Origin of the sequence: Paenibacillus sambharensis (assembly GCF_003233845.1) — a bacterium.
Classification (GTDB): domain Bacteria; phylum Bacillota; class Bacilli; order Paenibacillales; family Paenibacillaceae; genus Paenibacillus_I; species Paenibacillus_I sambharensis.
The window spans coordinates 342,814-458,156 of sequence record NZ_QKRB01000044.1; the positions used below are offsets into that span (position 1 = coordinate 342,814).

The window sequence follows — 115,343 nt, forward strand, 5'->3', positions numbered from 1 at the left end:
GTTTCTTTAGCATCAGCTTGACTTGGGCGCTGTATAACGCCTTCGTGCCCTTTTTCTTAGAGCCTTATCTGAAGAATGCGGCGATGATCGGATTTATGATGACGATCGATAACTACTTTGCCATGTTCCTTCAGCCGTGGATCGGACGGCGCAGCGACCGTACAGACACGAGGTTCGGGCGGAGGATGCCTTACCTGCTGTTCGGCATGCCGCTTGCTGCCCTGTTCGTGGCGCTGGTTCCCTTTCATACCGGGTTCCTGACTCTGATTCTGTTCCTTGTATTGATGAATCTGTCGATGAGTATATACCGCTCACCGGTAATTGCCCTTATGCCGGATATCACTCCGGAAGCAAAGCGGACGCGGGCTAACGGCGTCATCAATTTCATGGGGGGCATTGGCGCGATCATGGCTTTCGGCGGCGGCTCCATGCTCTATCAGGCGGATCGCTCTCTGCCCTTCCTGGCGGCGGCTGCCGTGACGCTCGTGTCGCTGTTTATTGTATTCCGGTTCATCAAGGAACGCACCAGTCAAGTGTCGTCTGAGGGACTGGCTAAGGCTTCTGGTGATCAGGCGGACGGCTTACTACGCAGCCAGTCTTTCCGCAGTGAGCTGAATCGTACGACGGTCATGCTGCTTGCAGCGGTCTTCTTCTGGTTCATATCCTACCAGGGGGTCGAAGCATTCTTCACGCTCTACGGCAAAAATCATCTGGGCCTGGATGAAGCGGCAGCTTCCTTCTCCCTGACCTTCTTCTCGCTGTTCTTTGTGCTCTTCGCCATTCCCAGCGGGATGCTCGGCAGCCGTTTCGGCAAGAAGAACGTCATCGTAGCCGGCGTCTGCGGGCTGTTCCTTGTCTTCGCAGCAGTCAGCTTCGTACAGTCGCTTGTTATGCTAAGGCTTCTGCTTGCCTTAGGCGGCATATTCTGGGCCTGTATCAACATCAATTCCTATCCGCTGGTTGTAGCAACGGGGAGGGAGAGCAGCATTGGAACAAGAACTGGACTTTATTACCTTGTATCCTCGCTTGCTGCTATTGTTTCTCCGCCGCTGCTTGGCCAGATAATAGACTGGTTTGGGTATGCTGCGCTCTTCTACTGCGCATCCGGAGGCCTTGTACTTGCCCTGATGATGCTGCTGCAGATCCGGGGACAGGCTGAAAGGCCTGCGGATAACCGCCTGTCGCCCCAAGCTGCCCAGTCTTAGTTGTACCTGCCCAGCCATTCTTTCAGACCATCGCTGCAACTCCTGGTAAGGTTTCCTGAATGTCCGCTGGTTGCGTTCCATTTCATAAAAAGAGTGCGAAATGGAAACAGCTAGATAGACAGGAAAGACGAGAAGGGGGAGCGGCGGTGGTTTTTTATATTGCGGTGATGTTTATTGCGTTGTTCGTTATCGCCGGTGCTTTGCTTCCTGAGCAGTTCGCTGCGGGAGCGAGTGCGGCGTTTGCGTTCTCGATTGAAAAGTTCGGCTGGTTTTATCTGTTCGCAACGTTCGGGTTTCTGCTGTTCGCCTTGTTTCTGGCATTTGGAAAATACGGGAAAATCCGGCTTGGCGCCGATGATGATGAACCGGAATATACGACTCTGACCTGGTTTGCCATGCTGTTCAGCGCCGGGATGGGGATTGGCCTTGTATTCTGGGGCGTGGCTGAGCCGCTTACCCACTACGTTGCGCCGCCGGAAGGCGCAGGGAGTCAGACAACTGATGCTGCCAGGCTGGCGATGCGGTATTCCTTCTTCCATTGGGGGCTTCATCCCTGGGGAATATACGCGGTTATCGCTTTGTCGCTGGCCTACTTCCAGTTCCGCAAAGGCTATAAAGGGCTGATCAGCGCCACCTTCAGGCCGCTGCTCGGCAGCAGGGTAGAGGGCCCGGTCGGCAGGGCAATTGATATCCTGGCTATCCTGGCCACTGTGTTCGGCGTCGCAACTTCACTGGGGCTTGGTGCACTGCAGATCAATGGCGGATTAACCCATTTGTTCGGTATGCCGGCGACGATAGGGTACCAGTTGGCCATTATTGGTGTGGTGACCGTCTTGTATCTGCTCTCTGCGACAACCGGTCTGGACCGGGGCATCAAAATATTGAGCAACCTTAATCTGCGTCTGGCTGTCCTGCTGCTGCTGTTCGTGCTGTTTGCAGGTCCGACTTCGTTTATATTCGACACCTTTACCGCCACAGTTGGCGGTTATCTGCAGAACATTGTCCAGATGAGTCTCAGGCTGACGCCATTCAGCCAGGGAACATGGGTAGGTGCGTGGACCTTGTTTTATTGGGCTTGGTGGATTGCTTGGGCGCCGTTCGTAGGAAGCTTCATTGCCCGTGTATCAAGGGGCAGGACAATACGGGAATTCGTGCTGGGTGTTCTCCTGGTTCCAAGTGCGTTCGGCTTTCTCTGGTTTGCGGTCTTTGGGGGTACGGGACTACATATGGAGATGTTCGAAGGCAGTGATCTGGGCGAAGTCGTAGCATCCGATGTCACAATGGCCCTGTTCAATCTGCTGGAGCATTTGCCGATGGGTATGCTGCTGTCAGGGCTTGCTACCCTGCTGATCCTGACATTCTTCATTACCTCGGCCGATTCGGCTACCTTCGTGCTTGGTATGATGTCGTCTGAAGGAGATCCGAATCCGCCTAACCGCATCAAGCTCACTTGGGGAATTTTGCAATCCTCCATAGCGGCCGTGCTGCTGCTTAGCGGCGGGCTTGGCGGCCTGCAGACGGCATCTATTGTAGCGGCTTTGCCATTTGCTGTTATTATGGTGCTTATGTGTGTATCGCTTACCAAAGCGCTGGAAGGGGAAACGAAGGACATGCAGAAGCGTGAACGCCGGCGGCAAAAGAAGCTGGATGAGCTGCTGGAGGAGCACTCCTAGCAGGTCTCCCCAGAGAAGTGAGCGTAGAGAAACTCATAGAGAAACACATAGAGAAACACATAGAGAAACGCATAGAGGATATGCAAAAGAGCGTTCCTTTGATCATCTTGGATGACTAAAGGGACGCTCTTGCTCGTGCATTCATATGTCCAATCATGGATCATTGCACAACCGTCAGGTTCTTGCCGGATTTCTTCGCGGTATACAGACCATCGTCAGCTGCCTGGAATGCCTGCTCCTTCGTTTCGCCGGGCAAGCATTCATGGAGGCCAATACTGATTGTAATCATGCGGCCGTCTAGTTCGGGGATAACGGTAGCAGCAACGGATTGGCGGATTTTCTCAACCTGCTCAAGTGCCTTGCCGCTGTCACCGCCAGTAAGGATGATCACAAATTCCTCTCCTCCATACCGTGCAGCGAAATCATCGGGGCCGATATGCTCCTGAATCCGCTGGGCAACGCTCTTGAGCGCAATATCGCCGATGGCATGACCGTAGGTGTCATTGACGGATTTGAAATTGTCGATGTCTATTACGGCAAGCTGCAAATGGTAGGGATTATCGCCGCTGTGTGCCAGCAGCTTTTCCATGTATTCATGGTATGTCTTATGATTGTACAGATTGGTCAGAGGGTCGATCTTGGTTGTCCGGTCCATCAGGGCGTTGCGGATCAGCAGATCCTTCTCGGAATTGACAGACTTCTCCAGGGAGCTTGTGAGCTCCTGACCGCGCAGGATGACGCCGAGACCGGTCATGGCTGTACAGAACAGAACAGAGTCGTTAATAATGATCAGACCAATCATGGCAAAAGATTCCCGCTGCAGCACAATCAATGTACTCGAGAATAGGATGCCGGTTACCGCCGAGAGGATAAGATAACGCCGGTTAAGCATCAGAGTTGAGACCAGAAGCGGCAGAATCATCACAATTGGCGCAGCGATCACAGACAGATGGATGAACAGGGTAATCACCATGCCCATGATATTGGCGCCCGCAAACAGGGCAAAGTCAGCATAGCTGCTCAATTTACGGATGATATATTCCAGCAGAGTAAGGAGTGAGACGAGAATCGTATCGGGAAGCAGTACGTAATGAGTCAAGTACTGCTGGGATGGAAAATCTGCCTCGATCGTTGTGCCGGATATAAAGATAAGCAGCTGTCCAGCAATTAGAATCCCCAGAATAGCCCAAAGCATATTTAATATAATACGTGTCCATCTATTATGGACGGCCGTAATTGGCGTGCTCATTGGAGCGCCCCTTTCTAGGAAGAAAAGTCTGCAGGTGTGGCGGGGTGCTAACTGAAGTTGACGAATAAATCTCTATATTTCTATAGTATCGCATTCGACATCAAATGACAAAAACAACTTTGTGGCGGATGGAAGATTTTTAATTGTTGAATTCTAAATTGACGGGCTTAAGGAACATGGTATGATGGGTTAGGCTCTGCTCACACAAGATGTTTTACAAAAGGCAACTAAATTTACGGGTAGGTAGGGATGTTTACAGTGGGAAGAAACGCATGGTATTACGTCGGGCTTCTGGCCGTTGCTGCAATATGGGGAGCCAACTTCGGGTTTTCGCGATGGGCCCTGGCATCCTTTGATCCCATCCTCTTTACGTTCCTGAGGTTCGGGCTGGCTGTTCCGCTGTTCTTCGGTCTGCTGTGGTGGAAGGAAGGCAGCATAGGTGTCTCGGTGAAAGCTGGTCTGCAGCTGGCAGTTATCGGTGCAGTCGGTGTGGCTGCATTAGAGATTGCCGTCACGTATTCGATTAAGTACACGACACTTGCGAATGCTTCGCTGCTCAACGTGGCGCCTTGGCCGATTTTTGCGGCATTATTTGCTCCATTATTTCTGAAGGAACGGTTCACAAGCCGGCTGGCGGCAGGCGGTGCCGCGGCTCTGGCGGGCGTTTGTCTGATTATATTGGGCGGGGAAGGCGGCTTCGACCCATCGTCAGACCATATGCTCGGCAATGGTCTCGCTCTGATGGTAAGCGTCATCGGCGCCCTCTACAATCTGGCCTGTATGCCGCTTATGCGCACCTATTCGGCACTGCGCGTCAGCGCATGGAGCATCGCGTTCGGCAGCCTGTTCATGGCACCGTTCACGGCAGGCTCGTGGGCGAAGGTGGACTGGTCAGGCCTGGGGAGCGTGCACTACGCTGTGCTTGCCTATAACATTCTGCTGGCGACGGTAGCAGCGTTCATTATATGGAATGCCTGCATGTTCCGGGTAGGGGCGGCAAGGGCGAACTTTTTCCGTTATGCGGTGCCGCTGTCGGCCGTAATCGCCGGGCTGGTCATGTTCGGAGAGACGGTAACGATGTGGCAGCTCTTCGGAGGCGTGTTCATGGCTGCCGGCCTGGTCTGGATCAGCACCGAGCGCAGGCAGCCGCTGGAAACCCCTGCCGGATAGCCTGGAATAGCGGGTTTAGAACTAGTAGTTATCGGGTCGTACAATGAACAGAAGCTTGGGCACCTGCTCTTCATAGCGGAGGAGGCCCAAGCTTCTGTTTGGTCTATAACAATCATTCGTAATGTTCACGTAAATAATGCAGTGTCAGGTCCAGGTCACGGGGTTCAGTCTCGGCTTCCTTCTGCTCCCAGCATGCTAAGCATTGGACTTCGGTATCGCATTCCACAGCCTGATCACAGTAGTAGCAGTAACGCATGTAATTCTGCGTGACAATATCAGTTTTTAGAACGGTCACTGTCATCCCTCCGTTATTCATAACGTTCGTTGCGCGTGAGTCTGTTATCAGAATACCAAACAGCGCCAGATTATTAAGTGATTATTTTCACAAAGAATACGCTGCTGAACAGCCTCCCCGCCTCCCAAGCGGGAAGCGGAGAAAGGTCCATCCGTGAAGGTACCTAATGACCGGGAAGAGCCCTCCTAAGGAAGAGAGCAGCTCATTCCCGGCTCGGCAGACGGCTGACGTAGCTGTGTGACAGCTGGAGCAGACGCAGCGACCGTTCGAATTGATCTTTCGTAACCGCACCAGCCAGCTCTTGCGATGAGTCTGGCTGCAGAGGATAGACGGTACCGTCTTCAAAGCTGCTGCCAGGCACATAGATGACTTCATCATTTATCAGCGAGCCTGAAGGAAGATAATAACGAAGCGGGAGCAGATTTGACGTTATGTTCAATAGATCCTGGCCGAAATGCATGTGGTCCTGCAGCGAAATCCCGGCCAGATTAGCGACTGTCGGCATAATATCACTGTGACCGCCAACCTGCGGCTTCTCGCCCGGCTCTAATGCACCCGGCGCAATCAGGAGAAGCGGTATATTTAACATTTGCGCGTAGTTATAGGGCTCACCAATCAGCTCATGCAGCAGCTCACGGTCCGTATCGGTCAGTGAATAGATCGGTACCCCCATGTGATCGCCATAGATGACAATCAGGCTGTTATCCCAGATGCCATCTGCTTTCAGCTGTTCCGCGAACAGGCCGAGAGCATAATCGGCATAGTGTTGGGAGCGGAGATAATCGCCAATAAACGTGCCTTCGAACCGCTCGGGAAGGCTGATCCGATTTTTGTGCACAGGAAGGTTGAAGGGATGGTGCGCCGACATGGATATCACGTTGGCATAGATCGGGCTGCCGCCAGCTGCAAGCTCCTCCAGCTTCTCTGCTGTCCGCCGGTACAGCATCTCATCCGAAGCGCCGAAGTGCACAAGGTCCTCTTTTTCAAAGTACCCTTGGTCGTAGTAGTGGTCAAATCCTAGTGCATCGTACAGCTCATCCCGGTTCCAGAATGTAACGTCATTGGTATGAAAGGTAGCTGTCCGGTATCCGTATTGCTCCAGAAGCTTGGGCAGACTTGGCAGTGACTTGTCTCCGTACACCTCGGAAGCGGCTCCCGCGGGAGGCGTATAGAAAGAGGTATTGGCCGTAAACTCTGCATCTGACGTATTGCCAGCCCCGACCTGCTGATACACATTCGGATAATATACCGCCTCCCCGAGCAGTCCGTTCAGAATGGGGGTAATCTCCGTTTGGCCGACCTGAAGATTGATCAGGAAATCCTGCAGAGCTTCAAGCTGGATATAAATAATATGTCTTCCCCGGGCGGCCCCGAAGCCGGTTGGCGCATCGTCCACATTGCCGTCTGCGGCTGTCTCTTTCAGCCTGTTAACGTTCTCAAGGGTCACAACAGTTGGATCAAGCAATCTCTCGTTACCGGAAGAGAGCATGATGTACAGCTGATAGTTGATTATCCCCATGCGTTCGGCCTGCTTCAGCTCATTCACAATATGGCGGTTCGGAACGATCTGCAGCGCACACAGTACAATCGATGCCAGAGCGAGAAGGCCGAATGCCGACCTCCTGGAAAGCTGCCTTGGTCTGTTCCCCCATTCCCGGAACCGTTTGCTCCAGATGGCCAGTGCGGCTATCATCAGGATATCGGTGAAGATCAGCAGATAATAGGGATGCAGCAGCTGGAATACACTGCCCTTAACCTCGGTGACCTGACCAATCTGGGCCAGCGCATGATAGGTTACAATGATGCCGAAATACTTGTAGTACATAATAACGGCAAAATAAATGGCGGTAAGCAGCAGGTTGACGATGAAGTAGCCTAACAGCCTGCGTTTCACAGCAATCGCTTCTACAAGTGCAAAGGCCGCCCATGCAGGAGGCAGCGCCGCCAAGAATGTCTGCAGCGAAACTTCACCGAAGATGACTGCTGATGCGAGACAGAACTTAATGGCAAGCAGCAGCGTGAAGACGGCGAAAGGGCTTTTCAGTACAGCAGACGTACGGAAATTCATAGATCTCGCTCCTTAGCAGTTTGCCTGCCAGTCGGTTATTTTCCCATCATAGCCTATCCGGGATTTGGATGAAAGAGAATGCCCGGGTACCCGGGCATTCGGCCCTCTTCTGCGATCATGAATCGAAGGATATTGCAGACAGCATAAGGATGGGGATCCGGGCGCCGGGTCAGGGTGCGTGGACGGCTATGCGCGGGATTTTGCCTGCAGCTGCATGACCTTATCCGCTGCCCAGCGGGTAAACAAGGCAATCAGGAAGTAGATCGGAGCGGAGTAGGCATAGTGCCAGTTATAGGGGACATAGATATCCATCCATACGGCAATCGGTTCCAGCACAAAGGCGAACAGAAGAGCGAGCAGCAGGGCGAACAGCGCATATTGACTCCATGATTTGGCATACTGGTAGATCCACATAAATAAGAACCCGATCATCAGGTCGACTGAATATAACCGGGATCCCCAGGGGATCACCATATTAGGGTAATCCCAAAGCTGCAGCTCGGCGCCTGTAACATCGAATGATACGCAGACAATCTGGGTTATAAGGCCGCATATGACAATCTGGGGAAGCCTTGATTTATCCACGGTTCTGACCCAGAGAATCAGGACAACAGCCATTGAAATAATGAGAAACCACCATGGAAACGTAAAGAGGACCTCACTCTTCCAGTAATTCCAGCGCATACCGCTCAGCTCTTCTTGTACCCGGTTAAGGTCCTCCAGTGTCACTTCCTGCATGCAAAACATTCCTCCACAGTCGTTAGAATTGCTTTCGCTATCTGGTGAATTTGCAAAAAAACCTGTTCTCATTGTGTGCTTTGTGGTAAAAAATAAACGTAATCGGAGCTGCAGAGAATGGACCCCGCAGGTTTATGGCCTGTCAAGGCTGCTGCAGCTGGACTATAACATCTAATAAACAGCACGGCGCTTAACTGATCAGGACTTTATAGAGGGGAGTGCGGCCAATGAACAAGCGTGTTACTGCCAGGGCCCGCATCCGCAGCCATCTGATGCCAAGAGGCAAACTGGGCTGGAGGGAATACCTGTACGTTGGCGGAATGCTGCTGGCGTTCGGATTAATGGTGCTAGGACAACTGGTTTGGCTGCCTGATCCGCTGCACTTTGGCAGCGGCAGACGCTGGATTGACATATTGAACGGACTGGTCTATACCTTGGCTCTTGTGCCGGTTCTATGGACGGCTGCAGCGGCTGGCTGTGTGGTGTCGACCCTGCGTTCAGGAAGGCGGCTTCATACGTCTAAGAGAAGCATGATTGTAATCGTGCTGTCCCTGTCGGCTGCTGCTGCCATCATTACGCTGGAGACCAAAGTGGCCAGCCTTACCTGGGCTGCCGGTCTTCTGGGAGCAGCTTGGCTGGCAGTCTTCGTGGACCTTGCTTACACCGAGCGGCAGCTGACGAAGCGCTCCCGAAGAACCTTGACAGCTTTCTGCGGAACGCTTGCCCTGCTGGCTTTCCTCTTCTGGCCGACTAATTACATGGTGACGTATCCCGGACTCACGATGGACATGAGCCGCTACGCACAGGCAGAGGGAGGCAAGACAGAGGGGCGCATCGACGGCGTACTGATCTTTCACCGGCCTGCCTTCCCGGTGGACTGGCTGTACGCGAAGCTGTTCCCGCATTACAGCTTCGAACCGATTGAGAAGCTGGGTATGCCGCTTGGTGAGTATGATGAGCTCGTCAGGGAGATGAAGACCGATGCCGATGCGGCAGCCAGTGCAATCGCCTATGAACGTCTAGGGTCTGGCGCAGGCATTATCGCACAAGGGGTCCGGGTAACAGCTATTGAAAGCGGCAGCCCCGTCCTTGGTATCCTTCGGGCAGGCGATATTGTGACGGAAATGAACGAGGAGCCTGTGCTGTCGGTAGTGGAGCTGAATGAACGGATGAAGAATGTGCCGCCTGGCGGCTGGGTGCAGCTGACGGTCACGCGCCAAAATGAGGAGGTCAAGTTTGCGGTCCCGACTAGAGCGGATGAGAATCTGCCGGAGCGTGCGGCATTTGGCATCCGGGTCCAGAACGTGCTGTACCCCGATGTGCCCGGACGAGTGACCTTTCGCGACTACCTGGTTCATGAGGGCGGCCCATCACATGGGGCGATGCTTACACTGGCCCTGATTGACCAGCTGACACCGGAAGGGATTACCGGCGATATTCATGTAGCCGGGACCGGCACGATTGGGCCGGGCGGAGTCGTCGGGTCAGTCGGCGGCGTGGAACAGAAGGCCTACACGGTGCACCGTGCAGGCGCTGATGTTTTCTTTGTCCCGGCAGGTCAGGAGGATGAGGCGCATAAGGGAGCGCCGGAGCTGGAAATCGTTCCTGTTCGGAATCTGGACGATATCCTTAATTGGCTGAAATCAGCCGCATAGCTTCGATAACATTGAAACAGCGAGGAAAAACGCGTTTAACTGCGATTAAGCGCGTTTTTCTTTTTGTTAGAGGCTGAATTACAATGAACTGATTAGAGACTACAGCGGGGGACGAGGGATCAGCATGGGCTTATTACAACGCATGAAATGGCCAAAACGCGCAGCACTGCCGCCGGAGCGGCAGCTTTCCAGGGAAGCCGGTCTTACCATAACCATTCACGCCCTGTTTCAGTTTGGCGCATCGATGGCCGGGTTGTTCCTGAATTTGTACTTATGGCGGCTTACTGAAGACCTGGTCGTTAATGGCGTGTATAACATTGTCGTTTATTTTCTGACCCCGATCGGATTCGCCGTTGGCGGCTGGATCGGCAAGCGTAAGGACCGGATGGTCACCTACCGGCTTGGTATTTTATCCATGGGGCTGTTCTTCCTTCTTGTCGTCCTGGCCCAGGAGCAGGTCGTCAGCTTCTATCTGCTGTTCGCGGTACTTAACGGCTTCGCCTCAGGCCTCTACTGGATGGGCTTCCTGGTCTTGATGTACGATGTGTCCCATGACCAGAACCGGATACGCTTCCTGGCGCTTAATATGGTTTTCTTCAACGCGGCGGGACTTGCAGGCCCGGCTCTTGCCGGTTATATCATTGGCAGCAATGAAGGGCTGCGCGGCTATATGATTACCTTCATGCTGGCTTTTATCATGTTTGTTATTGCGGCGGTGGTCAGTCTGCGCATCGGCACCATTACGACCCGCCACAAAGTTTATTATCTAAATTTGATGGGGCTGCTCATGCGCAAGAACCGTGTCTGGCTGCAATCGCTGATCGGTTTTTTCGTATTTGGGCTGTTTCAGGGTATTATGCTCTTCCTGCCTAACATTCTGCTGTACCGGACAGTCGGGAGAGAAGACCTCGTGGGCTATCTGGGTGTCTTCTTCTCAGGGCTTGTGATTGCATCCGGCTATGTCATCTCGCGCAAAGCGAAGGAGACAGGGGCAAGGCGGTATATTCTCGCCTCTTCCACCGGTGTCGTGCTGGGCGCGTCTTTCCTTGTCATTGATGTGAGCTTCTGGACGGTGGTGCTGTTCATGATCCTGTTCTCGATCAGCAATCCGCTTGCCATTAATACGCTGAATACGTACTACTACCGCCTTATGGGTACACTTCCGCTCAAGGGGCAGCTTCGCAACGAAGTTGTAGTTGTACGTGAGTTTTATCTTAATTTTGGCCGAATGATTTCAATCGCTCTGCTGCTGTTATTCTCGCAAGACCTGGAATCGGCCTGGCTGCCGGTAGTACTGGTCGGTACGGCACTGCTGCAGTATACGATATTCTGGATGATTGGGGCGGGCCGGGAAGAAGACGGGAAAGCTTAATCGGGTAAAACGGGATAATTCCTAACGAAAAAACATGATACAATATGTATTGTAGTGTATACACTTTGTATTGTCTGGTTATGGAATGATAAGATGGATGCAAAGGTTATCCCGAACGGAGTGATGACATGCAGGATCAATCAGCAGATACGGCGCCTGGCGTCAACCCATCAGCATCCAGACTGGACGGCAGCCTGTCCGCTCCCCGTATTATTGGGATAGGGGCTTCCGCTGGCGGTCTGGAGGCGCTGGAGCAGCTAATCGGCCATCTTCCGGCCGACTTGGGTGCTGCCGTCATCATTGTGCAGCACTTGTCGCCTGATTATAAGAGCTTCATGTCAGAGCTTCTGCTCCGCAAGACGTCGATGAAGGTGCTCGAAGCACGAAGCGGCATGCAGGTGATGAAGAATCATATCTACCTGATCCCTGCCAAGTCCTATCTAACTGTGCATGGCGGCATGCTTCATTTGGAGGATTACCCGGATCAGCAGGGCATTCACCTGCCGATTGATGTGTTTCTGGAGTCGCTCGCGGCTGACCAGGGCAGCCAGTCTGTCGGAATTATCCTGTCAGGAACAGGTGCGGACGGTACCTCGGGTGTTGAAGCTGTTCACCGGGCGGGCGGTATGGTGTTTGTGCAGGATGAGGAGACGGCGAAATTCAACGGCATGCCCCGCAGTGCCATTCAGACCGGAATCGCTGACTTTGTATCCTCCCCGGCCAAGATAGCGGATGAGATTATGATGATTCTACAGTCGCCATCACCTGCAGATACAAGCGAGGACCAGCTTCGTAAAATCTTGACCGTCATCCGGAAGCAGAGCGGCATCGATTTCTCTTCATACAAACAGAACGGCATTATAAGACGAATCGAGAGAAGGATGAAGATCGCCGGTATCACGAGCCTCAGGCTGTACCTCGAATATATGATGGACAACATGGCCGAGGCAGTCTTGCTGCAGAAGGATCTGCTTATCGGAGTTACCCATTTCTTCCGGGATAATGAAGCGTTCCAGACATTGGTTGATAAGGTCATACCGGCAATTTGCGATACCAAGCTGCAGAACAGGGAGAAGGAAATCCGCATCTGGGTTGCGGGCTGCTCGACCGGGGAAGAGGCCTATACCATAGCCATGCTGTTCAAGCAGTACATAGACGAGCAGGGAATCGAGATTCAGATACGGATCTTCGCAACAGATCTGGACCGGGAGGCGGTCGATTATGCGGGTATCGGCGTCTATCCGAGACATATTGAGGAGCATGTGCCGGAGCCATATCTGTCGAAGTACTTCATCCCGAAAGAGGGCAGCTACCAGGTCAGCAAGGATATACGCAGGATGATTGTTTTTGCTCCGCATAATATTATTAAAGACCCGCCCTTCGTGAATCTTGATCTAATTTCATGCCGGAATATGATGATCTACTTCCAGCCGTATATGCAGAAGAAGATCTTGAGCCTGTTTCACTTTGCACTGAATACCAGGGGATTCTTGTTCCTTGGGCCAAGTGAGAGCATCGGCAAGCTGGACAACCTGTTCAAGGCTCTGGACCGTAAGTGGAACATCTTCTGCTACAAGGAGGTGTACCAATGGTCCCAGAGCCAGCTCAAGGAGGTTGCCTACCAGGATCCAGACCGGGAGACGCTCTCCGTACTAAGAAGCCGGGAGAGTGTATTAGCGGGCAGGCAGGAGCCTGCTGTCCAGAAGCTGGATGACCTGAACAGCCAGCTCGCTGAGGAGCTGCTTCCCCCTTGCGTAATCCTCAACGAGAAGAATGAAGTTATCCACACAGTCGGTGATGTCAATAAATATATAGGCATGCCCAAGGGCCGTGTTAGCCTCAATATTAACAAGATGGTCGCAGCGTCCCTGTCCATGCCGCTGGGCACTGGCATTCACAAGGCCAGGCGGGAGATGCAGAAGGTGACGTATGCCAATCTTAAATGTGGCGAAGGGCAGAACGGGCGCAGCATTAAGCTGACGATCCAGCCGCTGTTCACGAAGGGGGAGATGCGCAGCTTGGTTGCCATCCTCTTCGAGGAAATGATGGACCGGGCCGTTGATGCGCCCGCCGGGGCTTACCATGTCTATGGCGCGAATGATGATACCGATTACCGGATTCTCGACCTGGAGCGGGAGCTGCAGTATACCCAGGACAGCCTGCAGGCGACTATCGAGGAGCTGGAGACGGCTAACGAGGAGCTTCAGTCCACGAACGAGGAGCTGATCGCAGCTAACGAGGAGATGCAGAGCAGCAACGAAGAGCTGCAATCGGTAAATGAGGAGCTGATCACGGTCAATTCGGAGCATCAGCGGAAGATCCAGGAATTAATTGAGCTTAATAATGACATGGATAATTTTCTGCTTAGCACGAAGATCGGCACGATTTTCCTGGATACGGATATGTGCATCCGCAGATTCACGCCGTCGGCAGCCGAGGTGTTCCACTTGATGGAAGTGGATATCGGCCGTCCGATTCACCACATCTCACACAAGCTGTATTACGGATCACTCATCCAGGATGCGGCTTATGTGCTTGCAACCACCGACGTCGTGGAGAAGGAGCTGCAGTGCAGCGAAGGCAACTGGTACAGCGTACGTGTGCTGCCATACCGGACGACAGACAACCTGATCCGGGGCGTCGTGGTGACGGTGGTCAAAATCACCGAGCTCAAGCTGGCCAATAAGGAGCTTCAGAAGCTCTCTTATGCGATCGAACAAAGTCCAAGCATGATCATGATTACCGATGTCCGCGGTATAATTGAGTATGTGAATCCCGTATTTATCAGGAAGACCGGTTATAAGTCAGAGGAGATTAGGGACCGGAGCCTGAAGGATTTTCTTATCGAAACAACCTCTGCGCCGCAGATTTGCAGCAGTATTGAGAAGCATATCTTCACAGGGGACAAGTGGACCGGCGAGCTGAAGCAGAAGACACGGGATGGAGAATGGTACTGGGAGACAACGTCTCTGCTTCCGATCGAGAACGAGGATGGCGAGATCATTCACTATTTGAAGGTATCAGAGGATATTACGGAGCGGAAGAAGACGGAGGAGCTGCTGCGCAAATCGGAGATGCTGTCGGCTGTCGGGGAGCTGGCGGCTGGTATCGCGCATGAAATCCGCAATCCGCTGACTGCCCTCAAAGGTTTCGTCCAGCTGATGAAGGCGCAGGGCGGCAATGAAACCTACATCTCGATCATGCTCTCGGAATTTGACCGCATTGAGCACATCATCAATGAACTGTTGCTCCTGTCCAAGCCGAAAATCATCAACTTTCAGCCGCAGAACCTGCTTATGATCCTTAACGATGTGCTGCTGCTGATCGATACCCAGGCACTGCTGAACAAGGTGACGATTCATACAGAGCTGGATGCGGGACACCCCTATGTTCACTGTGTGGAAAATCAGCTGAAGCAGGTGTTCATTAACCTGTTCAAGAATGCGATTGAGGCCATGCCTGAGGGTGGCAACATCTATGTCAGAGTGACGCGCAAGGATGACGGGGATATCATCATGTCGATCCGGGATGAAGGCTGCGGCATACCGGCGGACAAGCTTCCTCGCCTGGGCGAGCCGTTCTTCACGACGAAGGAGAAGGGCACAGGGCTTGGCCTGATGGTCAGCTACAATATTATCGAAGGACATAACGGGGTCATGCGCATTCAGAGCGAGGAGCAGAAGGGGACCACGATAACGATCGAGCTTCCCGCCTTGTAGGGCAGGGGGGGAGCATCAAGCTATGCTTTAAAAAAGAAGCTTACGGGTAATAAAGCATGTACGCGCCTGTTCTGGTGCAAACTGTAACAGGGTGATTTGACGAAAGGAGTGGAAGAACATGAGTGATGCAAAGAAAATCGCATTTTTGCTTGCAGATGATTTCGAGGATTCGGAAATGAGAAATCCGTTCGAGGAAATGACGAAGAACGGACATAACAGTGTGATTATCAGCCTGAAGAAGGATGATGAGCTGAAGGGCAAGAAGGGCACCGTCACTTACAAATCGCATCTGGCTGCCAAGGACGCCAAGGCTTCCGATTATGCGGCGGTCATTATTCCTGGCGGGAAGTCGCCTTCACATCTGATGAATGACAAGGACATCCAGGCTTTCGTTCAGGATGCGGATGCTAAAGGCATTACGATCTCGGCTATCTGCCACGGACCGCAGATTCTGGCGGCTGCCGGTCTGCTGAAGGGCCGTACCCTGACTTCCTATCCGGGAATCGCGGATGAGATGAAGGAAGCGGGCGGCAATTTCGTGGATCAGGAAGTGGTTGTGGATGGCAACCTGATCACCTCCCGCACACCAGAGGATGAGCCGGCGTTCATCCAGGCGACCATCGACAGACTTGGTGTAAATGCCTGGTAAGAAGGTGGGTTAACCGGGTCTCCAGTTGGAGAGGCCCCTGATATAATAAAGCTATAAACGTCGGCCTGCCGGGCTCAACCGGTGAGGCCGGCGTTTTTTTGACATATAGGAAAGTATAAGTGTTTTGGAGTCATTATTGTTGTATTAGGCTAGGCCGAATGTGAGGAGAACAACATCCTTTCAACTATCCTGTTTGTTTCTCTAGGGGTATTGGGATGTCATCATAAAGCGGTATGGCAAGAAGATCCGGCCTGTCGTAATGCAATCCGCGCGTAGGCTTCCTGTGGTTTGGGAAAATTCAAAACTAACGGAACTCAGCGGCCTTATTCCCATGCATACGGGTCGCCTCAGCAGGTAACGGAACTCAGTGCTGCTATTCGCTCAATTTCAAGGGGATCTTTACTAATAGGGGGGCATTAAAGCCTCTGAGTTCCGTTACAATTCATTAATGACTCTAACTAACGGGATAACGCTTCTCAGTTCCGTTAAGAACTGCCTACATGAAGCTGGTATGTACGATACTTCTTATTTCCTCCCTTCTCTACCAAATTCGGCCCCTCCACCAAACCGTGCAGCAAGTGACGAGCGTCAGGACCGGTTATATGAAGATGGATCGCGAGTTCCATTGGCGTAATCAGCCTAAGCAATCGGAGCAACATATCGAATGGTCTCCGCCTCAAGGAAGCAGAGCTTTGCATCTGCTACAAATGAATCGAACCTCAGGGTACCTCTACTCTTCCCGGCCAGGTGTGTGAATCTTGGCAGCGAATAACCCCGCTGTATGTTACAATAAGCGGTGGTAAAATCGAATGGCTGCTAATAAGCTTGGAGCAGCTCCACAAGTCGGGGGTCTACATGAAGAAGGAACGGATTGAGGAAATTACGCTGCTTCGCGCGCTGGCGTTCATGGCCATTACGATGCAGCATTGCATCGCGGAGTATATATACAGGCCGGATATTTTGCAGCCGGACGGTGTCATGCTGGCTATGCTGTATCACTTTACACGGTTTGGCACCCCAACCTTTGTGTTTTTGTCAGGAGTCATCCTGTTCTATAACTATGCGGGACGCACGCTGGATTACGGCTCTTACCTCTACAAGCGCATCCGTGATATCCTGCTGCCGTTCATCGTATGGACAGTCATATACTGGCTGTCGGTCAGCTTATACGCAGGTCTGCCCTTGGGATCGGCATCGTCCCTGGCCGAGCTTGGCCGGCAGCTGTTTCAGCCGACTTACGGCTATCACTTGTGGTTCATCCTGATGATCTTCCAGTTCTATCTACTGTTTCCCCTCTTCCTCAAGGCTGGGGACAAGCTGGGGCCGTGGGTGAGCGGAGCCGGCAGCAGAGAAGGGTGGCGTATCGGCTGGCTGCTTGCGGCGGCTGGGCTGCTGTATGGACTGCTGATGTGGTTTGCCTATTACCGGGCTGGAACCCTTACAGCCGAGCTGCCGGACGGTCTGTGGAAATGGCTTCTCGTCCACCGTACGAAATGGTTTCCGTTCTATCTGTTCTATTTCATACTCGGGGCGGTATGTGCCGTGCGTTTGCTGAAGTTCCGCGAATTTGCGGTGCGTTCGCTAGTGTGGAGCGGCCTGGTGTTCATTGGCCTGTATGTGTGGGCAGGCTACAGGCTGCTGCAGGTGTCTACGGACAAGATGATGCTGGGTGTCTCGACCTACCTGCATCCCTTTATCTTCGTTCTCATCGTCTGCCAGCTGATGCTGGCCTATGGGGTAGCTGTACTGCTGAACCGCTATGGAGGCCTGTTCAAGCGCTTCATGCTGTTTGTGGGAAGTCACTCATTCGGCGCGTTCCTTGCTCACGCTTTCGTGCTGATGCTGGTCTCGGCGCCATTCAAGCAGTCGCAGCTTGCAGGCTATCATCTGCCAGCCGCCGTACTGACCTTCCTCGTGGTAGCGTCGGTCTCGATCGGGCTGTCGGCCTTGTTCAGCCGGCTGCCTTATGGCTGGCTGCTGAGCGGCGCACAGGCACGGAAACGGCGCACGGTCCCGGCTGTAGGAGGATTTGTGGCGCATCAGGCATCCGAAACGGCCGGAGGCGCAGAGGGTCCGTCGGTTAAGCCGCTGTAAGTCAGCAAGGCAGTAAGGCAGTGACCGCCCTCTTGGACATACTCATCAGAGAGAAGCTTCTTGGCATAATGGAAGAACGGAATTGTGGCCGAAGTCAGAAAAAGACGGTGCGGGGATTAAACTGGTCCCCAGCACCGTCTTTTCTTTTTGTGTATATTATTGGCCTGTAAGGAAGGCGTACCTCTTTAAGGCGTAACTGGAGAGGGCTGATTAAGAATACGCCGGACATAAGCTGGAGCTTCACCGGCAGGTATGGGCCGGCTGAACAGATAACCCTGTACAAAGTCGCAGCGCCAGTCGCGGAGCAGGGTGAGCTGCTCATCGGTCTCAAGTCCTTCCGCCACCACAGGGAGATTAAGCATATGGACAAAGTTGATAATAGATTCGGTCATCCTGCTCTTGTTCTGCCGGCCGCTGAGGTCATGGATGAATGACTTGTCGATCTTAACGAGATGGATCGGGAACTTCTGCAGGTAATTAAGCGATGAGTAGCCTGTGCCGAAATCATCCAGCGCGAACCGGATGCCCAGCTTCTCAAGCTGCGTCATCGTCTCGGCAGCGGATTCGACGGAAGCCATCAGACCGCTCTCCGTAATTTCAAGCTCCAGCCGGTCGGGCGGCAGCCCTGTTTCCTCCAGGATGCGGACCACTCCTGCTGCAAAATCTGGATCACCCAGCTGGACGGCGGATATATTAACAGACATAAGGGCTTCCGGGAATAAAGGCAGCAGCTCTTTCAGATGGATTTCACAAGCCTGCCGCAGTACCCATTCACCAATCTCGATAATTGTACCGTTCTGCTCCGCAATGGGGATAAAATCAGCTGGTGACACAGGTCCAAGCCGGGGATGATTCCACCGGACAAGCGCTTCGAAGCCGCGAAGCAGGGAGGTGTCGGTATTGAACTGCGGCTGCAGATGAAGGCTGATCTCTCCTCTTGACAGTGCGGAGCGCAGCGCCTCCTGAATTTGGCTGAAGTGGACGCTCTTGTCGGCCATGCTGGGCTCGTACATAATCGTATGGTTCTGGCCTTTCTTACGGGCTTCATGAAGGGCAGTCTCGGCCTGCCGGAGCATGGTCTCGACTGAGTCCTTCCTGGCTGCTCCAACCGCTACGCCAGCTGTAAGCGTGAGGTTGATTTCCATCCCATGAACCCGGTAAGGCTGCATCAGCTCCTGCTTGATCTTCTTCAGCTCACATTTGAGGCTTCCCTGTATATTGTCGAGATTCTTCAGACACATCACGAATTCACCCATGCCGTAGCGGATCAGCAGGGGATCGCCGAATCTGGAACGGATTCTGTCATACATTTGAATAAGAAGCTGCTCACCTAAAGCATAACCGTACAGATGATTCAGATTCTTGAAATTATCAATTTGGGCGAACGCCACGGCGGTTTGCGAGCTGCCTCCTGCATAACGCTGCAGCTCCGTCGAAATGTGCTTGAGGTTGGAAATTTCCAAAAACGGATGTGAGAGCACGCGGAACTGACCGGCCATCACATGGCAGAACAGCAGGACAGTCAACGGAAACAGAATAAAGACCGGGATCGCGGAATATTGGAGGTATTGCATAACAGTTTGGCGTGGCAGCAGCATCACCCATGGAAGCATCTGCAGGGCGAGCAGGAAGCCAAGACCAAGAAGCTGGAGATTCGACATCCGGCGGTTATTCTTCTGTTCGTACCAGCGGGCAAGCAGCCCTAGAAGAGCGGCTGTTATAACGGTGCCAATTCCGGGAATGAAGCCGGCTCCGCCAAGGTAATAACGCCCGGCCGCGATGAGCAGTGCACTGAGCAGCGCGCCTCTTGCCCCGCCGTACAGCGAAGCCATCGCGACGAGCACGACTCGAAAATCAACAATTACGCCCTCGGAGACGGTTATCGGATACTGCATGGATACGAGCCCTGCCAAACCGAAGAGAAGGCCCCATGCCCATAGTTTGACGGTACGGTTCAGATGTACCATGTAACGCCGTATATAGTTTACCAGGAATATGAAGAAACCGATATCAGCGGCGTTGCGCAGCAGGTTTATAAACACGGGCCACTCGAACAATGGAGAGCATCCTCTCTGCCTTTTATGTAAAGATATGATGTCATACAGCGATTAGCAAAGTATTGGGTAGGACTTGATGCACAGCCGCATTTCCACAACGGTTGTGCCGCTCTTCCATCTTATCGTGTCCTTGCGTTTGTAGCAAGGAAAAAACGGATAAAATTCGACAAAAAACCTGATGATTCTATCTAGGATGTGTCTAACAAGCTTCTGAAAACAAATTTATTGTCAGATCGGTAAGTTTCATAGACAATACTAAATAATAACGCTTACATTATGAAGGGGCTGATAAGCGATGTATCGGGTGCTGCTGGCAGATGACGAAGCAGATGTCAGGGAAGGCCTTATTCAGGAAATAGACTGGCAGGGCTGCGGCTTTGAAGTGATCGGTGTGGCGGAGAACGGAAGGGAAGCTATGGAGCTGGCGGAACGGCTGAGTCCCGAGGTGCTGGTAACGGATATCAGCATGCCGTTTATCGATGGTTTAACGCTGGCTGAGTGGATGCGGGAGAAATACCCGCTGACCAAGATTGTCCTGCTTACGGGTTATGATGAATTTGACTACGCACGGCAGGCCGTTCGCATCGGAGTCGATGAGTACCTGCTGAAGCCTTTCTCGGCGGAAAATTTGACGGACCTGCTCGCAGCGATCCGGAAGAAGATTGAACGGGAGATTGCAGAGCGTGACGATGTCAGGCAGCTGCGCGAGCATTACCGCACAAGCCTGCCCATGCTGCGGGCAACCTTCCTGGCTTCTCTAATGACGCGCAAGCTGTCGATGGAGAAGGTGGAGGAGAAGTCGCAAAATTATGATTTGGCACTGTCGGGCCGCTGCTATGAGGTGGCAGTTGTATCCCTGCAGACGTCCGGTGAGCATGAGGGAGCAGGGGAACATTCCCTCCGAAGCTCGCAGGACCTTGATCTGAAGCTTTACGCCGTACTCAACATAGCAGAGGAGATCTGGAAGCAGCAGGGGCTTGGCAACGCGTTTATCTATCAGGAATATGTGGTTCTGCTGTCGATTGATACAGGCGAAGAAGATTGGCAGCGGCATACTCAGCAGGCGCTTGATAATGTGCTGCGCAGTGTTGATCATTATCTGCGGCTGAAGGTGACGATTGGAGTGGGTTCGGCGGTCAGTGACATAGCTGATGTGAAGGATTCGTTCGAGGATGCTCTGCTGGCGCTTGATTACCGGCTCGTCGCAGGATCAGGCCGCTTGATCTATATCGGTGATGTGGAGCACAGGCGGTCCGGGCAGCTGCGGTTCGATGAGCTGAAGGAACAGGCGCTGGTCCGGAGCCTTAAGGTTGGCACCGAAGAAGAGCTGGAGGCTGTACTGGATATACTCTTCGGGGAAATTGGCGGTGAAGCGCACAGCTATAATGATGTACAAGTCTATCTGCTGGAGATTCTAACGGCCGTATTGAAGACAGCCAAGGACGCGGACCTCACCATGGATGAACTGCTGGGAGGCAGCTTCCAGCTGTATGGGGAGCTGTTCAGGCTGTCGGGACTGGCTGAGGCGAGACGGTGGTTCCATAAGCTGTGCGGGCGGATTATGGAGCAGATCTCAAGCAGAAGACAGCACAGCTACCGTGATATTGTGGAGCAGGCCATTAGCTATACGAAGGAAAACTATCATGATCCGGACATTTCAATTCAGCGGGTCTGTTCTCATCTCCATATCAGTACGGGCTACTTCAGCGGCATATTCAAGAAGGAGGTCAAGCTTACCTTCGGCCAATATCTGATGCAGACCCGAATGGAGGCGGCTAAGGAGCTGCTGCGGGGATCTGCGCTCAAGGCTTTCGAAATTGCTGAGCGTGTCGGGTTCGCAGATCCCAATTACTTCAGCTTCTGCTTCAAGAAACAGGTGGGCATATCACCTAAGGAATACAGAAGCCGCAGCCTTAAGCCGGATGAGAAGGAGGAGTGATACGGCATGCGGCCTGCAGCAAGGTTCCGTCTATCTTACTTTATACAGCATCTGACCCGGCGTTTGCGGGCCAGCAGTATCCGCTCTATTATGACCTGGTCGTTCTCCGTGTTCGTTGTTCTGGTTGTCATCATGGTGGCTGTGCTGCTGTTTGACCGCTTCTCGAGAACGGCTGAGCGCAGTGCTTATATAAACAGCCAGCAGATTGTCGATCAGGTCAGCTACAACCTGGAGGATTATATTCAAAGCATGTCCCGTCTCTACCGTGCAATTGAAGTGAATATGCTTGAGGGCGGCCAGTGGGATGGGCCAGAGGTTACGGAACGGCTTGATACAATTATGGGAAGCCGGGAGGATATCGTATCCATTGCTTTATTCGATCAGCAGGGCCGGCTGCTTGTGAACCGGCCCTCGCTGCCTGTGCGCGCCAGCGCGCATGTCTCGGGGCAGAGCTGGTTCCATGCCGCACTGCGCGTACCGGGCCACTTGAGCTTCTCGCTGCCCCATGTTCAAAACCTGTACGCTGACAGCTATAAGTGGGTGGTGTCAATGAGCAAGGGCATCACGGTCATCCGCAACGGCAGGCCAGAGTCCGTCATACTGCTGGTAGACATCAACTTCCGGCAGATTGATGAGCTCTGCAGCCGTGTCAGTCTTGGCAAGAAGGGCTATGTCTATATTATTGATGAGGGCGCGGGGAACATGGTTTACCATCCTCAGCAGCAGCTCATTTACATGGGGCTCAAGCGTGAGAATGTTGACGAGGCGCTTAAGGTAACTGAAGGGTATCTGGATGAAGAATCTGGCTTGAAACGGCTTAATACAACCCGGTCGCTTGCCAATATTGGCTGGAAGGTTGTTGGTGTCGCTTACTTGGACGAGGTCATGACGACAAGGGCCGAGGTGAACCGCTATCTGATCCAGGTTGTGGGTGTGGTGCTTGTGCTCGTTATTATCGTCTCCATGCTGCTGTCTGCTACGCTTACCCGCCCGATCCGGAGGATGGAGAGAACCATGAAGGCTGTTGAACGCGGGGATTTTGCCGTGGAGCTGCCGGTTGGGGGGCCGCTTGAGGTAGAGAGGCTGTCAAGCCGGTTCAATCTGATGCTGCGTAAGATCAGGCAGCTGATGGAGCAGATTATCGAGGAGCAGGAATCGAAGCGCAAATACGAGCTGGAGGCGCTTCAGGCGCAGATTAATCCTCATTTTCTCTATAATACGCTTAACTCTGTCGTCCGAATGGTTGGCATGAGCAAGAATGAAGACGTCGTAACGATGATCACCTCGCTTTCCAAGCTGTTCCGCATCAGTCTGAGCAAGGGGAAGACCGTCATCACGGTCCGCGAGGAGCTTGAGCATGCGCGGCACTATCTGACCATTCAGCAGATGCGGTTCAAGCGGAAGTTCCAATTTGAGATAGAAGCAGAGGAGCAGGCACAGGATTGTCTGACTCTGAAGCTCGTGCTGCAGCCGCTGATTGAGAATGCGATTGTTCACGGCATTGAATATATGGTAGATGAAGGATTTATCAGGATAACCGCCCGCGTTACCGGGCAGACGCTGATGCTTGAAATTTGTGATAACGGGGTTGGCATGCCGCCGGAGAAGGCGTCGAGGCTGTTGTCGGCAGATGCCCCGCAGGCGCAGAAGAACAGCTCAGGAGCAGGATCGGGAGTGGGTGTCAAAAATGTCCACGACCGGATTCAGCTGTATTACGGAGCACAGTACGGCCTGAAATTTGAAAGCGAGCTGGAGGAAGGCACAACCGTGCGCATCCGCATGCCTGCGGTTGCGGCTCCAGAAGGGGAGGCGGACCATGAGTAGACAAACGTCAGGCAGATGGCTGCTCCGGTTTCTGACGATCGGCCTGCTCGCGGGCATGTCGGCCTGCGGACTGCCGCAGCTGGAAAGAGACGAGCCGGCTGTAAGGCAAATTACCCTGATCGCCCCGGTGCATGCGGATGAGCTGGGGGACGCCATGCGCCTGGGTGCTGAAGCGGCCGCCAAGGAATTTGGTGCTGAGCTGTCCTATGCTCCCTTCAAACCGGAGGAGGGTTCTGCCGCCCAGCTTAAAGCAGCTGTTGAAGCACTCAAGGGCGGCACGGATGCCCTGCTTATAGACCCGGCCGACAGCCGGGTACTGGATTCGGCAGCCCTGCAGGCAGCCGATCACGGTGTGCCGGTATTCATCTTGAATGACAACCGGAGTGCAGACGGCGTACAGGCTTCGATCTCGGTCGATAACGAAGAGGCTGGCCGGAAGGCAGGATTAGCGATGGCAGAGCTGCTTGGAGAGAAGGGGACGGTTGTTGTGCTCGGCAGACAATCGGATGACCCTGACCTGGTAGCTCGTGAGCTGGGCATCGTTAATGCGCTTAATGAACAACCGCATGTAAGCGGCCTTATCCGGACCTCATGCGGAGAAGGCCTGGGCTCCTGCCGCAGTGTGGCCAGGCAGCTGCTGCGGGAAGGCCAGGCGGAAGGCATTATCGCTTTGGACGCTCAAGCTTCGCTTGCAGCAGCAGCCGAGGCGGAAGCGGCAGACCGGGCGGGAAGGATGAAGATTGTGACCTTCGGCAATGAGCTGAAGCAGCTTGAGCTGCTGCAGGACGGTCTGATTCATACCCTGATTGTCCAGAACGGATTCAGTATCGGATACCTGGGTGTCAAGCAGGCGGTTCTGCATTTGGCAGGCGAAGATATCGAGCGGTCGACGCGGCTGGATACCAAGGTAATCAACGCCGGCAATATGTTCTGGATGGATAACCAGAAGCTGTTATTCCCCTTTGGCTAGGTTGAGCTGAAGGGGATATTCTATATAGACGGATATCAAAGAGATGAGAATTTCGATAGAACACATGAGGATTTTGAATTCGCATTTGAAACGCTTTCAAGCATAATAAGGCTACAGATGAGGAACACGAAGGCCGCCGGTCAGAAGCTGGCAGGCAGCGGGCCTCAGCTAAAAAAACATCGTGATCAGGGAGGTCATTTCGATATGAAGAAATGGATGTTTGGTTTGGTAGCTGGCGCAATGCTCGTAACGGCTGGCTGCGGAAGCAGCGGAGGCAATAAAGGCGGAGGAACGGCAGAAGGCGGCACAACCCCGCAAATCGGTGTAGCGATCTACAAGTTCGATGATACGTTCATGACTGGTGTCCGTAACGCAATGACAGCTGCAGCGGAAGGCAAGGCGAAGCTTGATGTGGTAGACAGCCAGAATGCACAGCCGACGCAGAACGAGAAGGTTGACTTGTTCATCTCCAAGAAGTACAGCGCAATGGCAATCAACCCGGTTGACCGCACGGCGGCAGGCGTAATCATCGACAAGGCAAAAGCTGCGAATATTCCGGTTGTATTCCTGAATCGCGAGCCTGTGGCAGAAGACATGAACAAGTGGGATAAAGTGTACTACGTTGGCGCGAAGGCAGAAGAGTCCGGCACCATTTCCGGCCAGCTGATCGTAGACTATTGGAATGCACATCCGGAAGCTGACAAGAACGGCGACGGTGTTCTGCAGTACGTGATGCTGAAGGGCGAGCCGGGTCACCAGGATGCCGAGCTGCGCACGAAGTTCTCGGTACAGGCGATTGAAGATGCAGGAATTAAAGTAGAAGCGCTTGCTGTGGATACAGCGATGTGGGACCGCGTAAAAGGCCAGGAGAAGATGCAGGCGTTCCTTGCTTCCCACGGTGACAAAATTGAAGCAGTGCTTGCAAACAATGATGACATGGCGCTTGGCGCAGTAGAAGCATTGAAGGCAGCGGGCTACTTCCAGGGCGACAAATATGTTCCGGTTGTAGGTGTAGATGCTACAGCTCCGGCTGTGCAGGCTCTGCAGGACGGTACAATGCTCGGCACGGTGTTGAACGATGCGAAGAACCAGGGGGCTGCTACGGTAGCATTGTCTACAGTACTTGCTAATGGCGAGACGCCAACGAAAGAGAATACCGGCTATGACATTACTGACGGCAAGTATGTATGGATTGCTTATAAGAAGATTACGAAAGACAACGTAGCCGACGCACAATAAGATGTTGATGAAATGAGCGGGAGGCAGCGGCAGCAAGAGCGCTGCCTCCCGCTTTCATATTAGACCCGTATAGGGGGGCACATGGAGATGGCGGAACAGTACCTGCTGGAAATGAACAATATATCGAAGGGTTTTCCCGGCGTACAGGCGTTAAGCGATGTTACGCTGCGCGTAAGGCCCGGAACCGTTCACGCGCTGATGGGCGAGAATGGTGCCGGTAAATCAACATTAATGAAGTGTCTGTTCGGTATTTACAAGCCAGACCAGGGCGAGATTTATATTGAGGGCCGCAAGGCGGAAATTCACAATTCGAAGGATGCGCTGGAGAACGGGGTATCTATGATTCACCAGGAGCTGCACCCTGTGCCGCACCGTAATGTTATGGAAAACATTTGGCTGGGCCGTTTTCCAATGAAGGGTATCGGTCCATTCCAATTCGTGGATGAGAAGCGGATGTACCAGGATACGGTTACGCTGCTGAAGGATCTGGACCTCGATGTCGATCCGAAGGCCAAGACGGGCTCCCTGTCCGTATCCAAGGTTCAGTCGCTGGAAATCGCCAAGGCAGTATCGTTTAATTCCAAGGTCATCGTAATGGACGAACCGACCTCGTCACTTACCGGCAACGAAGTGGAACAGCTGTTCCGGATCATTAACGAGCTGCGCAAGCGTGGGGTTTCCATCATCTATATATCGCACAAAATGGAAGAGATTCTGCGCATATCGGACGAAGTGACCATTATGCGGGATGGAAGATATATTGGCACCTGGGCCGCTGCGGATCTGACAACAGATCTGATCATTACCCGCATGGTCGGCCGCGACCTGACGGAACGGTTCCCGGAACGCACGAATGTTCCAGGCGAGGTGCTGCTTAAGGTCGATGGCCTGACTTCCACGGACCACAAGTCGTTCAAGGACGTATCATTCGAGCTGCGGCGGGGCGAAATTCTGGGGGTTGGCGGACTGGTAGGCGCCCAGCGCACCGAGCTGATGGAAGCGCTGTTCGGACTTCGGGGCGTATCCAAGGGCACGATATCCATCGACGGCAAGCCGGTCAAGATCAGGAGGCCTGGCGATGCGAAGAAGCACGGTATCGCCCTCCTTACGGAAGAGCGCCGCGTAACCGGTATATTCCCCGTGCTGTCGGTCTATGAGAACACGATTATAGCGAACCTCGGGCGCTACCAGAATAAGCTGGGTCTGCTTAGTGAAAGCAAAGGCAGAGCGGAAGCGGCCCTTAACGTGGAGAAGCTCAGAACGAAGACGCCATCGGTGCATACCCAGATTCGCTACCTTTCGGGCGGCAACCAGCAGAAGGTGCTGCTGGCCAGATGGCTGCTCACCGACCCGGAGATTCTGCTGCTGGATGAACCGACACGCGGAATCGATGTCGGCGCGAAGTTTGAGATTTACTCGATTATTATTGAGCTTGCCAAGCAGGGCAAGAGCATCATTATGATTTCCTCTGAAATGCCTGAGCTGCTCGGCATGTCGGACCGTATCATGGTGATGAGCGAAGGCAGATTAAGCGGTATTGTCAGCGGCAGTGAGGCGACGGAGCAGGAAATCATGCGGCTGGCAGCACAGCAGCGAATGGCATAATTCAAGGGGGAACTAACGATGCAACTGCAAACGATGGGTAAAGTTAGAGATTATTTAAGTCAGCGTGCCATATTTGTGGTCCTGATCGTACTGGTTATCGGTATTGCAATTGCCGATCCGAACTTTCTGGCCTTTTCGACCCTAAGGGACATCCTGCAGCAATCTTCTACACGTGCTATTATTGCACTCGGCGCGGCCTTTATACTCATAACCGGCGGGGTTGACCTGTCAGCGGGACGCGTGGTAGGTTTAACAGCCGTCATATCGGCCTCTATGCTTCAAGTCGATACGTATGCGGCCAAGTTCTTCCCGAACCTGCCGGAAATGCATTTCATGATTCCGATTATGGTCGGCATAGCTGCAGGTCTTATTGTCGGTCTTGTAAACGGTCTCATTGTAGCGAAGCTGAACGTTCCGCCGTTCATCGCCACACTGGGTACGATGGTTATCGTATACGGCCTCAATTCCATCTACTTCGATATGGAGCCGAATCAGTCGCAGCCGATCGCCGGCCTGCGCCCGGAATTTACGAAGCTTGGTTCTGGTTATATTGATCTGGGCGGCGGCTATTCCATTCCGTATATTGTGCTGATTGCCATAGCGGTAGCGGCTGTATGCTGGGTCATCTTCAACAAGACCCGCCTTGGCAAGAACATGTATGCAATCGGCGGCAATGTTCAGGCAGCGCATGTATCGGGTATTAACGTGGCCCGCAACCTGGTGGCGATCTATGCCATCTCCGGTGCCCTGTACGGGATTGCAGGCGTCCTGGAGGCTGCTCGTACCGGCGGCGCGACGAACAACTATGGCAACATGTATGAGCTTGATGCCATTGCAGCCTGTGTAGTCGGCGGCGTGTCGACTGCAGGCGGTATCGGTACCGTCCCTGGCGTAATGGCTGGCGTACTGATCTTCGGCGTTATCAACTACGGTCTTACCTTCATCGGTGTAAGCCCTTACTGGCAGCTGATCATCAAGGGTCTGATTATCGTAGCGGCCGTTGCGTTCGATGTTCGCAAATACATGGCCAAGAAATAATATTCTTATTCTTCTTCTGTAAAACAAGGGCAGACTTCTATGCAGCAATTCAGCTGCATAGAAGTCTGCCCTTGTTTGTAGTTAATGAATAGGATCAGTCTGGCACAACGAGAAGGTATGTTCAGCCCGTGAGTAGGCAATGCCCTCCATATAAACGGTATCACTTGTCACGGCATCGACCAGGACATAACCGGCGATCCGTTCCTCATCCTTCCATACAGCAATTGGCTGCCGTTCATGGATGCAGGTCATAAATTCGTCATCGCTCCGTACAATCTCGGGATCAGCTGATTCAGTCTGCAGCTCTGCGGCAACAATCTCCTCCTGCAGTAAATCGGCTGTCGACTCCAGCAGGTGCTCGAACTGGCTGATGGAAGATGATAAGGACTGAAGCTCGAGAATCTGGTGTTCAGCTTCCTCTAGCAGCTCCCTAAGCTTCAAGAACAGGATGGAAAGCTGAGATTTGGGGTAGGCTTCCCAATCATAGAGAGAAACGGCTGTTTGTGCCGTCTCGGAGGCATGCTTAAGGGAGGCGTGAATCTCCTTCAGTTCATCGCCTGCCCGGCCCAGGAACTGTTGAAACAAGTACAGAACAGCAAGGGCTGAGGCGGCTTCCTGCATCCGCTCCGATGGATTCGTATCCCTATGTGCAGCTTGGATCAGCTTCTCTATTCGTGCAAAACCGGGGCGGGAACGAAGCTCCGCTTCCCGGATTGTATCAATCAGCGCTTCGGTTGTTTGTCTCGTCACCGATACGGCGTCCAGCATCTTGGTGTATTCCATTTGAACCACGCCCTTATATCGTAATTATAGCCGAGAAATATCTCAGGCCCTCTAACCATCATTAACCGGATGAGTGGCGGCAGAACCGTTATAAGATGAAATTTAGGCCGGCTTTCACTTGCTTGCTGTAGGAGCTGGATAACAGCAGGGTCAAGCCGGCGGATATTACGATCGTACAGTATATTGCAATGTTGAATAGCTGGTGGTATAGTATAGCGGAGGTGGATAGAACAGGAAGAGGGACTATGTGCCATTTTTTATAAACAGCTATTCAACTATAAATAATAGTAAACATTGCGGCATAGGAGGTTGGTGTCCGGTTATGAATGTTCAATTCAAGAAGGGCGTCCTGGAGATATGCGTGCTAGCGCTCGCCTCTCGTGAGGACAGGTACGGGTATGAGCTTGCGGTCAAAATCTCTGAGAAGTTCGAGCTGGCTGTCGGCAGTATCTATCCGCTGTTGAACAGGCTCACACAGGATGGATACTTCTCAACGTACCTTAGGGAATCGAGCGAAGGGCCGCCGCGCAAGTATTACCGGCTTACTCCGGAAGGAGCGGCTTATATGCGCCATCTGGTACTCGAGTGGCATGACTTTACACGTGCAGTGAACGAAATTATTGAAGAAGGGATTCGATAGGAATGAACAGGCAGATGTATATGCAGGAGCTGAACAGGCTTCTGGCCGTTGTTCCGGAGCCTCAGCGGGCGGAATGGCTGTATGATTATGAGCTGCATTTCGAGATGGCGGCCGAGAATGGAGTTGCCGAAGAGCAGGCGGCGGCAGAGCTTGGGGATCCGCGTCTGATCGCCAAGGAGCTGATGCTTGGCTACCGGGTAAATCAAGCAGAAGATAAGCGCAATGTGGTATCCGTATCGCGGGCGGTGTTTGCGTCAGTTGGACTTGGATTTTTCAACCTTGTCTTCGTGCTCGGTCCCTTCATTGCGGTTCTCGGCGTGCTCATTGCCCTCTGGGCAGTGTCCGGAGCGTTCCTGCTTGTGGCGGTCGCCTGCATATGGGAGGGCTATAGAGGTGAGATGTTCTCTACGGGCCAAGGCTTCTCACTGGCTGCTGTCAGCTGCGGGCTGGGCCTGCTGACAGGAACAGGCACACTTGCCCTGAGCCGGGGATTTATGAAGATGACACTGACCTATTTAAGATTCAACACAAGACTGGTAAGGGGCGGGAGAGCATGAGGAAATCGGTAATAGTCGGCTTAATTTTAGTTGTTGCGGGTATTGCGGGCGTGCTGGCAACTTTCAGCGGCGATGATAATATCTTGTCGTTTGGCAGCCAGGAAGTGAACCTGGCAAAGGAGGTTCCGTCGGCTGAGATACGGAGCATTGTGGTAAACAGCGGAGGGACGGATATCCGTGTAATAAGAAGCCGCGAGGCGGGCATAATCCGAATAAATCTTGAAGGCGAAGCCAGTGCCCGTTATCTGGATGACATGGAGCTGAAAGCGGAGTTAAGTGGGGATGGGACACTAGAAATTAAGCCGGTTATTGGTGATAACTTTGTCATTGGATTTAGTGTGTTGAACCTGGCTCTTACTGTACAGCTGCCTGAACAGCTGTGGGATGAGGTTGAGGTATCCGCAGGAAGCGGCGATATTATAGTGGAGGATGTGCATGCTGCCCGTTCGCTTGTCATAAATACCGGCAGTGGTAACATTGAGGCGGACACGGTAGCGGGTGAAATCGTTAATGTCAGCACGGGGAGCGGTGACCAGGAGCTGGCAGGGGTGAGCGGAAGCAGAATGAATATCGAGGCGGGCTCGGGGAATGTTACGGTCACCTCCTTCGAGTTTCAGGAATTGGGATTCTCGGCTGGAAGCGGCGATGTGGAGCTGGTGGATGGTTCTGCTCGCCTGACAGGAGAGACAGGTTCGGGCAATATCCGCTATGAAGCGGACAGGTTGGTGGCGCCTGCACGGCTGGATGCGGGCAGCGGGGACGTGACGGTCCGGCTGCAGGAAGAGCCTCAGTCGCTTCTGGTGAATTTCAAGACCAGCTCGGGAGACCGTAAGATCGGGTTTGACGGTATGCAGGTATCCAGCCAGGATGAGGAAGGCGATATTACGGGATCATTCGGCAGCGGAGAGATCGAGCTCCATGTTGAAACCGGCTCGGGCAATTTCCACCTGGGACCGCGCTCCTGATCCATCCATACAACAAGGACTGCCCGCGGGCAGTCCTTGTTGCATGAATGCTTGTTTCAGGCGAACCGGTAATAGATGACGATGAAGGTCGCGAGCACGAAGATGAAGTTCAGGGTCACAAATACCATCTGGTCGATGCGGGTTTTATGAATCGAGACAGGTGGCTTGTAGAAGCTGACCCCCTCGATAATGAACAGAATCAGAATGATGTGTATCATAAAGTGGCCGACAAATTCTGTTATGCCGAACAGCATGGTTGTCGAGATGAATATTAATGTCAGGACAAAGGCCAGCAGTCGGTTTAGAATGCCGACGACCAGGAGATAGCCGACTACAAATTCAATAAAGCCAGCCATCACGATGAAGTCGGCTGCAGGAAAGCCGAATGTTGGCACGCCATGGCTGGCGATAATATCCTCGGCCATGGACGGGTATACCCACTTCTCCACGGCCACCCAGCAGAGGGAGAGGCCTGTCCCCAGATAGAGGAGGGGAAAGCCAAGGCGCGATTCCCTCGTCTTTTCGAGCAGCAGGACACCGATAATGGCCAGATAAAATCCATAATCCAGCATGTGGAAGATCCCGGCTTTAAGTGTCACTTCTATGAAGAGCACAAGCAGCACAGCCGCACCTGCTTTGGTTGCATACCGGTGGGGGATAAGCAGCAGTACGATCGTAACCCAGAGAAGAACGGTCGTAAACGTTGTATTGAGTTCAAACTCGGGTGCGAGTAGTGTGCTGGAGAAGGCCTGAATCATTAAGGAAGCTGCCGTGCCGTACTTTAAGATAATGCCGGTGTAAGGATGCAGCTTGTCCAGCGAGTGGTCAATCCTTCGGGATATCGGCATAGAAGATAAGGCAGGCAGTACCTGAGTAAGTGCGGCAAGCAGCACGGCGATTGCCACTGCCAGCAGCATGAAGAAGGGGGTTAGAATATCCTCAAAGGCCTCCTTCTGCGGCTGGACTTCGGTAAACCATTTGACATGGGCAAAGGCTGTTCCAGGGATGGCGGCACATGCAATCACGGCCGTTATGACAGCCAGCCAGCGTTTCTGCATGGATAATGACCCTCCTGTATGAATATAATCTGGTTTATGGTTCCTATTTAAACACTTTCTCTAAGGCTAAAGCGCTATGGCTGGAAGAAGAGGGGGCTGTTGCGATATATCTTCCCCAAAAAAACACTATTTATTTGAGACCTGCCTCCCGGTATAATCGTTACCATAGTGCTTGGGCTTATGCTGATTTTGTCGCGACCTGTCGTGTCCAAAACAGGATTTTCAATAAAATGCGCGAATCAAAGAGACAAGTGTAATGAACAGCAGCGAGCGGGGCATAACTAATGCACCGTAATCAACCCATTGCTATTCCAGATTAACCAAATAGAGGCTGGTTCTTCTCATATTCCTCTAAGAATTCTAACAAAAATCTAACAATCGTATTGTTGCTTTGAAACCGGATATAGTATAGTAGGTATAACAGGCAGGTGGCATTGCTAAAAGCCCTACTTAAAGGTGGAAAACCATGCAGAAAATACTTGTAATCGAAGACGACGCTATCATGGGCCATATGCTGTGCATGTACTTATCCGAAGAAGGGTATGACGTTAAGCAGGCATTGAACGGTAAAGACGGGCTGCAGCTTATGGATGAATTAAAGCCGGATGTCATCCTGCTCGATCTCATGCTCCCGGATATTGACGGAATGGAGTTATGTGTCGATATCCGCAAGCGCTCGGATGTGCCAATCATGATTGTCTCTATGAAAACAGAAGTTTCCGAAAGAGTTCATGCCCTTAAGGCAGGGGCTGATGACTACCTGTGTAAGCCCTTCAGCCTGCACGAGCTGACCGCACGCGTATATGCACTTATTCGCCGGGCTCAAGGCAGTGCAAAATCTGGGGGAGCTGGGGCCGACTTTAGAAGTGAGCAAGCGGAAGACATGTCTGCCCGCAGTGAGGAGATCAAGCTGGATATTGAGCGTCGCTTGCTGATCGTCAGGGGCCAGCATGTGGAAACGACATTTTCCGAGTTTGAAATCATGCGGCTGTTTATCAGTCATCCGGGGAAGGTATTCAGCCGGGAGGATCTGATTAATGCCATAAGAGGATTTGATTCATTTGTCACTGACCGGGCGATTGATGTGCATATTGTCAATCTCCGCAAGAAGGTCGAAGAGAACCCGAGGTCACCCCGTTTCATTAAGACCGTATGGGGAGTGGGTTACAAGTATGTACAGGAATAGGGGTGAATTATATAGCGGGAAGGGTACCGATCTTAAGCGGCGGCGGACGGATCGGTACCTTTTATTTAGGATACATCCAGATACAGCTTGGTTCCGTCATTATATTGGAAGATGGCCACGTCACGAATCATCTGCACGGATTTGATGCGTTTCCACTTTCGGCGGAAATCAAAATCAAGTGCAAGGCTCTCCAGCTTGGTTTGCAACAGATCCAGTGATCCCTTGTGCTCCTGTGGAATAAATACAGGCACGGAACGTTTGCTAAATGTGATTACTTTCATCATCGTACGCGACCTCCTATCTTTTGTTCTAGTATAGGGCTTATGAATTAGGACCTTATAAGACATGCATCAGCCATATATTTGTTTTATTAACAATTCCCTAACACTCCGATTCTTAACCTCTCCACGTGTGATTATTACCCCGTATTTCCTGTCCTGCATCTCTAATTTTCCCTGTGAAGGTTGACGGAACGGGAGGAAACCACTATATTTGTGAATATAAAATAAAATTATTCACATATGCACATGGTCGGCGAATGCCCAATCAGGTGCCGGATAGAGGGGCAGGTTGGTGGTTAAGTGAGGAAATTTGATGAACGGGAACGGGAAATTATCGCCGCCAAGCTGATTAGCGAGGGACGGAGACAGTTTGAGGCACTGGGGCTTAAGAAGACAAGTGTGGCAGACCTGACGAAAGCGGCTGGAATAGCCCAAGGCTCCTTTTATCTGTTCTACGGCTCGAAGGAAGAGCTGTATTATGACATCCTCCTTCAGGAGGAGCATGATATCCGTGAGCAGATGCTCGCCCCGCTGCGGGAAGGACGCGTCAGCAGGGAGGCCTTCAAGCAGCTGCTGCAAGCCTCCATCAGACTGATGGAGGAGCGGCCGCTGCTGCGCCAGCTTTACGACGAGGCAGTGATGGAACAGCTGTTCCGCAAGCTGCCAGAGGAGAAGCTGAGTGAGAATTTCCAGAATGATGCCGATGATCTGCTGCCTGTGCTGCTGCGCGGGAAGGAACAGGGATGGCTGACAGCTGAGGACCCCGAGACGGTTGTCAGTCTGTTAAGGGCCGTTGTCCTGCTCTCCTTCCAGAAGCGTCAGATCGGTGAAGAGCAGTACGACGCAACAATGGAGCTCTTGACGGATCTAATAGCACGCGGGCTGGTTGCTGAAGGAGAGGGAGAGACTGACGATGATCGAAGTTAACGGGCTGGCTTACCAGTACCCGGGCAGCAGCAGCCAGGTGCTGAAGGGGATCGATTTTCATATTGCCAAGGGGGAAATATTCGGCTTCCTGGGTCCGTCGGGTGCGGGCAAGAGCACGACACAAAATATACTGATTGGAGCGCTCAAAGGTTATACGGGCAGCGTCCGGGTGCTGGGCTTGGAGATCAGGGGGGCAGGCAGCCGTTACTATGAGCGTATTGGTGTTGCCTTTGAGTTTCCTAACTTCTACAGCCGTCTTACCGCAATCGAAAATTTGCAGCTGTTCCGCTCGCTGTACAGCGGGACTACTGAGGAACCTATGAAGCTGCTCGAAGCTGTTGGTTTGTCGGGGCACGCCAAGGAGAAGGTCGCAGGATTCTCGAAGGGCATGCGGATGCGCCTAAATCTGTGCAGAGCGCTGCTGAACCGGCCTGAGGTGCTGTTTCTGGATGAGCCCACATCGGGTCTGGATCCCGTTAACGCCAAGATGCTTAAGGATATCATTCGGGAGAGAAGCCGGGAGGGAACAACCATTGTATTGACGACTCACAACATGTCTGCTGCAGAGCAGCTTTGTAACAGAGTGGCTTTCCTGGTTGACGGAACGATCCCGCTGATCGATTCGCCCCGGGCCCTTATGGTCGGTTTGGGTAGCCGGAAGGTTGTTGTAGAGTACAGGAATCAGAACGGCAGCATGGAATCAGCCGGGTTTGAACTGGACGGCATCGGAAGCGATCCGGCATTTCAAAAGCTGCTCAGCAGCGGAACCGTGGAGACTATCCATACTCGTGAAGCGACGCTGGAACAGATATTCATTGAGGTAACAGGCCGGGGGTTGTCCTGATGCCGGGTGCGCCGATTTTCTTCTATGATATCAAGCTACAGGTCAGACATGGCTTCTATACGGCATATGGGCTGGTTTGCGGGATCTATATTCTACTATTATATGTTATGCCCGCAAGCATGCGGGAAACCGTAAATGTGCTGCTGACCTTCTCAGATCCAAGCGCGCTGGGCTTCTTCTTCATTGGGGGTCTGGTGCTGCTGGAGAGAGGCCAGGGCATCTATGACAGCTTGTTCGTTACGCCGTACCGGCTGGAGCAGTATCTGATATCCAAGACGCTGTCGCTCACCCTGCTGTCCGTCTTGTCTGCTGTTCTAATCCACGTAAGTGTATTCGGCTTCACCGCCGGGGCAGGCGTGCTGGCTGCCGGTACGGCTTTTACTTCCGTCTTCTTTACGCTGCTGGGCTTGGGGGTGGCAGTCAAGAGCCGGTCGGTAAACGGCTTCTTCTTCCTCTCATCCTTCTACTCCCTGCCTTTCATGCTGCCGCTGCTGTCCTATGGAGGCTTCATCGGAGCGGAACGGTGGCTTCTTGGATGGCTGCCAACCTGGGGATCGCTAGTGCTGCTCAAGTCTGCCTTTGAACCGACTGCAGCCGGTATGCTGATTCAGGCATGCCTGGTACTCGCTTTCTGGTCGGTGCTTGCCTTCTGGTGGGCGCGCCGCCAATTTGCACGTTACGTACTGGCGGCAGTAGGGGAGGGAATACAATGAAATGGCAGCTAACCGGTTTACTGCGACTGGATGCCAAGCAGGCAGTTCGCGACCCCATGTTAGGCTTGGCCTTATGCGCTCCAGTCCTGCTGCTAATCGTGCTTCGCTTCGGCTTGCCTGCGGCTGGACAGCTGCTTGAGGCGGAATTCGGAATCCAACTTGTACATTATGAGCCGCTGCTGCTGGCCTTCTTCCTTCAGCTGGTACCGCTTATGCTGGGTATGCTTACGGGATTCGTCATGCTGGAGGAGCGGGATGAGCGGCTCATAGGCTGCTATGCAGTGACGCCGCTGGGCAAGCGGGGTTATCTGGTGTACCGCTTGCTTCTGCCGTTTATTCTGTCTTTGCTGTTCACTGCCATCCTCCTGCTGGCAGGGGGGCTGGGCACACCGTCCGCAGCGGAATCTGCAGCGGCGATTATGCTGTATGCGCTGCAGACCCCTCTGTTTGCGCTCGTGCTGACCGCTTGGGCAGATAACAAGGTAGAGGGCCTCGCCTTGTCCAAGGCAGCTGGGATTACCGTCTTCACGCCTGCTGCTGTGGCATTCATACCTTGGCCGTGGCAGCTGGCTGCCGGTGTAATCCCGTCCTACTGGCCCGTCAGGCTGATGATGGGGGGCGTGGAGAATGGAGGGGCTGACGGCTGGCTGCATTCTCCTCTTTCAACTGTTCTAATGGGACTTATAGTTACAGGAGGATGGCTCGTGGCCGTATTTGCTGTGTTTGAACGCAAGGTAGAGCATAGGTGATAGGTAGCGGGAGAAGCCGGTAATTGCTTTGTAATAAGTCCTTCCTCGTGATTCCTAGGGCGCATTTTTTGCGATATACGATGTCCCAGTGCGACTTCAGTGGCAGAATGTTGTACAATATGGGCAACACGGTCTGTTAAAAAAAAGGGTGTGATCTCGATCGGCGTTGCCAAATCATTCTTAACCAATATGTCCATTCTGATTACCTGTGCCTACTTGTTTAATCTTACGTATAAATATATGTTTGCCCAAGCCTCTGTTGTGGTCAGACAAGGTTTCACAGTCTTTATATTTATAATATCAGGCTGGCTGGCTATGATGTTCGGCTTCCGTATGAATGAAACGGCTATATTTGACCTGCGCTCTGTACCGATTATATTTGGCGCGCTTGTGTTTCGGGATCCAAGGGTGCTGCTCGTGATCGGTACAGGTATAGCCTTGTGCAGGTTTGCGGTGAATGGTGTTCACACCGCAGCGTTCACCGGTGCTGTCAATATTGCCTTATTGGGTATTGCTGCAGCCTGTCTGGTTGTCTGGTTTCGTGACAAAGACTGGTCATTCCGCAATAAAGCTGTGGCCGCTATTGTCGTTATTCATTCGCTGCATGTGCTGGTCATCTCGCTTAACGGCACGCTCCCTGCCCGGGTTTATCTCACGGAGGTGGCGGTCATCACTTATCCGCTTGGTATGCTTCTGAGTACCTTGTTTATCTTCATCATTCGGGATTTCTTCAAGGAACAGAAGAGATCCGATGATATGCGGAAGATGAATGAGATCTTGCGGCGGCAGACAAGACAGCTGCGGGAAGCCAAGCGGGAGCTGGAGGAGAAGGCGAAGCAGCTGGCGCTAAATTCGAAGTATAAGTCTGAATTCATGTTTAATATGTCGCATGAGCTGAAGACACCGCTCAACAGCATTATCCTGCTGTCCCAGATGATCCGGGAGACGGAGGATTACGGTACAGACAATATGCAGTATGCCGGCCTTATCGAAACCTCAAGCAATGAGCTGCTGCAGCTTATTAATGACATTCTGGACATCTCTTCTATAGAAGCGGGCAAATTGGAAATTGTAACGGTAACCGTGCCGGTTGAGGAACAGGCCGATCTGCTGTACACGCAGTTTCACCCGGCTGCAGTGAAGAAAGGTCTGGCATTTACAGTACATATCGATAAGACGGTCCCGCCCATTATTCTTTCAGACGGACTGCGTCTGAATCAAATTCTGCGCAATCTGCTTGATAACGCATTCAAGTTTACAGACCGGGGCGCGGTGGCGCTGGGGATCAGCTTGGAATCCGGGACGCCTGAGGCTGATCCGGCCGGGTTCAAGTCAGCGCGCACTGGTGCGTTCCAGAATATGAGGGGGCCGCTGAAGGGACAGCTGGACCACGACAGCCAAGAAGTAGCCGGCAGGGGATTATTCCGTCTTGCTGCACGGACCAAGGGGAAGAATCCCCGTGTGAGCCGTACGAGGGACATTAAGAATAAGGCGCCGGCAAGACAGCATGACTGGATTGTCTTCACCGTGCTGGATACGGGGATCGGGATTGATTCGGATAAACATAGCATCATATTCGAAACCTTCCATCAGGGGGATGGCTCCATCAACCGGCAGTATGGAGGAACGGGGCTTGGCTTATCCATCAGCCTCCAGCTGGCGGGCCTGCTGGGCGGCAGCCTAACGCTCGATAGTATACCCGGCAAGGGCAGTATGTTTCAGCTGCGTCTCCCGGCTGGGGGATTAGAAGCCGGGACCTTCGAAGATGTTCAGGAGTATGAAGCCGTAAGGATGGCCGATTAATAGACCCGCAATTAAACAGGGGTAACGCTGTCTGCAGCGTTACCCCTGTTCTGTTCCTATTCGAACAGCTTCCTCCCGTTATCGTTCACGGGTCAGCTTCCAGATGTGATCGCGAATGTCCGGCGGCTCAACAGCTACTGTCCAGCCGAGAGCGGCAGCCGCATACCGGAGGGGGATCATCATGGTCCCGCTGGTGATCCCGGCCGGCACCTGCAAGGGTTCGGCGGAGCCGTCCAGAACGGCGGCATTGGAACCTACGGTAAACTGCAGCTCGTGACCGCCGCCTTTCAGGATCAGCTTCTTGTCCTCCGGACTCCAGCCCAATGCGGCCCCGAGCAGTTCCGCTGCCTGCTTGGCAGGAACAAGCAGCTCACCGCCTGAGGCGGTCTCTTTAGGAGAGAAAGTTGCCGGCTTCAGCTGATCGCCCTCCTGCTTGTAGATCCTGTACCGGTGGAGTCCGTACGTCATACTGGCTGCGGCTTGCCGAATCTGCTGGCGCAGCTGCTCGTTAAACTGCTCCACATTGTCCAGTGTCACGCGATAACGGGAATCATCCTGCCCAATCAGCCGGATAATCTGGCTGTTCAGCTCCTGCTTATGATGCGACAGATCCTTGTACAGGTCCAAGTTATAGGTCCAGTCCGCCTTCGTCTGGAAGTCGTAGACACGGACGTTGAACAAGTGGCCGAACTGCTCCTGTACCCAGCGTTTCATCGTGAGCTGATTCTCAAACCTCTGCTCGTTCGCTTCCTGCCAGACCGCATGCCGCAGCACACTATACGGGGGATAGTAGAAGATGAATTCGACCTCGCTGTATTCCTGCACAAGCGGGAGGATATAACGGCTGAAGTTATCCTGTACGACTTCGATTGGCGTTTCATTCAGGCCAAAGTATACCTCGCTCTGCCGTGCCTTTGCATAGTGCTTCAGAACATGCTCTTCCCCGAATTTCACGTGTGAATTCCAATTGTACAGGTATTCCAGTTCCTGATCTCTATCGTTCAACAAGTTCTTCATTATTCCGTTAGTAAGCTGGCGGAACGTAAATTCATTGAACCAGTACCGGTAATCATTCCAGAGCTTGTTATCATACAGATAGCCGGGGAAAGGTCCCTGGTCATCGCGCATGCCATCTCTCAGGGCAAAATAGTCCAAGCCCCAGAGAACGCGCTTCGGCTTGCCAGTCTTCAGCGCAAGCTTGGCTATTTCGTACTGCTCAGCCGCCGTAGAGCCGCGCATGGACAGCTTGAGCGTCTGGCCGCCTAGCGCTGCATCAACCTCCGAAGGGAGGAAGTTTTCCGTCATCGAGGTGCCGATAATGATGGTGTCGTACTCGTAATGACGTGCCAGCCCGGGATTCTGGTAGCGCTGCTCCGACGAGTACATCGGCGGGTACCAAGAGGGCTTGCGGTAGTGCTGCAGCGGGTCCACTATATAAACGAAGGAGGCGAACAGGATGCCAAGCAGTACGACGGAGACCGCGAAGGCAGCCAGCATCCGTTTGGCATCCCGTCTGCGGCGGGCCCGGCTGTTTAATGGGAATACGCCCGGGGTATGTCCAGGTCGGATCTTCATGTGCCGTTCCTCCTCTAGAAGTTGAAATACAAGAAGGGTGTTATCCGGTTAAGAAAGAGCATGGCGATCGTGAATAGAATAGCGGCTGCTGCGCCAGCGCGCCATGAAGGACGGAGCGATTCCAGCCTCTCGGCCGAATTGGGTGCGAGCAGCACAATAGGCATTAGAATGGCCAGCAGCAGTATCGGAGGAAGATCCTGGATCAGGCCGATATTTCCGATACCGTTAAGCCCTGTTAATCCCTTGAGCAGGCGGAATGCCTCGGACAGATCCTCTGCACGGAAGAATACCCAGGTCAGATTGATGAACAGGAAGGTAAGCAGCCAGCCGCACAGTGCTGGAAGCGGACGAACCTTCATTGACCAGAGGCGGTGAACCACTAGTGCAATGCCGTGCAGGAGTCCCCATATAATAAAGGTCCAGCCTGCACCATGCCATATGCCGCCGAGCAGGAAGGTAATCATCAGATTCCGCATTGTGATGATGCTTCCCTTGCGGTTGCCGCCCAGAGGAATATAGATATAATCCCGGAGGAAGCGGCTGAGCGTCATATGCCAGCGCCGCCAGAAGTCCTGGATGCTGACGGCTTTATAGGGAGAATTGAAGTTTTGCGGCAGCCGGATATTGAAGAGCAAGGCGATGCCAATGGCCATATCCGTATAGCCGCTGAAGTCGAAATACAGCTGCAGGGTGTATGTTAGAACGGCGATCCAGCTGTCAACGGCATGAACAGCGTTAGCGAAGCCGTCATTGGCATACCCGGCAAGCGTGTCCGCAATGACCACCTTCTTGAACAGCCCGATACAGAGCATATAACAGCCTCCTGCTATATGGCCCCAGTTCCATTTGTAGCTGCGAAGCTGCCGGAACTGAGGCATCATTTCCTTATGGTGAAGGATAGGTCCTGCCACAAGCTGGGGGAAGAACGTGACAAACAGAGTATAATTGATCAGGCTAGATTCCCGTACTCTGCCGTAATAGGAATCAACTACATAGGCGATCTGGGTAAACGTATAGAAACTGATGCCAAGCGGGAGTGCCAGGCTGAGCAGCGGTACAGCGCTGCCTGTCAGGGCATTTACATTCTCGAGCAGGAAGTCGGCATACTTATACCAGCCCAGCAGCAGGAGGTTCCCTGCTACGCCGGCTATCATTAATCCCTTGCGATAGTAGGGCCGGGGCGTTGTGTCTGAAACGGCGCTTCGCTGCAGCAGCAGACCTGCGGCATAATTAAAGACGATGGAGCCGCTGATGAGGAGGACATAGCGGACATCCCACCAGCCATAGAACACCAGTGAGGCGGCAGTCAGCCAGACTCTTGCAGCGAAGATCAGGCGAAATCGTCCGAGAAGAAAATAACCTGCCAAGACAATGGGCAGAAAGCCGTATAGGAAAGTATAGGAATTAAACAGCATCGCTTGATCACGCTCATCTCTGTCATTACCTGCTACCATGTATGAGTATTAGTCAGGATTCATTAAGAATTCGGTGGGGAAATCGATATTCCTTCCAGATTGCCCCAGCCCATACGGAATGTGCAGCTTATTACCTGAAGAGCTCCGTAATAGGGAGACGAGCGGGGAGGCGCTTTGGTTGCGGGTAGAAGAACGCATAAAAGAGCCGCCAATGCAGCCTGATAGGCGATTGACGGCTCTCTGTAATAAGAGGATGGCTCTTACTTCACTACATGAACGGAGCATTCTGTATGTTGAATGACATGCTGGCTCACGCTGCCAAGGAATAACTGCTTAAGACCGCTGTTCCCCCGGCTGCCGATGACAATAAGGTCGGCCTGCTTATCGGCGGCTGTCTCAACAATGAGCGGGCCTGGTTCACCTTGTTTGACTGTCACATTAGCCCGAACCCCGGGCGCAGCAGCAATAATGGATTGTGCTTCATCCCCGCGATTTTGTGCTTCATGCGCAATAGCGGCATTCGTCTCAGGCGCAGCGGGAACCATTGCTTCTCCCACTGATGCAATCGGAATCTGATAAACGTGGACGACTTCCAGGGAAGCATCCCAATCCGCTGCAAATTCAATCGCTTTATTCAAAGCACGCAGGGAAGGCTCAGAGCCGTCATAGGCTACTAGAATCGTACGGTAACTCATTGGTATCACCCTTTCCCAGCCCTTCTTATAGTAACGTTTACCCCTATTGTAATTGGCATGAAACGGAGCAGGGATACTGGCAATCAGAGGCATGGTAAAAGAGTGAGTGGAGCCCAAATCTTGTGTTGACAGTAAAAATGAAATTTCGTATTATAGTAAAGGTCTTGCTGATGTAGCTCAGCTGGTAGAGCAACGCATTCGTAATGCGTAGGCCGGGGGTTCGAATCCCTTCATCAGCACCATGGATACAACCAGTCACGGCGCGGATTTCCGGATTTCAGGGGGAACGCGTCTTTTTTATGTGTATCTTTCTGTACTACCTGAATCTATTTCCTTGCAGGGCGTGTATTCATGCGGCGTGCCGCAACGCTGGATCTCCTTCCGGATTCTCATAATGTTATTGCGGGTTTCCTTCACATGCTCAAGTGTATTGGTAAGCTTGCCAAGGTTATCCTGGAGGGCATCCAGCATATCGATATGACGATGAGTAGCATTACGCAGACGCAGATTCAGCTGCTGCATCTCTTTTTGCATATGATTTCGGGTTGAACGCATAAGTAACTGATCTCCCCTTTGAATTCAATATAATCTAAGTATAACGGATGATGAATGTAAAAGTTGTCATAAACCGTCTGTCCGGACAAATAAAATAAAACGCTTCCACGAGTTGGAGTAATCGCAGACAGGACAAAGCTTCTGGCAGACGGATAAAAAAAAGATGCGGCAAGTGTTTCGACGAGTGATAATTCGGGTAAATAATTGTTTTAAATAATTATAAATTTTTTATATTCATTCGACATATTGCAGCAGAATAACCTAACACGCCTGCATTATAATAATAGAGTCTTTATATAACGGACTAGGAGAGATCAATATGTCCAGAACCGAGAGGGCGGATATCCACGAGGAAATTGACCAGCTTCGTTATGAACTGAATATGTTCTCATCTGAAGAGACAGCCGATCTGTGTCAAGGACCTATATTAGAAATTAGCCAAAAGCTGGATGTGCTTATCGTAGACTATTACAGATCCTTTTATAAGCCGGTCCGTTCAGGGCCAATCTGCCACGGGTGATAGGAGGCGTCAGCATAGGTGCTGCCGGGTAAATGCTGCAGTAAACAGAACAACAAACCGTAGAACTGTCGTTGCCGGCAACGTTCTGACGGTTTTTTGTAATGCCGGGAAGGTGCAGGCACCCCGTTTCATTCCGCTCTATCGTTAAAATGCAGCGCCAGCTGCCGGAACAACATGCAGCTTGCCTTCCTTGTGCCTGACAAGCCAGCAGTAGCAGGTTTAATGCCAATACCCCTGTCTATGTACCTCTTCTCTTGACGCTTGTCCATCCAGTTCAACTGCTCATCATAAAGGTCGAATTGTTCCCCAGCCGTAGGCTTAAGTCTCCAAAGGCCGAGGCTCCGTCTCAAGCTGAGACGTGCAATGTGCACAGCGTGTCGCCCGAATAGGCACTTTCCCCAGACAGTAAGGACAGTCCTTCTCCGTCGGCTCCGGCGGGAGTTCCGGTTCCTGACTGCGAAGGCGGTTGATTGTCTTCACCATGAGAAAGACGGAGAAAGCGATTATGATGAAATTGATGACGGTGTTGATAAATTGGCCGTATGCCACGACCGGGGAAGATGAGGCCTTAGCCTCGGCAAGTGAAGCATAATCGGTTCCATCCAAGGTAAAGAAGAGATCGCTAAAGCTAACCCCGCCAAGCAGCAGGCCGATCGGCGGCATGATGATGTCTTCCACGAGTGAAGTCACGATGCGGCCAAAGGCTCCTCCGACAATGACACCGACTGCCAAGTCAATGACATTGCCTCTAACGGCAAATTTCTTAAATTCTTGTAAAAATGACACGGTAAATACCCCTTTCAGTACCGGATGACCGCATTATACCTGAAATAACCCGGAAAGGCACCTTTAGAAGCAGGTCTGTCGTGTTTTCGGAGGTTATAAAGGATTTTCTTGAAATTTGTCGAATTTATCCAGATTACATAGGCCTATAGAGTGGGGTTGGTAGTTTGGCTGGTTTGTTCAGTTCCAATCAATCGTTGTTTGTTTTGATATCATTGATGATCAGCATCATGTCCTCCTACACCATGTTCCATTTTATCAGTCATTACAAGAGCGGAATGAGAGAGCGTCACTACGGTATGATCGGCGGCGCAGCGGTATTTGGATTCGGTTTGACCTCCATGCATTTTGTAGGGATGCTGACATGGGACTACATGATCTCATTCGGCTGGCATCTTGGGCTTATCTTTATCTTAGGCGCCGGATTTGCCTACCTGGCTTTTATCCGTCTTGGGGGAGGCGGCGGTCTGCGAAGAATCATGGCAAGCCTGTACGTGTCAGCGGGCGCGCTGGCCATCCATTACGTCAACATGATCAGCGGCCCGATCAGCCGTTTTCATATAAATATGGGACTCTTCCTGGTGTCCGTGCTGCTTATCCTGGCCGGCTCATGGGGAGCCTTTTACTGGTTTGACCGTAAGGAAGGGAATTTCAAGCTGGTCAGCGCGATTCTGCTCGGCAGCTCGGCAGCGGGTATGATCCTGATCGGCATGGAGGCCGCCACCATTGAATACAGGGATATCCTGACGACCGATAAACTAAATGATATGATGATGCTCCTGGTGACTATCATTGGCTTCGAAACGCTGTTCGTACCGCTTGGCAGTCTTGCGGCCTGGTTCATGAACCGGCGGTTTAATGTTGTGGATGAACGGTACAAGCTGCTTGTCGAGAATTCTATGGACATGATCGCAATCATGAGAAATGGCAGGTGGGAGTACGTGAATAAGGCGGGGCTGCAGATGTTCGAAGCGCAGCGGGAGGAAGAGCTGATCAACCGGTCAGTCTTCGAATTCCTGCACCCTGCCTATCATGAGCAGCTTCGGAAGCAGTTCGCGGGCCTGGACAGCGATTATAATGAAGCCAGGGTCCCGGAAGAGCAGGAATGGTATACCGTCACCGGCAAGCTGCTGCACACGGAGGTAGTCAAGACGCTGACGACCTTTGGCAGCAAACCGGCTGTGCAGGTCATCGTGCGTGATATTTCAGAACGGAAGAAGAATGAGGAGCTGCTGATTAATTCGGAGAAGCTGTACGTCGCGGGTCAGCTCGCGGCAGGCATCGCACACGAAATTCGTAATCCTCTAACCTCGCTCAAAGGCTTCCTGCAGCTAATGGCATCCGGCAGGGCGTCAAGCAGCCAGTATTTCGAGATCATGAAATCAGAGCTGACGCGTATTGAAGCGATCGTGAGTGAAATGCTGATGCTGTCGAAGCCTCAGGTCTATGAGCTAGCGGTAAAGGATATCCGGTCGATTGTGAATGATACGGTCATCTTGCTGGAAGCGCAGGCTATCATGCACGGAATTGTGCTTGAATTTAAGCATGACGAGTTTCCGCTCTGGGTCAATGGGGTTGAAAATCAAATCAAACAGGTCATTATTAATATTATGAAGAATGCGATTGAAGCGATGCCGGACGGCGGAACGATCACAGTCAGCTGCTTTGGTGAGGGCGATACCGTAACCGTTAGGGTCGTTGATGAAGGTCCAGGGATACCAGGTGAGCAGCTGCAGAAGATGGGCCAGCCATTCTATACGACCAAGGATAAGGGAACAGGCCTTGGCCTGATGGTGAGCTACAAGATCGTTGATAACCATAAGGGAATGATCCGAGTAGACAGCCACTTGGGAACAGGAACGACTATGGATATTATCTTCCCCCTGGTTGACCGGGAATCTGCTGCCGGGGAGGCGGGTTTCCCAGACAGTTCACCGAAAGATCATACATATGCAGGATAAGAGAGAACCCTGCCATATACAAAAACAGCAGTCCCGAACTCACCTGAGTCGGGACTGCTTTCATTGTACGCCCAGCATGGGCGTCATCTCTAGGGTGAAAGTCCCGAACGGGGGCTGGCGAACGCCTACCGTTAGCCAAGAGCAAGGGTGTCCATCGCGAGGTGGAATCTGAAGGAAGCTGGAGGCAAATGCACGAGCCAAGGTACACGAACTGGATTTGAGGCAGGGGTAGTTGGATGAGTCACCAATACATGACGAAATCCTAAGTCGCCAAGGGCTATTCCTGTATACTCCAGTGGTTGCGGGCAGAAAGATGACGTTCTTATCTGGGGAGGCCTGCGGAAGACGCGAAGTCACTTCGTAACCGCGGCTGAGAAGTCGCGCTGAATCCGCAGGAGTCAGCAGAGGTCATAGTACGGGAGTAAGGGACGCCGGAAACCGGAAGGACCGAACCGAAAGGAGAGTGGAAACCGATGCGTTCGTATGAAGAGCAGAGACAGCAGAAAATCTCGCAAGAGAGCTTGCGGCAAAGAGAAGCGGTGAAGCCGTCAGGGTATGCCGAAGCGCCGAGTTCTTCGTCGGCACAAGTCGTCCTTTCCGCTCGCAGAGACCAAAACGAGCTGCTGGAGCGAGTGCTCGAAGGAGATAACCTTCGGCTCGCCTACAAGCAAGTGGTACAAAACGGAGGAGCCCCCGGTGTGGACGGCGTAACGGTAGCGCATCTACAAGTTTACCTGAAAACACACTGGGAAGCGGTAAAAGCCGCACTCCTGACGGGAACCTACAGACCCTCGCCAGTCAAACGGGTGGAAATCCCCAAACCCGGAGGCGGCGTGAGGCTGCTTGGGATTCCGACCGTCATGGACCGCTTTCTCCAGCAGGCACTTCTACAAGTGCTGAACCCGATCTTCGACGCGCATTTCTCCTGGTACAGCTATGGATTCCGCCCGGGAAAACGGGCCCATGACGCGGTCAAGCAAGCGCAGCGCTTCATCCAAGACGGGCTCCGCTGGGTCGTCGACATGGACCTGGAAAAGTTCTTTGACCGGGTGAATCACGACATGCTAATGGCGAGGGTAGCCCGAAAAGTAACGGACAAGCGAATCCTGAAACTGATTCGAGCCTACCTGAACGCCGGCGTAATGGCGAAAGGAACACTGGAGCGAACCACAGAAGGAACGCCGCAAGGTGGTCCGCTAAGTCCGCTTTTGGCTAACATTTTACTGGATGATCTGGACAAAGAGCTGACCAAGCGGGGGTTGCGATTCGTCCGCTATGCGGACGATTGTAACATCTTCGTGGCGAGCAAACGTGCAGGCGAGCGCGTCATGAAGTCGGTGACAGACTTCGTAGAAGGGAAGTTGAAACTGAAAGTGAACCGGGACAAAAGCGCGGTAGACCGGCCATGGAACCGCAAGTTTCTCGGCTTTAGCTTCCTCAAGGACAAGAAGGCAACGATTCGGCTAGCGCCAAAGACAATCTCCCGATTTAAGGAGAGGATCCGCGAGCTGACGAACCGGACGCGCTCGATTTCATTGGTAGAACGCATTGCCCAGCTTAATCGCTACATAATGGGATGGGTCGGTTACTTCCGACTGGCCTCAGCGAAGAAGCACTGTGAGCGACTCGACCAATGGATTCGCAGAAGGCTCCGAATGTGTCTGTGGAAACAGTGGAAAAGGGTGCGTACCCGAATCCGCGAACTCCGGGCGCTCGGCGTACCCGATTGGGCCTGCTTTGTTATGGCTAACTCAAGGCGGGGAGCATGGGAAATGTCTCGGAACACAAACAATGCCCTTCCTACTTCCTACTGGGAAGCGAAAGGGCTGAGAAGTCTGCTTTCTCGATATTTGGAGCTTTGTTAACCTTTTGGAACCGCCGTATGCGGACCCGCATGTACGGTGGTGTGAGAGGACGGAGGCTAGCCGCCTCCTCCTACTCGATGCAGCAAGAGCCTCATACAGCTCTTCAGCCAATAATAAGATCTTCCTTCGGATAGTGGTAATGCTGCTTGCTCCTGCGGCTTCTGAACATGAACAGCAGGGAGAGCATCCCGATCCGGCCAATGAACATGATAATGATCAGCGTGCATTTCCCTTCGGTTGAGAGGGTTGGAGTGATGCCCATCGATAACCCGCTTGTGCCAAATGCCGAGCATACCTCGAATACAATAGCCATTAACGGCAGATAACCGGTCTCGGTGTAGCCGAGCACCATGATGCCCATCAAGACTAGCAGAGCGGCAGCTGTAAATACCACAAAGCTCTTCGTGACGTCCTCCTGCTTGATCGCCCGCTTGAACGCCCTGACCTCACTGCGGCCAAGCGCATAATTGAATAGGGTTAGCAGGATCACGCCGAACGTAGTTGTTCGGACACCGCCGCCCACACTCGAGGGGCTGGCCCCGATGAACATAAGGACCGATAACAGTACGAGAGAGGGGACGCTGAATGCATTGATGTCCATGGTTGCCAGCCCCCCGCTTCGGGTAGAGATCGAGTTGAACAGTGAAAAGAATATCTGCTCGTGCCACGGAAGTGTCTCGAAGTGCAAATTATGCTCGAAGAACCAGATTCCGATAGCGCCAAGGACTACTAGAACGAAGAACATGGCGCCTGTCATTTTGGTATAGAGTGAGAACCGGAACTGCTTATGCTTGCCGAATAAGTATTCGCTGACTTCAATCAGTACAGGGAAACCGATCGCACCCAAGATCAACAGGAGCATCGTGATGCCCTGCACCACATAGTCGTTAGCAAACCGGTACAGGGAATCGCCGTAAATGTCAAAGCCTGCATTAGTGAATGCCGATATGCTGTGAAAGGTGCCATGAAGAAGGGCGGACAGCCAATTGTCAGCATAGCCTGCGGCTCTAAAGTAAACGGTTAGCAATACAGCGCCCACAGCTTCGATACCGAGGGCGATTAAGAAGACAAGCCGCATCAGATACACCAGTCCTGATAAGTTGTGCCGGTTCTGGTCAACCATGATAAGCCGTCTGTACGACAGACTGATATTGCGGCCCAGCACAAGCCACAGGAACGCGCCAAGTGTCATAATGCCAATGCCGCCAAGCTGGAACATGAATAACAGCATAACCTTCCCCGTTCCGCTGAAGGTTGCAGCTGTGCTGACGACAGTCAGACCGGTAACGCTCACGGCACTGGTTGCGGTGAAGAGCGCATCCATCCAGGACAGCTGTGCGCCTTCCCGCAGGCTGACGGGCAGTTTTAACAGGACAGTAGATAAGCTAACGGCAATTAAGTAACCAAGCACGATGAACTGGGTTGGCGTCAGACGGGTGACAAAACCGCGCAGGGAGGTGCGGTAACGGTTAACCCTATTGCGAAGTGTCTTCAGGTCCATTTGGCCGCCCACAGCTTCATTTCCTTGATGATCCGGTGAAGGTCCTCCCCTTTGGGTGTGAGCGTGTATTCCACGGTTACGGGAACGGTAGGAAATACATGGCGCTCAAGCACACCCTTGTCCTCCAGATGCCTCAGTGTGCTGGTTAAGGCACGAGGGCTTACAGCCGGTATGGATCTTTGCAGCTCGCCGAAACGCTTGGTGCCGCCGAAGAGCTCGCGGAGAATGAGAAATGCCCATTTGCCACCTAACACTTCAAGTGTTTTCTCAATATTGCATGCTATACTTACAGGGGACTTGGGTATGTAGTTATCTGGTGAAGAAGACATTCATTAAACCTCCTATTGCATGAAGAGCTTTTCACTTCTACCCATCATATACGAACTGCCATTGAATGAAAAGGGCGCCGCCGTACGGCAGTATGTGCCTGCAAAGTCAAAGAAAGAGCCTTCCTCCACAGATTGTGGAAGAGGGCTCTTCGGATATTGCTTGTATGATCCGGTATGTTACTCGCGCAGCGCTTCACTTAACCGGGTTGCCATGCCTGGCTTGCCTGTGCGGGCCAGCCGCTTGCGAAGCTGCAGGACCTCCTGGCGGAGCGCCTGGTTCTCTGCTTCGAGTTCATGAATTCTTGCTTGCAAGGTCTCCTGTTGCTGCTGCGGGTTGCTGTCCTTCTCTTGCATCTAATGATTCCCTCCGTCCCTGCTCTACAATTCGACGGGCACGGTCGGTTTCCTGCTCTGTTGGCGGCTGTATGCCTTCCAGAGGATAGGGGAGATTCATCTCCTGCCACTTGTAAACCCCCATTCGGTGGTAAGGCAGCAGTTCAAACTTCTCTACACCGTCCAGGGTGCCGATGAAGCGGCCAAGCTCCAGCAGGTCTTCGTAGCTGTCCGTTACGCCGGGGACAAGCACGTGGCGGATCCACATCTTGCTGCCGCGGTCCGACAGATGTCTGGCGAAGCGAAGAATGCGATCGTTCGATTGTGTCGTCAAGGCTTCATGGCGCTGCTTGTTCAGCTGCTTCAGATCAAGCAGGACAAGATCGGTCGTATCAAGCAGCCCGGTTGCCTCGGCATGGTCTGGCTCGCAGAAGCCGGATGAGTCCAGCGTTGTATGCAGACCGAAGCGTCGCTTGATCTCCCTAAACAATGCGGCTACGAATGGTGCTTGAAGGGTAGGCTCTCCACCAGTAACAGTTAAGCCGCCTTCAGACAAGCGGTAATACTCCAGGTACGGTTCGATTTCGGCGATCACCTCTTCAACGGTGACCGGTTTACCAGCTGAAGTATCCCAGGAATCAGGATTGTGGCAGAATTGGCAGCGCAGCGCGCAGCCCTGCATGAAGAGTACAAAGCGGATTCCGGGACCATCCACGGTGCCGAACGTTTCGACCGAATGGATGCGGCCCTTAACAGCAGGATCAGGGTGACGAGTATTTGGCATGGCCATGACCTCCATTTCGGATGTAAGTTTAGACTTAAGTTGGCAGGTGGTACGTTCCGGAAGCAGCTTTAGTACATATTCATGTTACAAGTTACATACTGCCGTGGAAGGTACGGCTGATGACTTCCAGCTGCTGCTCGCGAGTCAGCTTGATGAAGTTAACCGCGTATCCGGATACACGCACGGTCAGCTGCGGATAGTTCTCTGGATGCTCCATGGCATCCATCAGCTGGGAACGGTCAAATACGTTCACATTAAGATGATGTGCTCCCTTGCCCATATAGCCGTCAAGCATAGCTGTAAGGTTGCGGACCCGGTCTTCGCTTTCACGGCCCAGTGCCTTCTCGACGATTGAGAATGTGTTGGAAATACCGTCAAGTGCCTCATCGTAAGGCAGCTTCGCAACACTTGCAAGAGAAGCGAGCGCACCCTTGCGGTCGCGTCCATGCATCGGGTTAGCGCCCGGTGCGAACGGCTCGCCGGCTTTCCGGCCGTCTGGCGTGGAACCGGTCTTCTTGCCGTAGACGACGTTGGATGTAATCGTCAGTACGGATTGAGTCGGAATAGCACCGCGATAGGTTTCGTGCTTGCGCAGTTTGGCCATGAAGGTCTCAACCAATTCGACAGCCATTTGGTCTACACGCTCATCGTTGTTGCCGTACTGCGGGTATTCGCCTTCGATTTCGAAGTCCACAGCGATACCTTGTTCGTTGCGGATTGGGCGTACCTTCGCGTACTTGATGGCGCTCAGGCTGTCGGCCACTACGGAGAGACCGGCGATGCCGCAAGCCATCGTACGGATGATTTCCTTGTCATGCAGAGCGAATTCGATCCGTTCGTAGCAGTACTTGTCGTGCATATAGTGAATGACATTCAGTGTGTTCATGTACAGGCCGGCAAGCCAATCCATGACACGGTCATAACGTTCGGATACCTCTTCGAAGTCAAGCACTTCGGAAGTGATCGGCGCTTCCTTCGGTCCCACCTGCATGCCGAGCTTCTCATCTACGCCGCCGTTAATGGCATACAGCAGAGCCTTCGCCAGGTTGGCACGGGCGCCGAAGAACTGCATTTGCTTGCCGATTCTCATCGCGGATACGCAGCAGGCAATGCCATAGTCATCGCCGTAGATCGGACGCATCAGGTCATCGCTCTCATACTGGATGGAGCTGGTTTCAATGGATACCTTGGAGCAGAAGTTCTTGAAGCCTTCAGGCAGGTCATTGGACCAGAGAACGGTAAGGTTCGGTTCCGGTGCAGGGCCGAGTGTGTACAGCGTGTGCAGAATCCGGAAGCTGTTCTTCGTAACCAGCGTACGGCCGTCTTCAGCCATGCCGCCGATGGATTCCGTTACCCATGTAGGGTCGCCGCTGAACAGTTCGTTGTAATCAGGTGTCCGCAGGAACTTGACGATCCGGAGCTTCATAACGAAGTGGTCGATGATTTCCTGTGCTTCCTGTTCGTTCAGGATGCCTTCCTTCAAGTCGCGTTCGAAGTAGATGTCAAGGAATGTGGAGACCCGGCCTAGGCTCATTGCCGCCCCGTTCTGCTCCTTGATGGCAGCCAGGTAAGCAAAGTACAGCCACTGTACCGCTTCACGTGCATTGGCAGCAGGGCGGGAGATGTCATAGCCGTAGCTCATTGCCATCTGCTTCAATTCCTGCAGCGCGCGAATCTGCTCGCTGTGTTCTTCTCGGGCGCGGATGACATCTTCGCTCATCGCGAGTGCTTCCATTTCCTTCAGATCCTGCTTCTTCTCCTGAATCAGACGGTCAACACCATACAGGGCAGCACGGCGGTAGTCGCCAATGATGCGTCCCCGGCCATAAGCATCCGGGAGTCCGGTGATGATGCCTGCTTTACGGGCATTACGCATGTCAGAGGTATAAGCATCGAATACACCTTGGTTGTGAGTCTTGCGGATGTCTGTGAACAGGCGGACGATCTCTTCAGGCAGCTGGAAGCCGTAAGCTTCACAAGCGTCCTGTACCATTCGTACACCGCCATAAGGCTGAATGCTGCGGCGGAACGGGGCATCGGTTTGGACGCCGACGATCTTCTCGAGCTTCTCATCCAGGTAACCTGGACCATGAGAGACGATAGAGGAAGGGGTATTGACATCTACATCCCATACACCGCCGCGCTCGCGTTCTTCACGAGTCAGCCGGCTGACAATGTCCCAGAGCTCGGTTGTTTCTTGGGTCGCTCCGCTGAGGAAGCGGTCATCACCTTGGTAAGGTGTGACATTGAGAAGAATGAAATCACGTACGTTTACTTTATCTGTCCAAGGTCCGGTAATAAATCCCCGCCAGGCGTCGGATGGCCCGCCGGTTTTCAGGTTTCTCTCAAGGGTAGACATATGCGTTGCCTCCTTATGGTTTATCTTAAGGGTTTAAGTGAGTGGAAGCCGCACAGATCTGTGCGGCTTCCGGATGCTTACTCGCTTACTCGAATTTACCGTAGAATGCTTTGCGGTAGATTTCGGCAAGTTCAGTTACGAGCGGCATACGCGGATTGGCCGTTGTGCATTGATCTTCGAATGCACGGTCTGCCAGGTAATCGGCTCTGGCTTCGAATGCGTCAGCATTAACGCCTACAGCCTGGAAGCTCTCAGGAATACCGAGCGAACGGTTCAGTTTGCGGATAGCTTCAATCAGGCTGTTAACACCTTCGCTAACCGAACGGGCAGGCAATCCGAGCATACGTGCGATTTCCGCATAGCGCTCATCAGCTTTGAAGTGATCATATTTAGGGAACGACTGGAACTTCGTTGGACGCTGCGCATTGTAGCGGATAACATGCGGCATCAGGATTGCGTTAGTACGGCCATGCGCTGTATGGAACTCGGCTCCGAATTTGTGTGCAAGGCTGTGGTTGATGCCAAGGAAAGCATTGGCGAAGGCCATACCTGCAATGGTCGAAGCGTTGTGCATTTTCTCGCGGGCGACAGGATCGCCGGTTGCGAACGACTTCTCAAGGTTCTCGAATACCAGCTGGATCGCTTTCATCGCGAGGCCATCCGAGTAGTCGTTAGCCATAACCGAAACATAAGCTTCGATTGCGTGTGTCAGAACGTCCATGCCTGTATCGGCTACAACTGTCTTAGGCAGCGTGTAAACGAATTCCGGATCGATGATTGCTACATCTGGCGTCAGCTCGTAGTCTGCCAGCGGATATTTCGTGTTGCCCTTGTTCTTGTCGGTAATAACCGCGAACGAGGTAACTTCAGAACCTGTACCCGAAGTGGTAGGGATCGCAACGAACTTTGCTTTTTGACCCAGGCGCGGGTACTTGTAGATCCGTTTACGGATATCCATGAACTTCTGCTTCAGACCGTTGAAGTCTGTGTCCGGGTATTCGTAGAACAGCCACATGGCTTTCGCTGCGTCCATTGGCGAACCGCCGCCGAGTGCGATGATGCAGTCTGGCTGGAAGCGTTCCATTACTGCTGTGCCGCGGCTTACCGTGTCTACCGACGGATCCGGCTCGACATCGGAGAATACTTCAATCTGTACAGGCAGCTGGCGCTTGCGGAGGTAGTACTCTACCTTCTCAACGTATCCGAGCTTCACCATCATTTCGTCGGTGATAATCAGGATGCGCGAGATATCCGGCATTTTGGCCAGGTACTGCGTCGAACCCTTCTCGAAGTAGATCTTTGGTGGAATCTTGAACCACTGCATGTTTACGGTACGGTCGGCAACGCGCTTGATATTAAGCAGGTTGACAGCCGATACGTTCGATGTTGTGGAGTTCGAGCCGTACGATCCGCAGCCCAGTGTGAGCGAAGGCAGGTTCGTGTTGTAGATGTCGCCGATTGCGCCGTGTGTCGAAGGCGAGTTCACGATAACGCGGCCGGTCTGCAGCTTCTTCGCATAAGCTTCGATAATACGCTGGTCGTTCGAGTGGATAACCGACGAGTGACCCATTCCGCCGAAGCGGACGATTTCTGCAGCGCGCTCGATACCTTGTTCTGCCGTCTTCACCTTGTAGCAGGCCAGGATCGGGCTGAGCTTCTCAGCGGACAGCGGGAATGCTTCGCCTACACCGTTCAGCTCGGCAACCAGAATCTTCGTGTCTGCCGGTACTTCAATGCCTGCCATCTCGGCGATCTTCGCAGCCGGCTGGCCGACGATTACCGCGTTTACAGCGCACTTCTCGGAGTTGATTGCAAACTTGGAAACCGCTTCGGTCTCTTCTTTGTTGAGGAAGTAGCATCCAAGCACGGACATCATCTTCTTCACTTGGTCATAAACCGGTTCTTCTATAATGACGGCCTGCTCGGAAGCACAGATCATGCCGTTGTCAAACGTCTTGGACAGAATCAGGTCTGTTACAGCCTGCTTCAGGTTCGCTGTCTTGTCGATCAAGCAAGGCACGTTACCAGGTCCGACACCAAGAGCCGGTTTACCAGTGCTGTAAGCTGCTTTAACCATTCCAGATCCCCCTGTAGCGAGCACGAGTGCCACGTCCTTGTGATTCATCAATTGCTGTGTTCCTTCAACAGAAGGCTGTTCAACCCACTGGATGCAGTTCGCAGGAGCGCCTGCCAGTACTGCTGCGTCAAGCAGAGTGCGGGCGGCTTCCACGCTGCACTTCTGTGCGGAAGGATGGAAGGCGAACACGATCGGGTTACGGGTCTTGATCGCGATCAGCGCCTTGAACATCGTGGTGGAAGTCGGGTTTGTTACCGGTGTAACACCAGCGATAACGCCGACTGGCTCAGCAATTTTCTTGTAGTTCTCGTAGTGGTTCTCTTCAATGATGCCGACTGTCTTTTCTTTCTTGATGCTGTGGTAGATATACTCTGTAGCGAAGATATTCTTCGTGATCTTGTCTTCATAAACACCACGGCCAGTTTCCTCAATTGCCATCTTGGCGAGAAGCATATGCTTGTCGAGTCCGGCAAGTGCCATCTCCTGAACGATGTGGTCAATCTGCTCCTGGTTGAGCTCCATGAACTCTTCCTGGGCTTGCTTTGCACGCTTGACGAGGGCGTCTATGTTCTCTTGGACCGTCTGCTGTTCCTGGACTTTAGTTTCTTTTACCGCCATTACTCTCCGCCTCCTTAGGGGATAGGTGCTTTATTTATGTCTTGGTTTCATCATACGCTTCCTGTCCTGCAACATCTGTGAAATTAATCACAAAGTATTTGGTGTACCGGCGTGATATTAAGCTCACCCTAGATGTCGCTAAATACGGCACATTTCCTTCGGACAGGCTGGACAGTCCGGGCAGCCGGCTATGGAGCGAAGCTCATCAATCTGCAAGATGCGGATCATGCCGCCTCCCGCAACCTGGATCACCCCATCGTCCTTAAGCGCTCCGAGCATTCTGTTGACGCTCTCCCGTGTGGTGCCTACCAGCTCTGCCATCTCGGTGTTCGTCAGCTTAATGTCAATCAGGATGCCTTCCTCGGTGACGATACCGAAACTGTTGCTAAGCCGGATCAAAGTGGAAGCGAGTGCGCCTTGCTTGCCAAGCATAAGCAGGTCGCGCAGCTTGGATTCGGTAAGGCGGTGCATCAGACTCATCCACATCGCAAACCGGAATGCGAACTCGCCGCTCTTGCTCATCAGGAGCTCCAGCTGAAGACGGGAAACGACGCCAACCTCAACGGCTTCCATAGCCTGTGCGCTGTACCGGTGCGTGGTGTCCCAGGCATCAATGTCGGCCAGCAGGTCATTCGGCTGAAGAATGGACAGCAGCAGATCCTTGCCATCGTCCGTGGACTTCCGGAGCTTCACCAGTCCTTTGCGGACCAGGTAGACGGAATCGGCCGGATCTCCTTCCCAGAAGAGATATGCTCCGGCATCATATTTCCGGATATTCATAATGGAAGCCAGTTGATCAAGCTGTCCGCTTGTAAATAATGATGCATTCCCGTCGTGGCCGCTAAAGCCGCTCTTCATTTTCTGTGCGCGTTCGGTTTCGTTTGCGTAGTAGATGCTCATGTCACCGTGCCCTCCTCTGCTCTCGCTTTGATACCCTTATGATACGCCTTGCAGTGATTTTTTGTAATCGGGGTATCTCCTGAAAAAATACTACGTAAAATCCTGAATCGTCCGTGAGGAAAATCACACGTCTCGCGTAGGGGTTTTCCCCCGGTAGTATGGGGGATAGGGCTTTGAGCGAAGATAAGGTAATATAGGAGGCGCTTTTCAGGGAATTCCCTGACTGTTATTTGAGCGGCGAAGGATTACAATGTATACACAACCTATATAGTGCCTTGCGCGGCAGAAAGGAGGCGGCATGTATGGAAAGCGTAAAGGCGGATATCCTAAAGGAAATCGAGCAGCTGAGGCAGGAGACGGCCAGCGATTTCGCAGGACTTGGCTGGGTTGATCCTTCGGTAAGAAGGGTGGCGTGGCGTTTTGCTCTGGGCAGTATTAGTTCGCGTACATTAAATATGACGCAGCGGCCCAACGCGGGGCTATCCGGTGCCGCCATCCGGTCCGGACGGCCAGCGCTGCTGAACCCTAGCCAGTCTGATGCGGCCAGACTGCGGGAGGCTGAGCCTGTCATGCTGGCGGAATCCTTGCAGGGAGCCGCGGTACTGCCGCTGTTTACGACAGGGGATATCAAGGGCGTACTGCTGCTCGGCAGAAGATCGGGGAGCTTCTATACGAAGGAAGAGCTTGAGCATGCGTTTTCCCAAGTGGAAAGGCTTGCCGGGCGGATGCTTCAGCTGCAGGTCATGCAGCTTGGCATATCTTGAGAGCACCAGCGCGGCGCTGGTGCAGGCAAAGCCCGGAAGAAGGACTTTCATATGAGTGAAACAAGAATCCTCCATTGCGAGGATTCTTTTTCTTTTGATAAGATGGTAGTTATAATGAAGAGAATGAATGGTGCTTCTGCCTTGGCGGAGTGCTGAAAGGGGAACGGACCATGATAAGAGTGCTGATATGTGATGACCATGCTGTTGTCCGCTCCGGACTAACGATGCTGCTCCACGGCAAGCATGACATTGAAGTGGTGGGTGAAGCATCGGAGGGTGATGAAGCGATCCGTATGGCGCTGGAGCTCCGGCCTGAGGTTGTGCTGATGGACCTCAGCATGCCGCATGGCAAGGACGGCATGACGGCGACAGCCGAGCTCAAGAAGGAGCTTCCGGATACAGCTGTACTTATACTTACGATGCACGATGATGATGAATACTTGTTCCGGGCGATCCAGATTGGAGCCTCAGGTTATATATTGAAGAATGCGCCGCACGAGGAGCTGCTGGCTGCTATTCAATCCATAGCAGCCGGCAATGCCTACCTCTATCCAACGGCAACCAAGCGGCTGATGAGTGAATATCTGCAGCGGATGAAGCAGGGAGGAGAGCCGGCAGGCGCCTATGAGACGCTGTCAGAGCGCGAGAAGGAAATTCTCGGCTGGATTGCCAAGGGGTATTCCAATAAGGAGATCGCCGATAACCTGGTGATCAGCGTCAAGACGGTGGAGACGCACAAGAGCAATTTAATGGAGAAGCTGGGGCTTAAGACTCGGCCTGAGCTGATTAAATTTGCACTGAAGAAAGGACTGCTGAACTTTGAATAGAGACGGCGGAAACCGGGGTTACCGGGAAATTATTGGCGAGAACGTTAACTATCTTCTTGCCCAGCTCGACACTCATATCCAGGATGAAGAGGTGCGTGAACACCTTCATGTGGCGTTGAAGCAGCTGGCGGATGTCAAGTTTGCACTGGATGAATCGTCCATTGTGGCCATTACAGACGCGAAGGGCGTCATTCAATACGTAAATGACAAGTTCTGCGAGATTTCCCAGTACAGCCGGATGGAGCTGCTCGGACAGGATCACCGGATTATCAATTCCGGCTACCATGACAAGGCCTTCATGCAGGAGCTGTGGCGGACGATCGGAAGCGGAGAGGTATGGCGCGGGGAGATTAAGAACCGCTCGAAGAGCGGAACTTATTACTGGGTCGATACGACCATTGTACCTTTTGTAAACGAGAAGGGCCGGCCTTATCAGTATCTCGCGATCCGCAATGAGGTGACACAGCTTAAGCAGGTAGAGCACGAGCTGAAGCAGATGATGGCCAAGGTCATGCATATTCAGGAGGAGGAGCGCAAGCGGTTCTCCCGGGAGCTCCATGACGGAATCGGACAGAGCCTGTTTTCCCTGCTGATTCAGATCGACCGCATAATCGGAGAGCATCAGGAGGTTTCGGAGCTTGGCATGCTGCGGAGCGAAGTGTCCAATATGATGGAGGATATCCGAAGTCTTGCTTGGGAAATGCGCCCTTCTGTTCTTGATGATCTCGGCGTTGTTCCGGCTATCCGCACTTATGTAGATAATTTCTCCCAGCATTACGGTATAGAGGTTCAGCTGACGAATAATTTGAAGAGCCGCCTTGATGTGATGGCGGAGACGACGATTTATCGTGTCATTCAGGAATCACTCACCAACATTGCCAAATATGCGGATGTGTCTGAGGCCGAGGTGTCCGTGGACGAGAAGAATGATGCGGTGGAAGTACGCATTGTGGACCGCGGCAAGGGCTTTACAAGAAGCCGCGGCGGACGCGGAGTTGGACTGTTCAGCATGGAAGAACGCGCGAGGGGGATTGGCGGACAGCTGACGGTGCAATCCGAGCCGGGAACCGGTACGGAGGTCAAGCTGGTCGTGCCCAAGGGGTAACGTTATAAGGAAGTGTCATAAGGGGTGTCCCATAAGTCATCACAGATGACAGCGGGGCACCCCCTCATTTTGTCCGGTTAACGAACCGGTAACGATGCATACGAATGATCTTAGGGCAGCTGCGACTCGTGGAATTCATTAATCCTGCTTCGTCCGCTGCCCGGCACAGAACAGCCGAACTACTTGCTCCGCAGCCTGCTCAATCAGCATCGGAGCGCGGCGGATTGCCGCCTCGAGCAGCATGGGCTCGTTCGTAATGCTGAACACGGCGGTCACGCCTGCGGTGTGCAGCGCCTTGGAATCGCTGCCTGCAGCACCGGACAAGACGACAGCTGGAACGCCGTAACGCTGCGCAAGCCGGGCAACGCCGCAGGGGGCTTTGCCATGAATCGTTTGGGCATCCGTACGGCCTTCGCCGGTAAGGACCAGATCCGCAGCCCGTATATGTGCTTCAAGCCCCGTCATCTCTGCAGCCACCTCAAAGCCAGGCACCATCCGTGCTCTGAGATATGCGATCAGTGCCCCGCCCATACCACCGGCAGCGCCGGCCCCCGGGAGGCTGTGCAGACGGATTCCGGTCGCTGCTTCGGTATGGTCTGCCCAGACAGCCAAACAATTGTCAAGGAGACTCACGTCCTCCAATGATGCGCCCTTTTGCGGGCCAAAGACAGCTGAGGCGCCGTCTGGTCCAATGAGGGGATTATCCACGTCGCAAGCGGCAATAAAGGAGGTCCCGGCAAGACGCGGGTCGAGAAGGTCCGTACTTATCTGGTGAAGCCTCTCAAGTGCTGCTCCTCCAGGCACGAGTTCCTCTCCATGCTTGTCGAGAAGCCGGATGCCCAGCGCCTGCAGCATACCGGCTCCCCCGTCATTAGTGGAGCTGCCGCCAAGTCCGAGCACAAAGCTTCGGCAGCCCAGATCAAGCCCGGCCATAATAAGCTGGCCCACTCCGAATGTCGATGTAACCAGCGGGTTTCTCTCCGGTTCCGTCAGGCGATGAAGCCCGCATGCTTCCGCCGTCTCGATTATGCAGGTGCCGCTGCCATCCAGGATTCCGAGCCTCGCAGGAACAGAGCGTCCCAGCGGATCGGACACCATAAGAGTGTGTGCAGTCCCGCCGGATGCTTCAAGCACGCAGTCGAGGGTGCCTTCCCCACCGTCGGCAACCGGCACTTTCGAAATCTTGCAATCAGGCAGTGCCAGGCGTACTCCCCGAGCCATGGCCTCCGCAGCCTCACGGGCACTGACACTTCCTTTGTAAGAGTCGGGTGCGACCACGATGTGCATAGCAGGCAGCCTCCTTTGTAATCACATTCAGAGATTCAGCTCACGATGATCAAGTCAAGGGTTTCCCTCGCGCTGGCGGCGGGCACGCAAGCGGCGCCTTAACCGGGTAATCAGCCAGATAAGCAGGGTGGCCAGGCAGGCTATAAGAATGAAGACAGCCACGAAGGTTCCGGTATTAGGACCATATACGGTCAGTTTGACCGGTGTATCGGCAGTGGGCGAAATGCTCCATGTGAGCGAGCGGCCGCCTCTGCTGGATATGTCAGCATTGTGATCCGCTGGAGGGTACGGCATGTTTAATGAGATGTCGAGATCAACCCGGCGCTCCGCCAGCCGCCTTACAAGAGCGGGCAGCTTGCGGTAACGCTCGTAGAGCTGGCTGTCCGCCAGCATCTCACCAGGCTGAATGACGACCTCAACAGTGTGGATGTTATAGAGCCAACTATGTTCACGTTTATACGCCAGGCGAAGACCAGTTATGTCCAGCTCGAATTCGTCGCCGAGCTTGCCTGTGAAGATTTCCGACCGGTCGTAATGGCGCTTGAAGGTCCAGGTTGTCATATCACCGTCGTTCACCGAGGAAGTTTCAAACCCGTATTCCTGCATCCGCTGGCTGAAGCTCTTTATTATAAGGTCAGCCGGCACCTCGGATTGAGAGGGCAGACCAATCGCAGCCGAGACGTCCACATTGCCGGTTGCGGAGACATTGACAGCCGCATTGCCCTCAACACAGCCGCTTGCCGTTCCGGCGGCCAGCAGGAGGATGAGGATGAGAAGGAAGCTGCGGATTGTCCGGCTGCTGCTGCTGTTACGTGTGTTCTTATTCATACCCATCACCTGTCCGTATGAGCGATTTGTAACGATATGCTTCGAGCATAACAGGATAGACGTGTGGTGTAAAATGGCTGGAGGCTCTCGTGCCGGACGGCTCGGTTATGGCCCCGTCAGCATGCGCACCGGGAGCGTGTATGGTATGATGAAAGCAAGAAGAGTCCGGCAAGCCCGGCAGGCTTCCGATTATTTTAAGGATAGGACGAGGACCTTATTATGCCGATAATGACAATTGAACATATTACGAAGAGTTACGGGGATAAGATGCTGTTTGAGGATGTCACCTTCGGGGTGGATGAAGGCGACAAGATCGGCATCATCGGCGTCAACGGTGCGGGCAAATCGACCTTTCTGAAGGTGGTTGCCGGGCTGGAGCCTCCCGACTCGGGCGGTATTACGAAGAGCACGAAGGCGACGGTCAGAATGCTGGCCCAGAACCCGGAGTATGATCCGGAAGAGACCGTGCTGGAGCATGTCTTTCGCGGCGATCTTCCGGAGCTGCTGGCGGCGCGCGAGTATGCGGAGGCGCTTGAGCTGTCGGCGCTGCAGCCTCAGAGCCAGGAGCTGCAGGAGCGGCTGATGAAGGCGAGCCAGCAGATGGATATGCTGGGGGCCTGGCATATCGAGAGCGATGCCAAGGCGGCGCTTGGAAAGCTGGGCATTCACCAGTACGATGCGCGGATGGGCTCGCTGTCTGGTGGTCAGCGCAAGCGTGTGGCCATGGCTGCTGCCTTGATCCAGCCAGCGGATCTGCTTATTCTTGACGAGCCGACGAACCATATCGACAACGAGTCTGTCGCATGGCTGGAGCAGGCGCTCCAGAAGCGCAAGGGCGCACTGCTGATGATTACGCATGACCGGTACTTCCTTGACCGGGTCAGCAACCGCATTATGGAGCTGGACCGGGGCAGGGCGTTCTTCTATACAGCGAACTACAGCCGGTTTCTGGAGCTGAAGCTGGAGCGGGAGGAGCGGGAGGCGGCTACAGAAGCCAAGCGTCAGAACCTGCTGCGCAATGAGCTGGCCTGGATCAGACGCGGAGCCAAGGCTAGAACAACCAAGCAGAAGGCGAGGATTGAGCGCTTCGAAGCGCTTCAGGGCGATGAGCCGCAGAAGGCTGGAGGCAAGGTGGAGTTGTCCGTTGCTTCTACCCGCCTGGGGAAAAAGATCATCGAGATCGATCATGTGGCCAAACGCTATGACGGCCGGGAGCTGATCCAGGATTTGAGCTATATTGCCGTACCGGAGGACAGAGTCGGTATAATTGGCCGCAATGGCACCGGCAAGTCGACGCTGCTAAAGCTGATTGCCGGGGAGATTGAGCCGGATGCAGGCAGTGTTGAGCGTGGGCCAACGGTTACCATCGGCTGGTTCCGCCAGGAGATGGATGAGCCGGACCCGTCCAAGCGTGTCATCGATTATATCCGGGAGGCAGCGGAGCAGGTCAGGACCGGGGATGGCACCACGGTGTCCGCGTCGCAGATGCTTGAACGGTTTTTATTCGACGGTCCTATGCAGTGGACGCCTATCGGCAAGCTTTCAGGCGGCGAGAAAAGGCGGCTGCAGCTGCTTCGGGTCCTGATAATGGCCCCTAACGTACTGCTGCTGGACGAGCCGACCAATGATCTGGATATCCCCACGCTTAATGTGTTGGAGGATTATCTGGATGAGTTCCCCGGCGTTGTATTCGTCGTCTCTCATGACCGGTATTTCCTGGACCGGACAGTTCACCGGATTCTTGCCTTCGAAGGCGACGGGACAGTCAGTCATCATACCGGCAATTATTCCGAGGTAGCAGAGCGTACAGAGAAGGGCTCGCAGCGGGAAGAGACCCGGATTGCTGAAGTGAAGGAAACGACGGGTGGCGCCTCACGTGAGCAGTCACGCGAGAAGCTGCGGATGAGCTATAAGGAGCAGAAGGATTTCGAGCAGATCGATGAATGGATCGCGGAGACGGAAGAGGCACTGAACAGGACGGGGGCGCAAATGGAGCAGGCGGGCAGTGATTCTGTCCGGCTTCAGGAGCTGATGCAGGAGCAGCAGCAGCTGGAGGCCAAGCTTGAGGAACTCATGGACCGCTGGACGTACCTGAATGAGCTGGCGGAGAAGATTGCAGATCAGAAGAAATCTTGAACATAGCAACAAGGAAGGCCCGTTGGTCTCAAGTGTGACCAGCGGGCCTTGTCTTGTGGGTGTGCTGCCTTAACCGTTGAATGCGCGCAGCATCCAAACATGCTTCTCGAGCGATGTGTGGATGGCGAGCAGCATGTCGGCTGTTGTTTCGTCTCCAGCTTCCTGTGCAAGCGAGATACCATCCTTGAGCTCCTGGATAATTGTCGTGAAATCCTTGATGATGACATCGACCATCGCGACAGCGTTCTCGCTGCCGGCAGCTTCCTTGACGCTCGACAAGGACAGATACTCGGTCATTGTGGCAACCGGCTGGCCCTGCAGGGCAAGAAGACGCTCAGCGATTTCATCGATATGCAGTGCGGCTTCTTCATAGAGCTCCTGAAACTTGGCATGAAGGGTAAAGAACTGCTGGCCTTTCACATACCAGTGGTAGTTGTGGAGCTTGACATAAAGGACGCTCCAGTTGGCGATTTGCTTGTTCAGCACGTTATGAATGTTACTCATTGTTCCTCCTCCTTTGGTTAACCACATTCCACCATACCTTAAGTAAATCCATTTATTCAGTGACGCAAATTACAGCTTGTCACAATGTTGTAGGATAACCTGGGGTATAAACGGCATTACAAATTTTAAATACTACTACATAATAATTATTATAAATAACATCAGAGTTTTGTCAAGATTTACGAAGAAATCCTTAACTGGAGGGTCAACGCTTCCACCACGGCAAAACCGCCTTGTCCACTGGTGCAGGATGAAGGCGGCTTGCTGTAAGCGGATATATTATTGGAAGCTGCGATTGTATTGGGAGTTGGATTGGATACCGCTGCCCGCAATCGAAGACGTAAAGGACTGTACGTTATTTTCGAGCTGATTGCACAGCTGCGTCACATGCTGCATTTGCTGGATAGCCGATTGATGTCCTTGAAGGGCCGTCTGAAGCGACTGAACGGCTTGGTGCTCGCGCTGTGCCAGCTGCTCCAGCATAGATGCATTTTGCTGTTCCTGCTGCAGCATTTGCTGATACATCTGGGAAGCTTGCTGCGTTTGTTGGATCAATTGCTGAACAACCTGCTCGCACTGTCTGATTTGCTGGGTAATGCTGTTAGTTGCGTACATGGAAAGGTACCCTCCAATAATCCGATTTTTTTGACGGAACTGCTGTCCCTGGATTAGGATGGCATTATAGTGACAAATTATGCAGGGCAGAGAGTTAATTCTAAACTTCAAGAGGTGGGAAATTATATGGAATGGAATTTCTTGTTCAGAGTCGATCACCTTAAGGAAACTGGCGAGGAGCGCAACCTGAAAGGGCTGCTGTTCACCGATGGCAAGAATCCGCCGACTGCTCAGGCGATTCTTGCATTTTTGAAGGACTGCGGTTATAACGTACGGGTAAAGGATGCCGAAGAGCTGATTTTCCTGGATGACAATCCGGACAATCCTGTGGAGATCAAGATCGTGAAGCTCGGCAATGAAGAAGAGATGAACAGCGACACTGCGCTGCGTTATCTGGCCGAGCAGTTCCGCCGCCCAGGGCCGCAGATTGGCGGATAAGAGGATGTGCCTGGCAGCCCCCCGGGGCGGTGTTTACTGCTGCCTTTAGCCTTTAATGATTTTGACGATGTAAGTGCGGGTTCTGGGTCCGTCGAATTCACAAAAGTAGATGCCCTGCCAACGGCCAAGCTGCAGGTTTCCGCCGTTAATCAGAATGGTCTGGCTTGTACCTGTCGTCAACGCCTTAAGGTGCGAGGCGGTATTCCCCTCAGCGTGGCGGTATTTAGGATGCTCCCAGGGATAAACTTCGTCCAGACGCATCAGAATATCATGCTTGACATCGGGATCCGCATTTTCCTGAATGGTGATGCCTGCAGTTGTATGGGGACAGTAGATGATGGCCATACCATCCTGCACCTCCGAGCGTGCGGTGAGGGATTTAACCTGACGGGTGATATCGATCATCTCATCTCTGCGGGAAGTGCGCAGGGTTTCCGTGAATATGGTCATTCGAAGCAGCTCCTTTACTGATAATGTGGTGGATTCCTTCAGCTAGTTTGGCACGGCGCAGTAAGCAGTGTCAATCAGTCCGGAAGGCTGGTGCTCAATTCCTTCATTAAGCAGATAAGATCAGTCAAAACGGGCTAGGGAATCTCTGAGTCGGTATGATAAGATGGCTGTAGACAAGAATATCCAGTTGCTGCTGAAGGGAGAATGAACAACAAATGAGTGGAAAGAGAATCCGAAAAGCGGTACTGCCTGCAGGAGGACTTGGAACCCGGTTTTTGCCTGCAACCAAGGCTCAGCCCAAAGAGATGCTGCCGCTGATCGACAAGCCCGCTATACAATATATCGTTGAGGAGGCTGTAGCCTCCGGCATAGAGAGCATCATGATCGTAACAGGCCGCAACAAGCGTGCTATCGAGGATCACTTTGACAAGTCGTTCGAGCTTGAAGCCACTCTTGAAGAGAGGGCCAAGGAGGAGCTGCTTGCGCAGGTCCAAGAGGTTTCCCAGATGGCAGATATTTATTATGTCAGACAGCGTGAGCCGCTGGGGCTGGGACATGCGGTGCTATGCGCCAAGAATTTCGTGGAGAACGAGCCGTTTGCTGTCCTGCTTGGTGATGATATTCTTGTTTCCGAGCCGCCATGCCTAAAAGAAATGATTGATCGGTATTATCTTACCCAATCGTCGGTTATCGCGGTGACAGAGGTGCCGTGGGAGCATACGGACAGGTATGGAATCGTGTCGCTTGAACCGGGCCGGGATGACTACGCCATCCGCGAGCTGGTTGAGAAGCCGCCAGCCGGGCAGGCTCCATCGAATCTTGCGGTCGTCGGCCGTTACGTGCTGACGCCCGATATTTTCACGTATCTGGAGAGTGCCCAGCCTGGCAAGGGTGGAGAGATCCAGCTGACAGACAGTCTGCAGAAGCTGAATGCGGTAGCGCAAATGTCCGCTTATCCTTACAGGGGGCAGCGTTATGACGTGGGCGACAAGCTCGGCTTCGTGCAGGCAACGATTGATTTGGCCCTCACGAGGGATGATCTGGCGGGCGATGTGCTGGCTTATATGAAGCAGCGGATAACGGAATTAAGCTGAGAATACAGCTGCGCTTGAGTACCCCCCTGGGGTATGGTATGATGGAGTTATCGGGGGTGAGGGAATGGCAGAACAGCAGAAGAGTACGGAACTGGCGCCTGCGGCATCTGATTTGAGCGGGGAAGAATGCTGCGCGCATACGCATTCGGACGGGGAAGAGCGCAGAAGCCATCACAGTGACAAGCTGAAGAGCAATCTGGTTTCCCGCCTCAATCGCATAGAAGGCCAGGTAAGAGGTGTGCGCGGAATGATTGAACGGGACGTCTATTGTGATGATATCCTGAACCAGATTGCTGCGGTTCAGTCTGCCTTGAACGGGGTCGGCAAGCTGCTGCTCGAAAGTCATATGAAAGGCTGTGTAGCGGGTCGGTTAGAATCGGGGGACCGGCAGGTGATCGACGAGCTTCTCGGCACCATACACAAGCTGTTAAAGTAAGATCAAGCCGTACATCAGGAAAAGGTGTGCGGTTTTTTTTTGATATCGGTTAATAAGCCGAGTGTGTAAGGGATCCTGATCGGTACAATAGAGAGCATAAGAAATTCCGCTTCCGCATCAAAAATAAGACGTCAAGCCTTGACTTTGATAATGAGAACCATTATCATCATAAGAGGTGAAATTATATTGGAGCGGGAACTGACACCCGCTGCATAAGTGTGATGAACATTATTTTATTCCTATAGACGAAAGCCTGATCATAAGGGAGATGTTGGACCTATGGAGAGACTGTACACCCGCCAGCTTGATATCAGCTACGATGACCGGCTTATTGTTGAGCAGTTGAATCTTGTTGTACCTGCCGGTAAAATTACTGCTCTGGTTGGAGCGAATGGATCGGGTAAATCAACGATTCTGAAGACAATGGCCCGGATCATGAAGCCGAAGGGCGGGGGAGTCTTCCTGGACGGAAAGGTCATTCACGAGCAGTCGACGAAGGAAGTCGCGAAGCAGCTTGCCATTCTTCCCCAGAACCCGGTCGCGCCGGACGGATTAACCGTTCAAGAGCTTGTCGGATATGGACGTTTCCCTCATCAGAAGGGCTTTGGCTCGCTTAGTAAATCAGACAAGGAAATCATTGAATGGGCGATTACGGTGACCGGGATGACCGCTTTCGCAAGCCGCCCGGTTGACCAGCTGTCAGGAGGCCAGCGTCAGCGTGCCTGGATTGCGATGGCCTTGGCGCAGCAGACTGATATTCTGTTCCTGGATGAGCCGACGACATTCCTGGACATGGCCCATCAGCTTGAGGTGCTGAAGCTTCTGCAGAAGCTGAACGAGGAAGAGAACCGCACGATCATCATGGTAGTCCATGATCTCAATCACGCAACCCGTTACGCACAGCATATGGTGGCAATTAAATCCGGCAAGGTTGCCGGTGAAGGAACACCGGAGCAGGTCATGACGAAGGATGTTCTGCGTGAAGTGTTCGGAATCGAAGCGGATATTATCTATGATCCGCGTACAGGTGTGCCGCTGTGTCTGCCGTTCGAGCTGTCAGCAGAAGGCAAGGCCGCAGCAGAGCCAGTTAGGGAGCCTGCTCAGCCTGCCCGCCGCCAGCAGCTTATTGGGGCAGCCGGTTAAACAGCAGCGGATCATTGAATAGACCATTATTAGGCCCAGGTAACTGTCACAGGTTATCCGGGCCTTTCTCATTCGTATCCGGTCTTACGGCTAAGCCAATAGAGTCAATCCGATAGACGCACCGGGAGGAACCGTTGTGGACAGTAAAGCTGGCGGCAAAGGCTGGCCGTTGAGCCGGATGCTGTACGAAACTCCGCTCCCGGCTCCTGTATATACGCCTCCGACAGAGATTAGCTGCCCGTTCCAGGAGAAGCGGACGATACCGGTTTCAGCCAGAGCCTGATAGACGGTTAAGCCCGGCCGGTAACGTACTGAATAGGGCTGGGTTATCCAGGGAAAAGCCGCGCCTCCGTTGATCACGACAGTGATATAGGAAGCAGGGGATTCCGGAGGAAGCGGGTATGGGCCGGGTGACGGGTTCCCCCCGGGAGCGGGCAGCCAGCCTAGCCAGCCCAGCCAGGGAGCGAACGGCCAGCTTCCATAGAAGCTGTTGGGAGGAACTGCCGGACCCATACCGCCTGGGGGCGGCGTTACGGAAGCCGTACCAGGGTTGATGATTCCTCCTGTTGCTGGCTGAGGGGGCTGGGGAACTGCGAAGGTGGAGGTTCCAGGATTAAAGCTGCGTTCTCCTCTTATGGAAGCTCTGCCCCGTTCGTTAGATGCTGATGTCATGACAAGCACTCCTTTTCATCCATATATGAAGTAATAAAGGCACATAACGGTTATGATGCCCACAGCATATGCGGCTGCCGCCCAGATTGTGAGTACCGGCGCTGTGCGGGTAAGCTGGGAATCCGGGAATAGCTTGCCGGCCATGACTAACGGTGCCTATAATGAAGCCAACGATAACCTGTTAGAGAGGCGGATTGGAATGAGTCAGTTACTGGATATGTTAAACAAGCATAAAATCGTAGCTATTTTTCGCGGATATGAAGGGGAACAAGCGGATTTGGCAGCTCAGGCGCTGGTGGATGGGGGGATTCGGCTGATCGAGGTGACCATGAATTCCAATGATGCCCTTGCAACGATCGGCAGGTGGCGTGAACGATTTGGGCGGACAGCTCGTATTGGTGCGGGAACTGTGCTTGATGCGGCGATGGCACGCGAAGCGGTCGCAGCGGGAGCGGAATATTTGATCTCACCTAACCTTGATGAAGAGGCTATTACATATGGTGTGGAGCATGGAATATCCGTATGGCCGGGCGTCATGACGCCAACTGAGATTGTCCGTGCATGGAAGGCAGGAGCCGAGGCGGTCAAGATTTTCCCGATGGGATCACTGGGCTGGAAGTATCTCGCCGAGATTAAAGCACCGCTTCATCATATCCCGATGCTGGCCACCGGCGGGGTTGACCTTCATACCATCGGCCAGTATTTCAAGGCTGGAGCTGCGGCGGTTGGCATGGGCAGCAAGCTGCTGAACCCGGATTGGGTTAAGGCAGGCGAGTGGGACAAGCTGACCGAGCAGGCGCGCAGATTTGTTGGGGCGGTGACGGAGCTGCAGGCGGATCAGCGCTAGATTAACGACCTTTCATCCATATCACACAAAAAAAGGACCTGCGGCTGAGAGTGCCGCAGGCTGCAAGAGAGAATATATACTAAAGGGGGGTCATGTCTGTAATTATAGAACCCCAAGCTGAACTCAACCTGAAGACAATATTACAGTTTCTTTACAATTGTGGAACCGTTTACAGAAAATTCCACGCATGGAAGGATAAATGAGAATTTTTTAATGTGATGGAGCGGGGGACTAACACCCACAGGGTTACTTATCGTAAATTGACCTCTCCCTGCAGGTCTCCTTGCTGCTCAGGGCAGAGTTTTTGCGACCGGCCTCTCATACCTAAAGGAGCCGCCGCTACACAGTGCAAATTGTCGCATGAGTAGCGGCGGCTCTTTTTTAATGCCTAATAGACGCTTGCTCTGACGCTGGTCTGCTTAATGCCGTTGGCATTGTTAAGGCCATAGACAACGGTGTTGCCCCAATCGGTCAGGCTTCCGCCAGCACTGGCTGCCAGGTCCAGGTACTTCCATTCAGCGCTGTTGCCATGCCAAGACCATGCCAGCCAGCCCACGCGCATCTGCTGGGTGTAGCTGAGGATAAAAGCCTCATCCACGTCTCCGTTTGTGTGATACTGCCCAAACTCGCCAATCGTCAGACATAATCCTTTATTCAGCACATTGTCGATATTCGTCTTGATTGTGGAGGCATTGCCGCCGGCATACTCATACATGTGGATTGAGAACATCGTGTTCCTGTTCGGGTCTGCCTGGAATACCGATTGGCCGTAGTCTCGGATGGAATCAGGATATTGACCCCAGCCGGCTGCGTCAACCATCAGGGTATGGTTAAGTCCGGCGCTCCGCAGCTTGGGGATGGCGGATTTGTACCCATTAGCCCAACCGGAGCCGTTCCAGGAGCCATACCACTCATTCGCAATGTTGATGATGACGTACTTCTCTTGACCGATCAGGGCATTCTTAATTTCGATCCAGTAATTAACTGCCTTATCCAGGTCAGCTGTGCTGTCACTGCCTGTTGCGTCGTGTACTTCAAGCACGGCGATCATCTTATGCTGTTTGACCAGAGAAATAATGCTGCTTACCGTACTTGCGCTGTCCTTGGTATATTTCGCCCCATTGGAGAGCACGATGCGAACCGTATTGGCACCTGTGGCAGCGATCTTCGGAATGGCAGTGTGGAGGTCATTCTTATACCAGCTGTGAGCGTAGTTGATTCCCCGCATAACAAATGGCTTACCATTCGCGTCATACAGATTGGAACCGCTTACATAAAAGCCGGTTGCAGCATGAGCTTTATTCTCCGTACCTAACGAAGTCATAACAACCACAAAAGTAAGCGCTAACAAAAATAAGCCTTTAAAGGTTTTCTTCATCGGAAATCACGCTCCTCGTTTAAATAATTAAACATTGCTTATCTCTTTAAAAATCTACGCCTCCTTTCCATGGTTAGTGACCGGCAGGCAGACCATTGAAATTCAGAGCTATAGGCTGGCAAACATTAATGATACATAACAGTTATCATTAATGTATGTAAAAATAATAACATTATAATAACAAGTGGTCAACATATCCAGTCCAGACCTGCAGACTTAAACAAACAAGCAGACCAAGTCTTGCCTAAAGGGCAAAGACCGGCCTGCTTGACTTCACAGAGCTACTCGCGTGAAATTATGACAGTGAGCTTGCCGCCGAGCTCGTAAGGTCCGAAGTCTACTGGAAGAATGAGATGATCGCCTTTATTGAGCTGGTATTCGTCCCCTTGTCCATGAAGGCTTCCGGTGCCGTCTATAACGCTGAAGAGGGTATACTTCTCGTTTGCAGGTAGCTGCGCTCTACCGGTAACCTCCCACTTCTCAACCGTGAAGAAGGAGTTGGATACGAACCGGGTAATGACGATGCCTTCGCTCTCCAGGGTCTGGTAGGACGCGGGCGTGTAGGTCTGCGGGATAGTGGTGACCTCAATGGCTTTCGCAAGATGAAGCACACGCTTGCTGCCATCCTTGTCCTGGCGGTCGTAGTCATAGACCCGGTAGGTCGTATCGGAGCTTTGCTGGGTCTCGAGCACGACAATTCCTCGTCCAAGTGCGTGAATGGTTCCGCTCGGCACATAGAAGAAGTCACCTTGCTTGACGGGCACCCTTGTCAGGAGGGCATCCCACTGCCCGTTCTCAATCATGCGTGCAAGCTCAGCTTTGGATGACGCTTCATGCCCATAAATGATGGCCGCACCCGGCTCGGCATCGACGATATACCAGCATTCGGTCTTGCCGAGCTCGCCATTCTCGTGCTTACCGGCATACTCATCATCCGGATGCACTTGAACGGACAGATCGTCCGAGGCATCCAGCAGCTTGGTCAGCAGCGGAAATACGGCCGAGTCCGAACGGAACAGCTCCGGGTGTGCCTGCCACAGCTCGCCCAGCGCCATGCCTTGATAGGGGCCATTCTTCACGATGCTCTGTCCGTTAGGATGGGCGGAAATCGCCCAGCACTCGCCGGTATGGTCGTTAGGGATTGGATAACCGAACAGCTCCTTCAGCTTGGTGCCGCCCCAGATGCGCTCCTGGAATACAGGCTGCAGAAAAATAGGTTGATTCATGAAGGCCACAACTCCTCTTCTAATACTTCGTGTGAATGAGCGCAGCAGCGCCGATCAGGCCGGCATCCTGCTGCAGCAGCGCAGGCACGACTGGCGTGCTTCGACCGGAAGGATTCAGTGCATGCTGCCTGATATAGCCGGTTACAGATTCGAACAGGGGTGCTCCAACCTGGGAGACGCCGCCGCCAATTACAAGCAGCTCAGGGTCAAAGGTGTTGATGAGCATGACAGAGCCAACGCCTATGTAGTGGAACACGCGGCTGACAAGCTGTTCCATTCTGGCGTCCTGTCTGGATAGAGCCAGTTCAAAGGCTTCCTTGGACGTTACCGGACGCTGCAGCAGCATGCTCGCTTCCCGCGCGATTGCAGTTCCCGACGCAATATGCTCAAAGCAGCCCCTTTGTCCGCAGGTGCAGGTGCCGCCTGCAGGATCGATGACCACATGCCCGATGTCACCGGCGTTCCCGGAGGCTCCGGTTATGAGCCTGCCGTGGCTGTAAATGCCCGCTCCGATGCCGGTGCTGATTGTGATATACACGAAGTGGTCAGCGCCCTTGGCTGCCCCAAGCCACTTCTCGGCCAGCGCAGCAGCAGTTGCGTCATTCTCCAGCACAATCGGCACATGGAAGTGCCGATTGAATGCTTCAACAACCGGAAAGCCCCACCAGCTCCGCAAATTCGGAGGCTCAGCAATTTGTCCAAGTCTGGTATCCAGTGGACCGGGAGCGCCTAGCCCAATCCCGCTAAGATCAGCTTGCTGAAGCCCCTTGCCAGCCATAAGATCCAATACTGTCTGGGCAATCCTGTCAACCATGTCCTGCGGAGACAGCGACAGGTCCGTTGGCAGTGAGGCTTTGCTCAGGACCATTCCGCTGGAATCGACGAGTCCGAGGGCAGTCTTCGTGCCCCCAATATCAATGCCTACTGCATATTTCACAAGCTATTCCCTCCAGCCAATTTAAATTGACAAACTTGACAAAATAAATAATTGTAAAGTAAAGTTAGGCTTAGTTTAGCATGTTTCGGAAGGAATGAAAAGAACGATGGGACGCAAGAAAAGGGTTTCCATGCAGGATATTGCCGACCAATTGAATATTTCGAAAAATGCCGTATCGCTTGCTCTGCAGGAGAAGAAAGGGGTAAGCGAAGAGATGAGGTACCGCATTCTGCAGACAGCGAAGGAGCTGGGCTATGGCCCATTCGCGGGTGATTCTCAGCAGAGCGGTAATGTCCTTGTGCTGGTGCCCGAACGAATTATGAGTTACGAGGATAACGACCATTTTCAATTTTTCCATGATATGATCTGGGGCCTGGAGAAAAGTATCCGCAAACGCGGACTGAATGCCGTTATTGCCCCGATTGACGGGGAGATGGAAGCAGGACTGCAGCTGCCGCGGCACAGCAGTGAAATTTCCTATGCCGGAATCATCCTGTTTGGAATAGTCAGCGAGGCTTATGCCAGAATGGTTTGGGAGACGAATGCTCCGCTGGTCATGCTGGACTCCTATCACCGGCAGCTGCCGTGTCCGGTCGTTGCTTCAGCTAACATAGAAGGGGCTTGCGAAGCAGTTGAAGCGCTTATTGCGTCCGGCCATCGGGACATCGGGTTTATCGGTCCGGCCAATCTGACGACCAGTCATGAAGAACGCTGGTTTGGCTATTGGCGGGCAATGCAGGCTCGCGGATTGTCTATTGACGGGCGCAAGGTGCTGGCCTCCTCCCAAGGCTTGGGCGCGACTGAGCGGGAGATAGAAGTGTTCCTGGATCAGCTGGAGGAGCTGCCCACCGCATTCTTTTGCGGAAACGACCGGATCGCTTACCTCCTGATGCGCCAGCTTCGCAAGCGTCAGCTTCAAATCCCGGGGGATGTATCCATTATCGGCTTTGATGACCTGCGATACGCGGAGGAGAGCGGTGTTGCCATGACGACCATGCGGGTGGATAAAGAAAAGATGTGCGAGGCCGCCGCTGACTTGCTGCTCTCCTTGAAGGGACCCTGCCGGGAGATGATCCGGATGTATATAAGACCTTCCCTGATTGTACGTCATTCCGTTGCCGGGCCAATGGGATGAACCAGGGCTGTCCCTATTAATCGATGCAGACAATGCTCAACCGCATTAAGGTTTAATTTGGGTAATGTTACACCATACTAAGGGAAATGCTGGTTGCTTGGGGTGGTATGGTGAAAGAGGGTCTTTTGTTGAAAGAGAGTGTGCTGTGGGCGCTGCTCGTCTTCCCGCTGTTGTCTTTATTCTTCCTGGAGCGTTCTGAACTGAGAAGATTTCTTCCTGTGGCCTGGTTTGTAACCGTTATTAACTCGCTTGTCTATCAGGCGGCCCATCATTTCACATGGTGGGAGGAGCAGGGGCTGTTCGGTTGGGATAACATCGTACCGGTGCCGTGGGTTTACTCCGCTTATCTGGTGGCAACCATCTGGATATTCAAATTCACGTATGGGCGTTTCCTGATCTATTTGGTGGTAAATGTAATTTTGGACGGTATTTACTCCTTTGCCTGGTATCCAATCCAGCAAAAAATAGGGCTGGCGGGAACCGGGGGTCTCCCGGCATATATCCCTTATCTGATGATGCTTGCTGTAGCTGTGCTGATTTACCTGTATCAGATGTGGCAGGAAGATGATCTCGCGAAGATCATCAGCGGCAGCCCTTAGTCCCGAATCACGACCTCCCACAACAATATGCGTTTCTTAGTTTGGTCACTTGAGGGAATAATTATGTTAGCGGCAGAATACGGTCTAACGAATTGCAGCTTGCCTTTATAGACTGTCGGGAGTTGGATATAATGGGGATAAAGCTGGAAAATTCGGGAGGGCTCAGATGAAACGATGGCGTCCCTTAAGAACGCTAATAATCGTCTGCATGACGGTGTGCTTGTGGGCGGCTGGAAGCGGCAGCGAGTTCAAGCTGTTTACCGTATATGCGGAAGCCTTGACGGCCTCTGATCTGCAGGAGCTGGAAGCTTCGGTCGAAGCTGCGCTGCGCAAGCGGAGCGAGGTACTGCATTTTGACTACACAGGCGATAAGCAGGAGCTGTCTGAGGGGATCAAGCAGACCATCCGGCAGGCTATATCACGGGATGAATATACAGCCTATATCGTTGATTCGTACTTTTACTCCATCCGTTCGTGGGGCGGAAGCTCGAAGGTGAAGCTGAGCCTGGAATACCGGGAGACGCTGGAACAAACGGCTGAAGTGGACCGGCAGATTGAACAGGTGCTTGGCCGGCTGATCCGTCCGGGCATGAATGAACACCAGAAGGTTAAGGCCATCCACGATTGGATCGTGCTTCGCCTTTCCTATGATACCAAGCTTGAGAATTATACCGCTTATTCGGCCCTGCGAACCGGCAGTGCGGTCTGCCAGGGCTACTCCCTGCTGGCCTACAAGATGCTGAGCGCGGCGGGTGTACCCGTCCGGATTGTTGAAGGTACGGTTGCGACCGGAGAGCATGCCTGGAATCTCGTTCAGCTGGACGGCAGCTGGTACCATCTCGATGTCACCTGGGATGATCCTGTACCTGATGTGTTGGGGCAGGTTCGTTACGATTATTACCTGCGGACGGATAAGCAGATGCGCCAGGACCATGAATGGACGAAGGGCTATCCGGCATCGGCTGAGCCGTACGCTGAAGCGCTGGCCGGCAAGGGGTCCGAAGACCCGGCGAGAGCGGCCTTTTACGATCAGCTGGAGGAGGCGCTGAGCTATAAGTGGCTGAAGCCCGAGCATACCGCGGCTACTTCAGCTGTCCTGCAGAGCCGGATTGAACAGGCTGCCAGCGAAGGAAAGACAGGCGTCAAGCTTCGTTACCTGCAGGGCGGGCAGCTGAAGGAGGATCTGGAGGCTGTCATGATGAAGATTCCCCGGATGGCCTCTTACAAAGCCGCTTATTCGCCGATTGGTAAGGACGGGGCTGTGCTGCTGGAGCTGTCGTTCATCCTGCATGAACGGAATTCTAGCAAGTGAGCGCAAGGCGGCTTACTAAGCAGGTAATAACGGAGAAACGCCGCAGATGATGAGAATCTGCGGCGTTTTCTAATAGTCGTATCCGTTTAATAACTGGGTAATACCCTTAAGGCTTGGTCTGGCTGGAGCTGCGGCTTGCGGTCATCTGCTGCCATACAGAGCCTGCGGCTTCTTCGCCGCGCTGGATGCGCTCAAGTGCAATCTGAGCCTGCAGACGAACCTCGAATTCCTCGTCTTTGGCAGCCTCCTGGAGGGCTTCGAGGGCTGTTTCGTCGCCGGCTTCATAGAGGAACCGGGCTGCGCGCCAGCGGACCAGCTTGTTCGGATCACGGAGCGAATCGATCATCGGCCCCACTGCAGATGGATCGCCAAGATCGGAAAGGGTGTCGCCCGCTGTCCGGCGGACGGACGGTGTCTTATCTTTGAGTGCGGAGAACAGGTAGGGCAGGGCCTCCGGCATCCGCAGGTCGCCTAAATATACGACCGCAAGACGGCGTATGGATGCTTTCTCATCGTGAAGTGCCGATGCAATCAGAGCCAGGAGCTCAGGTGTAGGCTGGGTACGCTCCAGAGCGGCATAGCGGGTCTGCCAGTCAGGGCTGCGCAGCGCTTCGGCGAGCTCTTCGGCTGTGAGCGGCCGCGGACGCACTGGAACTGCAGGCGTTCCCGTCTCGCTATTCTCATCTCGGGCAGCTAATCGGGCGGCTTCCACGAGCCCGTTGAGGCGCTCCTCGGGGTAGGCGGCGGCAAGCTCCTGCGCAACTTCAGCAGCAATCTCATCCGGTTCTCCATAGCGGATGCCGTATTCCTCCAACTTACGCTCCATAATCATGGTGGCGCCGGCTGCTTCACGGACAGCTCTGCCGAATGGTTCGGGCAGCGCTAGCCGTGACTCATGCTCCGCCATACGGACACGAATTTGGATGGGGATGCCGCGGTAGGTCTGAACGAGCACGTGTGCCTCGCCAAAGCGGGTATTCGTCTCGTCCGCCCGCTGCGCTCCGCCTTCACCGCCAGCTTCATCTCCGGATTCGAACAGTCCCCGGGCGTCGCTTAAGATACGCTGCCAGTCTGCGCCCGGCTTGCGGTCGAGCGCGATGAAGTCTGCAGTGCGGAAAACGCTCCGTACGCCTTCGATCGCGAGAAGCCTGCGGAAGAACTCGGGGGCTTCGTCCCTCTGCTCCAGCGAATAGGTTGCCCTGCGGCCGGAGGGCCATTTTTCATCGACATTAAGCTTCATTGAGTTCGGGCTTGGTGTCGGTTCGATTGATAACAGCTTCATGGTAGAAGACCTCCTACTGTCTGCTTTCCTTAACATTATGATTAGGTGAAGAGTCGTACTATTAGTGTAGACCAATTCGGGTGCGAATACCAAATATGCAGGTTTATTGGCACACCCGCCATATTTGCCCTGGGCGCGACGAATTGATATCTTATAACGAGAACGTTCTACGGGAGGGAATGGCTGTATGCGGAAAGACCGTTATGTGAACCTGGACCCCGTATTTACGGAAAAAACGATGAATCATTTCAACAGATGGCGTCAGGAGAGAGCGCGCAAGGCGAGGGAGAAGGATTACACCTACGTTGTGCCAAACGTGAAGCCCGACCTGACTTACCTGCACCATAACCGTACAGAGCCGGCGCTGACGTGGATCGGTCACTCCACCTTCCTGATTCAGCACTCGGGTCTTAATATTGTGACGGACCCGGTGTGGTCCACACAGCTTGCCCTACATAAACGGATGGCACCGCCGGGGGTTGCCATTGAGGATATGCCGCCGGTTGATGTGGTCTTAGTGTCACACTCGCATTATGACCATTTGAGTGTATCCTCCTTAAGGCGTCTCAGCGGTTCCAAGACGATTTTGGTACCGGGAGGCTTAAAGAGCAAGCTCCAGTTCAAAGGCTTCATGAAGGTCAAGGAGCTGGAGTGGTGGGAATCGGTGACGATAAGGGGGCTTAAGTTTACGTTTGTTCCTTCCCAGCACTGGACGCGGCGCAACCCGTGGGATATGAATAAATCGCATTGGGGCGGCTGGGTAATTGAGCCGACTGCCGCCCATGCGGCAGCCGTTGCCTCGCAGCCGGCTGTAGATGTGCCGGAAGAGCCGCAGGTTGGAAGCTATGACGACCGTCCGGTTGTGCCTTCCTCTCCCGTTATTTATTTTGCCGGCGACAGCGGATATTTCCGGGGCTTCGCGGAGATAGGGCGGCGCTTCAAGATTGACGTTGCGCTGATGCCGATTGGCGCTTACGATCCGGAGTGGTTCATGGGCCCGCAGCATGTCTCGCCGGAGGAATCGCTGCAGGCCTTCCTCGATACCAAGGCAGGCTGGTTCGTGCCTATGCACTATGGCTCGTTCAAGCTGGCGGATGATACGCCAAGGGAGGCGCTTGACAGGCTTGAGGCCGGAAGAGGGAAGCTGAACATTCCTTCCAGCAAGCTGGTCATTTTGCCTCATGGAGAGACGTGGAAAATGAACGGCAGTCATGAGGGCTAAAAAAGCAGACAACAACGCCAATCCCCGACATGGTGGCCGGGCGGCACAGAACGTTATAATAGAATGAACGATGAACTTTGTTAAGGGAGGATCTGTACCCATGTCATCTACGATACGACTGGGTATTATCGGTGCAGGTGCCATCGGTAATGTCCATATGGAAGTATTCGGACGGATACCTGACGTTACACTCGCAAGCGTTACAGACGCTTATCTTCCGCTCGCCGAGCAGCGGGCGAAGGAGCATTCCATACCTGTTATCCACCAGAGCCCTCAGCATATGCTGGAAGACCCCGAGATTGATGCGGTTGTGGTCGCAGTTCCGAATAAGCATCACGCACCGCTGGCTATTGAAGCGCTTCGCCAGGGCAAGCATGTGCTGCTGGAGAAGCCGATGGCCAACAGTGCGGACTCGGCGCGCGAGATTCTTGAGGCGAAGGAGCAGTCCGGCAGAATCCTGATGCTTGGCCACCAGATGCGGTGGACGGGGTTAAGCCGTGCGCTTAAGCAGCACATTGACAAGGGCGGCCTTGGGCGAATTTATAATGCGAAGGCAGGGTGGATGCGCAAGAAAGGGATTCCCGGCTGGGGCTCCTGGTTTACGCGCATGAATGAGGCCGGAGGCGGCCCCCTTATCGACATTGGTGTTCATATGCTGGATCTTGCACTGTATCTGATGGGCAGCCCGAAGCCGGTATCCGTCTACGGCACGACATACGCGGAATTCGGTCCGCAGCGCAAGGGAATCGGCACCTGGGGCACGCCTAACTGGGATGGATATTATGATGTCGAGGATCTGGCAACTGCCTTGATCAAGATGGACAACGGCGCCACGCTGTCGCTCGAAGTCAGCTGGGCGGCACACGCGGCCGGCATGTCTGAAGAGCCGTTCATCCATCTGATGGGCACGGAAGCGGGTGGAGCTATGATCGGCGGCCGGGGGATGCTGGTCCATCATGCATTTGACCAGATTGTGGAGACCGAGGTGGAGCCGCTTGGCGGGGAGGATGACAGAACCCTGCTGGGCCGCCATTTCATTGAATGCATCCGGGAGAACAAGGAACCGATCACATCCGCGCTTTCCGGCTATACGAATAACCGGATACTCAGCGCGATCTATGAATCATCCCGTACGGGCAGTGAAGTGAAGCTCAACTGGGACTGAAGGTTCAAGGTTCCGGGTGAAATATAGAGATCAAGCATTCCGCTTACCGGCTGCCGGCAGGCGGGATGCTTGTTTTTGGCTGAAGAAGTACAAGCTGGGGCGTGGTTCTGGCCTGCTGCCTTATGCTATAATGATAGGATGAACAAGATTTTGAACATAAGGACGGGATTTATAACATGATAAGTACAAGTGGAGTAACGCTTCGCTACGGCAAGCGCGCACTCTTTGAAGATGTGAATATTAAGTTTACCCCCGGCAACTGTTACGGCCTGATTGGCGCCAATGGTGCGGGAAAGTCGACATTCCTCAAGATTCTCTCCGGTGAGATCGAGCCGACCAACGGCGATGTGCATATCACACCGGGCGAACGGATCGCAGTGCTGAAGCAGAACCACTATGAATACGATGAGTTCAAGGTTCTGGATACCGTTATTATGGGCTATAAGAAGCTGTACGAGGTGATGAAGGAGAAGGATGCCATCTACATGAAGGCCGACTTCACCGATGAGGACGGCATGCGTGCAGGCGAGCTGGAAGCCGAATTTGCCGAGATGAACGGCTGGGAAGCGGAGTCAGAAGCGGCGGCGATGCTGAATGGCCTGGGTATCCCGACTGAGATGCATGACCGGCAGATGAACGAGCTGGACGGCAATGAGAAGGTCCGTGTCCTGCTTGCTCAAGCGCTGTTCGGCAACCCGCAGATCCTGCTGCTCGATGAGCCTACCAACCATCTGGATATGCAGTCGATTGAATGGCTGGAGAATTTCCTGGCGGGGTACGAAGGAACGGTTATCGTTGTATCCCATGACCGTCACTTCCTGAATACGGTTTGTACGCATATCGCCGACATCGATTTCGGCAAGATACAGATGTATGTCGGCAACTATGACTTCTGGTATGAGTCCAGCCAGCTGGCACTGCAGCTGATGCGCGACCAGAACAAGAAGAAGGAAGACAAGATCAAGGAGCTGCAGGCGTTTATTCAGCGTTTCAGCGCGAACAAGTCCAAGGCGAAGCAGGCGACCTCCCGTAAGAAGCTGCTTGATAAAATCTCGCTCGACGACATTCGTCCGTCCAACCGCAAGTATCCGTTCATTAACTTCAAGCCTGAGCGCGAGGCTGGCAAGCAGCTGCTGCTCGCAGAAGGTCTTACAAAGTCGATTGACGGTACGAAGCTGATTGACAATCTTACCCTGACGGTGAACAAGGGCGACAAGATTGCGCTCGTCGGTCCGGATTCGCTGCCGAAGACGCTCTTGTTCCAGATTCTCACGGGTGAAGTAGAGCCGGATGCCGGCACGTACCAGTGGGGTATTACAACGACCCAGGCATACTTCCCGAAGGATAACTCTGCTTACTTCGACGGCGTGGAGATGACCCTGGTGGATTGGCTGCGCCAGTATTCGAAGGACCAGGATGAATCCTTCATCCGCGGCTTCCTGGGCCGCATGCTGTTCTCGGGGGACGAGGCGCTCAAGAAGGCGAATGTCCTCTCCGGCGGCGAGAAGGTTCGCTGCATGCTGTCGAAGGCGATGCTCTCGGGTGCTAACGTCCTGCTGATGGATGAGCCGACGAACCACTTGGATCTGGAGTCGATCACGGCGCTTAACAACGGCCTGATTGATTTTGACGGCACGCTGCTCTTCACCTCGCATGACCATCAGTTTGTGCAGACCATTGCAAACCGGATTATCGAGATTACACCAAATGGCGTCATCGACCGGATGATGACCTATGACGAGTACCTGGAGAGCAGTGAGATTAAGGAACTCCGGGAGCGGGCGTATTCCGCATAGTCAGTCAGCAGGAAGCTGACCAGCCGATTCAGAGCGGCTGCAAGCGGGTAATAACTTATGAAATTTCGTCCTTAAGAGAAGGGGTAGTGAAGCATGTCTTTGTTCGAGCGCATGAAGCAGGGTGCCTCCGAGGCGGCCCGCAAGGTGGAGCAGACCGTTGAGATCACCCGGCTGAAATCTCAGATTTCCTCCAGAGAGAAGGAGATGGATAAGCTTTATGCCCGTATTGGCCAATCGGTCTACAGATCTTATATAGCAGGCGACGTCTCGACCTCCGAGGAAGAAGTTATGGATTACTGTGCCGAGCTTACCGGACTCGAACAAGAGATTGCGGAAATCCAGACGAAGATTAAGGATATCAAGCTGGAGAAGACTTGTACCGGCTGTGAGACGGTTGTCCCAGTCAGCGTACGCTACTGCCCGGAGTGCGGCAAGAAGTTTCCGGAGGAGCAGCAGGAGAAGGCCCCGGATACCTCGGCGGCCGAAATCCGTGTCATATGCAGCCGCTGCGGGGCGGAGAACGATATGGCCGCACGCTACTGTATAGGCTGCGGGGATGAACTGTCGGCTATTACGGCGGATGCTAAGTATGCGAAGAAGGATGACGAGGACGACGGCGGTCATCGTTAACCGGCGTGATCGTTTTATAGCGAAGAGAATATTGAAGGAGGGCAGCAGCAGGAGGGAATTCCCTTTTGTCAGCCGCCCTCCTTTTTTGACTCGTAATAGACGTGTGAAATATAAGAATTTGGGAATCCTGATTAGTTGTAGGGCAGCATTGGGGTCAGAGAAGAGGGAAAGTTGATTAGGGGCAAACAAATTGCCCTGTTACATAATGCTGGGGCAGCGGCAACACTGTTTCTCTAGACCCACACAGGAATCGTCAGGTATGATACCGATATTGGAAAAAGCTTGGATCGGAGGCGGGGAAGCTGGATCAATATCAGAAGATTAAGGCTGGAGAACGCGGAGCATGGGTTAGTATTTCGGCTTACCTGGTTCTGTCATCAGTCAAGCTTGCGGCAGGCTACTGGTTTCTCTCCAGTGCACTCGTAGCCGACGGGTTCAATAACCTGACCGATATCATAGCGTCTACGGCTGTCTTAATCGGTCTCCGAATCTCTCAAAAGCCGCCGGACCAGGATCATCCCTACGGCCACTTCAGGGCGGAGACCATCGCGGCAATGGTAGCCTCCTTCATTATGGCGACTGTTGGTATACAGGTATTGATCGGTGCGGTGCGTTCCCTGTTCGCGGAGGCGAAGGCCGTCCCTGACCTGAACTCGGCCTGGATTGCACTGGCGGCCTCCGCATGTATGCTGGGGGTGTATTGGTACAACCGCCGGCTTGCGAAGCGGATTGAGAACCAGGCCTTAATGGCTGCTGCAAAGGATAACCTCGCGGATGCGCTCGTGGGGGTGGGGGCTGCAATCGGTGTTATCGGCTCTCAGTTCGGATTGCCGTGGATGGACCCGGTAGCGGCTTTGGCGGTCGGCGTCATCATCTGCAAGACGGCATGGGAGATCTTCCACAGCTCTACCCACGCGCTGACAGACGGATTTGATGTCAATCAGCTGAATAACCTGCGAATGACGATCGAGGGGACGAAGGGGGTCCGATCTATCAAGGATATCAAGGCTAGAGTCCACGGCAGTAATGTGCTGATTGATGTGATTGTCCAGGTAGATCCCAGCCTGTCTCTCATCGAAAGCCATCGTATTAGTGATGAGATTGAGAAACGGATGGAAGGCGAGCACAATATATTGAATGTCCATGTTCATGTAGAGCCGCATGTTATGGAAGAGGCCGTCAGGAAGCCGGAGCCGCACTAGACTGCTGCTGTTTTGCTCGGCAAAGCAGCAATTTACTGGATTAACAGAAAGTCCCTTGAGTAGACATTGGAATCCTTAGCGGATTATGCCGATGAACTATTCAAGGGGCTCTTTTTGCTGCCGCATAAGCTTGAAATGTATGGGAAAGGGCGGGGGTTGTAGCGTCTGCCTGACAGGTGGTAAATGCAACCAAGTCCCGGAGCTGTCTGCTGGTAACGGCACTTTAGTCCTAGCTTGAAGGGATGAATGGGATAGTTGGAAAACTTCGATCAGAAGGACAGTTTTTCCCGGTATTCCGCTTTTTTTTGGCGGTTTGGTGTTTCAAATGTCTATCATTTGGTTGTTTAACCATCACAGCTTCTTTTGAAACAGGCATGATGTGGGGCTGCTGGGAATTAGGGCTCCCGTTGGATGCTCTGTGGAACTTGTGGAAATAGAATTAGAGCTAACAGACAAGCGGTCCAGCTCAGGACAGCCTAAGAGGGGAAGTGAGGAACAGACCAATCCTGATTATTCCGGCAGCCTTCATTTGCGATGGAGAACGAAGGTTAGCAGACATGACAGACATCAGGCGGATAGGCATGGAAAGGAAAGAACCTTACGGAAGATAAATCGACAACTTGGAGGATACATTCATATGAAAAAAGTGACATCGATATTTCTCACACTTGCTGTAGCAGCGTCCTGCGCCCTTTCGGCACCCTTAACAGCACAAGCGGCACAAGCCGCCCAGGCGGAAATCGTAAACAGCGTAAGCTTCAGAGGGAAGCCAAGCGTTAACGGCAGTTTCATCCGCTATCTCAAGAAAGGCGAGAAGGTAGCCGTTCTGAGCCAGCCGAATGCTTATTGGTTTCAAGTAAAGGACGGAGAAGGTGTCATTGGATATATATCGGCTCAGAGCAAGTATACGCAAGTAACGGAGACAGCCGTCCGTGAAACGGCTGCTGCACCAGCCTCGTCAGGAGGGAACGCAGTTGTCGTAAACTCGGTGTCTTTCCGGACAAGCCCGTCAACAAGTGCAGAGCGCATTCGCTATCTTAAGAGCGGGGAAGCTGTGACGGTTATTGGCAAGCCAAACAGCTACTGGTATCAAGTGAAGGACAGCAGCGGTGTTACCGGATATACCAGTACAAGCAGCCATTACATCAAATTGACGGATGGGGAAGCGGTACAAGCCCCAGTCTCTGCCCCGGTATCTAATCCGGTGTCGGTACCGGCTTCATCACCGGCTGCAGCAGTAGGCAGTACAGCTGTTATCGAGAATGTAGTAGCGGCAGGAATGGGCTACCTGGGCACACCGTACGAATACGGCTCGAGCCGCAGCACAACGGCAACCTTCGACTGCTCCGACTTGATACGCCAGATGTTCATCGATGGAGCTGGCTTAACGCTTCCGGCTGATTCCCGCAGGCAGGGCGCCTATGTGAAGCAGCTTGGAACGGACAGTAAATCACTAAGCCAGCTTAAGCGGGGGGACCTCCTGTTCTTCATGAGCTACAAGGGCTCGAGTGCTTCTAATTACAGCTCTGTGAACAAGGACACGGCGACGATTACTCATGTGGCTCTCTATCTGGGAGACGGACAGATTCTTCATACGTACTCGAAAGCATCGGGAGGGGTTCGGATTGACAGAATCGGCGGGAACCATTGGGAACACCGCTTCCTCTATGGCGGAAGTGTAATGAACTAGGGGTAAGGAAACAGCTTAGGGGTGACTGGATTATCCAGTTCACCCCTTCTTTTTGCAGCTGCTGGGCATTCTATTCAGGAATGGCGGCTCATTCGCGGGGCGTGCGGCGTGCGGCACCGCTTGCCAAGGCGGCTTGGATGACCCGCCGGCGCACCTCGCTGACCACCCGGCTGTTGAATACACTTGGTATAATATAGAACCGGTTGAGCTCCTCGGGATCGATGACGGCAGCAATCGCTTCAGCCGCTGCCAGCTTCATCGGCTCGTTGATCTCCGAAGCACGGCAGTCCAGGGCGCCCCGGAAAATACCCGGGAAGCACAGAACGTTATTAATCTGATTGGGATAATCCGAGCGTCCTGTGGCGAATACGGCAACGAGATCCTCCGCCTCCTCAGGCCGGATTTCTGGCTCGGGGTTGGCCATAGCAAATACGATGGGGTCTTCTGCCATGGAGATGATGTGCTCTCGCTTCAGCAGTTTGCCGGAGGATACGCCAATGAATACGTCCGCCCCCTTAACGGCATCGGCCAGACTGCCGCTTATTCCGCGGGGGTTCGTGTTCTCGGCATACCACTTCCACATCGGATGGGCGTACTCCTTGCCAGCAGTGAGAATGCCTTCTTTATCCACGCCTACGATGTCACGGGCACCACCGGCCAGCAGCATCTTGGTACAAGCCGTCCCCGCCGCCCCGATTCCGCAGACGACGATCTTGGCGTCCTCAAGCTTGCGCCCTGTAAGCTTAAGGGCATTAAGCAGACCGGCATACAGGACGACGGCCGTGCCGTGCTGGTCATCATGGAATACCGGAATGTCGAGCTCCTGACGGAGCCGCTGCTCGATCTCGAAGCATCTCGGAGCCGCGATATCTTCCAGGTTAATGCCGCCGAATCCGGGGGCAATGGCCTTGACCGCAGCGATTATCGATTCGGTATCCTGTGTATCCAGGCAGAGGGGAAAGGCATCCACATCGGCAAACTGCTTGAACAGCATGGCCTTGCCTTCCATGACGGGCATGGCGGCATGCGGGCCGATATTCCCAAGGCCGAGTACGGCGCTGCCATCAGAGACAACGGCGACCGTGTTCCGCTTAACGGTTAATGTGAATGCCTTGGCAGGGTCTTCATGAATGGCCTGGCAGACGCGGGCCACTTCCGGTGTATAGACCCGTGAGAGATCATCACGGTTCTGGATCGGCGTCTTGGGCTGGACGGTGATTTTGCCGCCCAGATGAAGCAGGAATGTACGGTCGGATACATTAACCAGCCGGATGCCGGGCATCGCGCCGAGCGCTTCCTTGATGGCAGGCACCGCCGCTGTATCGTTTACTTTAACCGTGAGGTCACGAACCGTCCGGTCACGTCCGGTTTCGATTACGTCGATTGCAACAAGATCACCGCCAGCTTGCTCAATTGCACCAGCAGCCTGCCCGAATGCAGCCTGCTGCGTGTCAAGCTCGATACGCAGAATGATTGTTTTGCCGTCCAGTGGTTGAGCCATATCAACTATCGCCTCCAGTTTAGTATATCTATATGTTTACCCGCACCTGCATGCTTCACCCTCACAACGGCATACATACGTTCTCAGGCTTCCATGTGGAGCCTGTATAAAAGAAAAGCGCCGGTTACTGCATCATCTGCAGTACGGCGCGGGAGCATTGTTCCGGGTTATATTGTTGGTTGCGCTTGGACATCAGGGTTCTGCGGAACTGCACAGTGGCATAAGGCTCCTGAATTAGCGTAAGCCATTTGTCTATCGTCTGTCTGCTGTCCAGCATCTCGCCAAATCCGTTGCGGATGAAGTATTCGCAGTTCTCTTCCTCTTGCCCGGGAATCGGCTCATAGAACAGCATTGGGATACCTTTACTGAGTCCCTCGGTACATGTCATGCCGCCAGGCTTGGTGATGAGCAGATCCGATACGTCCATCAGCTTGCTGACTTCTCGAGTGAATCCCAGAATCTTGATGTTGGTATGCTGGAACAGCGGATTGGAAGCCATCTGCTCACGAACCTTCTCGTTGCTTCCTACGCAGAAGATCAGCTGTACCTTCTCCCGGTAGCGGGCCATATATTCGAACAAGTCATTGTCCTGCAGCAGCCCCCAGCCTCCGCCCATAACAAGGACAGTCGGCATGGGCTTGAGGTCGAATTGACGCTGGATTTCGTTACGGTCAAATGTCGTCCAGAACGTCGGGTGGACGGGGATGCCTGTTACTTCAATCCGCGCTGCTGGAATACCGTGAGCCATAAGCTTGCGTTTGACAATGGGCGTGGAGACCAGGTATTTGGTCACTTCGGCATTGGTCCAGGTGCCGTGAGCATCGTAGTCTGTAATTAGCGTATATAGCGGCACATTCAGGCCAAGGCGCTTGAGCCGCCCGACGACAGCATTGGGCACGGGATGTGTACACACGATCAGATCGGGCTTAAGCTGCGCGATGACTTGAGAGGTGTGTGTGTAAAATATCCGGTGCAGCGCCAGCTGCGTGAAGCGGTTCAGCGAACGTTTGTAGTTCGTCCGGTACATCATGCCGACCAGCTTGGGTTGTTTGCTGACGGTTTTGCGGTATGCTGATACGATCCAGGGACCCAGCACCGGGTTAAGAAATTTACCGAGCTCGATTACGCGGGTCTGAATATCAGGATTGAGCTGCTTGATGCCAACGGCCAGCGCATAAGCGGCTTGGGTATGTCCGGAACCGAACCCCTCAGAGAGCAGAAGCACTCTTTTCTTACGCATCGTCTCACCTACTTTTCCTAATACCATATTACGGGAGGAAATGCCGATTGACAAGGTGGTTCGCCCCTTCCGCAGCGCCTTGGCCGCTTAAGTTATTCTAAAGAATTTGAAAAATGAGGTACAATAGAATGAAACTACTTCATTTATACGAATGAAAGGGGCAAAAAGATGAGCCAATCGGCGAAAGATTTTCCCGTACCGGGCCAGATCGTCAGGATGAATTACAAATCCGGTGTCTATATTGGAGAAGTTACGGAAATCAGCGGCCCTCGTGCAGTTGTCAAGGTGCTTGCCGTTGTGAAGCATCCTGAGCAGGGCGATCTTCACAATCCTTACGATCCGGATGTACCGATGTTTCATGAACGACGGGCACTAAGCTATACGGAAAAAGCACTGGCGGTATTCAAGGATTTACAGCCGTACAGCGGGCAGATTCCGGACTACCGGGAGTCGCTTCTCGGCGCCCTGGAGTCAGAACTCGCAGGTCTGGGCAGACTAAGGCGCTGGGCTGACCGCAGTATCCAACAGCTGGAAGCGCTGCGCACCGAGTATTAAGGCGGAAGCGGGCGCGCCTGGTGCTTGTCATTTCTGTACAGGCTCGCCCAAGCTCCGTTATCTTCTAGTTACCATAATGTGCTTGTCACTAGTCTACGTCCGATGTTATGGATTAATGAATGCTGTTTTTATTGGAGCCCGGTAAACAACCTGATAACCCAGCCCGTCAGCAAGCACGGCCAGCGGCACATAGGTCTTCTGTTCTTTGCCCGAGCGCTGGAGGAAAGGCGGCGAATCAATCGTGACAGGCTTGCCGTCTACGAGCATTTGGTTCGATCCGATGGTGAGCGCAACCTGCCGGCTTCCAAGCTTGATGGCAGCTGTCTTGGATGAGGCATCCCATGACGTCTCCGCCCCCATGGCATCGGCAATATCCCGCAGAACCAGATACGACCTGCCATTTTTGACGATTGGCTTGAAGGGGGTTATAACCTCTTTGCCGCCTACAACAACCGAGATGGGGTTGTCGGCAGCTCTTGGAGCGGCTGAGCGAACCTCGCCCCACACTGCTTTGGCGAAAGCCTCACCCATAGCCGTATACCCGCTTTGGGTAGGGTGAATATCTTTTCCCTTGGAAGCTACTATAGTTGTATACTTCGTTTCATTATTAATAAAGGATTCCCCGACATAGGCCGGTTTAACCCTGTACCCATCCGCTGTATACCGCCCGCTGAGCTCATTCAGCTTATCACGGAACTTTGCTGAAACCTCTTGTACATAGCGATAATCCGATTCCTGTACACCAAGCAGCTTATTATTAGGAAGCGGTGAGTACAGATCAGCGGCCACAACCTGTGCTTTGGGATTGATAGCCAGAATGCTGCTCAAGGCGGCGGAGAAGGAAAGGTCGAATTCAGATAGCATGCTGTTGATCCAGGCATCCGTTTCTTCCCGTGACTTGCCGGACTTGATAAGTTCTATCATGGGTGAGAAATCATTTGAGCCAATCGTAAGGATAACCAGGTCGGCCTGCTGGAGCTGATCCCTGATTTCGGCTGCTGAAGCTGCGACTTTATCGGACCCGCGGGGATCAGGAAGACCCGTCTGCACCTCTGCGCCTGTGAGTGGTCTGCTCTCTGCGGCGGCGCTTACCAGCCGTTCCAGTCCAGCCGTCTTCAAGCCCAGAATGCCGTAATTGGCAACCTCTGTTCGGAAGCCCTGGAACAGGGCCTGCTCGTATACACGTTCGACGTAGCCATATGGAATCGGATTTGCCTGGTGTTCCATGCCAAACTCATAGCCTACTGTCAGGGAATCGCCAAGGGCCACAATCCGGAAAGCCTGGTCCTCCTGTATAGCTGCTGCCTGTGCAACTGCATAAGGAACAGCGCGCTGCTTAAGGCTTTCGGCATAGGCCGAGGCCGACAGCGGGACTGTCAACAGTGACAGGCTGACAGCGATCGCTGCCATGCGTTTGACATACGGTCTGGAGGATGGAGAAGGGGAGGATTCCCTGAATTTTCTATACATCGCATACACGTCCTTTGGTATATTGATAGTATGTTCATGAAGAAAAATGCATAAAAACAAGCACTCTGTTAAGGATTCCTTATCACTACCATAAAAATATTAAATTGATATCGGTATAGGGTGATGTTAGAATAATATAATAATGAAAATGCGGAAACTGGCCGTTTTTGCATGATTTTGCCGGCAAAAGCCTGGTAAACGGCTGTAACAGGTTCCGAGGTATCTATGGGCGGGATTTTCGATTGGACAATGAAATCCGTCTCCGCAATTTCCATTTTATGATAAACCAAGCCGGAATTGAAGCACGTTTTTTTGTCGGTGTATCCGCCGCATTGAACGGCTGCCGGATGTTGTCCAAAATTTTCTGATAGAAAGGTTGCACGAAATGAAAGAACATCGTTTGGGATTGCCGCCGAAGCAAGGCCTCTACGATCCGCAGTTCGAGAAAGATGCCTGCGGGATGGGCTTTGTGGCAAACATCAAGGGGAACAAGTCGCACACGATCATTCGTCAGGCGTTAACCGTTCTGGAGAACATGGAACACCGCGGCGGTCAGGGAAGTGAAGCGAATACGGGAGACGGTGCGGGAATTATGCTCCAGCTTCCGCATACGTTCTTCGTGCGTGAATTGCAGAAGCAGGATATTACACTGCCTGCAGAGGGAGACTATGCTGTTGGCATGCTGTTCCTGCCGCAGGATGAAGCGATTCGTGCCGAGCAGGAGCGCCGCCTGGAAGAGATTATTCGCGAGGAAGGCCAGCAGTTTCTGGGCTGGAGAACCGTTCCGACGAATGATGAGAAGCTTGGCGAATCCGCCAGAGCGGTAAAGCCTTATGTCCGCCAGGTCTTTATCGGCCGGGGAGAAGGCGTAGAGGGCGAGCTGCCATTTGAACGCAAGCTGTATGTGATCCGCAAGCGCGCAGAGCTGGCGATCCGTTATGCGGGATTGGCAGGCGGAGACTCCTTCTATTTCCCGAGTCTCTCCAGCAAGAAGATTGTTTATAAGGGCATGCTCACGACTGAGCAGGTGCGTTCCTTTTATATTGATTTGAATGATGAAGCGATGGAGACAGCAATCGCGCTTGTCCACTCCCGTTTCAGTACGAATACGTTCCCCAGCTGGGAGCGGGCGCATCCGTACCGCTATCTGATTCACAACGGCGAGATCAACACGCTTCGCGGCAACGTGAACTGGATGCACGCGCGTCAGACCCTGTTTGCATCCGAGCTGTTTGGCGAGGATATGAACAAGATCAAGCCGGTTGTTAATCCCGACGGTTCGGATACGGCGATGTTCGATAACACGCTGGAATTCCTGTACCTGGCCGGCCGTTCGCTGCCGCATGTAGCGATGATGATGGTGCCTGAGCCTTGGTCCAACCATGAGAGCATGAGTGAAGAGCGCAAGGCGTTCTATGAGTATCACAGCACGCTGATGGAGCCGTGGGATGGCCCCGCCGCGATGGCGTTCACGGACGGTACGCAGATCGGTGCGGTGCTTGACCGTAACGGTCTGCGTCCGGCGCGTTACTATGTAACGAAAGATGATGTGATCATTCTGGGCTCCGAAGCGGGCACTGTTGAGATTGCTCCGGAGAACATCTTGTATAAGGACCGTCTGCGTCCAGGCCGCATGCTTCTTGTCGATACGAAGGAAGGGCGCATCATTGCCGATGAGGAAGTGAAGGCGCGCATAGCAGCCGAACAGCCTTATAGAGAGTGGCTGAACGAGCATCTGGTTGGTCTGGAGGAGCTGCCGGAAGCTGTTGAGCTGCCTGAGCCGGATCATAAGACGGTACAGCGCCGCCAGCAAGCCTTCGGATATACCTTCGAGGATCTGCGCAAGGTGCTGGAGCCGATGGCTGGCAGCGGTGTTGAGCCAATCGGCTCGATGGGCTATGATGCTCCGCTGGCTGTTTTGTCTGAACGTCCCCAGCGTCTGTACAATTACTTTAAGCAGCTGTTTGCCCAGGTAACGAATCCGCCGATCGATGCTATTCGCGAGGAGATTATTACCGCAACAGGCACGACAATTGGACCTGAGCGCAACCTTCTCAATCCAGAACCTGAGAGCTGCCGGCATATCAAGCTGGCAACGCCTATTCTCTCCAACGAAGAATTCGCGAAGCTGCGCCATATCCGCCGCCCAGGCTTCAAGGCGATCACCATTCCAATCTTCTTCCCGGCAGACGAGGGAGAAGCGGGACTGCGTGCAGCGCTCAAGACGATGTGTGAAGCGGCAGACCGTGTCATCGCACACGGACACAATATCATTATCCTGTCCGACCGCGGGATCGATAAGGAGAACGCCGCTATACCGGCCTTGCTGGCTGTCTCGGCACTGCATCACCATCTGATCCGCACGGGCATGCGTACGAAGGTCAGCCTGATGCTGGAATCCGGCGAGCCAAGAGAAGTGCATCACTTTGCTCTCCTGCTTGGTTATGGGGTAAGTGCCGTGAATCCGTATCTTGCGTTTGAGACGCTTGACGACATGATCCGTCAGGGCATGCTGCGCGGCATTTCACATGAGAAGGCCGTCAAGAACTACATTAAGGCAGCTACCAAAGGCGTTGTGAAGATTCTGTCCAAGATGGGGATCTCCACGATCCAGTCGTACCGAGGTGCGCAAATCTTTGAGGCCGTTGGTCTGAAAGAAGAGGTCATTGACGAATTCTTCACCTGGACACCGTCCCGTATTGGCGGTATCGGTCTGGACGTAATCGCTGATGAAGCGCTCAAAGCCCACAAACGCGGTTATGACGACAAGGAAGGCGTAGACCTGGAGCTAGACTCTGGCGGGGAATACCAGTGGCGCAAGGACGGGGAGGAGCATCTGTTCAACCCGCAGACCATTCATACGCTGCAAATGTCCACCCGTGCGAATGACTACGCATTGTATAAGAAATATTCCCACCTGGTTCAGGGTGAGGATCGCAAATACGCAACGCTTCGTTCCCTGCTTGGCTTCAAGAAGGGCAATCCAGTACCGCTGGACGAGGTTGAATCGGTTGACAGCATCGTGAAACGCTTCAAGACTGGTGCCATGTCCTATGGCTCGATCAGCAAGGAAGCTCACGAGGCACTGGCGATTGCGATGAACCGCATCGGCGGTAAATCCAATACTGGTGAAGGCGGGGAAGATCCGGATCGTTTCACGCCGGACGCTAACGGCGATTCCCGCCGCAGTGCGATCAAGCAGGTTGCTTCCGGACGCTTCGGCGTCACGAGCAATTACCTTGTGAATGCGGATGAAATTCAGATTAAGATGGCGCAAGGCGCCAAGCCTGGCGAAGGCGGACAGCTGCCAGGCCGTAAAGTATATCCTTGGGTTGCCGAGGTGCGGGGCTCTACGCCTGGTGTTGGTCTGATCTCACCGCCTCCGCATCACGATATCTACTCGATTGAAGACTTGGCAGAGCTTATTCATGACCTGAAGAACGCTAACCCGCGTGCCCGTATTAACGTTAAGCTTGTATCCGAGGTTGGCGTTGGCACAATCGCTGCCGGCGTGGCCAAGGGCCGTGCTGACGTGATTTTGATTAGTGGTTATGACGGCGGAACCGGGGCTTCTCCAATGGCATCCATGCGCCATGCGGGTCTGCCTTGGGAACTGGGGCTCGCCGAAACGCATCAGACGCTGATGCTGAATAATCTGCGCGACCGGGTTGTAGTAGAGTGCGACGGCAAGATGATGAACGGACGCGACCTTGCGATCGCGGCGCTGCTCGGAGCAGAAGAGTTCGGCTTCTCCACAGCACCACTTGTTGTACTTGGATGTGTCATGATGCGGGTATGTCAGCTGGACACTTGTCCGGTAGGCGTAGCTACACAGAATCCGGAGCTGCGCAAGAAGTTCATGGGTGATCCGGCGTACGTGGTCAACTACATGCGTTTCGTGGCGGAGGAGCTGCGTGAAATTATGGCAGAGCTTGGCTTCCGTACCCTTAACGAGATGGTAGGCCGTTCTGATATGCTGGAGACGAAAGAAGCAATCGGTCATTACAAAGCGAAGGGCCTTGACCTCTCGCCTCTGCTTCATCAGCCGGAAGTGCCGGTTGAAGCCTCACGCTTCTGCGTGCAGGAGCAGAATCACGGTCTGGATGAGTCGCTTGACGTACGCGAACTTCTCCCAAGAGCCCAAGCGGCAATTGAATCCGGAGAAGCAGTGCGTGCCACCTTCCCGATTTGCAACACGAATCGCGTAGTGGGCACCATTCTTGGCAGTGAAGTAACCCGTAAGTACGGGCTGCAGGGACTGCCTGAAGATACCATTAACTTCCACTTCGTGGGCTCGGCAGGTCAGAGCTTTGGTGCCTTCGTACCGAAAGGGATCACATTGTCGCTCGAGGGCGATTCGAATGACTACGTTGGTAAAGGATTGTCCGGCGGTAAGATCGTCATTGCTCCATCTCCGAAGGCTACATTTAAGGCTGAGGAGAATGTTATCATCGGCAACACCGCTTTCTACGGAGCGACCGGCGGAGAAGCTTACATCCGTGGTATCGCAGGCGAACGCTTTGCGGTCCGTAACAGCGGCGTGAAGGTGGTTGTAGAGGGCGTGGGCGACCACGGCTGTGAATATATGACGGGCGGGCGAGTAGTCGTTCTGGGGACAACAGGACGGAACTTTGCAGCCGGTATGTCTGGCGGTATCGCCTATGTCTACGACCAGGCTGGTGACTTCGTGAACCGCTGCAACCTGGAGATGGTTGGACTGGAGCGCATGGAATCTGAGCAGGAGCTGGCGGAACTGAAGCAGATGATTACGAATCATGTCATGTACACGGATAGTGTTCCAGGACAATATATTCTTGATCATTGGGAAGAGGAAGTTCCAAAGTTCGTGAAGGTTATTCCGAAGGACTTCAAGCGGATGCTGGAGCAGATTGAGAAGATGCATGCCTCTGGTCTTACTGGAGACGAAGCACTGCTTGCTGCATTCGAAGCCAATATGCGGGAACTGGCGCGTGCTGGCGGCAATTAATTTAATAACCCTATGAGACTATAGGCCTAGGATGGTGTTCCCTCTTGCGGGAGCACCATTTTTTTGTTACTTATACCCACTTCAGAACCGATGAAACATTAGAGTTTTTTTATGGATTTCGACAAAAAAATAGAATGAAGGTTTACATGATACGACAGACAGAGCAGGGTGCATCCGTTATAATGGCAATGTTGTGATTTCCAAGGGATTCCTTTTGAGTTAGAATTCTGTCTGCAGGCCTTGGACTGACTATTTTCCGCATATAATAAGTATTTGAAACCAAATCTCAATCATTTATTCAATTTCATGTTTAAGTATGTAGCGTAGCGGGTAAATGGACAGGCTGGGGTAATCGACAGATGCTGATAGCGTTTAGAGGTTCATTCACAATGAATTAGAACAGTAAAGGCTGGGAGTGTGGGTATGATTAACAACGGAGCTAATCGGTTGCAGGCAATCGAGGGTGAACAGAAGACTCTGGAAGTATATGAGGTGCTAGAGCAGCTAGGCATTTCGAAAGCAAAATGGATCGAATTTTACATAAGCAGTGCACAGGAGGCAGCCTCGGGTGAGTGAGAGCTTAACCGTTAATAAGGAGCCGGAACGGACTGGCCGCATCAAGATGCGGGTTCGTAATGGTTCCTTTTTTCTTTGCTTTTCTGACAACTGAGCTGCTTCATTCAAGGGTAAGGGGAAGAATTTGGAGAACACGGCTGAGGGTTTACAGAATAACACGTTGGATTGTGTCGTATATAAGGAATCTTAATAAAAAAACGCTTGACATGTTACAGATCGTATCGTAAATTAAGAGTGCAAATTGATACAAAATGTATCCTAAATATGCATACAAAAAACGTAGCAGAGGACGGTACAACCTAATGACTGGCTTGTTAACTTTAGAGAAGTTGAGAGCACAGAGCCAGCTGCGTATCAAGCTATCCGATATCACACAAGCCGTTATGTCGGTGGTCGAGGTAGCAGGCAGCCGGGTTCAATCAGGTGAAAGGCCGATATTAATTACAACTCTCGATGAACAAGGTCTGAGCATGCTGACATCGCTGAGGATTCCAGTTCGTCAGGATTATAAACTGGGCTTCCAAATTTCCATCAACGGACACAAATTATTCCTTACCGGCGAATGTATATGGCAAAGGGATGAAGACAACCTGTATCATTACGGCATCCGCTTCATACAAAGCGTGCAGGAACGGGAAGCGTTATGGTGCAAGCTTGCCGGTTACAGCCACCCGCTGCTTCCAGACCGCGATCAGATCCATGAGCTCTACAATAGGATGAGCAGTGTTGAATACGAACTGGAGCTGTCGGCATCCGTGAACCTGGTCAGCTGATGGACATAAATGAAGGCTCTAAGGAGTACATGTGCCATGATTGATACACATTGTCACATTTTGCCTGGATTGGATGACGGCCCGCAGGACTGGGAAGAGTCGATACGGATTGCGAGAATTGCCTTCTACGGAGGCATACAGACAATCGTAGCGACCCCGCATCACGGAAGCCAGCACTATCGCAACCCGGCGGCAGATATTCAAGCTTCTGTTAACCGTATGAACGAGAGATTGAAACAGGCTGGTGTGCCGGTACTGGTGTTGGCTGGGCAGGAGTACTTGCTTGGCGAGGATTACCGGGAAGAGCATCTCACTGGCCGGCTGCAGAGCTTGGGAGGATCAACGCCTTACCTGCTGGTGGAGCTGCCTGCTCATGAGGTTCCGGCATATTTCGGGCCTTTCGTTGATTATATGCAGCGCTATGGGATAACGGTCGTGATTGCACATCCGGAACGCAACCGGCAGTTCATGAGAAGGCCTGAACAGATGTATGGCTGGATTGAGAGAGGCGTTCGTTTCCAGGCTACCGCGCATTCTATACTCGGGCTGGGCGGGCGGAAGGTGCAGGCGGCGGTTCATGAAATGTGCCGCCATCGCTGGATTCAGCTGATTGCTTCCGACGCGCATAATACCCGGACAAGAGGCTTTCAGCTTCGTGAGTCCCTGGTACGTGTAAGGCTGGAGCATGGAAGGGAATTCGCAGACCTGTGCGAAGCGAATGCTGAGCATGTGCTTGCAGGCCGTGATCTGGTCGTAGCCGACCCGGTAAAGCCTTATCGCAAGCGAACGCTGCTGGGCCGGATATGGGGCGGCAGTTAAATAAGAATCTGGATGATGAGAGGAGCTTGAAGATGAATTTGGACATGAAGGATTTAATGCGTATCATTCGCAAGCGGGCATGGATAATCGGACTGCTGATTGTGTTGGCGGGAAGTGCGGTGGGGTTCTATTCCTACCAATATATAGAGCCGGTATATGAAGCGTCCTCTAAGGTGATTGTCAACAAAACCAGGATTGTAGAAGGGGTCGAGGATGTAACCTTTCAGGACCTCAACGCTCAGGTGCAGATGATTGGAACTTATAAGGAGGTAGTCAAGACACCATGGCTGCTGGATGATGTCGTTCAGAAGCATCCGGAACTCCAGACCACTGCATCCGAGCTGGCAAGCAAGCTGGAAGTAAGTTCGCCGGCTGGTACACAGGTTATGACCTTCAAGATTTCGGACACGGATTACCGCAGAGCGGCTAATATGGTCAATGCGGTAACGAGTGAATTTGTAGCGAAGACGCCTGAGGTTATGATTGATAACCTGACCGTGCTTAACCGGGCGAATCCGGAAGCCGCGCCGAGTCCGGTAAGCCCGAATCCCGAGCTTAATATCGTGATTGCGGTTGTGCTGGCTCTGATTGCAGGTGTAGCCATTGTGCTGATTGTGGAATACTTCGATGATTCGATCCAATCCGAGGAAGTTGTGCGCGAATATCTGGACCTGCCGACACTGGCAGTAATTAATCATATCAAGGCTTCGGACCTGAAAGGAACGAACCGTTACCCAACCAACAAGACGCAGAAAGCAGGGGAGGCAAACTATGCTGCGGCAAAATCTTAAACAGGCGATGGTTACCGAGATTAACCCATTCTCACCGGTCTCCGAGTCGTTCAGGGCGCTCCGTACTCATCTTCAATTCGTTAACCAGGACGAGCCCCTGCGGGTCATTACAGCAGCATCTGCTGCAAGCGGTGAAGGCAAGACAACAACCTTAGTTAACCTGGCAATAGCTTATGCACAAGAAGGCAAGCGTGTCGTTCTTATAGACGGCGATATGCGCCGGCCGAATCTGCATCATGTGTTTGCAGAGAGCAACCATGTCGGCCTTTCCAACTGTCTGCGTGACAAGCTGGAGGCAACCGAGGTTATGAGATCGACTGCGATTGGAGGATTGTTCCTTATCCCGTCTGGCCCGATCCCTCATAACCCGGCAGAGCTGCTTGCAAGCCGCCAGATGAGAGAGCTTGTGGAACAGCTTAAGGGAAAAGCGGATGTCGTGCTGATTGACGGGCCGCCTGTACTGGCCGTAACCGACTCCAAGCTGATCGCATCCTACTGCGATGGTGTCGTGCTTGTTGTTCACACCTCCAAGTCCAAGCGCGAGCTGGTGAAGAAGGCGAAGGAACAGCTGGAAGCAGTCAAAGCGCGGGTACTCGGCGTCGTTCTGAACGGACAGAAGCATCAGGCTAATAAATCAGTGTACCAATACGAACGGGCTGCGAAGTAGCAGCCGGTCACATTTACAGGATATAAGGGAACATCAGCGCTTAATCTCTGCAGTCAACGCTGCGGGCGGGCGCTAAGGTAATGCCTACCAGACCTTTATCATTGTAGGCACTCGGCCGTGCTGTGGGCGATATTCGCCTTAGACGTTAATCGTCAAGGGTGCGGTGATGAGGAGGGGTTAGATGCCCCGGAAGCATGGCGAAGCCAGCGGATACGCTCGCTTTGCCATGCGCCTTTTTTTATCGGGTCAATGATACAAACTGTATACATGAAGCTCGATAGAAACTTAAGGTATGGGGTTAAAGCTTAACCTTGTACCTTGACTTTCTATTGAATGGGAGAAGTGTGTAATGAGAACTCCGCTCGCGGGAAATGCAGCTGGCCGCCAGAAGATGGGCTCCTTTGGCAAGCAGCTGGCCGTGCTGATGTCCGGGACGGCACTGGCACAGGTTATTACGATCCTGTCAGCACCAGTGCTCAGCCGCCTGTTTACGCCGGAGCATTTCGGTGTGTTTACCTTCTACAGCTCGATTATCAGCGTGCTCTCCATTGTGGCGGGCGGTAAATACGAAATTGCGGTTGTGCTGCCCGAGAAGGACGAGGATGCGGTGAACGTAATGGGATTATCCGTTATGCTCGCCTTTATAACGTCACTGTTGTCCGCACTTGTGCTGGGCGGAGCAATGTGGATGGATGTGCCCATAACTGCACAAATGGACGTGATGTGGCTGCTGTGGATACCGGCAAGCATACTTGCTATCGGACTTTACCAAAGCTGCAACTATTGGAGCACCCGGAGGAAAACATTCCGCAGACAATCAGTTTCGCAGGTTGTTCGCTCGGTTGGCGTCTCGGGCACTCAGCTGTCGACCGGTTTTGCCGGATTGGGCGGGGCCGGATTGATCCTGGGCCAGCTGCTGGGACAATGGGTAGCGACGCTAACCCTGTTCATGCAGACCTGGCGTGAAGACGGGAAGGCCATTGCCGGGAAGCTCAGTATGAAGAAGATGCTGGCGTCGATTAAGACGTACAAGCAGTTTCCGCTCTTTAATATGCCGCAGGCGTTCATCAATGCGATGTCTCAGCAGATGGCGCCTTTCTTGCTCGCGGCTTACTATGGGTCAGCCGCGGTCGGTCTGTACGGCTTATCGCTGCGGCTGCTGCAAATGCCAATTAATGTGATCAGCCAGTCGATTCGCCAGGTATACCTGAAGCGTGCATCGGATGTGTTCAACCGCAAGGGCAAGCAGTTCCCGCTCTATATGAAGACCATTCTGTCGCTGGGTGCTGTAGGCATCCTGCCAGTATGTATACTGGTGGTATGGGGGCCTGAGCTGTTCGCGGTCATATTGGGTGAGCAGTGGCGCGAGGCCGGAGAATTTGCCAGGTGGATGATCCTGTGGCTGTATCTGGTTTATCTGAATCCGCCGGCATCCGTGACCGCACAGGTGCTTAATCTGCAGCAGCTGGTCCTGGTATTTGAAGTCTTCCTGTTTGCTGCGCGCTTCCTGGCGCTATGGCTCGGTTTTGTTTACGGCACGGCGCTGACAAGCATTGTATATTACAGTCTGACAGGCGTTTTGTTCCAAACGGTACTCATTGCGGGCATGGGCTGGTTCGCCTTCCGCCATGATAAACAAATCAAGCAACAGCTGAAAGAGGTCGATGGGAAATGATAGGGCTCAAAAAACAGATGGTGAAGATGAAGCTGAGCAGTCATCAGCAAGTGATGGACAAGTTCCAACAGCTTAAGAAGGTAGAACAGCTTGACGCTGCGGCAATGAAGTCGACGCAGGAAGCACAGCTGACGAAGCTGCTGGAGCATGCTTATGCGCATACGGACTATTACCGCAAGCTGTTTGCCGAGCACGGCGTGATGGCAGGCGGCAAGATCCGGCTTGACCGGTTTGAACGCCTTCCTTTCCTGACGAAGGAGATTATGCGGGATGAGTTTGAAGGTTTGAAGTCTGATGACCTGGCCAGCCGCAGCTGGTACGAGAATACGTCAGGCGGTTCGACCGGCTTCCAGGCCAAATTCCTGCAGGATAATGTATATAAGGATTGGGCGCAGGCGAACAAGGTACTGTTTGACGAGTGGAGCGGCAGGGGGATCGGGGACAAGCAGATCCGTCTCTGGGGTTCTGTCCGGGACCTGCTGGTCGGCAAGGAAACCTGGCGCACACAGGCGGGCCGCTGGCTGCGCAATGAAATCTGGTTGAATGCTTACAATATGACAGCCGACCGGATAGGCGAATATGTCAATACGATTAACCGTTTCAAGCCGGTTCATATTCTGTCCTACGTAGAGAGCATATACGAACTCGCCCGGTATATCCGCCAGAAGGGGATCAGAGTTCACTCGCCCCGCGGCATTATGACGACTGCAGGCGTGCTGACGCCGGAGATGCGGGAGATGATTGAGAGCACGTTTAATACCCGCGTGTTTAACCGGTACGGTTCCCGTGAGGTTGGTGATATTGCCTGTGAATGTGATAAGCATGAAGGTCTGCATATCAGCGAATATACGCATTATGTCGAGATTGTCCGTGATGACGGTTCGCTGGCTGAACCGGGTGAGATCGGTCATATTGCTGTTACGCAGCTGATGAATTATGCGATGCCGCTAATTCGTTACCGGATTGGCGACATGGGAGCCATGGCGGAGCACCGCTGTTCATGCGGCCGTCCGCAGCGTATGCTGCGTGAGGTTACGGGCCGTGAGAGCGATACGTTCTATACACCCGGCGGTGGTAAGGTGCATGGCACTTACTTTACACAAATCTTCTATCCTGAGCAGTGGATCAAGCAGTATCAGGTCGTTCAGGAGCAGGTTGATGAGATTGAGGTCAAGATTGTTTGTGAGGAAGGCGCAACTGCGCTGACCAGCCGCAAGGACAGCCTGGATGTCATCAAGAGCAGCATTAAGCGGGCGATGGGAGATACCTGCCGAATTACATTCACGTTCGCGGACCATATCCCTGCGACGGCGTCAGGCAAATACCGGTATACGATTTCGAAGGTGGATCCGTCGAAGCTGGCGGACGCGGACAAGGACAGCCGGGAGCCGGTTGGTATCGGATAATAGGAGCAAGGAGACCATCAACTTATGAAGAAAATCGTATTCATCACGCCGTCACTGCGCGGCGGCGGCGCCGAACGTGTCGTCGTCCATCTGCTGCGGCATATGAACCGTGACAATATCAAGCTGGGACTCATTGCACTGAAGCTTGAAGGGCCTTATGTCAGCCACCTGCCGGATGATGCGGAGATTGTGGACCTCGGCACTCGCCGGGTAAGACACAGCATCGGCAAGCTGATTAAGGAGCTGAACCGGATGCAGCCGGATGTGGTTGTATCCACGCTTGGACATCTGAACGTTGCGCTGCTCGCGCTAAGGCCTTTCCTTAAGAACAAGCCGAAGATTGTGCTGCGTGAAGCCAACGCGCCAAGCTTTGCGATGCGCAAGGGCAAGGGCGGCGTCAAGCTGTACCGCACCTTGTACCGGATGTTCTATCCGAAGGCAGACCGCGTGATTGCCCTTTCAAGAGGAATGGCGGATGATCTGCTTTCCTTCTCACGGATGCCCAAGGATAAGATATCGATTATCCATAATCCGGTCGTCACCGAGGAGATTAAAAGGCAGGCGGACGAGCCGCTTGATCACCCGTGGCTTCGCGAGAAGGGAGCCGGACGTGAGCTGCCGGTATGCATCAGTGTGGGCAGACTGGTGGAGCAGAAGAACTATGATATGCTCCTCCGCTCGTTCGCCAAGGCAGTTAGACAGACACCCGCCAGGCTGATTATCTTGGGTGAAGGACCTAAGCGGGAGCATCTGACTGCACTGATCAAGGAGCTGGGCCTTGAAGACAAGGTGGAGCTGGCAGGCTTCACGGGTAACCCGTATGCTTACATGGCCCGCGCAGACCTGTTCGTGATGAGCTCCAGCTTCGAAGGCATGCCGAATGTGCTGCTCGAAGCGCTCGCCGTCGGACTTCCGGCTGTAGCTACTGACTGCATTGGTGTGCCGGATGTGCTGGATGACGGACGATACGGCACGATGATTCCTGTGGGAGCTGAGGATGCGCTTGCTGAAGCGATCGTGAACGCTCTTCGGGAACAGACAGAGGGTATCGGAGACCGTCAGCGGGAACGGGCCAAGCAGTTTCATATTGAGAAGATAGCAGGTGAATACCGACAGCTGTTAACCAGCGTGTGAGGTGAATGTACACATGGGATTATACGCAATACCGGTAGCGCTGCTGCTTGGCGGGTTGATCATACTGGTCGAGCTCAAGCGTAAGAAGCAGCGTGGACCGGTTGACTTTTTGACGCTTGTGAATGCCATTTACTTTATGAGCTTTGCCGTCAGTCCGATCTTTCTGATGACCTACGATGTGGAAACGATGAGCAAATGGACATGGCTGACGAAGGAGCCCCGAGATTCTGCGGTGTACTTCTATGCTGCATTAATTGCACTGTTTGCTTATGTAGGCGTCCTGCTGGGATACGGATGGGCGCAGAAGCTGCCGATTAAGAACCGCGATCACATACCGTTCGGACGTCCGGCACTGAGCTTTGCCATTTCCGATAAGCAGCTGCTGATATGCGGTTTGATCATCGGAGCTATTGGCACAGCAAGCTTTGGCATCTATACGATGACAATCGGCGGACCGTCGAAGCTGTTTGAGCTGGCGATTGTCCTGCGCGGCGGCGGTAATATTTTTGAATCGAAATGGATGTTTCTGAAAAATGTCAGTCCGTTCATGCTGGTCGCTTCGTACTTCTTCTATGCATTAATGAAGCAGAGCAGCAGGCCGGACATCAAGCGGCTGGCAGCTGTATTGTTTGCGGTCATGTTCGCCCTGTCGATGGCACTGCTGTTTCATAAGGCGGGACGGATGGGACTGCTGTCTTACCTCATTACCTTCCCGATTGCCAATATGCTGTTTACCGGGAAGATCAAGCTGCGGACGGTTGTGTTCGGCGGCTTGTTCTTTGTATTCATCACACTGTTTGGCAAGCAGGTATTCAACTACTTCATGTATCCGGATGGGCTGACGCAGCGGATGGGAACGGTATCGGAGGATACCGGCGGCGTGTTCGCGATGATTCTGGCGGAATTCGGTTTTCCGTTCGCTACACTCGTCAACGTCATGACCAGCTATCCTGCGGCGGAGCCGTTTCGCTGGTTCCAGGACGTGGCGGTAGGCTGGATGTATATTCTTCCGGATCGGCTGGTCGGCGATATCATTGAGCTTCCGGCGACTGTGTCGCAGGTCAATACGGAGCAGTTTGGCGCAAGCGGAACGGTACCGGTCGACCTCTTATCATTCGGTTATCTGAGCATGGGCCTTGCAGGTGTCGCCATTGCGGCACTTGTGTTCGGCATTATGCTCGCTTTCATGGACCGTCTGTTCAAGGATACATCGCGGATGGCATGCATTATTTTCCGGGTAGCCTGGATGAACTTCTTCGCCTTCCGTGTTATGTACTCGGATCCGGAGATGTTCTTTGCAGCTTCCTTCTCGCTGGCGGCCGGAACGGTTATGCTGCTGGGAAGTGCATGGCTTACAAATAAGAAGCAAGTGAAGGAGTACGATTGGACCCATGAACGACAAGGTGAAAGTGCTGAGCTTGATCACAGGGCTGCAGACCGGCGGCGCCGAAATGATGCTGTTCCAAACGGTGACTCACTTAAACCGCGAACGGTATGAGTCCGTTGTCGTATCGCTGGAGTCGGACGGGAAGCTGACGGGCCCGCTCCGTGATCAAGGAATTAAGGTATATGAGCTGGGCTTCAAGAAGAAAAATCCGCTTCACTGGCTGCGTCTATTCCGCATACTGGCGCTGCTCATGAAGGAGAAGCCGCAGATTGTGCATGCTTATATGTTCCATGCAGATATTGTAGCCCGGATTATGGGCAAGCTCGCCGGTGTTCCGGTTATCATCTCTTCTATTCGCAATGAGAATATCGGCGGCCGGATGAGAGAGCGGATGCTCGGCATGACCAAGCGGTTTGCCGATTGTGTGACGGCCGTCTGCCGCTCAGCTGGCGAACGTCAGGTGCGGCAGGGAGCGGTTGGTGCTGATCAGCTGACCGTTATTTATAACGGGGTGGTTATGAGCCGATTCGAGAAGCATGTGAACGAAGATCCGGCAGCAATCCGCCGGGAGCTGGGCGTGCCGGAGCACCACTTCGTCTACATGACAGTAGGAAGGATGGCAGAGCAGAAGAATCACCTTCAGCTCATCGACAGCTTCGCCGAGGTGCAGAAGCAGCATCCGGATACAACGCTGCTGATCATCGGCGATGGCCCGCTTCGCGGCGAGATTATGGCCAAGATCAAGGACAAAGGTCTGGAAGGCCATGTGCGTTGTCCGGGGCTGCGTACTGATGTGCCAAGGCTGCTTCGGGGTGCGGATGCCTTCGTCCTGGGATCGCTCTGGGAAGGCTTCCCAAACGTTGTCATCGAGGCAATGGCGTCCGAGCTGCCGGTTGTGGCTACCAGAACCGGTGGAGTGGCCGAGGTAGTAGAGGAGCCGGGCAGCGGTTTTATCGTAGAGCCTGGCGTTACGGATGAAATGTCCAAAGCGCTTGCCGCACTGATTGCGATGGACAAGCCGGCCAGGGAGAAGATGGGCCGGTATGCGAAGAATATTGTGACCACACGGTTTACATTAGAGCGTACGCTCGAACAGACAGACGAGCTTTACCGGTCCCTGCTGCAGCGCAAAGGTGTTGTTCCCTTATATGAGCGGACTCCCGCAGGATAAGCAGGATGCACTGCTGTCGCGGAGACAGTTTCTGAAGAAGGCTGCAGCAGCCGGGCTTAGTGTTGTGCCGCTTGCGCTGGGCGGTCACAGCCTGTGGGCAGAGCTGATCCAAACGGCCTCGGCGGAAGCTGTAGACAGGAAGGATACCTGGAAACCGGCTAAATCTTCGGAGCATGCCAACCCGGAAAGTCCTTCACCCGACTGGCTGAATGTCAAGACATTCGGGGCCAGAGGTGACGGCAGCACCGACGACTTTAAGGCGATTGCCAAAGCGTTAGAAAAGGCCGGACAAGATCCAGATGCGGTTGTTTATTTTCCGCCTGGAGAATATGTGGTTTCGGGCACGCTGATGGTCACTAGGCCCATGAAGATTACAGGTGCAGGCAAATACGCAACGGTTATCCGGCTCACCCGTGAGAGCGTTGACGCTGTGAAGGTGCAGGGCACCAAGGATGTTACGATCTCACATCTGCAGATCAGAGACATTGTGAACAGGGGTAAAGGTGAGAATACAGGGATTCACTTCTACGCCAGCCACAACTGTGTAGTAGAGCATGTTAAGGTGTACAATAGCGATGATTCTGGGATTCGGGTCGGGTTCGGCAAGTATGAGGTTTCCCGCAACTGCAGGATTCTGAATTGTGAGATTGAGAAGACGAATGGGGGTTCCGGGATTGAGGTGATACGGGCGGCAGATGCGCTTGTGCATGGGTGTACGGTCTGGGACAGCTTGCAGCATGGCATAAGGCTCTGCGGATCCAGCGGGTCTATTGTGACGGCTAACCGGATATCGGGCAGCGGCAGCTCAGACATCTCCATCCAAGGCTTTGGCAGCAAAGGGGTAATTCTTCATCCAGTTGAAGATTTTCTGGTGGAGGATAACACCTGCGAAGGTACCGGAACGAATGATGGAGTGTCGATGTTCAATTACGCGCTTACTGGTCTACTGCAGCATAACAGCTTCAGCGGACACCGCAATGGGATGAGGCTTTATGACCCCGACGGTTACGGAAGCCAGGATGTGCGGATTACCGGGAATACATGGAGAGGCCAGGAACGAGGAATCTTCATTAAGGGCAAGCATAACAGGCTCACATTCCGCTATAACCGGTATGCAAGCTTCGTACGTCCGGCAAACGGAGATCCGGCTTACGCCTTTGATATACAAGGCACAGGCAGCGAGACCGATATTACCATTGAGGAAAATTGGGTGACAGACAAAGTGGAGTCACCTGCCGAACTGGTTGCTGTCCGTCTTCGTAAATGCGGCAGCGGCACCCGCATCCAGTTCAGACGCAACCACCTGGAATACTGGCCGGCGGGCGCAACCGGTACCTATTGGATGAATGATAATACCGGCCTGCTGATTCGCGACCATGGAGGCAGAGATACTAACGTCATCGGCAGCTGATGCCGCTGCGCGTTGTGAATAAAAAATACAGAACCCTGTAGTGGGGGCATGGAGGGATTCCACGATGAAAGTATTAATTACAGGAGCGGCAGGTTTTGTCGGTTTTCATACGGCGGTACGCCTGCTTGAAGCAGGACATGAAGTAGTAGGCGCCGATAATTTTAACGACTATTATGATGTAAGGCTGAAGGAAGACCGGGCTGCCCAGCTGCTGGACTATGACCGTTTCGAACTGGCTAGAATGCATCTCGAAGATCTGACAGCCGTCCAGGATCTGTTCGCACGTCACACGTTTGACCGCGTTATCCACTTGGCGGCACAGGCAGGAGTACGCTACAGTCTGAAAAACCCGCATGCCTATATCGCTTCCAATGTGGCAGGCTTTACGAATATCCTTGAAGCATGCCGCTATCAGAAGACGCCTCATCTGATCTATGCTTCTTCCAGCTCGGTCTATGGCGCCAACGCCAAGATGCCGTTTGCGGAAGCTGATCCGGTCAACCATCCAGTCAGCTTGTACGCTGCTACGAAAAAGGCTAATGAGCTGTTCGCGCATACTTACAGCCATCTATACGGTTTGCCGACGACAGGGCTGCGTTTCTTCACGGTATATGGTCCGTGGGGCCGTCCGGATATGGCGTATTTCTCCTTTACGAAGAAAATTATGGCCGGCGAGAAAATCCAGGTATTCAACCATGGACAGATGCGCCGCGACTTTACGTATATTGATGATATTGTAGAAGGTATCGTCCGTCTGATGGATCATGTGCCGCAGGGCGATCCAAGCTTCGACCGGTTGAATCCGGATCCGGCAACCAGCTATGCTCCATACCGTGTGTATAACATCGGCAACAATCAGCCGGTTGAACTGATGCATTTCATCCGCACACTGGAGAGCGCGCTCGGCAAGAAGGCGGATATCGAGCTGCTGCCGATGCAGGATGGCGACGTGGTAGAGACATTTGCTGATATCAGTGCGCTTCAGCAGGCTGTCGGATTTAAGCCGTACACAACAATTGAAGAAGGCCTCTCGCGCTTCGTAGCCTGGTATACCAAGTATTATGCAGACCAGCCTGCGGGGGTGTAACGGGACATGAAGGTTGCTCATCTCTGTACGAGTGCGCTAAGTCATAAGATACTAGTCGATAAGCTGGCGCTGTTGCGTAAGAAGGGATACGACATTCATCTCGTTTCGTCCGAAGAAGGTTATGATCCGAATCTGGTGGACAAATACGGATTTGAGCTCCGGTTCGTTCATATGAACCGCCCGATCAAGCCGCTGGATGACCTGCGCTCCATCTTCAGGGTCGCCAAGGTGCTGAAGCAGGAGCAGTACGATATTGTTCATACGCATACCGCAAAGGCCGGGGTAGTCGGACGGATAGCGGCGCGGCTCGCAAGAGTTCCCGTCGTGATCCATACGACCCACGGCCTTCCGTTTTATGAAGGACAAAGCCGGCTTAAGAACCGGCTTTTTTGTTTGCTTGAGAAGATTGGCGCCGCATTCGGACACGCAATCGCCTCCCAGAACCGCGAGGATATTGCCAAGATCCGTGAATATGCACCGCGTGCGACGGTCTATTACGAGGGCAACGGTGTTGATTTGGAAGCCCTCGACGCCAAGCGTGCTGCCGTTACGCCCGAGATGCTGAGTGAGCTTCGACGGCAGTGGTCCATCCGGCCTGATCAGAAGGTCATGCTGATGGGGGCCCGCTTCGAGCCGGTGAAGGATCACTTCTTCCTGCTGGAAGGGCTGAAACGATTGAAGCAGCTTGGACAGACGGATTATGTCTGCGTGCTTGCCGGCAAGGGCGAGCTGGAGGATGAAGTACGCAGCCGGATCAAGGAATACGGGCTGGAAGAACAGGTACGGCTGATCGGCCATACCCGCGAGATTTACTCGTGGATTGAGCTCGCTGATGTTATTGTCCTGTCGTCGGAGAAGGAAGGCATCCCCCGTATCGTCATGGAGGCCATGACATACAGCAAGCCGGTTGTGGCTAGTGATGTCATTGGCACGCGCGAGACTGTAACGAATGAGCGCAATGGTCTGCTTGTTCCCTATAAAGATGCAGATGCACTCGCCAGTGCGCTTAACAAAGTACTGGGCGACGGTGAGTACGCCAGCCGGCTGGGCCAGGAGGGCCGCCGCATGGTGGAGCAGGAATTCACCGAGGAGCTGGTCGTTGAGCGCATTCACGCTTACTACGGTGAGCTGATTAAGAAGCTGGGCTTAACGGAGAAGGCCAAGCACCTGCAGTCGGTAACGGTAGACACCGGCTATGCCGAAGGCTCGAATTCCGTTTAGCATCGCCTGCCTGATTGCGAACAATGATTTACCCATAATCACAATAAGAAGGAGTGAAGTCAAACCATGAGTATGAATCCCCAGCAGCGCATGTCAATGGAGATGGAGCTGAACCGCACCGAAACCCAGTTCTTATCTTACCGGAGAGTGAAACGTATGCTGGATGTCGTCAGCAGTGCCTTTATCCTGGTCTTTATTTCGCCGCTGCTTCTGCTGGTCTATCTGACCATTGTCCTTACAGACGGCCGCCCTGCCGTATTCAAGCAGGTTCGCACCGGGGTGAACGGCGTACCGTTTACGATTTATAAGTTTCGTTCAATGAGGCTTGCCCACAAGCAGGTGCCGGCGCCTAATCAGGCTAAGGCCAATTATGATGAGTGGACAGACGGTGTACCGGATGATTTTGTATTCAAGTCCGGCTTTAACCCGAATGTAACGAAGCTTGGCGCATTCCTGCGCAAGACAAGCCTGGATGAGCTGCTGCAGTTCTACAATGTGCTGAAGGGCGATATGAGCATTATCGGTCCCCGCCCTGAGGTGCCGCAGATTACCGATAAATACAATGCTCACCAGCGTCAGCGTCTGCTTGTCAAGCCGGGTATTACCGGTTGGGCGCAGGTTAACGGCCGCTCGGATATATCGCATGGCGATAAGATTCGTTACGACCTGGAATATGTGCAAAATTGCTCGCTCTTGCTTGATGTGAAGATCTTTCTGAAGACGATCCAGATGGTACTGCTGAACAAAGGTTCATATTAGGGAGGTAATCATTCATGAAAGTTAAAAAAGCGATTATACCAGCCGCGGGTCTTGGTACCCGTTTCCTGCCTGCAACGAAGGCACAGCCGAAAGAAATGCTGCCGATTGTCGATAAGCCGACTATTCAATACATTATTGAAGAAGCTGTCGCCTCCGGCATTGAAGATATTATTATTGTCAGCGGACGCGGCAAGCGTGCGATCGAGGATCATTTTGACAAATCGTTCGAGCTCGAAGAAACCCTTGCCAAGAAGAACAAGCAGAAGGAATTGGACGAGCTGGCTGCTATTAATGATCTGGCACAGATCCATTACATCCGTCAGGGCGAGCCGAAGGGCCTTGGCCATGCAATCTGGTGCGCGCGCAAGTTTATCGGTCATGAGCCGTTTGCAGTTCTGCTTGGCGATGACATCGTGCAGTCCGAAGTGCCTTGCCTGAAGCAGCTGATCAACGTCTTCGACATGTACCAGTCGTCGGTTGTCGGTGTTCAGGAAGTACCGGATGAAGACGTATCCAAGTATGGTGTAATTGACCCGCACGGCCTCGAAATCGCACCGGACCTGGTGCGCGTGGCCAACTTCATCGAGAAGCCGAAGAAGGAGCAGGCTCCTTCCAACTATGCCATTATGGGCCGTTATGTGCTTCGTCCGGAAATTTTCGACATTCTCGGCAGCCTGGAACCGACTTCGGGCGGCGAAATTCAGCTGACAGACGGTATTCAGCGTCTGAACGCATTGCAGACAGTGCTGGCTTATAACTTTACGGGTGTCCGTTATGATGTCGGTGACAAGTTCGGCTTCATCAAGGCAACCGTTGACTTTGCATTGCAGCGTGAAGACTTGCGCGATGATGTGATGGCTTATCTGCAGGAAATCTACCAAAATCAGCTTGTAACTCACGGGGGGTAATCGATATGAAGAAGGTTGCAGTAATCGGAACAGGTTATGTCGGTTTGGTGTCGGGTACATGTTTTGCCGAAATCGGACATCAGGTTATCTGCTGCGATATTGACCGCCGCAAGATTGACCTGCTGAAATCAGGTATTATTCCTATCTATGAGCCGGGCCTTGAGGAGATTGTCTCCTCGAATACGGAACTCGGCCGCTTGTCCTTCACGGATGAGATCGGAGCGGCTATCCAGGCTTCCGACATTGTCTTCATCGCGGTAGGAACGCCGATGTCCGCTACAGGGGAAGCTGATCTTACCTATGTTAAGGCTGTAGCCAAGACGATTGGCGAGAACCTGAACAGCTATAAGGTCGTGGTAACGAAGAGTACGGTACCGGTAGGAACGGGCCGGCTTGTTGCGCAGACCGTTGCTGAGAACCGGCCGGACAGCTCGGTGGAATTCGATGTTGTATCGAATCCGGAGTTCCTGCGTGAAGGCACAGCGATTGCCGACTGCATGAACATGGAGCGTGCGGTTATCGGCGCAACCAGCGACAAGGCTGCGAAGATCATTGCTGAGCTGCATGAGCCGTTCAACACAACGATCTATATCACGAACCTGGAAAGCGCGGAGATGATCAAGTACGCGGCGAACGCCTTCCTCGCGACCAAGATCTCGTTCATTAACGAAATCGCCAACCTGTGCGAACGCGTAGGCGCTGACGTTACGGAAGTTGCTGCAGGCGTAGGCCTCGACAGCCGGATCGGCGCGAAGTTCCTGCAGGCGGGCATCGGCTACGGCGGCTCCTGCTTCCCTAAGGATACAGAGGCGCTCAAGCATATTGCTACCCAGAACAACTATGAATTCAAAATTATCGAGTCGGTAATCGATATCAACCATCGCCAGCGCCTTATCATGCTGGACAAGATTAAGGAAGCGCTCGGCAGTGTTCAAGGCAAGCACATTGCTGTTCTTGGCCTTGCATTCAAGCCGAACACGGATGATATGCGTTATGCGCCATCCCTCGATCTGATTCCGGCACTTCTGGAAATGGGCGCAACGGTTACAGCATACGACCCGGTAGCCATCCCGGAGGCAAGCAAGCAGCTGCCAGCTGAGACGGAGTACGGCGCTAATGTCTATGACACGCTGCGCGGTGCGGATGCCTGTATGATTCTGACGGAGTGGAATGAAATCAAGGAGATGGATCTCACTCGTGCCCGCGAGCTTCTCCGTGCTCCAATCGTCGTAGACGGCCGGAACTGCTTCTCGCTGCAGGAGATGGAAGAGCTTGGCCTTGCTTATTACAGTGTCGGCAGACCTGTAGTCCGTACGCCGGAACACGCAGTCGTATAACCAGGCACTCATTAATCCACGCAGATAAAGGAGTCGGAGCAGGATGCAGAAAATATTAGTCACAGGGGGAGCCGGATTCATCGGCTCTCATATTGTGGATCGCTGTATTGAAAAAGGCCACCGTACGATCATTGTCGACAATTTGACGACAGGCAAGCGGGAGAATGTGAACCCGGAAGCGATATTTTACGAGGCGGACATTCGTTCCAACGACATGTTCAGCATCATGGAAAAAGAGCGGCCGGATGTTGTAATTCACCATGCCGCCCAGATTGACGTCCAGCAGTCCATCGTCAATCCGTTCGAGGATGCGGGTATTAACATCTCGGGCACCGTAAACCTGCTGAAGGCATCAGTTACAGCAGGCGTGAGGAAGTTCATCTATGCCTCATCGGCTGCGGTTTACGGTCCGCCGGAGAGTTTGCCGGTGACAGAGGATCACCGGAAGATGCCGATTTCGTTCTATGGTGTATCCAAATATGTGCCCGAGTATTATATCCGCACCTTTGCTTCGCTTCATAATATCGCGTTCACGATATTGCGGTATGCCAACGTATACGGTGTCAGGCAGGATCCGAAGGGCGAGGGCGGTGTTATCTCGATATTCCTCGACCGGATGCTGCAGAATGAGCCGCTTCGGGTATTTGGCGATGGCACGCAGACACGGGATTTCATCTATGTCGGAGATATAGCGGAAGCAAACGTGCAGGCCATTGATCACGGTGACGGTCAAATCGTTAACATCAGCACAGCCACCTCTGTCAGCTTAAACGGCCTGATTGCCGCTTTCGAGGGTGTTATGGGCCGGAAGCAGGAGGTTAGCTATGAGGAAGCGCGCCAAGGCGATATTCTTCACAGCTGCCTTGATAACAGTCTCGCCAAGGAGCAGCTTGCGTGGGAGCCGAAGGTTAACCTTGAAGAGGGGCTAAGACGTATTTACGACTACTATGCGCCGCTGTATTCGGCCAGCCGGATCGAAGAGGCCAAACAGCTCGAACGGGAAGCAAGGGAAGCAGCGCTCGCTGCAACCTGATGCCTGCCCGGCATGCCTTAACATAAAGCGGGGATGCTTCGATTATCGAAGCATCCCCGCTTTTTTGGCATGTAAAGCTCTATGCTGTTCTATGTAACGAACCGCAGCCTTCTGCGGTCGCTTCTATCACCCTATACCGTCATTGACCGCCATTTCCCTGCATCATCCGCTCCGCACGGACAAAGGCGATGAACCGGCGCGCCTCGTCGGCTGACAGCTTGCGTCCATCAATGGCGAGCGCAAACTTCTCCAATATTTCCTCATCCGATAATTCGAGTGCGTCCGAAAACTGTCTGACATCGGGATCTAATGTCCTATGGGGCAAGTCTGTTCGTCCAACCAGATAATCAATGGATACTTTAAACAGGTCAGCAAACTTCGTTAGTGTCTCTGTGTCCGGTTCCCTCCGGTTTTTCTCATAGTGTGAGAGAGCGGCACGGGATATGCCAAGCGAGGAGGAAGTCTGTTCCTGTGTCCACCCCCGCTGCTCCCTCAACTTTGCAATACGGCTGCCTATGCTCATTGTAATCCTCCTATATACCACTTGCTTACAGATTAATATATCATAACCCGTCAAATGCACCCTGGAACAAAAAAATGGCCGAAAGCTGAATTCGCCGGACTACCTGAAATTACCGTTACATTTTGTATCTTATGATATTCACTCTTGCCTGTCTATACTACTTCTATACCTATCTTAAAAAATTTTTAAAGATTTGGTAGGGTCATGGGAAAATCAACAGTCATTTTTCGCGTAAAACCCGCATAGAATGGCGGAGAAAGGCACCCGGGACATGCCAATCTTGTCGGATAAGAGGGCGGAGGACTTTCTTCTGCATCGGTAGTATAATGGTGGCAGCATATTAAGTACGGAGGGAATACCTGTGAATATTGTTATAATTGGCGCTGGTTATGTGGGCTTGGTCACAGGAGTATGCTTTGCTGAGCTGGGCCACCGTGTGGTCTGCGTCGATCGCGACGAAGATAAGATCGGTCTGTTGTCAGCGGGAAGACCGACAATCTATGAGCCGGGCTTGGAGGAACATATGATACGGCTGATGAGCGAAGAGCGTCTCAGCTTCTCCGCATCAGTCGTGGACACAGCACTGGCCGATGTGGTCGTCGTAGCCGTTGGAACGCCCCAGCGCATGGACGGAGCCAGTGATCTGACGGATTTAGAGTCAGCTGTGCGGAGCTTTGCCCGATTCCTCCGGGAGGATGCCATCGTCATGATCAAAAGCACCGTGCCGGTTGGGACAAATGAGCGTGTGAGGGAATGGATTAAGGAGGAAACCGGGCGGAATGCGGATACCGTATCGGTTCCGGAGTTTATGAGGGAAGGCTCGGCGCTGCAGGACAGCTTTCATCCTGATCGAATTG

General features: G+C 53.2%; 97 protein-coding genes and 1 tRNA gene (2 of these 98 only partly in view). 65 read left to right on the top strand and 33 right to left on the bottom strand.

Annotation, left to right across the window (positions count from 1 at the left end; all coding sequences use genetic code 11):
• Nucleotides 1-1,205, top strand: partial view of an SLC45 family MFS transporter gene (locus DNH61_RS12945; RefSeq protein ID WP_111147066.1) — the 3' portion only. It extends 28 nt beyond the left edge of the window; only the last 1,205 of its 1,233 coding nucleotides appear in the window; its start codon lies off the left edge, out of view; the stop codon is at nucleotides 1,203-1,205.
• 146 nt (nucleotides 1,206-1,351) lie between these two features.
• Nucleotides 1,352-2,878: a glycine betaine uptake BCCT transporter gene (locus DNH61_RS12950; RefSeq protein WP_111147067.1), complete on the top strand. Its 1,527-nt coding sequence runs from the start codon at nucleotides 1,352-1,354 to the stop codon at nucleotides 2,876-2,878.
• A 160-nt stretch (nucleotides 2,879-3,038) separates the two neighbouring features.
• On the opposite strand, the gene DNH61_RS12955 is transcribed toward DNH61_RS12950, so the two are convergent.
• Nucleotides 3,039-4,127: a GGDEF domain-containing protein gene (locus DNH61_RS12955; RefSeq protein WP_111147068.1), complete on the bottom strand. Its 1,089-nt coding sequence runs from the start codon at nucleotides 4,125-4,127 to the stop codon at nucleotides 3,039-3,041.
• A 258-nt stretch (nucleotides 4,128-4,385) separates the two neighbouring features.
• Here DNH61_RS12955 and DNH61_RS12960 point away from each other — a divergent pair, with 258 nt between their 5' ends.
• Nucleotides 4,386-5,297 (top strand): DMT family transporter, encoded by a 912-nt coding sequence (locus DNH61_RS12960; RefSeq protein ID WP_245948165.1) that lies wholly within the window; start codon nucleotides 4,386-4,388, stop codon nucleotides 5,295-5,297.
• A 497-nt stretch (nucleotides 5,298-5,794) separates the two neighbouring features.
• On the opposite strand, the gene DNH61_RS12970 is transcribed toward DNH61_RS12960, so the two are convergent.
• Both DNH61_RS12970 and DNH61_RS12975 read right to left on the bottom strand, forming a co-directional pair.
• The gene (locus DNH61_RS12970; protein ID WP_111147071.1) at nucleotides 5,795-7,660 is read right to left on the bottom strand and encodes an LTA synthase family protein; all 1,866 of its coding nucleotides are present in this window, start codon (nucleotides 7,658-7,660) and stop codon (nucleotides 5,795-5,797) included.
• 186 nt (nucleotides 7,661-7,846) lie between these two features.
• The gene (locus DNH61_RS12975) at nucleotides 7,847-8,398 is read right to left on the bottom strand and encodes a hypothetical protein (RefSeq protein ID WP_111147072.1); all 552 of its coding nucleotides are present in this window, start codon (nucleotides 8,396-8,398) and stop codon (nucleotides 7,847-7,849) included.
• A 227-nt stretch (nucleotides 8,399-8,625) separates the two neighbouring features.
• On the opposite strand from DNH61_RS12975, the gene DNH61_RS12980 reads away from it, so the two are divergent.
• From DNH61_RS12980 to DNH61_RS13000, 5 genes are all read left to right on the top strand, one after another.
• A complete protein-coding gene (locus tag DNH61_RS12980) occupies nucleotides 8,626-10,053 on the top strand; it encodes a PDZ domain-containing protein (RefSeq protein WP_111147073.1) in 1,428 nt (475 codons plus the stop codon).
• Nucleotides 10,054-10,177: 124 nt separating this feature from the next.
• Nucleotides 10,178-11,425, top strand: a complete 1,248-nt coding sequence (locus DNH61_RS12985; protein WP_111147074.1) for an MFS transporter — start codon at nucleotides 10,178-10,180, stop codon at nucleotides 11,423-11,425.
• Nucleotides 11,426-11,553: 128 nt separating this feature from the next.
• A complete protein-coding gene (locus DNH61_RS12990) occupies nucleotides 11,554-15,144 on the top strand; it encodes a chemotaxis protein CheB (protein ID WP_111147075.1) in 3,591 nt (1,196 codons plus the stop codon).
• 118 nt (nucleotides 15,145-15,262) lie between these two features.
• Complete coding sequence (locus DNH61_RS12995; protein WP_111147076.1) at nucleotides 15,263-15,793, top strand: type 1 glutamine amidotransferase domain-containing protein; 531 nt, start codon at nucleotides 15,263-15,265, stop codon at nucleotides 15,791-15,793.
• Nucleotides 15,794-16,648: 855 nt separating this feature from the next.
• Nucleotides 16,649-17,887: an acyltransferase gene (locus tag DNH61_RS13000; protein WP_111147077.1), complete on the top strand. Its 1,239-nt coding sequence runs from the start codon at nucleotides 16,649-16,651 to the stop codon at nucleotides 17,885-17,887.
• Nucleotides 17,888-18,072: 185 nt separating this feature from the next.
• On the opposite strand, the gene DNH61_RS13005 is transcribed toward DNH61_RS13000, so the two are convergent.
• Nucleotides 18,073-19,944 carry an EAL domain-containing protein gene (locus DNH61_RS13005; RefSeq protein WP_111147078.1) on the bottom strand — a complete coding sequence of 624 codons (1,872 nt, stop codon included), beginning with the start codon at nucleotides 19,942-19,944 and terminating at the stop codon, nucleotides 18,073-18,075.
• Between the two features lie 295 nt (nucleotides 19,945-20,239).
• Between DNH61_RS13005 and DNH61_RS13010 the strand changes: the two genes are divergently transcribed.
• From DNH61_RS13010 to mglC, 6 genes are all read left to right on the top strand, one after another.
• Complete coding sequence (locus DNH61_RS13010; RefSeq protein WP_111147079.1) at nucleotides 20,240-21,883, top strand: response regulator; 1,644 nt, start codon at nucleotides 20,240-20,242, stop codon at nucleotides 21,881-21,883.
• 6 nt (nucleotides 21,884-21,889) lie between these two features.
• Entirely contained in the window at nucleotides 21,890-23,707 is a 1,818-nt protein-coding gene (locus DNH61_RS13015) for a sensor histidine kinase (protein ID WP_111147080.1), read from the top strand.
• The gene (locus tag DNH61_RS13020) at nucleotides 23,700-24,677 is read left to right on the top strand and encodes a substrate-binding domain-containing protein (RefSeq protein WP_111147081.1); all 978 of its coding nucleotides are present in this window, start codon (nucleotides 23,700-23,702) and stop codon (nucleotides 24,675-24,677) included. Before DNH61_RS13015 ends, DNH61_RS13020 begins: the two co-directional genes overlap by 8 nt.
• Before the next feature lie 204 nt (nucleotides 24,678-24,881).
• Nucleotides 24,882-25,916: a galactose ABC transporter substrate-binding protein gene (locus DNH61_RS13025; protein ID WP_111147082.1), complete on the top strand. Its 1,035-nt coding sequence runs from the start codon at nucleotides 24,882-24,884 to the stop codon at nucleotides 25,914-25,916.
• Nucleotides 25,917-26,003: 87 nt separating this feature from the next.
• Nucleotides 26,004-27,521, top strand: a complete 1,518-nt coding sequence (locus DNH61_RS13030; protein WP_111147083.1) for a sugar ABC transporter ATP-binding protein — start codon at nucleotides 26,004-26,006, stop codon at nucleotides 27,519-27,521.
• A gap of 18 nt (nucleotides 27,522-27,539) precedes the next feature.
• Complete coding sequence (gene mglC / locus DNH61_RS13035; RefSeq protein WP_111147084.1) at nucleotides 27,540-28,559, top strand: galactose/methyl galactoside ABC transporter permease MglC; 1,020 nt, start codon at nucleotides 27,540-27,542, stop codon at nucleotides 28,557-28,559.
• Between the two features lie 81 nt (nucleotides 28,560-28,640).
• Here mglC and DNH61_RS13040 read toward each other — a convergent pair whose 3' ends face one another.
• Nucleotides 28,641-29,342, bottom strand: a complete 702-nt coding sequence (locus DNH61_RS13040) for a hypothetical protein (protein ID WP_111147085.1) — start codon at nucleotides 29,340-29,342, stop codon at nucleotides 28,641-28,643.
• A gap of 322 nt (nucleotides 29,343-29,664) precedes the next feature.
• Between DNH61_RS13040 and DNH61_RS13045 the strand changes: the two genes are divergently transcribed.
• Genes DNH61_RS13045 through DNH61_RS13055 form a run of 3 tightly spaced genes read left to right on the top strand, consistent with a single transcriptional unit; the run spans nucleotide 29,665 to nucleotide 31,504 of the window.
• A complete protein-coding gene (locus DNH61_RS13045; RefSeq protein WP_111147086.1) occupies nucleotides 29,665-29,982 on the top strand; it encodes a PadR family transcriptional regulator in 318 nt (105 codons plus the stop codon).
• Between the two features lie 2 nt (nucleotides 29,983-29,984).
• A complete protein-coding gene (locus DNH61_RS13050) occupies nucleotides 29,985-30,539 on the top strand; it encodes an HAAS signaling domain-containing protein (protein WP_111147087.1) in 555 nt (184 codons plus the stop codon).
• Entirely contained in the window at nucleotides 30,536-31,504 is a 969-nt protein-coding gene (locus DNH61_RS13055; protein ID WP_111147088.1) for a DUF4097 family beta strand repeat-containing protein, read from the top strand. The genes DNH61_RS13050 and DNH61_RS13055 overlap by 4 nt, the downstream gene beginning before the upstream one ends.
• A gap of 56 nt (nucleotides 31,505-31,560) precedes the next feature.
• On the opposite strand, the gene DNH61_RS13060 is transcribed toward DNH61_RS13055, so the two are convergent.
• Nucleotides 31,561-32,562 carry a DoxX family membrane protein gene (locus DNH61_RS13060; RefSeq protein WP_111147089.1) on the bottom strand — a complete coding sequence of 334 codons (1,002 nt, stop codon included), beginning with the start codon at nucleotides 32,560-32,562 and terminating at the stop codon, nucleotides 31,561-31,563.
• Between the two features lie 466 nt (nucleotides 32,563-33,028).
• Here DNH61_RS13060 and DNH61_RS13065 point away from each other — a divergent pair, with 466 nt between their 5' ends.
• Complete coding sequence (locus tag DNH61_RS13065) at nucleotides 33,029-33,748, top strand: response regulator transcription factor (RefSeq protein ID WP_111147090.1); 720 nt, start codon at nucleotides 33,029-33,031, stop codon at nucleotides 33,746-33,748.
• A gap of 65 nt (nucleotides 33,749-33,813) precedes the next feature.
• Here the strand turns inward: DNH61_RS13065 and DNH61_RS13070 are convergent, their stop codons facing one another.
• Nucleotides 33,814-34,032: a hypothetical protein gene (locus tag DNH61_RS13070; RefSeq protein ID WP_111147091.1), complete on the bottom strand. Its 219-nt coding sequence runs from the start codon at nucleotides 34,030-34,032 to the stop codon at nucleotides 33,814-33,816.
• Nucleotides 34,033-34,329: 297 nt separating this feature from the next.
• On the opposite strand from DNH61_RS13070, the gene DNH61_RS13075 reads away from it, so the two are divergent.
• The 5 genes from DNH61_RS13075 (at nucleotide 34,330) to DNH61_RS13095 (ending at nucleotide 39,065) form a co-directional block, all read left to right on the top strand.
• Nucleotides 34,330-34,956, top strand: coding sequence for a TetR/AcrR family transcriptional regulator (locus DNH61_RS13075; RefSeq protein WP_111147092.1), 627 nt, complete (start codon nucleotides 34,330-34,332; stop codon nucleotides 34,954-34,956).
• Nucleotides 34,943-35,800, top strand: a complete 858-nt coding sequence (locus tag DNH61_RS13080; protein ID WP_111147093.1) for an ABC transporter ATP-binding protein — start codon at nucleotides 34,943-34,945, stop codon at nucleotides 35,798-35,800. The genes DNH61_RS13075 and DNH61_RS13080 overlap by 14 nt, the downstream gene beginning before the upstream one ends.
• Nucleotides 35,800-36,513: a fluoroquinolone export ABC transporter permease subunit gene (locus DNH61_RS13085; protein ID WP_111147094.1), complete on the top strand. Its 714-nt coding sequence runs from the start codon at nucleotides 35,800-35,802 to the stop codon at nucleotides 36,511-36,513. The genes DNH61_RS13080 and DNH61_RS13085 overlap by 1 nt, the downstream gene beginning before the upstream one ends.
• Nucleotides 36,510-37,262, top strand: coding sequence for a hypothetical protein (locus DNH61_RS13090; RefSeq protein ID WP_111147095.1), 753 nt, complete (start codon nucleotides 36,510-36,512; stop codon nucleotides 37,260-37,262). The genes DNH61_RS13085 and DNH61_RS13090 overlap by 4 nt, the downstream gene beginning before the upstream one ends.
• A gap of 150 nt (nucleotides 37,263-37,412) precedes the next feature.
• Nucleotides 37,413-39,065 carry an ATP-binding protein gene (locus DNH61_RS13095; protein WP_111147096.1) on the top strand — a complete coding sequence of 551 codons (1,653 nt, stop codon included), beginning with the start codon at nucleotides 37,413-37,415 and terminating at the stop codon, nucleotides 39,063-39,065.
• 78 nt (nucleotides 39,066-39,143) lie between these two features.
• On the opposite strand, the gene DNH61_RS13100 is transcribed toward DNH61_RS13095, so the two are convergent.
• The 3 genes from DNH61_RS13100 to DNH61_RS13110 form a co-directional block, all read right to left on the bottom strand.
• Complete coding sequence (locus DNH61_RS13100) at nucleotides 39,144-40,640, bottom strand: copper amine oxidase N-terminal domain-containing protein (RefSeq protein WP_111147097.1); 1,497 nt, start codon at nucleotides 40,638-40,640, stop codon at nucleotides 39,144-39,146.
• Nucleotides 40,641-40,654: 14 nt separating this feature from the next.
• Nucleotides 40,655-42,055 carry an MBOAT family O-acyltransferase gene (locus DNH61_RS13105; RefSeq protein ID WP_111147098.1) on the bottom strand — a complete coding sequence of 467 codons (1,401 nt, stop codon included), beginning with the start codon at nucleotides 42,053-42,055 and terminating at the stop codon, nucleotides 40,655-40,657.
• Between the two features lie 260 nt (nucleotides 42,056-42,315).
• On the bottom strand, nucleotides 42,316-42,750 hold the full coding sequence (locus DNH61_RS13110) for a universal stress protein (protein ID WP_181438698.1): 435 nt from the start codon (nucleotides 42,748-42,750) through the stop codon (nucleotides 42,316-42,318).
• A 166-nt stretch (nucleotides 42,751-42,916) separates the two neighbouring features.
• On the opposite strand from DNH61_RS13110, the gene DNH61_RS13115 reads away from it, so the two are divergent.
• A tRNA-Thr gene (locus tag DNH61_RS13115) sits at nucleotides 42,917-42,992 on the top strand.
• Between the two features lie 55 nt (nucleotides 42,993-43,047).
• On the opposite strand, the gene DNH61_RS26100 is transcribed toward DNH61_RS13115, so the two are convergent.
• Nucleotides 43,048-43,305, bottom strand: a complete 258-nt coding sequence (locus tag DNH61_RS26100; RefSeq protein ID WP_146241013.1) for a hypothetical protein — start codon at nucleotides 43,303-43,305, stop codon at nucleotides 43,048-43,050.
• Between the two features lie 319 nt (nucleotides 43,306-43,624).
• Here DNH61_RS26100 and DNH61_RS13125 point away from each other — a divergent pair, with 319 nt between their 5' ends.
• A complete protein-coding gene (locus DNH61_RS13125; protein ID WP_111147101.1) occupies nucleotides 43,625-43,825 on the top strand; it encodes an aspartyl-phosphate phosphatase Spo0E family protein in 201 nt (66 codons plus the stop codon).
• A gap of 318 nt (nucleotides 43,826-44,143) precedes the next feature.
• On the opposite strand, the gene mscL is transcribed toward DNH61_RS13125, so the two are convergent.
• Nucleotides 44,144-44,611, bottom strand: a complete 468-nt coding sequence (gene mscL, locus DNH61_RS13130; protein ID WP_111147102.1) for a large conductance mechanosensitive channel protein MscL — start codon at nucleotides 44,609-44,611, stop codon at nucleotides 44,144-44,146.
• Nucleotides 44,612-44,775: 164 nt separating this feature from the next.
• Here mscL and DNH61_RS13135 point away from each other — a divergent pair, with 164 nt between their 5' ends.
• A complete protein-coding gene (locus tag DNH61_RS13135) occupies nucleotides 44,776-46,569 on the top strand; it encodes an ATP-binding protein (protein ID WP_111147103.1) in 1,794 nt (597 codons plus the stop codon).
• A 473-nt stretch (nucleotides 46,570-47,042) separates the two neighbouring features.
• Complete coding sequence (gene ltrA, locus DNH61_RS13140; protein ID WP_111147104.1) at nucleotides 47,043-48,434, top strand: group II intron reverse transcriptase/maturase; 1,392 nt, start codon at nucleotides 47,043-47,045, stop codon at nucleotides 48,432-48,434.
• Nucleotides 48,435-48,537: 103 nt separating this feature from the next.
• On the opposite strand, the gene DNH61_RS13145 is transcribed toward ltrA, so the two are convergent.
• From DNH61_RS13145 to DNH61_RS13170, 7 genes are all read right to left on the bottom strand, one after another.
• Nucleotides 48,538-49,935 carry a TrkH family potassium uptake protein gene (locus DNH61_RS13145; RefSeq protein WP_111147364.1) on the bottom strand — a complete coding sequence of 466 codons (1,398 nt, stop codon included), beginning with the start codon at nucleotides 49,933-49,935 and terminating at the stop codon, nucleotides 48,538-48,540.
• Entirely contained in the window at nucleotides 49,926-50,264 is a 339-nt protein-coding gene (locus tag DNH61_RS13150; RefSeq protein ID WP_111147105.1) for a winged helix-turn-helix transcriptional regulator, read from the bottom strand. Before DNH61_RS13150 ends, DNH61_RS13145 begins: the two co-directional genes overlap by 10 nt.
• Nucleotides 50,265-50,441: 177 nt before the next feature.
• Entirely contained in the window at nucleotides 50,442-50,576 is a 135-nt protein-coding gene (locus DNH61_RS27030) for a hypothetical protein (protein WP_281272388.1), read from the bottom strand.
• Complete coding sequence (pflA, locus tag DNH61_RS13155) at nucleotides 50,557-51,381, bottom strand: pyruvate formate-lyase-activating protein (RefSeq protein WP_111147106.1); 825 nt, start codon at nucleotides 51,379-51,381, stop codon at nucleotides 50,557-50,559. The genes DNH61_RS27030 and pflA overlap by 20 nt, the downstream gene beginning before the upstream one ends.
• A gap of 91 nt (nucleotides 51,382-51,472) precedes the next feature.
• On the bottom strand, nucleotides 51,473-53,740 hold the full coding sequence (gene pflB, locus DNH61_RS13160; RefSeq protein WP_111147107.1) for a formate C-acetyltransferase: 2,268 nt from the start codon (nucleotides 53,738-53,740) through the stop codon (nucleotides 51,473-51,475).
• A gap of 85 nt (nucleotides 53,741-53,825) precedes the next feature.
• Nucleotides 53,826-56,435: a bifunctional acetaldehyde-CoA/alcohol dehydrogenase gene (gene adhE / locus DNH61_RS13165; protein WP_111147108.1), complete on the bottom strand. Its 2,610-nt coding sequence runs from the start codon at nucleotides 56,433-56,435 to the stop codon at nucleotides 53,826-53,828.
• 138 nt (nucleotides 56,436-56,573) lie between these two features.
• On the bottom strand, nucleotides 56,574-57,335 hold the full coding sequence (locus tag DNH61_RS13170; protein WP_111147109.1) for a Crp/Fnr family transcriptional regulator: 762 nt from the start codon (nucleotides 57,333-57,335) through the stop codon (nucleotides 56,574-56,576).
• Nucleotides 57,336-57,637: 302 nt separating this feature from the next.
• On the opposite strand from DNH61_RS13170, the gene DNH61_RS13175 reads away from it, so the two are divergent.
• The 3 genes from DNH61_RS13175 (at nucleotide 57,638) to DNH61_RS13185 (ending at nucleotide 60,031) form a co-directional block, all read left to right on the top strand.
• The gene (locus tag DNH61_RS13175; RefSeq protein WP_111147110.1) at nucleotides 57,638-58,099 is read left to right on the top strand and encodes a GAF domain-containing protein; all 462 of its coding nucleotides are present in this window, start codon (nucleotides 57,638-57,640) and stop codon (nucleotides 58,097-58,099) included.
• A gap of 170 nt (nucleotides 58,100-58,269) precedes the next feature.
• On the top strand, nucleotides 58,270-58,926 hold the full coding sequence (locus DNH61_RS13180; RefSeq protein ID WP_111147111.1) for a response regulator transcription factor: 657 nt from the start codon (nucleotides 58,270-58,272) through the stop codon (nucleotides 58,924-58,926).
• Nucleotides 58,919-60,031: a PAS domain-containing sensor histidine kinase gene (locus tag DNH61_RS13185; RefSeq protein ID WP_111147112.1), complete on the top strand. Its 1,113-nt coding sequence runs from the start codon at nucleotides 58,919-58,921 to the stop codon at nucleotides 60,029-60,031. Before DNH61_RS13180 ends, DNH61_RS13185 begins: the two co-directional genes overlap by 8 nt.
• A 138-nt stretch (nucleotides 60,032-60,169) precedes the next feature.
• Here DNH61_RS13185 and DNH61_RS13190 read toward each other — a convergent pair whose 3' ends face one another.
• Nucleotides 60,170-61,318: a glycerate kinase gene (locus DNH61_RS13190; RefSeq protein WP_111147113.1), complete on the bottom strand. Its 1,149-nt coding sequence runs from the start codon at nucleotides 61,316-61,318 to the stop codon at nucleotides 60,170-60,172.
• Between the two features lie 54 nt (nucleotides 61,319-61,372).
• Nucleotides 61,373-62,146 carry a hypothetical protein gene (locus tag DNH61_RS13195; RefSeq protein WP_111147114.1) on the bottom strand — a complete coding sequence of 258 codons (774 nt, stop codon included), beginning with the start codon at nucleotides 62,144-62,146 and terminating at the stop codon, nucleotides 61,373-61,375.
• A 219-nt stretch (nucleotides 62,147-62,365) separates the two neighbouring features.
• On the opposite strand from DNH61_RS13195, the gene DNH61_RS13200 reads away from it, so the two are divergent.
• The gene (locus DNH61_RS13200; RefSeq protein WP_111147115.1) at nucleotides 62,366-64,282 is read left to right on the top strand and encodes an ABC-F family ATP-binding cassette domain-containing protein; all 1,917 of its coding nucleotides are present in this window, start codon (nucleotides 62,366-62,368) and stop codon (nucleotides 64,280-64,282) included.
• A gap of 69 nt (nucleotides 64,283-64,351) precedes the next feature.
• Here the strand turns inward: DNH61_RS13200 and DNH61_RS13205 are convergent, their stop codons facing one another.
• Nucleotides 64,352-64,786: a Dps family protein gene (locus DNH61_RS13205; RefSeq protein WP_111147116.1), complete on the bottom strand. Its 435-nt coding sequence runs from the start codon at nucleotides 64,784-64,786 to the stop codon at nucleotides 64,352-64,354.
• Nucleotides 64,787-65,065: 279 nt separating this feature from the next.
• A complete protein-coding gene (locus DNH61_RS13210) occupies nucleotides 65,066-65,401 on the bottom strand; it encodes a hypothetical protein (protein ID WP_111147117.1) in 336 nt (111 codons plus the stop codon).
• Between the two features lie 126 nt (nucleotides 65,402-65,527).
• On the opposite strand from DNH61_RS13210, the gene DNH61_RS13215 reads away from it, so the two are divergent.
• Nucleotides 65,528-65,839 (top strand): hypothetical protein, encoded by a 312-nt coding sequence (locus DNH61_RS13215; RefSeq protein WP_111147118.1) that lies wholly within the window; start codon nucleotides 65,528-65,530, stop codon nucleotides 65,837-65,839.
• Nucleotides 65,840-65,884: 45 nt separating this feature from the next.
• Here DNH61_RS13215 and DNH61_RS13220 read toward each other — a convergent pair whose 3' ends face one another.
• Nucleotides 65,885-66,289, bottom strand: a complete 405-nt coding sequence (locus DNH61_RS13220) for a secondary thiamine-phosphate synthase enzyme YjbQ (protein ID WP_111147119.1) — start codon at nucleotides 66,287-66,289, stop codon at nucleotides 65,885-65,887.
• 215 nt (nucleotides 66,290-66,504) lie between these two features.
• On the opposite strand from DNH61_RS13220, the gene galU (DNH61_RS13225) reads away from it, so the two are divergent.
• The 3 genes from galU (DNH61_RS13225) (at nucleotide 66,505) to DNH61_RS13235 (ending at nucleotide 68,962) form a co-directional block, all read left to right on the top strand.
• Complete coding sequence (gene galU, locus DNH61_RS13225) at nucleotides 66,505-67,383, top strand: UTP--glucose-1-phosphate uridylyltransferase GalU (protein WP_111147120.1); 879 nt, start codon at nucleotides 66,505-66,507, stop codon at nucleotides 67,381-67,383.
• Between the two features lie 64 nt (nucleotides 67,384-67,447).
• The gene (locus DNH61_RS13230) at nucleotides 67,448-67,819 is read left to right on the top strand and encodes a metal-sensitive transcriptional regulator (RefSeq protein WP_111147121.1); all 372 of its coding nucleotides are present in this window, start codon (nucleotides 67,448-67,450) and stop codon (nucleotides 67,817-67,819) included.
• A gap of 279 nt (nucleotides 67,820-68,098) precedes the next feature.
• Nucleotides 68,099-68,962 carry an ABC transporter ATP-binding protein gene (locus DNH61_RS13235; RefSeq protein ID WP_111147122.1) on the top strand — a complete coding sequence of 288 codons (864 nt, stop codon included), beginning with the start codon at nucleotides 68,099-68,101 and terminating at the stop codon, nucleotides 68,960-68,962.
• Nucleotides 68,963-69,052: 90 nt separating this feature from the next.
• Here DNH61_RS13235 and DNH61_RS13240 read toward each other — a convergent pair whose 3' ends face one another.
• Entirely contained in the window at nucleotides 69,053-69,634 is a 582-nt protein-coding gene (locus tag DNH61_RS13240) for a hypothetical protein (protein ID WP_111147123.1), read from the bottom strand.
• Nucleotides 69,635-69,833: 199 nt separating this feature from the next.
• Here DNH61_RS13240 and DNH61_RS13245 point away from each other — a divergent pair, with 199 nt between their 5' ends.
• Nucleotides 69,834-70,481 carry a bifunctional 4-hydroxy-2-oxoglutarate aldolase/2-dehydro-3-deoxy-phosphogluconate aldolase gene (locus DNH61_RS13245; protein WP_111147365.1) on the top strand — a complete coding sequence of 216 codons (648 nt, stop codon included), beginning with the start codon at nucleotides 69,834-69,836 and terminating at the stop codon, nucleotides 70,479-70,481.
• Between the two features lie 388 nt (nucleotides 70,482-70,869).
• Here the strand turns inward: DNH61_RS13245 and DNH61_RS13250 are convergent, their stop codons facing one another.
• From DNH61_RS13250 to DNH61_RS13260, 3 genes are all read right to left on the bottom strand, one after another.
• A complete protein-coding gene (locus tag DNH61_RS13250; RefSeq protein WP_111147124.1) occupies nucleotides 70,870-71,859 on the bottom strand; it encodes a glycoside hydrolase family 5 protein in 990 nt (329 codons plus the stop codon).
• A gap of 281 nt (nucleotides 71,860-72,140) precedes the next feature.
• A complete protein-coding gene (gene manA, locus DNH61_RS13255) occupies nucleotides 72,141-73,085 on the bottom strand; it encodes a mannose-6-phosphate isomerase, class I (RefSeq protein ID WP_111147125.1) in 945 nt (314 codons plus the stop codon).
• 19 nt (nucleotides 73,086-73,104) lie between these two features.
• The gene (locus tag DNH61_RS13260; protein WP_111147126.1) at nucleotides 73,105-74,022 is read right to left on the bottom strand and encodes an ROK family protein; all 918 of its coding nucleotides are present in this window, start codon (nucleotides 74,020-74,022) and stop codon (nucleotides 73,105-73,107) included.
• 94 nt (nucleotides 74,023-74,116) lie between these two features.
• Between DNH61_RS13260 and DNH61_RS13265 the strand changes: the two genes are divergently transcribed.
• The 3 genes from DNH61_RS13265 (at nucleotide 74,117) to DNH61_RS13275 (ending at nucleotide 77,068) form a co-directional block, all read left to right on the top strand.
• A complete protein-coding gene (locus DNH61_RS13265) occupies nucleotides 74,117-75,157 on the top strand; it encodes a LacI family DNA-binding transcriptional regulator (RefSeq protein WP_245948166.1) in 1,041 nt (346 codons plus the stop codon).
• Between the two features lie 128 nt (nucleotides 75,158-75,285).
• Nucleotides 75,286-75,756: a hypothetical protein gene (locus DNH61_RS13270; RefSeq protein WP_245948167.1), complete on the top strand. Its 471-nt coding sequence runs from the start codon at nucleotides 75,286-75,288 to the stop codon at nucleotides 75,754-75,756.
• A 166-nt stretch (nucleotides 75,757-75,922) separates the two neighbouring features.
• Nucleotides 75,923-77,068 carry a transglutaminase domain-containing protein gene (locus DNH61_RS13275; RefSeq protein WP_111147129.1) on the top strand — a complete coding sequence of 382 codons (1,146 nt, stop codon included), beginning with the start codon at nucleotides 75,923-75,925 and terminating at the stop codon, nucleotides 77,066-77,068.
• A 106-nt stretch (nucleotides 77,069-77,174) separates the two neighbouring features.
• Here the strand turns inward: DNH61_RS13275 and DNH61_RS13280 are convergent, their stop codons facing one another.
• Complete coding sequence (locus tag DNH61_RS13280) at nucleotides 77,175-78,350, bottom strand: conserved virulence factor C family protein (RefSeq protein ID WP_111147130.1); 1,176 nt, start codon at nucleotides 78,348-78,350, stop codon at nucleotides 77,175-77,177.
• Nucleotides 78,351-78,537: 187 nt separating this feature from the next.
• On the opposite strand from DNH61_RS13280, the gene DNH61_RS13285 reads away from it, so the two are divergent.
• From DNH61_RS13285 to DNH61_RS13310, 6 genes are all read left to right on the top strand, one after another.
• Entirely contained in the window at nucleotides 78,538-79,572 is a 1,035-nt protein-coding gene (locus DNH61_RS13285; RefSeq protein WP_111147131.1) for an MBL fold metallo-hydrolase, read from the top strand.
• 100 nt (nucleotides 79,573-79,672) lie between these two features.
• A complete protein-coding gene (locus DNH61_RS13290) occupies nucleotides 79,673-80,737 on the top strand; it encodes a Gfo/Idh/MocA family protein (RefSeq protein ID WP_111147132.1) in 1,065 nt (354 codons plus the stop codon).
• Between the two features lie 176 nt (nucleotides 80,738-80,913).
• Nucleotides 80,914-82,533, top strand: a complete 1,620-nt coding sequence (locus DNH61_RS13295) for an ABC-F family ATP-binding cassette domain-containing protein (RefSeq protein WP_111147133.1) — start codon at nucleotides 80,914-80,916, stop codon at nucleotides 82,531-82,533.
• A gap of 93 nt (nucleotides 82,534-82,626) precedes the next feature.
• Nucleotides 82,627-83,163 (top strand): zinc ribbon domain-containing protein, encoded by a 537-nt coding sequence (locus tag DNH61_RS13300; protein ID WP_111147134.1) that lies wholly within the window; start codon nucleotides 82,627-82,629, stop codon nucleotides 83,161-83,163.
• Nucleotides 83,164-83,465: 302 nt separating this feature from the next.
• Nucleotides 83,466-84,365 (top strand): cation diffusion facilitator family transporter, encoded by a 900-nt coding sequence (locus tag DNH61_RS13305; RefSeq protein ID WP_111147135.1) that lies wholly within the window; start codon nucleotides 83,466-83,468, stop codon nucleotides 84,363-84,365.
• Nucleotides 84,366-85,002: 637 nt separating this feature from the next.
• Complete coding sequence (locus DNH61_RS13310; protein WP_111147136.1) at nucleotides 85,003-86,055, top strand: C40 family peptidase; 1,053 nt, start codon at nucleotides 85,003-85,005, stop codon at nucleotides 86,053-86,055.
• Nucleotides 86,056-86,143: 88 nt separating this feature from the next.
• Here DNH61_RS13310 and DNH61_RS13315 read toward each other — a convergent pair whose 3' ends face one another.
• Nucleotides 86,144-87,556, bottom strand: a complete 1,413-nt coding sequence (locus tag DNH61_RS13315) for an NAD-dependent malic enzyme (protein WP_111147137.1) — start codon at nucleotides 87,554-87,556, stop codon at nucleotides 86,144-86,146.
• A 124-nt stretch (nucleotides 87,557-87,680) separates the two neighbouring features.
• Nucleotides 87,681-88,796 carry an MGDG synthase family glycosyltransferase gene (locus DNH61_RS13320; protein WP_111147366.1) on the bottom strand — a complete coding sequence of 372 codons (1,116 nt, stop codon included), beginning with the start codon at nucleotides 88,794-88,796 and terminating at the stop codon, nucleotides 87,681-87,683.
• A 168-nt stretch (nucleotides 88,797-88,964) separates the two neighbouring features.
• Here DNH61_RS13320 and kapB point away from each other — a divergent pair, with 168 nt between their 5' ends.
• Entirely contained in the window at nucleotides 88,965-89,351 is a 387-nt protein-coding gene (kapB, locus tag DNH61_RS13325; protein ID WP_111147138.1) for a sporulation phosphorelay system protein KapB, read from the top strand.
• Between the two features lie 105 nt (nucleotides 89,352-89,456).
• Here kapB and DNH61_RS13330 read toward each other — a convergent pair whose 3' ends face one another.
• Nucleotides 89,457-90,821, bottom strand: a complete 1,365-nt coding sequence (locus tag DNH61_RS13330; protein ID WP_111147139.1) for a stalk domain-containing protein — start codon at nucleotides 90,819-90,821, stop codon at nucleotides 89,457-89,459.
• Nucleotides 90,822-91,206: 385 nt separating this feature from the next.
• On the opposite strand from DNH61_RS13330, the gene gltB reads away from it, so the two are divergent.
• The 18 genes from gltB to DNH61_RS13415 all read left to right on the top strand — a co-directional run bounded on the left by gltB (nucleotide 91,207) and on the right by DNH61_RS13415 (nucleotide 113,963).
• On the top strand, nucleotides 91,207-95,808 hold the full coding sequence (gltB, locus tag DNH61_RS13335; RefSeq protein WP_111147140.1) for a glutamate synthase large subunit: 4,602 nt from the start codon (nucleotides 91,207-91,209) through the stop codon (nucleotides 95,806-95,808).
• A gap of 423 nt (nucleotides 95,809-96,231) precedes the next feature.
• Nucleotides 96,232-96,384, top strand: coding sequence for a hypothetical protein (locus DNH61_RS26405; RefSeq protein WP_181438699.1), 153 nt, complete (start codon nucleotides 96,232-96,234; stop codon nucleotides 96,382-96,384).
• Nucleotides 96,385-96,686: 302 nt separating this feature from the next.
• Nucleotides 96,687-97,157 carry a PilZ domain-containing protein gene (locus DNH61_RS13340; protein WP_181438700.1) on the top strand — a complete coding sequence of 157 codons (471 nt, stop codon included), beginning with the start codon at nucleotides 96,687-96,689 and terminating at the stop codon, nucleotides 97,155-97,157.
• A 36-nt stretch (nucleotides 97,158-97,193) separates the two neighbouring features.
• Nucleotides 97,194-97,976 (top strand): tyrosine-protein phosphatase, encoded by a 783-nt coding sequence (locus DNH61_RS13345; protein WP_111147142.1) that lies wholly within the window; start codon nucleotides 97,194-97,196, stop codon nucleotides 97,974-97,976.
• Nucleotides 97,977-98,008: 32 nt separating this feature from the next.
• The gene (locus DNH61_RS13350) at nucleotides 98,009-98,767 is read left to right on the top strand and encodes a YveK family protein (protein WP_181438701.1); all 759 of its coding nucleotides are present in this window, start codon (nucleotides 98,009-98,011) and stop codon (nucleotides 98,765-98,767) included.
• On the top strand, nucleotides 98,748-99,434 hold the full coding sequence (locus DNH61_RS13355; protein ID WP_111147144.1) for a CpsD/CapB family tyrosine-protein kinase: 687 nt from the start codon (nucleotides 98,748-98,750) through the stop codon (nucleotides 99,432-99,434). Before DNH61_RS13350 ends, DNH61_RS13355 begins: the two co-directional genes overlap by 20 nt.
• A 349-nt stretch (nucleotides 99,435-99,783) precedes the next feature.
• Nucleotides 99,784-101,109 carry a lipopolysaccharide biosynthesis protein gene (locus tag DNH61_RS13360; RefSeq protein WP_111147145.1) on the top strand — a complete coding sequence of 442 codons (1,326 nt, stop codon included), beginning with the start codon at nucleotides 99,784-99,786 and terminating at the stop codon, nucleotides 101,107-101,109.
• On the top strand, nucleotides 101,106-102,515 hold the full coding sequence (locus DNH61_RS13365) for a phenylacetate--CoA ligase family protein (RefSeq protein ID WP_111147146.1): 1,410 nt from the start codon (nucleotides 101,106-101,108) through the stop codon (nucleotides 102,513-102,515). The genes DNH61_RS13360 and DNH61_RS13365 overlap by 4 nt, the downstream gene beginning before the upstream one ends.
• Nucleotides 102,516-102,539: 24 nt before the next feature.
• Nucleotides 102,540-103,649: a glycosyltransferase gene (locus DNH61_RS13370; RefSeq protein WP_111147147.1), complete on the top strand. Its 1,110-nt coding sequence runs from the start codon at nucleotides 102,540-102,542 to the stop codon at nucleotides 103,647-103,649.
• A 13-nt stretch (nucleotides 103,650-103,662) separates the two neighbouring features.
• A complete protein-coding gene (locus DNH61_RS13375) occupies nucleotides 103,663-105,147 on the top strand; it encodes an O-antigen polymerase (protein ID WP_111147148.1) in 1,485 nt (494 codons plus the stop codon).
• The gene (locus tag DNH61_RS13380; protein ID WP_111147149.1) at nucleotides 105,041-106,207 is read left to right on the top strand and encodes a glycosyltransferase; all 1,167 of its coding nucleotides are present in this window, start codon (nucleotides 105,041-105,043) and stop codon (nucleotides 106,205-106,207) included. The genes DNH61_RS13375 and DNH61_RS13380 overlap by 107 nt, the downstream gene beginning before the upstream one ends.
• Nucleotides 106,185-107,618: a right-handed parallel beta-helix repeat-containing protein gene (locus DNH61_RS13385; RefSeq protein WP_111147367.1), complete on the top strand. Its 1,434-nt coding sequence runs from the start codon at nucleotides 106,185-106,187 to the stop codon at nucleotides 107,616-107,618. The genes DNH61_RS13380 and DNH61_RS13385 overlap by 23 nt, the downstream gene beginning before the upstream one ends.
• A 64-nt stretch (nucleotides 107,619-107,682) precedes the next feature.
• A complete protein-coding gene (locus tag DNH61_RS13390; RefSeq protein ID WP_111147150.1) occupies nucleotides 107,683-108,705 on the top strand; it encodes an NAD-dependent epimerase in 1,023 nt (340 codons plus the stop codon).
• 6 nt (nucleotides 108,706-108,711) lie between these two features.
• The gene (locus tag DNH61_RS13395; protein ID WP_111147151.1) at nucleotides 108,712-109,926 is read left to right on the top strand and encodes a glycosyltransferase family 4 protein; all 1,215 of its coding nucleotides are present in this window, start codon (nucleotides 108,712-108,714) and stop codon (nucleotides 109,924-109,926) included.
• A gap of 102 nt (nucleotides 109,927-110,028) precedes the next feature.
• Nucleotides 110,029-110,685 carry a sugar transferase gene (locus tag DNH61_RS13400; RefSeq protein ID WP_425452247.1) on the top strand — a complete coding sequence of 219 codons (657 nt, stop codon included), beginning with the start codon at nucleotides 110,029-110,031 and terminating at the stop codon, nucleotides 110,683-110,685.
• Between the two features lie 14 nt (nucleotides 110,686-110,699).
• On the top strand, nucleotides 110,700-111,593 hold the full coding sequence (galU, locus tag DNH61_RS13405) for a UTP--glucose-1-phosphate uridylyltransferase GalU (protein ID WP_111147152.1): 894 nt from the start codon (nucleotides 110,700-110,702) through the stop codon (nucleotides 111,591-111,593).
• A gap of 5 nt (nucleotides 111,594-111,598) precedes the next feature.
• Nucleotides 111,599-112,930, top strand: coding sequence for a UDP-glucose 6-dehydrogenase TuaD (tuaD, locus tag DNH61_RS13410; RefSeq protein ID WP_111147153.1), 1,332 nt, complete (start codon nucleotides 111,599-111,601; stop codon nucleotides 112,928-112,930).
• A gap of 43 nt (nucleotides 112,931-112,973) precedes the next feature.
• Nucleotides 112,974-113,963: an NAD-dependent epimerase/dehydratase family protein gene (locus DNH61_RS13415; protein ID WP_111147154.1), complete on the top strand. Its 990-nt coding sequence runs from the start codon at nucleotides 112,974-112,976 to the stop codon at nucleotides 113,961-113,963.
• A 139-nt stretch (nucleotides 113,964-114,102) separates the two neighbouring features.
• Here the strand turns inward: DNH61_RS13415 and DNH61_RS13420 are convergent, their stop codons facing one another.
• Nucleotides 114,103-114,486 (bottom strand): helix-turn-helix domain-containing protein, encoded by a 384-nt coding sequence (locus tag DNH61_RS13420; protein ID WP_111147155.1) that lies wholly within the window; start codon nucleotides 114,484-114,486, stop codon nucleotides 114,103-114,105.
• A gap of 361 nt (nucleotides 114,487-114,847) precedes the next feature.
• On the opposite strand from DNH61_RS13420, the gene DNH61_RS13425 reads away from it, so the two are divergent.
• Nucleotides 114,848-115,343, top strand: the 5' end (the start) of a protein-coding gene (locus DNH61_RS13425; RefSeq protein WP_111147156.1) for a UDP-glucose dehydrogenase family protein. The gene runs 827 nt beyond the window's last position; the window shows 496 of its 1,323 coding nt (coding positions 1-496); it begins with the start codon at nucleotides 114,848-114,850; the stop codon falls past the right edge of the window.

What these genes read in the sequence shown, in the direction of transcription:
- DNH61_RS12955 (WP_111147068.1), bottom strand. Translation starts at nt 4,127, where the DNA reads ATGAGCACGCCAATTACGGCCGTCCATAATAGATGGACACGTATTATA.
- DNH61_RS12970 (WP_111147071.1), bottom strand. Translation starts at nt 7,660, where the DNA reads ATGAATTTCCGTACGTCTGCTGTACTGAAAAGCCCTTTCGCCGTCTTC.
- DNH61_RS12975 (WP_111147072.1), bottom strand. Translation starts at nt 8,398, where the DNA reads ATGCAGGAAGTGACACTGGAGGACCTTAACCGGGTACAAGAAGAGCTG.
- DNH61_RS12980 (WP_111147073.1), top strand. Translation starts at nt 8,626, where the DNA reads ATGAACAAGCGTGTTACTGCCAGGGCCCGCATCCGCAGCCATCTGATG.
- DNH61_RS12985 (WP_111147074.1), top strand. Translation starts at nt 10,178, where the DNA reads ATGGGCTTATTACAACGCATGAAATGGCCAAAACGCGCAGCACTGCCG.
- DNH61_RS12990 (WP_111147075.1), top strand. Translation starts at nt 11,554, where the DNA reads ATGCAGGATCAATCAGCAGATACGGCGCCTGGCGTCAACCCATCAGCA.
- DNH61_RS12995 (WP_111147076.1), top strand. Translation starts at nt 15,263, where the DNA reads ATGAGTGATGCAAAGAAAATCGCATTTTTGCTTGCAGATGATTTCGAG.
- DNH61_RS13000 (WP_111147077.1), top strand. Translation starts at nt 16,649, where the DNA reads ATGAAGAAGGAACGGATTGAGGAAATTACGCTGCTTCGCGCGCTGGCG.
- DNH61_RS13010 (WP_111147079.1), top strand. Translation starts at nt 20,240, where the DNA reads ATGTATCGGGTGCTGCTGGCAGATGACGAAGCAGATGTCAGGGAAGGC.
- DNH61_RS13015 (WP_111147080.1), top strand. Translation starts at nt 21,890, where the DNA reads ATGCGGCCTGCAGCAAGGTTCCGTCTATCTTACTTTATACAGCATCTG.
- DNH61_RS13020 (WP_111147081.1), top strand. Translation starts at nt 23,700, where the DNA reads ATGAGTAGACAAACGTCAGGCAGATGGCTGCTCCGGTTTCTGACGATC.
- DNH61_RS13025 (WP_111147082.1), top strand. Translation starts at nt 24,882, where the DNA reads ATGAAGAAATGGATGTTTGGTTTGGTAGCTGGCGCAATGCTCGTAACG.
- DNH61_RS13030 (WP_111147083.1), top strand. Translation starts at nt 26,004, where the DNA reads ATGGCGGAACAGTACCTGCTGGAAATGAACAATATATCGAAGGGTTTT.
- mglC (WP_111147084.1), top strand. Translation starts at nt 27,540, where the DNA reads ATGCAACTGCAAACGATGGGTAAAGTTAGAGATTATTTAAGTCAGCGT.
- DNH61_RS13040 (WP_111147085.1), bottom strand. Translation starts at nt 29,342, where the DNA reads ATGGAATACACCAAGATGCTGGACGCCGTATCGGTGACGAGACAAACA.
- DNH61_RS13045 (WP_111147086.1), top strand. Translation starts at nt 29,665, where the DNA reads ATGAATGTTCAATTCAAGAAGGGCGTCCTGGAGATATGCGTGCTAGCG.
- DNH61_RS13050 (WP_111147087.1), top strand. Translation starts at nt 29,985, where the DNA reads ATGAACAGGCAGATGTATATGCAGGAGCTGAACAGGCTTCTGGCCGTT.
- DNH61_RS13055 (WP_111147088.1), top strand. Translation starts at nt 30,536, where the DNA reads ATGAGGAAATCGGTAATAGTCGGCTTAATTTTAGTTGTTGCGGGTATT.
- DNH61_RS13060 (WP_111147089.1), bottom strand. Translation starts at nt 32,562, where the DNA reads ATGCAGAAACGCTGGCTGGCTGTCATAACGGCCGTGATTGCATGTGCC.
- DNH61_RS13065 (WP_111147090.1), top strand. Translation starts at nt 33,029, where the DNA reads ATGCAGAAAATACTTGTAATCGAAGACGACGCTATCATGGGCCATATG.
- DNH61_RS13070 (WP_111147091.1), bottom strand. Translation starts at nt 34,032, where the DNA reads ATGATGAAAGTAATCACATTTAGCAAACGTTCCGTGCCTGTATTTATT.
- DNH61_RS13080 (WP_111147093.1), top strand. Translation starts at nt 34,943, where the DNA reads ATGATCGAAGTTAACGGGCTGGCTTACCAGTACCCGGGCAGCAGCAGC.
- DNH61_RS13085 (WP_111147094.1), top strand. Translation starts at nt 35,800, where the DNA reads ATGCCGGGTGCGCCGATTTTCTTCTATGATATCAAGCTACAGGTCAGA.
- DNH61_RS13090 (WP_111147095.1), top strand. Translation starts at nt 36,510, where the DNA reads ATGAAATGGCAGCTAACCGGTTTACTGCGACTGGATGCCAAGCAGGCA.
- DNH61_RS13100 (WP_111147097.1), bottom strand. Translation starts at nt 40,640, where the DNA reads ATGAAGATCCGACCTGGACATACCCCGGGCGTATTCCCATTAAACAGC.
- DNH61_RS13105 (WP_111147098.1), bottom strand. Translation starts at nt 42,055, where the DNA reads ATGCTGTTTAATTCCTATACTTTCCTATACGGCTTTCTGCCCATTGTC.
- DNH61_RS13110 (WP_181438698.1), bottom strand. Translation starts at nt 42,750, where the DNA reads ATGAGTTACCGTACGATTCTAGTAGCCTATGACGGCTCTGAGCCTTCC.
- DNH61_RS26100 (WP_146241013.1), bottom strand. Translation starts at nt 43,305, where the DNA reads ATGCGTTCAACCCGAAATCATATGCAAAAAGAGATGCAGCAGCTGAAT.
- DNH61_RS13125 (WP_111147101.1), top strand. Translation starts at nt 43,625, where the DNA reads ATGTCCAGAACCGAGAGGGCGGATATCCACGAGGAAATTGACCAGCTT.
- ltrA (WP_111147104.1), top strand. Translation starts at nt 47,043, where the DNA reads ATGCGTTCGTATGAAGAGCAGAGACAGCAGAAAATCTCGCAAGAGAGC.
- DNH61_RS13145 (WP_111147364.1), bottom strand. Translation starts at nt 49,935, where the DNA reads ATGGACCTGAAGACACTTCGCAATAGGGTTAACCGTTACCGCACCTCC.
- DNH61_RS13150 (WP_111147105.1), bottom strand. Translation starts at nt 50,264, where the DNA reads ATGTCTTCTTCACCAGATAACTACATACCCAAGTCCCCTGTAAGTATA.
- pflA (WP_111147106.1), bottom strand. Translation starts at nt 51,381, where the DNA reads ATGCCAAATACTCGTCACCCTGATCCTGCTGTTAAGGGCCGCATCCAT.
- pflB (WP_111147107.1), bottom strand. Translation starts at nt 53,740, where the DNA reads ATGTCTACCCTTGAGAGAAACCTGAAAACCGGCGGGCCATCCGACGCC.
- adhE (WP_111147108.1), bottom strand. Translation starts at nt 56,435, where the DNA reads ATGGCGGTAAAAGAAACTAAAGTCCAGGAACAGCAGACGGTCCAAGAG.
- DNH61_RS13170 (WP_111147109.1), bottom strand. Translation starts at nt 57,335, where the DNA reads ATGAGCATCTACTACGCAAACGAAACCGAACGCGCACAGAAAATGAAG.
- DNH61_RS13175 (WP_111147110.1), top strand. Translation starts at nt 57,638, where the DNA reads ATGGAAAGCGTAAAGGCGGATATCCTAAAGGAAATCGAGCAGCTGAGG.
- DNH61_RS13180 (WP_111147111.1), top strand. Translation starts at nt 58,270, where the DNA reads ATGATAAGAGTGCTGATATGTGATGACCATGCTGTTGTCCGCTCCGGA.
- DNH61_RS13190 (WP_111147113.1), bottom strand. Translation starts at nt 61,318, where the DNA reads ATGCACATCGTGGTCGCACCCGACTCTTACAAAGGAAGTGTCAGTGCC.
- DNH61_RS13195 (WP_111147114.1), bottom strand. Translation starts at nt 62,146, where the DNA reads ATGAATAAGAACACACGTAACAGCAGCAGCAGCCGGACAATCCGCAGC.
- DNH61_RS13200 (WP_111147115.1), top strand. Translation starts at nt 62,366, where the DNA reads ATGCCGATAATGACAATTGAACATATTACGAAGAGTTACGGGGATAAG.
- DNH61_RS13205 (WP_111147116.1), bottom strand. Translation starts at nt 64,786, where the DNA reads ATGAGTAACATTCATAACGTGCTGAACAAGCAAATCGCCAACTGGAGC.
- DNH61_RS13210 (WP_111147117.1), bottom strand. Translation starts at nt 65,401, where the DNA reads ATGTACGCAACTAACAGCATTACCCAGCAAATCAGACAGTGCGAGCAG.
- DNH61_RS13215 (WP_111147118.1), top strand. Translation starts at nt 65,528, where the DNA reads ATGGAATGGAATTTCTTGTTCAGAGTCGATCACCTTAAGGAAACTGGC.
- DNH61_RS13220 (WP_111147119.1), bottom strand. Translation starts at nt 66,289, where the DNA reads ATGACCATATTCACGGAAACCCTGCGCACTTCCCGCAGAGATGAGATG.
- galU (WP_111147120.1), top strand. Translation starts at nt 66,505, where the DNA reads ATGAGTGGAAAGAGAATCCGAAAAGCGGTACTGCCTGCAGGAGGACTT.
- DNH61_RS13230 (WP_111147121.1), top strand. Translation starts at nt 67,448, where the DNA reads ATGGCAGAACAGCAGAAGAGTACGGAACTGGCGCCTGCGGCATCTGAT.
- DNH61_RS13235 (WP_111147122.1), top strand. Translation starts at nt 68,099, where the DNA reads ATGGAGAGACTGTACACCCGCCAGCTTGATATCAGCTACGATGACCGG.
- DNH61_RS13240 (WP_111147123.1), bottom strand. Translation starts at nt 69,634, where the DNA reads ATGACATCAGCATCTAACGAACGGGGCAGAGCTTCCATAAGAGGAGAA.
- DNH61_RS13245 (WP_111147365.1), top strand. Translation starts at nt 69,834, where the DNA reads ATGAGTCAGTTACTGGATATGTTAAACAAGCATAAAATCGTAGCTATT.
- DNH61_RS13250 (WP_111147124.1), bottom strand. Translation starts at nt 71,859, where the DNA reads ATGAAGAAAACCTTTAAAGGCTTATTTTTGTTAGCGCTTACTTTTGTG.
- manA (WP_111147125.1), bottom strand. Translation starts at nt 73,085, where the DNA reads ATGAATCAACCTATTTTTCTGCAGCCTGTATTCCAGGAGCGCATCTGG.
- DNH61_RS13265 (WP_245948166.1), top strand. Translation starts at nt 74,117, where the DNA reads ATGAAAAGAACGATGGGACGCAAGAAAAGGGTTTCCATGCAGGATATT.
- DNH61_RS13275 (WP_111147129.1), top strand. Translation starts at nt 75,923, where the DNA reads ATGAAACGATGGCGTCCCTTAAGAACGCTAATAATCGTCTGCATGACG.
- DNH61_RS13280 (WP_111147130.1), bottom strand. Translation starts at nt 78,350, where the DNA reads ATGAAGCTGTTATCAATCGAACCGACACCAAGCCCGAACTCAATGAAG.
- DNH61_RS13285 (WP_111147131.1), top strand. Translation starts at nt 78,538, where the DNA reads ATGCGGAAAGACCGTTATGTGAACCTGGACCCCGTATTTACGGAAAAA.
- DNH61_RS13290 (WP_111147132.1), top strand. Translation starts at nt 79,673, where the DNA reads ATGTCATCTACGATACGACTGGGTATTATCGGTGCAGGTGCCATCGGT.
- DNH61_RS13295 (WP_111147133.1), top strand. Translation starts at nt 80,914, where the DNA reads ATGATAAGTACAAGTGGAGTAACGCTTCGCTACGGCAAGCGCGCACTC.
- DNH61_RS13300 (WP_111147134.1), top strand. Translation starts at nt 82,627, where the DNA reads ATGTCTTTGTTCGAGCGCATGAAGCAGGGTGCCTCCGAGGCGGCCCGC.
- DNH61_RS13310 (WP_111147136.1), top strand. Translation starts at nt 85,003, where the DNA reads ATGAAAAAAGTGACATCGATATTTCTCACACTTGCTGTAGCAGCGTCC.
- DNH61_RS13315 (WP_111147137.1), bottom strand. Translation starts at nt 87,556, where the DNA reads ATGGCTCAACCACTGGACGGCAAAACAATCATTCTGCGTATCGAGCTT.
- DNH61_RS13320 (WP_111147366.1), bottom strand. Translation starts at nt 88,796, where the DNA reads ATGCGTAAGAAAAGAGTGCTTCTGCTCTCTGAGGGGTTCGGTTCCGGA.
- kapB (WP_111147138.1), top strand. Translation starts at nt 88,965, where the DNA reads ATGAGCCAATCGGCGAAAGATTTTCCCGTACCGGGCCAGATCGTCAGG.
- DNH61_RS13330 (WP_111147139.1), bottom strand. Translation starts at nt 90,821, where the DNA reads ATGTATAGAAAATTCAGGGAATCCTCCCCTTCTCCATCCTCCAGACCG.
- gltB (WP_111147140.1), top strand. Translation starts at nt 91,207, where the DNA reads ATGAAAGAACATCGTTTGGGATTGCCGCCGAAGCAAGGCCTCTACGAT.
- DNH61_RS26405 (WP_181438699.1), top strand. Translation starts at nt 96,232, where the DNA reads ATGATTAACAACGGAGCTAATCGGTTGCAGGCAATCGAGGGTGAACAG.
- DNH61_RS13340 (WP_181438700.1), top strand. Translation starts at nt 96,687, where the DNA reads ATGACTGGCTTGTTAACTTTAGAGAAGTTGAGAGCACAGAGCCAGCTG.
- DNH61_RS13345 (WP_111147142.1), top strand. Translation starts at nt 97,194, where the DNA reads ATGATTGATACACATTGTCACATTTTGCCTGGATTGGATGACGGCCCG.
- DNH61_RS13350 (WP_181438701.1), top strand. Translation starts at nt 98,009, where the DNA reads ATGAATTTGGACATGAAGGATTTAATGCGTATCATTCGCAAGCGGGCA.
- DNH61_RS13355 (WP_111147144.1), top strand. Translation starts at nt 98,748, where the DNA reads ATGCTGCGGCAAAATCTTAAACAGGCGATGGTTACCGAGATTAACCCA.
- DNH61_RS13360 (WP_111147145.1), top strand. Translation starts at nt 99,784, where the DNA reads ATGAGAACTCCGCTCGCGGGAAATGCAGCTGGCCGCCAGAAGATGGGC.
- DNH61_RS13365 (WP_111147146.1), top strand. Translation starts at nt 101,106, where the DNA reads ATGATAGGGCTCAAAAAACAGATGGTGAAGATGAAGCTGAGCAGTCAT.
- DNH61_RS13370 (WP_111147147.1), top strand. Translation starts at nt 102,540, where the DNA reads ATGAAGAAAATCGTATTCATCACGCCGTCACTGCGCGGCGGCGGCGCC.
- DNH61_RS13375 (WP_111147148.1), top strand. Translation starts at nt 103,663, where the DNA reads ATGGGATTATACGCAATACCGGTAGCGCTGCTGCTTGGCGGGTTGATC.
- DNH61_RS13380 (WP_111147149.1), top strand. Translation starts at nt 105,041, where the DNA reads ATGAACGACAAGGTGAAAGTGCTGAGCTTGATCACAGGGCTGCAGACC.
- DNH61_RS13385 (WP_111147367.1), top strand. Translation starts at nt 106,185, where the DNA reads ATGAGCGGACTCCCGCAGGATAAGCAGGATGCACTGCTGTCGCGGAGA.
- DNH61_RS13390 (WP_111147150.1), top strand. Translation starts at nt 107,683, where the DNA reads ATGAAAGTATTAATTACAGGAGCGGCAGGTTTTGTCGGTTTTCATACG.
- DNH61_RS13395 (WP_111147151.1), top strand. Translation starts at nt 108,712, where the DNA reads ATGAAGGTTGCTCATCTCTGTACGAGTGCGCTAAGTCATAAGATACTA.
- DNH61_RS13400 (WP_425452247.1), top strand. Translation starts at nt 110,029, where the DNA reads ATGGAGCTGAACCGCACCGAAACCCAGTTCTTATCTTACCGGAGAGTG.
- galU (WP_111147152.1), top strand. Translation starts at nt 110,700, where the DNA reads ATGAAAGTTAAAAAAGCGATTATACCAGCCGCGGGTCTTGGTACCCGT.
- tuaD (WP_111147153.1), top strand. Translation starts at nt 111,599, where the DNA reads ATGAAGAAGGTTGCAGTAATCGGAACAGGTTATGTCGGTTTGGTGTCG.
- DNH61_RS13415 (WP_111147154.1), top strand. Translation starts at nt 112,974, where the DNA reads ATGCAGAAAATATTAGTCACAGGGGGAGCCGGATTCATCGGCTCTCAT.
- DNH61_RS13420 (WP_111147155.1), bottom strand. Translation starts at nt 114,486, where the DNA reads ATGAGCATAGGCAGCCGTATTGCAAAGTTGAGGGAGCAGCGGGGGTGG.